Origin of the sequence: Enterobacter cloacae complex sp. IR5422 (assembly GCF_049238165.1) — a bacterium.
Taxonomy (GTDB): Bacteria; Pseudomonadota; Gammaproteobacteria; order Enterobacterales; family Enterobacteriaceae; genus Enterobacter; species Enterobacter roggenkampii.
Map to the genome: position 1 here is coordinate 230,687 of NZ_JBMKHT010000001.1, position 96,046 is coordinate 326,732.

The window sequence follows — 96,046 nt, forward strand, 5'->3', positions numbered from 1 at the left end:
AGGTGGATAAGACAGCGGTGGATACCTATCGCTATCTGAACTTCGACCAGCTCTCTCAGTACACCGAGAAGGCCGACGGGGTTATCTTCCAGACGGCAGTATAAATGCTACCCTCTCCCGTGGGAGAGGGGCTGGGGGTGAGGGCACCAGACCGCACCTGACCCATTGCCCGGTGGCGCTACGCTAACCGGGCCTACAAAACCCATCGCAACTACGGTGGGTTTTTTATTTTCATTCCTCCCACCTCCCACGCTTTTTTTCTTCCTCGCTGCTGCGATAATTACCTTAATGGCTTTGCAGAGGAAAACACTATGGATTACGAATTTCTGCGCGACATCACCGGAGTGGTGAAAGTGCGTATGTCGATGGGCCACGAAGCCGTTGGACACTGGTTTAACGAAGAGGTGAAAGAAAATCTCTCCCTTCTTGATGAGGTTGAACAGGCGGCAAAGACGGTGAAAGGCAGTGAGCGCTCCTGGCAACGCGCCGGGCACGAATACACGCTGTGGATGGACGGTGAAGAGGTCATGGTGCGTGCCAACCAGCTCGAGTTTTCAGGCGACGAGATGGAAGAGGGGATGAGCTACTATGACGAAGAAAGCCTGTCGCTGTGCGGCGTAGAAGACTTCCTTCAGGTGGTGAATGCCTACCGCGAGTTCATGAAACAGCGGTAATTTCCCGAAGCATCCCTGCTCCGGGCAACACTTACACGGCCGGAATGTTGCGGCCGTAGTAGATCTCGCGCATCTCTTTCCAGAGCAGGTCAGTAATCGCCTTACGCTCTTCTTCGCTCAAATCTTCCGGCTTCGTGTGGAACATATAGTGCTTAAGGTCGAACTCCTTAAGTAACATCTTGGTATGGAAGATGTTTTCCTGATACACGTTCACGTCCATCATGTCGTACAGCGACTTCATGTCCTCGGACATAAAGTTCTGAATAGAGTTGATCTCGTGGTCGATGAAGTGCTTCATGCCGTTAACATCACGGGTAAAACCGCGCACGCGGTAATCAATCGTGACGATATCCGATTCCAGCTGGTGGATGAGATAGTTCAGCGCGTTCAGCGGGGAAATCACGCCGCAGGTCGACACTTCAATATCGGCACGGAACGTACACAGCCCGCCTTCCGGGTGACTCTCCGGGTAGGTATGGACGCAGATATGGCTTTTATCCAGGTGAGCAACCATCACTTCCGGCAGCGGGCCCGGATGTTCCGTTTTGTCGATAAGCTTCGGATCGACCGGCTCTTCGCTGACCAGTATGGTCACGCTGGCGCCCTGGGGTTCATAATCCTGTCGGGCAATATTCAGGATGTTGGCGCCGATAATGGAACAGGTTTCTGACAGGATCTCGGTCAGACGGTTGGCGTTGTAGAGTTCGTCGATATAGGCGATGTAACCATCGCGTTCTTCCGCTGTTTTGGCATAGCAGATATCGTAAATACAAAAACTCAGGCTTTTGGTCAGGTTGTTAAAGCCATGCAGTTTAAGCTTTTTCAATTAGCTCACCCCCTTAGTGGATAATGCGTCTTGCAGGTACTGCGGCAGAGCAAACGCTGCGGTATGAATAGCCGGATTGTAGTATCGGCACTGTAGACCTGCCTGATGGAAGCGGGCCTGAATAATTTCGGTGGAAAGATGACGTAATACGTCGTTATCCGTCGCCCAGGCAAAGGTCATGATCCCACCGTAGTACGTCGGAATGGCCGCCTGATAGAAGCTGACATCCTCGAAATAGGTGCTGAGCTTGCGATGGCTATCCAGCGCTTCATCCTGTTGCAGGAAGCAGACGCCGTTTTGGGCGACGAAGATCCCGCCCGGGTTCAGGCAACGCTTGCAGCCTTCGTAGAACGAGGAGGTAAACAGCGACGCGCCAGGGCCGATAGGGTCGGTGCAGTCGGAGATAATGACGTCAAAGGTCTGGGTTGTCTGGTTAACAAAGTTAACCCCGTCATCAATCACCAGATTAAAACGCGGATCGTCATAGCTACCGGCATTGTGGTTGGGCAGGTACTGGCGGCAGAACGAGACGACGCCCGCATCGATTTCCACCATGGTGATGGTTTCAATCGAGCGATGGCGGGAAACCTCGCGCAGCATTGCACCGTCGCCACCGCCGATAATCAGGACATGCTTTGCATGGCCGTGCGCCAGCAGCGGGACGTGGGTCATCATCTCATGATAGATAAACTCATCTCGCTCGGTCGTTTGCACCACGCCGTCCAGCGCCATCACGCGGCCAAAGGCAGCATTCTCGAAGATGATGAGATCCTGGTGATCGGTTTTTTCATGATAGAGCACGTTATCAACGGCAAAGTACTGACCAAACTGGTCATGCAGTGTTTCATGCCACAACGTGTGGTCGGCCATACGCGGACTCCTCCTTTGTTAACATCCGTTACGCTCACAAAAAATGAGCGAAACATGATAGCTAACTATAACCGTGGTTGCACGGCTATAGGTTTAACAGGAGGCGTCGGGAAGGTTATTTGACGTAGGCGAGCAGGCTGAGCGAATCGCGAGCCAGCGCTTTGCATTTTTTAGCCGTGGGAATGCCAATACCGCTTAGGTCACGGTAGCTGTCTTCGCCGAGCGCCTTCATGTCAAAGCTGTCGTAGTTGCTGAGATCCCACTGGTTCTGCTGGGCAAAAAAGACCAGCGCGCGGCGAATTTGCCCGTTGGGTAAATTCTGGTAGCCACAATCATTTTTCAGGAATACAAAAACCGCCGTTAAATCGGCCATATCTTCCGCTTCATTTTCACTGAGCGCATAGCTGTTCGCACACATTGCCATCAGGCTACCGAACAAAATTGTCCTGAAAAACGTCTTCATTGCTTCTACCACTTCTTCACGGAAAATTAACGTTAGCATACTTGGTGCCAGTGCGACGATCTTTATTATTGCCGCTTTACTTGACCTTCCGGTAAGGGGAGGGTTTATGCTCAAAAGATCGCCTGCTGGAAATAAGGAAATGAACATGCAACGTCGTGATTTTTTAAAATATTCCGTGGCGCTGGGGGCTGCCAGCGCCTTACCCCTCTGGAGCCGTGCGGTTTTCGCGACTGACAGGCCTACCTTACCCATCCCTGATTTGCTGACCGCTGACGCCCGCAGCCGTATCCAGCTTGTCGTTCAGTCCGGTAACACGCTGTTCGGTGCGCACAACGCGACAACCTGGGGCTATAACGGCAATCTTCTCGGTCCTGCGCTACAGCTGCGCAAAGGTAAAGCGGTGACGGTGGATATCCACAATACGCTTGCTGAAGAGACGACGGTGCACTGGCACGGACTGGAAGTGCCGGGCGAGGTAGACGGCGGGCCGCAGGGCATCATCAAAGCGGGCGGCACGCGCAGCGTCACCTTTACGCCCAACCAGCGCGCCGCGACCTGCTGGTTCCATCCGCATCAGCATGGCAAAACGGGCCATCAGGTAGCGATGGGGCTGGCGGGGCTGGTGCTGATTGAAGACGACGAAAGCCGACTGCTGCGCCTGCCGAAGCAGTGGGGCATCGACGATGTGCCGGTGATTGTGCAGGACAAGAAATTCACCGCTGACGGGCAAATTGACTACCAGCTGGACGTGATGAGCGCGGCGGTAGGCTGGTTTGGCGACACGCTGCTGACCAACGGCGCCATTTATCCTCAGCACGCCGCGCCGAAGGGCTGGCTGCGCCTGCGTCTGCTTAACGGCTGTAACGCGCGTTCCCTCAACTTCGCCACCAGCGATAAGCGTCCGCTGTACGTGGTCGCCAGCGACGGCGGGCTGCTGCCTGAGCCGGTGAAGGTCAACGAACTGCCGATGCTGATGGGGGAGCGCTTTGAGGTGCTGGTGGATATCAGCGACGGCAAGCCGTTCGATCTTGTGACCCTGCCGGTTAGCCAGATGGGGATGGCGGTCGCGCCGTTTGACAAGCCGCATCCGGTGCTGCGTATCCAGCCGTTACGGGTGACCGCTTCCGGCACGCTCCCTGATACGTTAACCACGCTGCCGGCACTTCCGTCGCTGGATGGGCTTACGCAACGGAAACTGCAGCTCTCCATGAATCCGATGCTCGATATGATGGGCATGCAGGCGCTGATGGCGAAATATGGCGATAAGGCGATGGCGGGGATGCATCACGGGCAGATGATGGGTCACATGAACATGGACCACGGCAACATGGGCGGCATGGGGAACATGAATCACGGCGATCATGGCTTTGATTTCCACAACGCCAACATGATCAACGGCAAAGCGTTCGATATGAACATGCCGATGTTTGCTGCGACAAAAGGGCAGCTTGAGCGCTGGGTGATTTCAGGTGAAGGGGACATGATGCTGCACCCGTTCCATATCCACGGCACGCAGTTCCGCATTCTCTCTGAGAACGGCAAAGCGCCGGACGCGCATCGCGCGGGCTGGAAGGATACGGTGAAGGTGGAAGGCGGCGTCAGCGAGGTGCTGGTGAAGTTTGACCACGATGCGCCGAAGGAGTTTGCCTATATGGCGCACTGCCATCTGCTGGAGCATGAAGATACGGGGATGATGCTGGGCTTTACCGTATAAAAAAAGCCGGGTGGCGGCTTCGCCTTACCCGGCCTGCATAGCGTATCCATAGGCCCGGTAAGCGTAAGCGCCACCGGGCTTTTCAGTTACTTGTTTTCGTCAGGCAACGCATACGCGACAATATAGTCGCCCATCTTCGTGCCAAACGAGCCGTGACCGCCCGCGGAGATGACAACGTACTGCTTGCCATTCACTTCATAGGTCATCGGCGTAGCTTGTCCACCCGCTGGCAGACGGCCTTGCCACAGTTTTTCACCGTTGGTCATGTTGTACGCGCGCAGGTAGTTATCTGCGGTTGCCGCGATGAACAGCACGTTACCGGCGGTGGAGATTGGGCCACCCAGCATTGGCATACCCATATTGAACGGCACCGGAACCGGCATTGGGAACGGCATGCTGTCCTGTGGCGTACCAATACGTTTTTTCCAGACGATCTGGTTAGTTTTCAGATCCAGACCGGAGATGTAACCCCAGGCAGGCTGTTTACACGGCAGACCGAACGGCGACAGGAACGGGTTCAGCGTCACGCCGAACGGTACGCCATACTGCGGCTGAATACCGGCTTCGGTACCGCTGCCTTTCGCGTCTTTCGGCTGCTCCATTGGGTTGCCCGGACCGCGTGGGATCAGACGGGAAACGAACGGCAGCGCCATTGGGTTGGCAATCGCGACCTGACGGTTAGGGTCAACGGAGATCCCACCCCACTCGAACATCCCCAGGTTACCCGGGAAGACCAGCGTGCCCTGCTCAGAAGGCGGCGTGAAGATGCCTTCATAGCGCAGCTGATGGAACATCACGCGGCACACCAGCTGGTCAAACATCGTGGCACCCCACATGTCTGCCCCGCTGAGGTCTTTCTTCGGACGGAAGCTCAGATCGGAGAACGGCTGGGTTTTGCTGACGTAATCGCCTTTCGCCGCACCCTGCGGAACCGGTTTTTCCGGTGCAGGCACAACCAGCTTGCCGTTGCTGCGATCCAGCACGAAGATGTTGCCGGTTTTCGCTGGAGCGTAAATCACCGGTACGGTTTTGCCGTTAACGGTGATGTCCGCCAGCGTCGGCTGGGACGGCATATCCATATCCCACAGATCGTGGTGAACGGTCTGGTAGCTCCAGGCCAGCTTACCGGTGGTCGCGTTCAATGCCACGATAGCGCTGGCATAACGCTCCTGCTCCGGCGTGCGGTTACCGCCCCAGATATCTGGCGTAGTAACGCCCATCGGCAGGTAGACCAGGTCCAGCTTCGCGTCATACGCCGCTGGTGCCCAGGAGTTTGGCGAGTTAAAGGTAAAGGTGTGCTCGTCCGACGGGATCGCGTTCGGATCTTTCGCGCCCGGGTCGAAGGCCCACAGCAGTTTACCGGTGTTCACGTCGAAACCACGGATAACGCCGGAGGTTTCACGGGTAGAGAAGTTATCCGTTACCGAACCGGCAATCACGATGGTTTTATCGGTGATGATGGGCGGGGAGGTCGGCTCATACAGACCCGGCGTGGTGTCCGGCATATTGGTCTGCAGATTCAGGATACCTTTGTTGGCAAAGGTTTCGCACAGCTTGCCCGTTTCGGCATTGATGGCGAACAGACGACCATCGTTCACCGGCAGCATGATGCGGCGAGGACAGTCGGCAATGACTTCCGGGCTCGCATTATCCGGGCGCGCTTCGTGATAAGAGACGCCACGGCAGGTCACGTGCTGGAAGGACGGGTTGGAGTTCAGCTGCGGATCGAAGTGCCATTTCTCTTTACCGGTGGCCGCGTCGAGCGCGAACAGACGCTGGTGCGCCGTACACAGATAAAGCATATCGCCGACTTTAATTGGCGTCACTTCGTTGGTCAGTTCACCCGGATCGTTCGGCATCTTCAGATCGCCGGTACGGAATACCCAGGCTTCTTTCAGGTTTTTAACGTTGTCCGCGTTGATCTGCTTCAGCGGAGAGTAGCGCTGACCTTCCTGGTTACGGCCATAGGCAGGCCAGTCGCCGTCAGCAACCTGAGAGATCGCCGCCGCAGGCGTCGATTCTGCGTTCAGCGTACCGTTGATCTCCTGCGGATCGTTGAAGCCAGCCCAGGTCAGGATACCGCCGCTGATTAACAACGCTACCACCAGCGCCGCGACCGCACCGCTGGACGGCACGATCAGGCGACGCCAGACGAACGGCAGGATCAGCCAGATGCCGAAGAAGACCAGGATGTCACTGCGCGGCGTCAGCGCCCAGAAGTCAAAGCCGACTTCCCAGACGCCCCAGATCATGGTGGCAAGAAGGAGTGCGGCATACAGCCACAGTGCAGATTGTTTTCTACGCCAGAGCAGGACGGTTACGCCAAGCATAACCAGGCCCGCAATCGGGTAGTACCAGGAGCCGCCGATCGCGACCAGCCAGACGCCACCGATTAACAGGTACAGGCCGCAGAAGGCGGCGAATAGCGCTGTTAATGTCACCAGTAGACGCGGCTGTTTAGAGTTTGTTTCAGCCATAGAAAGTGTACTCGTCAGTTTTTGTTAATAATTTGCTAGCAACTAATTATAGGTATTAACAAGTGTGATCGGAATCACAATATTTGCTTTTTATAACTCATACGCCAGGGTTATCCATTTGCTGATATAATGGCTGGCTTGCGTATCAGTGCTGGATATTAACTCATCCGTATTGAGAGATTTTCATTAAAATCATTTGGTTAGTAATATGAAACATACTGTTGAAGCAAAAAACTTGGTGTTTTTATGCTTTTTCATGGTTTCGTGTTTTTTCTAATTTGATATTTATTATCAATAATATACATTTGTTTTTGTTCGTGTGTTTATGCGCATTTTTTTACTGTAACAACGAACGGTGTATCAATCGGTGTATCAATCGCAACGGCCGGAGCAGGTATGGCGGGCACTAACAAGCTGAGTGATAAAAAGTTAAAGGCACTCCAGAGCGTCGAACGTGAGGCTCCAGCCATGTTTGCAGATGGTGAAGGGCTTAGCGTGAAAGCGTCAAAGCTGGGCCAGTTAAGCTGGGTTTTTTCTTATCGACTAGGTGGGCGCGGAAGTAAGCTTGAACGTCTCACGCTTGGCCGGTATCCGGATATGTCGCTAAAGCTCGCCAGAGAGAAGCGTGAGCAATGCCGTCAATGGCTTGCTGGTGGTCTTGATCCAAAAACCGAGATTGAACTGAGCACCGAAGAAACCCTTAAACCCGTAACAGTAAAAGATGCCCTCGAATACTGGCTGGTGAATTATGCCAGGAGAAAACGCAGTGACGAGGAACTTGTGAGGGCTCAGCTGCGTAAGCATATTTATCCACGTCTTGGGCGCTATCCTCTGACACGATGTGAAACCCGCCATTGGGTGGCCTGTTTTGATGAAATCAACCAGACGAAACCCATGACCGCTGGACGCATGTTCCAGATATCTAAACAGGCATTACGTTTCTGTAAGGTGCGTCGCTACGCTTCTAGTGATGCACTGGCAATTCTCACTATTCAGGATGTGGGCCAGCCATCAGGGCAGCGCGACCGTGTGCTATCTGATAGCGAACTAGCTGATGTATGGAGATGCACATACAGTGAAGATCAGCAGCCATATTATTCACGGCTGCTTAAGCTGCTTGTATTGTTCGGTGCGCGAACAATGGAAGTCCGTCTCTCTCGTTGGACTGAGTGGGACTTCACCTCCTGGATATGGACGGTACCCAAAGAGCACAGCAAAACACGTGAGAAGATCGTACGGTCAATCCCTGAAGCTATACGGCCATGGTTAGAAGAACTGAAGCGTGAAACAGGGAAAACAGGACTGCTGCTGGGTGAAGAGCGCACCCGACAGGCTGTCTCACTGAAAGGGCGCAGGCTCTTTGGTGATTTTCATCATAAAGAACCGTGGACGCTCCATGATTTACGCCGGACGTTCTCCACTGGGTTAAACAACATGGGCATAGCGCCGCACATTGTTGAGCTTTTATTGGGGCATGCATTGCCTGGAGTGATGGCTATCTATAACCGAAGCCTTTATTTACCTGAAAAACTTGATGCTCTCAATAAGTGGCATGAACGCCTTGACTCTTTAATTTCAAATGAAAATATTTACCTGTTTAAGGTGAAAAGATGAAAAACATTCCTGATTATGTGCCCCAGTTAATTACCGAAATTTACTTTAGTGGGCTTGTTTCTGATTTTAAAACTCCTACCCCTATAGAAACACCAGAGGAATTGGAGGCTCAGGGGCTTAAGTTAGACATAAAGAATTGGCGAGAAGGGCTGTCTCAGAAAGAGTGTCTTGAAAAATTGATGCATGACAAAAGAATGGAAAAGGTCTGGTCTCCACTTTCACGCCATTTTAAAAAATACACGCCGCAGACACCGCTATTTTTAGAGTTCTTCAATGAGTTGTCTGAAGCATCAAAAGGCCCAAGCGACTGGGACTCTTTAACTCAAAAAGAAAAGGAGTTAAAGGTTTCGAAAATATCTAAACTTGCTAAAGAGTTATATTTTGAGATGGCGAATACACCTCTTGATAAAAATGTCACTCACTATATGAGGTATTATGGCTATTTCGATAGGTTTATTTCTGAACTTGACGAAGAAAAGAAATTATTGGCAAAGAATGAATTAAGCAATTTTTTTGAACTCAAAGGGCATTTTTATCAGGATAGTGAACAACATGAGGTGTCAAGCTTTTGGACGCGATATGGTGTTCCTCCCGTAGAGATGTCATCAGCGTTACAGGATTTATTCCGAGAGTCTGCAAACTATAAGCCAGTTTCAATTATTAAAAGAAAAAATGACGTAATGTCTGTTTACATGGTGAGAAAAGTTTCTGCGTTCTTTTTAAAGTATTTTGACTCACCACTTTATAATATTACAGCGGCAATAAGTAGCGTCATGCTGAATGAGGAAATTACATTGGAAGAAGTTCGTTCGCGAATTCAACAATCACCGGTTGATAATAGATGAAATTTGCATTGGGGTAAAATCAAGGTAAGCACAATGTTTTACCCCAATGGTGTTTTTACCCATCACTTTCATCCTTTTCCATCAATGGGGTACAAATGTGTTTTTTATCGTTTTTTACGGCAATTATGTGTTTTAGATAATTAACGCAAAATCCAAATAACGCCAGAACAGACAGGAAAACATCCTTCTGAATGCGTTAATTGGAGGAAGCATGTTAACTACTATTTTCAACCCGCCAACCGCTGAACAGCGTCGCCAAATCCTTGAGGATTATGGTTTTAAATATGATCGTCGTATCCGCGAAGCGGAATGCTTTGAGATCACCAGCCTTTCCCGTTCCACTCGCTGGAACATGGAAAATGAGAGTAAGTTTCCTACCCGCTGCCATTTTGGGCGTAACAGCTGCGCATGGCTCCTTTCTGACGTTCTTTGGTGGGTTCGTAACCCGCCAGCAGTTGAGAACGTAAACAACCCCTACAATCGCAAATCTGCATGAGGTGCCTATGAATCTGTTAACTCAAGGCACACCCTCGCTAAAAATGACAAGCAGAGAAATTGCCGACCTTACTGGTAAAGAGCATAAAAACGTTACTGTTGATATTCGGCGCATGCTTGATGAGCTGGGAGAAGATGCGCTGAAATTTCAGCGTATCTATCGGGATCGCATGAACCGCCAGCAGACTGAATATTTACTCGACCGAGAACACACTGAGTGCCTAATTACAGGATACAGCGCAATTATTCGTATTCGCGTAATTAAGCGCCTTCGTGAGCTGGAGAGTAAGTGTGCTTTGCCTGCTGATTATCCTCAGGCTCTTCGGCATGCCGCTGATTTAGCCGAAACGACTCTTCGGTTACAGAACCAGCTCGCCGATGCGGCCCCCAAAATCGATTTTGCTGATCGCGTTGCCGATATTAAAAAAGGCATCTCCATACCGAATTACGCCAAGGCCGTAGGGCTTGGCCCCATCAAACTATTCGAGTGGATGCGTGAGCAGGAAATACTGATTAGCGGCGGTCAGCGACATAACTTACCAATGCAGCGTTATATCGAGCGTGGCTATTTTGCCGTTCGCCAGAGCACATACGATGCCCACGGAGAAACCCGAGCGTCATTCACGACGATGCTGAGCGGTAAAGGTGAGCAGTGGTTAACGAAGAAACTGATCGTGGGTGGTGTATTACCGGAGGTGTCGAATGCTGGCGCTAAATAAAACAAAGGCAGCTTTGCAGAGCTGCCCATGTTACGACCAAAAACTAAAGCTGAACCAGAATACCAGGCTTATTGAAGGTGGTCAAAGCTTCACCCGGCACAATTTTGCGCCAGCTGATTTCATTCAGGATTTTTGCTCAATGCCGCGCTGCTGTAATTCTTTTCTGACAATCCGCTTTAACCAAGCCGATAAGGTCGCGTCACCATCCTCTTTCATTGCCACCATCATGGCTTCCTCTAAAGCAGGATCTACACGGAAAGCGATTTGTTTATTGCCTCTCGGCATTTTTATGTTTGACATGTGTCTGACACTCGGCGTAATCTTCGTTGTGTCAGTCAATGTACATCACGTGTCTGACACTTGTAAAGCGCGAAGCCCGGCAGTGTTACCAGCACTAACCGGGCCTCTAACCAAACAGTTATTCGAGGTAACAGTTATGGCTGATCAACAGCATACCCAAACTCGCCCGAAATTTACATGGAGATTTCTCTCCACCTCTGAGCGCTACCCTACCGCCAAACCATTGGTGATCTACGTCAACGCATCCAGTGAGCAGGAAGCCCGAGACACCATGCCCGGCGTAACCCTCATTTTCGCTGCCCGCCTGCCGTTCCACGCATTTCAGATTATGGAGGTGCGCCATGCGTGAGTTAACGGATAAAACCACGTCGATAGCGTGTGAACTGGCAGCTTTATTGATGGTTGTCGAAGAATGCGACGTTGATCATGTTGAGCGGGAAAACCTTATCAGCCTGGCTAGACGAGTATCGGATCAACTGGCGGCAAGCATGGTCGAGCAGAACTCAACGGGGGTACTAAATGGATAACTTTTACACCTACCGCAGCAATAAAGATTTGCTGTTATTGGCGCAAGAGGTTGCCGCGCTTCTGTCATGTGCTGCTTACCTTGCGACTATCAGAGGCGAGGAAGAGCGTATCCATGTAATGAGTTTAACGGGCTTGGCTCAACGCCTTTCTGATGAACTGGCAAACTCACTGGATATTTCTACTTTTTCATACCCTGAATCACAGGGGGCAAGACAATGATCAGCAATGTGAAATTTATCGAACTGGAAAACCGTGTCGATTTGCTGGTTAACCGCGTCCTGGAGTTAGAACAGCAGGTGCGCACACTCACCGAAAGCCAGGGGGGAGATATTCCTCCCGGTATGGCCCCGGTCGCCACGCTGGCGGCTGAGTTCGGCATATCGACGAAAAAAGCCGAAGAGCTGGCAAAAAACACGGGCGTGATGCTGGTCAGGATGAAAGCTGGTGGCTTTATTGCGCCAGATAGCAAATTCAGAGAGGCGGCGAGGCAGGTTCTTCGCAGCGCGAAGCGCAAATATGGATCGGCGTATTGGTATCACCCATTACTTGGCAAATTTCAGATGAGCGGAGGTATCCCACAATGACCGATATTTTTGAAGTGATAGGCCCATTGTTCCGCAAACTGACCGAAGCCTGTATTGCTCACCAGACAGCGGAAACCGGTTCGGCAACCTTGCTGGTGGAAAGCGATAAGTATATGGCCCGCTATCGCTTCACGCTGGAGCCGCGCGTAACTGAAAACGTATTGATGAAGTATATGATTTTTGGCTGCTTTGAAGAGTTCGGGCGCGATGAGGGGTTAAGGCGTTTGCGGGATATTCTGCTGACCTGCTTTACCGACGATGGCGATATTAACGAAATGGGGTTGCAGATAGTGAAAAGCTGCCACCTTGAGTACCTGCATGAAGACCTGGGCGCGGATATGTCCAATAAGGTGTTGCACTGATGAAGATGAAGAATGCCCCGAATATTAAATTCCTGCCGAAAGACAAATTTACCGAGGCGATTATTTTTGCGGGTGAAGATGCCTATTCACATGTGCAGCACTGGATCGAGAGCGAAGGTAAAAGGGCATGGGATGATGTACCGCCTGTTTATCTGGGCAAAAGGCAACTGGCAGAACTGGAACGATTAAACATCGTTGATAACGGCCGTCGCAGTGTTCGTGTGATCCGCGCTGGCGAGCTTTCCGAAATGCAGATAAGCACTATCGCAACCAAACTGGCGCTGGCGGATGTGAAAGAGGCCCGGCTGTTTAATGGCATGTTTGAGCCTCAGCCGAAGGAGGACTGGACGGGCAGGCTTCCACGTCTCAAAGAAGAGGCCGAACGCGGGGAAAGTATTGTGGTGAACCTGCCTGTGAAAAAACGGGAGCCAAAGCCTGAACCGGGCGATGAACTCAAACCCCGCGTGGAAAGCCGCAGCGATGGCCTGTACTGGATCACGCCAAAGGTGGACAAGGATAGTGGCGAGATCATCAATAACGAAACGTGGCTGTGCTCGCCTCTTGAGGTGGTCGGCTCCGGTAGTGACGGGGCAGAGCGCTATCTTGTTTTGCGCTGGCGTTCGCCGCGTGGCCATGAAGATATTACCAGGGCGATCCCCTGTGCTGATATCGGTGAGCGCGACGGCTGGCGCTCACTTAAAGCTGGTGGGGTGAATGTAACCACTAAAAGCACCTTCCGGGCGATTCTGGCCGACTGGTTGCAGCAAAGCGGCACTGATCGGGAATGGATTATCACCCATACCACTGGCTGGCATCATGGCGCATATATCATGCCTGATGGTGAAGTGATTGGTGATCCAGAGACGCCCATTCTCTTTAACGGTCGCAGCGCTGCATCTTCCGGGTATGCCATTGCTGGTACTGCTGCTACCTGGCGGGATTCCGTCGCCCGTCTGGCCGGGGGCAATCCGTCCATGATGCTGGGCGTGGCAGCGGCATTATCCGCGCCGCTTATTGGCCTGGTGGGTGCTGATGGTTTCGGCGTCCATTTGTTCGAGCAGTCGAGCGCCGGTAAGACCACTACCGCCAATATTGCGAGCAGCCTGTGGGGTGAGCCTGATGCGTTGCGGCTTACCTGGTACGGTACTGCGCTTGGCATAGCAAACGAAGCGGAGGCGCATAACGACAGCCTGTTACCGCTTGATGAGGTAGGACAGGGCAGCAGTGCCAAAGATGTTGCCACGTCTGCTTACACCCTGTTTAACGGCGCCGGAAAGTTGCAGGGAGCCAAAGAGGGCGGCAATCGGGAGCTTAAACGCTGGCGCACTGTGGCGATCAGTACCGGGGAAATGGATATTGAAACCTTCCTGGCTGCTGGTGGGCTGAAAGTGAAAGCGGGCCAACTGGTGCGCTTGCTCAACATCCCTATGGAGAAATCGACGGCCTTTAACGGTCTGCCAAACGGCAAGGCTCATGCTGACGCATTGAAAGAAGCCTGGATTGATAACCACGGGGCGGCGGGGCGTGAGTGGGTTAAATGGCTGGCAGCTAACCAGCAGGAGGCTAAACAGGCGGTACGTGACGCGCAAACGCGCTGGCGCGGCCTCATCCCGGCGGATTACGGTGAGCAGGTACACCGCGTGGCCGAACGCTTTGCAATCCTCGAAGCCGCGCTGGTAACTGGTGCATCAATCACCGGATGGAGTGAACAGGCCAGCCGTGACGCTATCCAGCATAGCTTTAACGCCTGGGTGAAAGAGTTCGGCACTGGTAACAAAGAGCACCAGCAGATCATCGAGCAGTGCGAGGCGTTCCTGAATGCCTACGGTTTAAGCCGCTTTGCACCGTTGCCCTATGATCCCTCCAGTATGCCGATTCGCGATCTGGCCGGGTATCGAAAGCGCAAAAGCAGCCATGATGATGCGCCGCTGGTGTTCTATACGTTCCCCGCAACGTTTGAGAAGGAGATAGCTCAGGGCTTTAACGCCAGGCAGTTTGCCCGCGTGCTTGCCGCTGCTGGCTTGCTTTCTGAGCCGTCCAGCGGGCGTGGATACCAGCAGAAATCCCCGCGTATTGATGGGCGTCAAATCAACGTTTATGTGCTTCACCAGGTTGCGGAAGGTGGAGAGGAATAAATTACACATGTGAGGGTTGTTAATGTTGGTTCAGTTGGTTCAGTGTCTATTTGTTATGTTCATATGGCTGTTTTATATGGGTTTAATGTCAAAAAAATGAACCAACACTGAACCAACAAATAGCAGTTTTGAACCAACAAACGGGCAGTTTGAACCAACATTTTAGAACCTCATGGACTGAACCAACATGAAAATACCCAATGTTGGTTCAAATCGGGGCTTTGTTGGTTCACTCATCGAAAAATAATCCTTATAAAACAATAATCTTTACAAATTGAACCAACTGAACTGACTGAACCAACATAGTTTTGTATATATACGTGAAAAATAAAGAGGTCATTAATGAAACTGATTGGCAAAGATAACGGGCATATGAGCGATCTCAAGTTTCTCTACAGCGCCGTTGATGAGCTTTCAAATAAAGATGAGATTACGGTGACGGATTTTCTGGCTCTGAGCGCTTTTGTCACTTCTGAAAAACTTGATCTGGAATCGTACCAGTCTGGGCTGGAAGAAGGGGGGCAAGAGTTGTCGAAAGACGCCAGCGCTTACCTCGATCTTCTACAGAGGATGGCGGCTGATTTGTCGTACCCAACCTCTGGCCTTGAGAACGCTATCCATAGCGCACAATCAACAGCAAGCTGGGCTTTCTATCAGTGGGGGCTGGATAAAGAATAATCATCCTGCTTAGCAAAAAAAGGCCTGGTTTCTCCAGGCCGTCAAGGCTACATGAAATAAATATCTTCTCCCCGTTCGAATACATCAATAATGCCGTGGGCTTCTGAGGGGCATTCTCCGTTAGTAATCAGCGTCTCCCAGAACTTCTGATCGAAACGATGGTCGAGGTAAAAATATCGGCAAATTCCTAAGAGATCACCTCGTTCCCATTCAGGCTTGTATCGAACCTGAAGTTCATCTTCTAGCGCGTAGAAGGTGAGCCTTTCTTTTTTTATCCATGCATCATCAAGTCGCTTGGCAAGAAAAAGTGTTTTTTCCTTTGAGGTAGTGAAAAAATCGGCAAAGGGTTCATGGGGTTTTTGCGGGATGCTACCGTCCGTATCATGGAGAGCTGGATAAACTCCAGACTCCCAGGCATACAGGTAAGCATTGCTGAACTCATCGTGATGCTTTCCGATATGCATTATCTGAATGCGCTGCTGGTTAAAAAGAGCCTGCATGATGTTGTGGTCAGACATGTTAATCCCTCGTCCAGAGTAAAAAGTAATCACCAAAACAATATGGTTTATTCCTGCTTTTGTAAATTATTTGTTCTCCTGTTTTCGCTGCTGTTTGCGACAACATAGAGGTGTTTACTCATTGATTATTATGTATATCTTGAAGAGTGGCACTCAGACGTGAGCCGCCACTGTCCACCTGGTTTTTTCCCGTTCTGCGACGGTTTCCTTTCCAGGTGGACATCCCTCCAAGCGCTGGTTTCACGTCTCAACGTTAATTGTTACGGAAACCACTCCATGAAGAAATTACTTGAATTACGCCAGCAGAAAGCCGCACTCAAAACCCAGATGCGTTCCATGCTGGAAAAAGCTGACAACGAAAAGCGAAGCCTGAACGATGAAGAGGGCAAGCAGTTCGATGAACTCCGCGCCCAGGCAGATGCGCTTGAAGTTGAAATTACCCGCCTTGAAGCTGTCGCCGACGATCAGCGCAATTTGCCTGGTACTTCTGTTGAAGGTAAAGGTGTAAGCAACGATGAGCTGCGCCACTACATCATGACCGGCGATACCCGCTCTCTTTCCACGCTGGTGCAGGCCGATGGCGGCTATACCGTTATCCCTGAGCTGGACAAAGAGATCATGCGCCAGTTGCAGGATGACAGCGTTATGCGCTCCATCGCCACGGTGAAGACCACCAAAACCAACGAATACCAGAAGCTGGTGTCAGTGGGTGGCACTACCGTTAAGCGCGGCACCGAAGGCGAAGCGCGTACCGAAACCAGCACACCTAAGATGGAGCGCGTTGATATCAAACTCAACCCGATCTACGCCTACCCGAAAACCACTCAGGAAATTCTCGACTTCTCCGAAGTTGATATTCTGGGTTGGCTGTCTTCCGAAATCACCGACACCTTCACTGCTACCGAAGAAACCGACTTTGTGAACGGCGACGGTGATAAAAAATCCAAAGGGTTCCTGTCCTATCCGCGTGCGGCCACCAGCGATAAAACCCGTCCGTTCGGAACGCTGGAGAAAATGGAAGCTGCTGCCGTTTCCTCTGATGGCTTGATCGACCTGCTGTATAAGCTGAAAGCCAAATACCGTAAAAATGCCGTATGGGTGATGAACTCCAACACTGCCGCTACGCTGCAAAAGCTGAAAAACGGCAACGGGGATTACATCTGGCGTGATCGTCTCGTCGCTGACTCTCCCGATACCCTCCTTGGCCGTCCGGTTCAATATCTGGAAACCATGCCTGATGCGGCTGCGGGTGAAGCGTTCCTGGCAGTCGGGGACTTTAAGCGCGGTTACTTTATCGTGGATCACACTACTGGCGTGCGTACCCGCCCCGACAACATCACCGAACCTGGTTTCTACAAGGTGCATACCGATAAATACCTGGGCGGTGGTGTGGTGGACTCCAACGCCATCAAGGTGCTTGAGCTTTCCGGTTCAGGTTCCTGATCTGACGTTTAAGGGGCTTCGGCCCCTTTTTGCCCTTTGTGGAGTCCAACAATGAAAACAATCGATTTTGAAATCCGTACCTCCGAACTGAGCGCCAGCAACAAAAAGCTGGTGGGCTATGCCGTGCGCTGGAACAGCCTGTCAGAGGTGATCTGGGATGAGTTCCGCGAGCAGTTTGCGCCGGGGGCGTTTAAAGACAGCCTGGCATCCGGTAGCGATGTGCGTGCACTGTACGAGCATAACTATACCCAACTGCTGGGGCGTACCAAATCCGGCACGCTGGTGTTGTCCGAAGATGATACCGGGCTGCGTTTCGAGCTGACCCCGCCAAACACCCAACTTGGCAATGATGTGCTGGAGCTGGTGGAGCGTGGAGACATTTCCGGCATGAGCTTCGGGTTCCGTGCGCTGAAAGAGTCTTGGGATATTACTCCTACACCGTATATTCGCACTGTTACCGCTGCCGAGCTGCGGGAGATCACCGTTACTTCTATGCCTGCTTACCCTGAGTCCGGCGTGGAAATTGCGCACCGTTCTCTGTTCTCCCAACATCCTGAACTGCGCCGTGCTGGTGATAACCGCCGACGCTGGGCTGACTTAGCGGGGCTGTGATATGTGGAATATCTGGCCTTTTGGCCGTAAATCTGAGCCATCCGAACAGCGCAGCATGACGATTGATGAGTTTCTGGCGATGGCAGGGATTCCAAATACCGGATCAGGCGAATATGTGTCTGCTGGTACTGCGGAATCTCTGCCGGCGGTGATGAACGCCGTGTCAGTTATCAGTGAGGCAGTGGCAACAATGCCCTGCTATCTCTACCGGGTTCGTAATGATAACGGGCGTGAGGCGCGGGAATGGCTGAGTAATCATCCGGTAGATTTTCTGCTGAACGAGCAACCGAACGACTGCCAGACGCCTTACCAGTTTAAACGCACGATGATGCGTCACTGTCTGCTGAACGGTAACGCCTATGCGGTGATCCAGTGGGGCCGAGACGGGCAACCGCAATCCCTGCACCCGTATGCGCCTGGGAGCGTTGTTCCTGAGCGTATCGGCCAGCATAAATATAAATACACCGTTACTGAACCGTTTACCGGGGCGGTGCGCACCTACTTGCAGGAAGAGATTCTGCACCTGCGTTACTCGACCGATGATGGTTTTCTGGGGCGCTCGCCGATCACAATCTGCCGTGAAGCGCTGGGGTTAGGTCTGGCCCAGCAGCGCCACGGCGCAAGCATTATGAAAGATGGCATGATGGCGGCGGGCGTAGTCACTACGACTGAATGGCTCGACAGCGTGAAGGGCAAACAGGCAATGGATGCTCTGGATCGCTACAAAGGGGCTAAAAATGCCGGGAAAACGCCGATCCTTGAAGGTGGCATGGACTACAAGCAGCTGGGCATGAGCAATCAGGATGCCGAATGGCTTGCCTCCCGTCGCTTCACAATTGAAGACATTGCCCGCATGTTCAACGTGTCGCCTATCTTCCTGCAGGAATACAGCAACAGCACCTATAGCAATTTCAGCGAAGCGAGTCGCGCCTTCCTCACTATGACGATGCGCCCGTGGCTGGCGAACTTCGAACAACAAATTAAATCTGCGCTGCTGGTGGCCTCTCCCGTTCCGGGAATCCGCTATCAGGTGGAGTTTGACTCCGCTGACCTTCTCCGCGCCACGCCAACCGAACGTTACGCTACCTACGAGCGAGGCATTAAAAACGGGATCATGAGCCCGAACGAAGCCCGCGAGCGCGAGGGGATGCCGCCGCGTGAAGGTGGTGACGAATTCAGTCAGGCATGGAAACAGGAAGTGAAGATCAGCGGTGCTGGCAAGGTGGAGGAGCCTAGTAATGAGTAATGAAATCACCCTGTCAGAGGCAAAAATGCATTGCCGCATTGAAGATGATTACAGTTATGAAGATGTGCTGATTGAGGCCTATATCTCTGCATCCCTCGAAGTCTGTCAAAAGCATATCGGTAAACGGTTTGATGATGGGCTGGTGATGACCCCCGCGATCAAGGTGGGTTGTCTCATGTATGTATCTCAATTGTATGAATATCGCACGATGATCAGTGATGTAGAGAGTACCGAAATTCCTTTGGCTATCTCTGCCCTGTGGTCTGTCTACCGTGATGTGGGAGTGTACTGATGCCGTGGAAACCTATGCGTCGGTGCACCGAGCCGGGATGCAATAAGCGGGTGAAGTCAGGCAAGTGCGATGAGCACAAACGGGAAGCATGGCGGGCTGAGGATGCCAGGCGTGGCCACCGCCGCGCTCGTGGTTACTCCGCCTCATGGGAGAAGTACCGCGCTCAGTATCTGAAACGTCACCCCCTGTGTGTTGAGTGTCTGAAATTGGGCCTTTACGTTCCTGCAAAGATTGTCGATCACATCATTCCTATCGACGGCGGTGGTGATGTTCTGTTCTGGCCTGAGTGGAACCACCAGCCGTTATGCCAGACGCATCACAACCAGAAGACCACACAGCAGGATCCGACCACCAAAGCGAGGCGCAAGGCTGGGCTGTACCGCGAGCAGGAAGAGCGTGCAGCACAGCGTAATGACTGGATGTATGAGGCTCGCGATGAGTGAGAAAGAGGTGGTGAACCTGTACCGATCCCTTATGCGCTGCCGCGATGGGTTCATGAAGGGTAGAGCCAGAAGCACAGAGCGCCATCCTGCGCAGGGTACGAGCGAGCGTGACCGGGAGTTGCGGGAATGCTTCCGCAACCGCTGACGGACTGCATGGACGGGGTGGGGGAGGTTTTCAGGACAAACCTCAAGGTGCTAGGCACCGCCCGCCCCCTCAAATTTTTACGCACGGTGATTTTTTTGGAAATAAAACGCGATGGAAACGAGAAATTTTTATGGCAAGACCACCCAAACCGCCAGCCTACCTTGATGAGTTAGCCGCGCAGCAGTGGAAAGCGAAGGCAAAGCAACTGGCCGAACGCGGGGATCTGACTCCCGCCGACTGGAACAACCTTGAGCTTTTTTGCGTCAACTATTCGATGTACCGCAAAGCAGTTGAAGACCTTGCCAGCCGTGGATTCAGCATTGTGAACAGCCAGGGTGGCGAGAGCCGGAACCCGGCGCTGAGCGCAAAGGCCGACGCTGAAAAAATCATGATCAAAATGTCGTCGCTGCTGGGCTTTGATCCGGTAAGCCGCCGCCGGAATCCGGTAGAAACGGAAGAGGAAGACGAGCTTGACCGTCTGGAATGAGTACGCAAACGCGATAAAAACGGGCGAAATTCCGGCCTGTAAGCGCGTAAAACAGGCTGTGGAAAGGTACTTTTCAGACCTGAATGACCCCCGTTATGAGTTCGATACGGCGACCGTAGAGCGGTTTATCGCCTTCTCCCGGCTCTGTCCACACGTCAAAGGCCCGCTGCGTGGCCAGCCAATCGAGCTGGAGCCGTGGCAACAGTTCGCTTTTGCTAACCTGCTGGGCTTTAAAGTCAGGGAGTCAGGCCGCCGGAAGTACAGCAGCGCGTTTATTGAGGTGCCGCGCAAGAACGCCAAATCCACCGTGGCCGCCATGCTGGCTAACTGGTTTCTGGTGATGGAGAAGGGCCAGCAGGATATCTACACGGCGGCGGTAAGCCGGGATCAGGCCCGAATCGTTTTCGACGATGCCCGCCAGATGTGTCTGCTGTCAAAACCGCTGAAAAAGCGCGTCAATATTCAGGCGCACAAGGTCATTTTTCCGAAGAGCAACAGCCTGTTAAAGCCGCTGGCGGCGAAGGCGGCCACCATTGAGGGAACTAACCCCAGCCTGGCGATTGTCGATGAGTACCATCTTCACCCGGATAACGGCGTTTATTCCGCCCTTGAGCTGGGGATGGGCGCACGTCCGGAGGCGATTCTGTTCGCCATCACCACCGCCGGGAGTAACGTTGTCTCTGCCTGTAAGCAGCATTACGACTACTGCTGCCAGATTCTGGCCGGGGAAGAGAGCAACGATTCGCTATTTGTCCTGATCTACGAGCTGGACGACGAAAGCGAGGTCGAACAGCCGGAAATGTGGATCAAGGCTAACCCTAATCTGCATGTGTCCGTTGACGCGGCGAAGCTGGAATCCACCATCCAGAAAGCGCGTGGTATCCCGTCGCAGTGGGTGGAAATGCTGACCAAACGTTTCAATATCTGGTGTCAGGGCTCCACGCCGTGGATGGGGGCCGGTGCATGGGATGCCTGTGCGCTCGACTATACCGAAGACGATCTGGCCGGAAGGGAGTGCTACGCCGGGTTTGACCTGTCCTCTACCAGCGATATCACCAGCGTGAGCTACGCTTTCCCGTTTGAACGCGAGATCAGGCTTCTTACCCGGCACTATCTGCCCGAAGCGCAGCTACTTAACGTTGCTAACAAAAACCGCGCCATCTATCGCCAGTGGGTAAAAGCGGGCTGGATACGAACCACCCCCGGCGACTGTATCGACTATGACCGCATCCGTGACGATATCCTGCGCGACGCTGAAACATTCAATATCCGGCTGGTGGGCTTTGATACGTGGAACGCCACACACTTGCGCACTCAGTTGCAGGGGGCTGGCCTCGATGTGGAGCCGTTCCCGCAAACCTATCTGAAATTCAGCCCGGTAGCGAAATCCTTTGAGGTTTTTGTTAACCGCAAGGTGGTGCGTCATCGTGGCGATCCGGTTCTGGCCTGGGCGATTGGTAACGTGGTGATGGAGTCCGACGCCAATGCCAATATCAAGCCCAACAAAAAGAAATCCTCTAACAAGATAGACCCTGCGGTATCTGCGCTTATGGCATTCGGCACCTTCCAGGCTGAGCATGAGGATTTTGCTTTCGATATGAGTGATAGCCATAAACAGCGGCTCGCTAAATTTGACGGTATCTGAGGTTTTCCATGAAACAGTATGAGATAGCGGAAAAGCTGGCCAGCACCATGCAGCAGGAAGGATGTGAACTGGATGCGTGCGACAGGCTGATAATCCGCAAAACGATATCCGGGGCGCTCACCGCGCAGCGCCATCGGGTAAACCGGGCTATGTCGGCCAGTCAGACTTACCGCTGGAGGAAGCCGGATAAGCCGCGTCGCTAAAAGATACGCGCAAATTCGCCCTCTATCGCGCCCTCTGCACCTTCCCTGTCACGCACTACTGAGACGGTACCCGGCAAGCCGTAACGAGTTACCGTTGCGGTTGTCTCGCCACCTAGGGTAATGCTCCTTGATTCCCTGCTTCTGTGCTTTTCCAGCAGGCCATCTTTCACCATCGCTTCAAGCGTTCGCCTGGTGGATTCGAGCCAGTGCCGATTGTCGTTGATGCCCGTTCCATACAGCAGGTACGCCACGCCGGACACATCAAGCGGAGGTGCCCCGATCTCACCCGTCACCCATTCACGGTTATCCAGTTCAAAGTAGCTGAGTATCTCTTTTTTACGGCTGGTCAGTCTCATGGTGGGAGATTCCTTAATGTAGGATAGTGCTATCATACATTAAGAGATTCCTCGTTTGTCTTTTAATGCTGGTATACTCGCCGCCTTTCTTACGTGCTCATGCTTTCGCATAATTTCGGCTTTGTGCGATAATCCGTATATCAATCGGTGTATCACTTTTTACTGAAATGCATAGTGTGAGTGTTAATTTAACTGATTAAAATCAGTGAGATATATAAATTATGAAGCATATTGTTGAAGTGATGATCCCGGAAGCCGAGATCAAAGCGCGTATCGCCGAACTGGGTCGTCAAATCACCGAACATTACAAGGACAGCGGCAGCGAAATGGTGCTGGTCGGTCTGTTGCGCGGCTCTTTCATGTTCATGGCAGACCTGTGCCGTGAGGTGCATGTGCCCCATGAGGTCGATTTTATGACCGCCTCCAGCTACGGCAGCGGCATGTCCACCACCCGTGATGTGAAAATCCTGAAAGATCTGGATGAAGATATTCGTGGCAAAGATGTATTGATCGTTGAGGACATCATCGACTCCGGCAACACGCTGTCAAAAGTGCGCGAGATCCTGAGCCTGCGTGAGCCAAAATCGCTGGCGATTTGCACCCTTCTGGATAAGCCTGACCGCCGTGAAGTGCAGGTGCCGGTGGAGTTCGTCGGTTTCTCTATCCCGGACGAGTTCGTCGTCGGTTACGGTATTGACTACGCACAGCGTTATCGTCATCTGCCGTATGTTGGGAAAGTGGTATTGCTGGACGAGTAATTGCGGTTTGTTGCCCGGTGGCGCTGCGCTTACCGGGCCTACGAATGGGCACATGTAGGCCGGGTAAGGCGCAGCCGCCACCCGGCTTTGTTTATTTATGGTTTACGTGCTTAAGCTGAAGGTTGGCAATTCCTGAACGGTAACGCTGCTCCAGCGTTTCGCGGTTGGTGGCGGTCACTTCCAGGTTGCGCAGCAGACCATCGTGAATACCGTACGCCCAGCCGTGGATCGAGACCTTCTGCCCGCGCTTCCACGCCGATTGCATGATCGTTGAGTGGCCCAGGTTATACACCTGCTCCATCACGTTGAGTTCGCACAGGGTATCCATGCGGCGCTCCTGCGGCATTTCGCCCAGCAGTGAGCTATGTTTGAACCAGATATCGCGGATGTGGAGCAGCCAGTTATCAATGAGCCCCAGCTCCGTATTTTCAACCGCCGCCTGCACGCCGCCGCAGCCGTAGTGGCCGCAGATGATGATGTGCTCGACTTGCAGAACGTCAACGGCATACTGAACAACAGAAAGACAGTTGAGATCGGTGTGAATCACCAGGTTGGCAACGTTGCGGTGAACAAACAGTTCGCCGGGCTCGAGGCCGGTCAGGCGCTCCGCCGGTACGCGGCTGTCGGAGCATCCAATCCAGAGAAAGCGTGGGTTTTGCGCCTGCGCGAGTTTTCCAAAAAATCCGGGGTCTTCCTCCACCAGCATTTTTGACCATAGTGCATTGTTGCTGATGAGTGTATCTATGTTGTTCATGGAGGTTAGCGACCTGTAACCGAGTAATTGCGTTGCGCTACTATAGGGTAACCCGACTTTTAATGAAACCACACAACGTGTGTCAGAACTGAAGGTAAGTTAATTTCATGGCAATTGCACTGGAGCTTGAGCAGCTTAAAAAAACCTATCCGGGCGGCGTTCAGGCGCTGCGCGGAATAGATCTTAAAGTAGAGGCCGGTGATTTTTACGCGCTTCTGGGGCCGAACGGGGCGGGGAAATCGACTACCATCGGCATCATTAGCTCGCTGGTGAACAAAACCTCCGGCCGCGTCAGCGTGTTCGGATACGACCTGCAAAAAGATGTGGTCAACGCCAAGCGCCAGCTGGGTTTGGTACCGCAGGAATTCAACTTCAACCCGTTTGAGACGGTGCAGCAGATCGTCGTTAACCAGGCGGGTTATTACGGCGTTGAGCGAAAAGAGGCCCTGGAGCGGAGCGAAAAATACCTCAAGCAGCTCGATCTGTGGGAAAAGCGTAACGAACGCGCCCGGATGTTATCCGGCGGGATGAAGCGCCGCCTGATGATTGCCCGTGCGCTGATGCACGAGCCAAAGCTGCTGATCCTCGATGAGCCGACGGCGGGCGTAGACATTGAGCTGCGCCGCTCCATGTGGGGCTTCCTGAAAGACCTCAATGACAAAGGCACCACCATCATTCTGACTACCCACTACCTGGAAGAGGCGGAAATGCTGTGCCGCAACATCGGCATCATTCAGCACGGCGAGCTGGTGGAAAACACCTCGATGAAGAACCTGCTCTCCAAGCTGAAATCAGAAACCTTTATTCTCGATCTGGCGGCAAAGAGCCCGCTACCGAAGCTTGAAGGGTACCAGTATCGTCTGGTGGATACCTCGACGCTGGAAGTGGAAGTGCTGCGCGAGCAGGGGATTAACAGCGTGTTCTCCCAGCTGAGCGCGCAGGGTATTCAGGTTTTAAGTATGCGTAACAAAGCGAACCGACTGGAAGAGCTGTTTGTCTCTCTGGTGCAGGATAAACAAGGAGACAAGGCATGACGCATCTTTACTGGGTCGCGCTGAAAAGTATCTGGGCGAAAGAGATTAACCGTTTTATGCGCATCTGGGTGCAAACCCTGGTGCCGCCAGTCATCACGATGACGCTCTATTTCATCATCTTCGGTAACCTGATTGGTTCCCGGATTGGTGAGATGCACGGCTTTACCTATATGCAGTTTATCGTGCCTGGCCTGATCATGATGGCGGTGATCACCAACGCCTATGCCAACGTGGCGTCGTCCTTTTTCAGCGCCAAGTTCCAGCGCAATATCGAGGAACTGCTGGTGGCACCGGTGCCAACGCATGTGATCATTGCCGGTTACGTCGGTGGCGGCGTGGCGCGCGGTCTGTGTGTTGGGATCCTGGTGACGGCCATCTCGCTGTTCTTCGTGCCGTTCCAGGTGCACTCCTGGCTTTTCGTGGCCCTGACCCTGCTCCTGACGGCGATCCTCTTCTCGCTGGCCGGTCTGCTGAACGCCGTGTTTGCCAAAACGTTTGACGACATCAGCCTGATCCCGACCTTCGTGCTGACGCCGCTGACCTATCTCGGCGGGGTGTTCTACTCCCTGACGCTGCTGCCGCCGTTCTGGCAGGCGCTGTCGCACCTGAACCCGATCGTCTACATGATCAGCGGTTTCCGCTTTGGCTTCCTCGGCATCACCGATGTGCCGCTGTTTACCACGGTGGCGGTGCTGGTGGTGTTCATCATCGTCTTCTACCTGCTGTGCTGGTATCTGATCCAGCGCGGACGCGGTCTGCGCAGCTAGCCCTCAGCCCGGCGACATTCTGTCTGCCGGGCACTTTCTTTGACAGTTATCACCGAAAGCTAACCTTCACTCCGCTAAACTACTTGCCTGCTAAGGAGAGAGTTATGCTGGGATGGGTTATCACCTGCCACGATGAACGGGCGCAGGACATGCTGCTGAAGCTGGAAGCCAGGTTTGGTCTGCTGCCACAGTGTCGCGCGGTTAACTACTGGCGCGGCTTGAGTACCAACATGCTTGGCCGGATGATGTGCGATGCCCTTCATGAAACCGACACCGGAGATGGCGTGATTTTTCTTACCGATAAATCCGGCGCGGCGCCGTACCGTGCTGCGGCCCTGATGAGCCATAAGCACGACTGCTGCGAGGTGATCTCCGGTATTAGCTTTCCACTGCTTGAAATGATGTATCCCCATCGCGAGACCTTAACCAGCGCAGCGTTCCGTAACGCTATCGTTTCGCTGGGTACCCCGGGCGTCAGCAGCTTGTGGCATCAACAGCAAAAAAATCCTCCCTTTGTCCTGCTGCATGACCTGTATAAGAATTAAACATTGGTATTGATGTCGCTTTTGCTACAATGGCGTAAGTATTTCCGCTTCGAATAAGACCCTCATGTTCACGCGTATTGTTTTCCTGCTATTGATGTTCGTGTCCGGCACTGTTTCTGCCAGTTTATTAAGTCAGCAAAGACTGCCTGCTCAATATATGCAAACTACCGAAGATGCGGCGATTTGGGCGCAGATCGGCAACAGCGTCATTAACGTTGGCAACGTGCGGGCAGGGCAGATCCTCGCGGTGGTGCCTGCGGCGGCGGACTACTATGAATTTCGCTTCGGATTTGGCACGGGCTTTATCGACAAGGGGCATCTGGAGCCGGTTCAGGGCAAACAGCGCGTTGAGGATGGCCTGGGGGATTTGAATAAACCGCTGAGCAATCAAAACCTGATAACGTGGAAAGACACGCCCGTTTATAACGCCCCGAACAACGGCAGCGCACCCTTCGGCACCTTAAGCGCCAATCTTCGCTATCCGATCCTGAACAAACTTAAAGACCGTTTAAACCAGACCTGGTTTCAGATCCGCATCGGTAATCGTCTGGCGTGGATCAGCAGCCTGGATGCGCAGGAAGATAACGGCCTTCCTGTTCTGACCTACCATCATATTTTGCGTGATGAAGAAAACACGCGCTTTCGACATACGTCCACGACGACCAGCGTACGTGCGTTCAATAACCAGATGGCATGGCTTCGCGATCAGGGCTATACCACCCTGACGATGTACCAGCTGGAAGGGTACGTGCGTAACAAAATGAACCTGCCTGCGAAATCGGTGGTGATAACCTTTGACGATGGCCTGAAATCTGTCAGCCGCTATGCTTATCCTGTGCTGAAAGAGTACGGCTTCAAGGCTACCGCGTTTATTATCTCTTCCCGCATAAAAGGCCATCCGCAGAAGTGGGATCCTAAATCCCTGCAGTTTATGAGCGTGCAGGAGATTAAGGGGATTCAGGATGTGTTCGATATTCAGTCTCATACCCACTTCCTGCACCGCGTGGATGCCAATAAGCATCCGATTTTACTGAGCCGCAGCTATCACGTGATTTTGTTTGATTTTGAACGCTCGCGTCGCGCGCTGGCGCAGTTTAACCCGCGCGTGCTGTATGTCTCTTACCCCTTCGGCGGCTACGACAATAAAGCGATAAAGGCGGCGAATGATGCCGGTTTCCATCTGGCGGTGACGACGGTGAAAGGAAAGGTGAAGCCGGGGGATAATCCGTTCTTACTGAAACGCCTGTACATCTTAAGAACGGATTCGCTGGAGACGATGTCGCGGCTGATCAGCAATCAGCCGCAGGGGTAGTGCTTATGCAACCTGAACCGGAATCGCCTTTGCGGTGCGCTTCATTTCATTCTCGCCTTCGAAGTAGGCGACTTTAGGCTGCCAGCGGCGGGCTTCTTCGTCAGACATCATCACGAAGCTGGCGATGATCACGATATCACCCACGTCCGCGCAGTGCGCGGCTGCGCCGTTAACGGAGATGATTTTAGAACCTCGCTCGGCGGCAATCGCGTAGGTGGAGAAGCGTTTACCGTTGTTCACGTTCCAGATATCAATCGCTTCGTTTTCGAGGATACCTGCTGCATCAAGGAAATCCTGATCAATGGCGCAGGAGCCTTCATAGTGCAGGTCGGCCTGCGTGACTTTCACACGGTGAAGCTTACCTTGCAGCATTTTGCGAATCATTACGTTTACCTATCATTATCAGGGGTGAAGGGAACTACGCCAGCTCAACCACTTTATTGTCGATCAGACGCGCCTGACCTAGCCAGGCCGCCACCAGGATGACTGCGCGCTTGCTGTTCTGGGTTAATTCCAGCAGCGTATCAGCATCACGAATTTGTACGTCGTCAGCACGAAGGCCTTTATCGTTAAGCGCCTGCTCGGCAAGGGCGATAATCTCTTCTGCTGTTAACTCTTTTGCCAGCATCTGCTCTGCCATGGTGTTCATGACCTTGCTCAGGCCCGGCGCGATTTTACGCTGTTCGGCAGTCAGGTAGCCATTTCGCGAGCTGAGTGCCAGACCGTCTTTGGCGCGTACAATCGGTACGCCGACAATCTCGATATCGTAACCCATATCCGCAACCATCTTGCGGATCAGCGCCAGCTGCTGGAAATCTTTCTCGCCAAAGCAGGCTACGTCCGGCTGTACCAGGTTGAACAGCTTGCTGACGATGGTGGAAACGCCGCGGAAATGGCCCGGGCGGCTCGCGCCTTCGAGCATGGTGGAAATGCCCGGGACGTCAACGTAGGTTGCCTCTTCGGTACCCTGCGGGTAAACATCCGCCGGTGCAGGTGAGAAAACGATATCCGCGTGGCGTTTTTTGAGCTTCTCGCAATCTTCCTGCAGGGTACGCGGGTAGCGTGCCAGATCGTCTGCGCGGTCAAACTGCATGGGGTTCACGAAGATACTGACCACCACGATATCTGCTCGTGCACGGGCTTCGTCGACGAGCTTCATGTGGCCGTCATGCAGATTGCCCATGGTCGGGACCAGTGCGATACGTTTACCTTCCTGACGCGCGCGGCGGATATGCTGGCGAAGCAGCGGCAGGGTTTCAATGATTAGCACAACGAGACTCCTTAATGGAAACTGTGTTCTTCACCCGGGTAAACACCGGATTCAACGTCGGCAATATACTGCCTGACCGCAGCGCGCATGTCGCCCGCTTCGGCGAGGAAATTTTTGGCAAATTTCGGGATGTGTCCGCCGGTGATACCGAAGGCGTCGTGCATCACCAGAATCTGACCGTCGGTGACGTTGCCTGCACCAATACCAATCACCGGAATGGACAGCGCGTCGGTGATGCGTTTCGCCAGCTCAACCGGCACGCACTCCAGCACCAGCAGCTGGGCACCTGCGGCTTCCAGCGCCAGGGCATCATCCAGCAGCGTCTGGGCGGCATCGCCACGGCCCTGCACCTTATAGCCGCCAAAGATATTGACGGACTGCGGCGTCAGGCCTAAATGCCCGCACACCGGCACGGCGCGCTCGGTGAGCCTCTTCACCGTATCCACAAGCCAGGCGCCGCCTTCAATTTTGACCATATTGGCACCGGCACGCATCACTGCCGCCGCGTTTTCGAATGCCTTTTCCGGCGTGGCATAGGCCATAAACGGCAGATCGGAAAGCAGCAGGCAGGCTGGGGCGCCACGGCGCACGGCGCGGGTATGGTAAGCGATATCCTCAACCGTTACCGGCAGGGTGGAATCATGTCCTTGTACCGTCATCCCTAACGAGTCCCCGACCAGCATGACGTTGATCCCCTCTTCGGCAAACAGTTTGGCGAAGCTGTAGTCATACGCGGTGATGGTGGCGAAGCGTTTTTTTTCCTGTTTGCATTTCTGCAGTAAGGAGATGGTGGTTGGTTTCATACTGTTTCCTGATAGCCCAAAAGCGAATCTTTGCGCATTCTAACAGTAACATTCGAGGGAACAATGATTTTAGGTAATCGATTAACCATAAATATTTTATGGTTAATCGCTAAAAAAACAGCCTTACCAGCGGGCGGGTTTCTCCGCACCGAGACTGTTGAGAACGGCCTCTAGCGAGAGCCCGTCAGGGAAGGTAAGGGAAGGGGCAACTTCATACAGCGGCCAGAGCATAAACCCGCGATTTTTCATGTCGTAATGCGGTACGGTGAGGCGTTCAGTGTTAATCACCTCATGGCCGAACAGCATAATATCGAGATCAAGCGTGCGCGGCCCCCAGCGTTCAGCTTTGCGTACGCGGCCCTGCTGAAGCTCAATACGCTGGGTATTGTCCAGCAGCGCTTCGGGACCCAGCTCAGTCTCAAGAACCACGGCGGCGTTGAGGTAGTCTGGCTGATCCTGCGGCCCCAGCGGCGGGGTGCGATAGAACGAGGAGACCGCCACGATGCGGCTTTGCGGGATCTCACCCAGCGCCTCTACGGCAGCATTCACCTGCTCCAGCGGTGAGGCTAAATTGCTGCCGATGGCGATATACGCGAGGGTCATGCTGTCCCTTCACGACGCGGCGCGCGTTTGCGCGGGCGACGATGACGGCGACGCGGTTCCGGCTCTTCATCCAGCCCGGTCAGCATATCTTTCTGCTCTGGCGGGGCGGAGACCTGGAATTCAGCCCACCACTGCGCCAGACGCTGCAGCTCCTGGTTGCGTTCAATTTCAGCGCGCAGCGACAGGAGATCGAAGGCGGCACGGAACTTAGGATGCTCCATCAGCTTCCAGGCGCGTTTGCCCTGACGACGGGACATGCGCAGCTGAAGCTGCCAGATGTCGCGCACCAGAGTGGTAATACGTTTCGGAATGGCGAGCGTGCGGCAGCCTTCGTCCAGCACGTCGTTGGCGGCCAGCGCGAACGCATCGTAATAGGCGAGCCCGCTCTCCTGGGTAATGCGCTGGGCCGTTTCCAGCAGCGGATACCAGAACATCGCGGCAAACAGGAACGCCGGGTTCACGCGCATGTCGTTGCGAATTCGGGTATCGGTATTCTTCAGCACCTGCGCAATCATGCGCTCCATTGGGCTGTCACCGTTTTCGGTGAAGTAGCGGGTAATGGTCGGGAACAGCGGCTGGAACAGGTTGTATTCGCGCAGAAGATTATAGGTTTCAAAACCGTGGCCGGCCTGCAGCAGCTTCAGCGCCTCTTCGAACAGGCGAGCAGGCGGCACGTCGTTAATCAGCGTCGCCAGACGCGGGATCGGCTCGGCCGTTTCCGGGCTGATGCGCATATTGAGCTTGGCGGCAAAACGCACGGCGCGCAGCATACGTACGGGATCTTCACGGTAGCGCGTTTCCGGCGTGCCGATCAGGCGGATCAGACCTTCTTTCAGGTCCTGCATGCCGCCGACGTAATCGCGCACGGTGAAATCCGCCACGCTGTAATAGAGGCTGTTGATGGTGAAGTCGCGACGCTGGGCATCTTCTTCGATAGAGCCGAAGATGTTGTCGCGCAGCAGCATACCGTTCTGGCCGCGCTGCGACGTGGTGCGATCGGATGCGCCCGCTTCGTGGTGGCCGCGGAAGGTCGCCACTTCGATAATTTCCGGCCCAAACATCACGTGAGCCAGACGGAAGCGGCGGCCAACGAGACGACAGTTGCGGAATAATTTGCGCACCTGCTCAGGCGTGGCGCTGGTCGTCACGTCGAAATCTTTCGGTTTTTTGCCCAGCAGTAAATCACGCACCCCACCGCCGACGAGATAGGCCTCGTAGCCCGCTTTATTCAGACGATAGAGTACCTTGAGGGCATTTTCACTGATATCTTTGCGGGAAATAGAGTGCTGCTCACGCGGAATAACCGACACATGTGGCTGTGCAATAGCATCATTCGCCATGCTCTCTTCGCGGCTTAGCACTTTACGGCAAAAATTAGCGACTCGGGTAAAAATGGTACACCTCGTAGTGTGTTTTGTTATGAAAAAAGCGGCTAATCATAGCTCAGCGCAACGCATTTGAGAATGCTGGATTTTTGGCACAGCCCTGAGCGTCCAGTTGGCGATGGCCATTTTCAGCAGTTCGTCAATACGCAGATCCTGCCATTCGTTGGTTACATTCTGGTTGAGAAAACGCAGCGCGTCGATCAAAACAGGACGCGGATCGCCGTCTGGCAGGGCCGGGGCGTGGTTCTGCTTTGATAATTTTAAGCCCTGCGTATTAACCGCCAGCGGCAGATGAATGTAGTCCGGTGCTGTCCAGCCAAACTGGTGATACAGCGAGATTTGCCGTACGGTCGGCTCGACCAGATCCGCCCCGCGCACAATTTCCGTCACGCCCTGGAAATGATCGTCCACCACCACGGCCAGGTTGTAGGCGAACAGGCCATCGCGACGGTGAATAATAAAATCCTCACGCGCCAGACGTTCATCGGCATGAATCTCACCGGAGAGTAAATCGTTAAAGCGCGTCACCGGCGAGCGCTGCAGTATTCGCACGGCGGCATTTTCAGGACCGTTGTTCAACGTGCGGCAGTGGCCGTCATAGACGCCGCCTGCGCTCTGGATACGCGCGCGGGTGCAGGTGCAGTTATAGGAAAGCCCCTGAGCGCGAAGCCAGGCCAGACGTTCCCGATACGCCTCGTGACGTGTTGACTGCCAGAGAACCTCGTCATCCCAGTGAAGACCGTAATGTTCCAGCTGACGCAGAATCGTCTCTGCTGCACCGGGAACTTCACGCGGAGGGTCAATATCTTCAATGCGGACGAGCCATTTTCCCTGACGAGCGCGAGCCTGCAGGTAGCTGCCGAGCGCGGCAATTAATGAGCCGAAGTGTAATTCACCGGAAGGAGATGGCGCGAAGCGCCCAATATAGTGTGATTCAGACATATCAACAGTAACAAGGCGGGAGAGACTCCCGCCTTTGGAGTGTGTAAACAGCGCTGGTGTTAACCGGCCATCTGTTTTTCGCGGATTTCGGCCAGCGTTTTGCAGTCGATGCACAGATCGGCGGTTGGACGCGCTTCCAGGCGACGAATGCCAATTTCAACACCGCAGGATTCGCAGTAGCCAAAATCTTCGTCTTCGACTTTTTTCAGCGTTTTCTCGATCTTTTTGATCAGTTTGCGTTCGCGGTCACGGTTACGCAGTTCGAGGCTGAACTCTTCTTCCTGAGCGGCACGGTCTACCGGATCCGGGAAGTTAGCAGCTTCATCCTGCATATGAGTAACGGTGCGATCGACTTCATCCCTGAGTTGATTACGCCATGCTTCAAGAATACGCTTGAAGTGCGACAGCTGGGCTTCGTTCATATACTCTTCGCCCGGTTTCTCTTGATACGGCTCCACCCCAGCGATGGCGAGAATACTCAGGGACGATGTTTTACGGTTTTGCCCTTCTTGCATGTTGCTTCTCCTTAACACGCACTATCGATCCCCGTGTTGGGGGAAAAATCAGGTCGCTATAAATAGCAGATGCTTTTCCGTATGGCAATTATCTAAACGTAACACTTGACAAGCCTGTGAGGAAAAGCGTATTTGCGCACGCGGCCAGAACACTTAATAGTCAATCGTCTAATCCCTTATAAGACAATGGGAAGAGAGGATCTCAGAGTCATATTATCGGCAGAAAGTTCCGCTTTATAAGCGAAAACCTCTACCCCCTGCTTTTGTGCCTCATTCAACAATTGCGCGTATTTAGGATCAATATGGCGGGCAGGGGAGAAACGTTCAATGGCTGAATGCAATACCGCAAACAGCAATACGGCGCGTTTGCCCGCCGCCGCAACACTCATTAGCTCTCGCAGATGCTTCTGGCCACGTAGCGTTACCGCATCCGGGAAGTAGCCATTTTCCTGTTCCGCTAACGTCACTGATTTTACTTCAATATAGCACTCCGGCCTGTCTTCCGCCTGTAACATGAAGTCAATTCTGCTGCCTTCATCGCCATATTTCACTTCGCTTTTATGCGTGCCATAACCAACCAGTTCGGGAATAACGCCATGGGTCAGCGCTTCCTTAACTAACTGATTGGCGCGCAGGGTATTAACGCAAATAAATGCCCCGTTTTGGGTTTCGGTCATTTCCCAGGTATGAGCATATTTGCGTTTAGTATTTTCTGATGTGGAATACCAGACCCTGTCACCCGGCGTCGCACAGCCCGTCATGGCACCGGTATTGGGGCAGTGCAGGGTGAGCTGTTCGCCTTCTGGCGTGATCACATCGGCGAGGAAGCGTTTGTAGCGTTGGACAAGCGTAGCGTGCTGCAGGGGAGGACTAAACTTCATCAGAATTCCTTTCGGTGTCGCCCAGCGTCCAGCGCTGTAGCGGCGTATAGCGGGTGCGTCCCTGAATAAAGACGGATTCATAAAGCGCGAATGTGTTGACCTGAAAGGCCCAGTGAAAACCCGGCGGCGGGATGGCAACGGCCTGACCGGCATCGCGCAGCAGGGTGATGTGCGGATGAAACGGCTGTGGGCTTTGATAACAGCCGCTGCGCGCCGCCTGCGCGCGCAGCATGTTCGCCAGCTGTAATAATCCGCGCGGAGGCTGTCGCGTACCCAGCCAGACCACGCGCGAACGCAGCCACTGGCCAGCGTCGTCGAGGTGCAGCGTAAATTCCGGCTGGGCAATACGCCCTGCCATGGCGGCTAGCGCCCGCTGTTTTTCGGCACTGACGTCGCCCAAAAAGGCCAGCGTCAGGTGCAGGTTGGCCGCCGCGACAGGGCGTCCGGCCTCCGGCGGGAAGTGGTCAGCGCGCCAGCGAACAATTTGACGCTGTAAGGGGGTGGGCAATTCAATGGCAAAAAACAGCCGTTTCGACTCAGGCATACGGAGGACTCGGTAATGATATGCGCCGATGCTACAATGTACGCCGACGAATGTTAACCCTCTGGAGCTGTTAGTGTCCTCATTGCCGGTCGCCGTTGTTCTTCCTGACCTTCTCGCTGCCTTACGCCATTCCCCGCAGGTTTTGCTGAATGCCCCGACGGGGGCGGGTAAGTCCACCTGGCTGCCGCTGCAGATTCTGAAAGAGGGGAACATCAGCGGGAAAATTATCCTGCTGGAGCCGCGCAGGCTGGCCGCGCGCAACGTAGCGCAGCGCCTCGCGGAACTGCTGAATGAAAAACCGGGCGAAACGGTAGGGTACAGGATGCGCGCCGAGACCTGTGTGGGTCCGACAACGCGCCTTGAGGTGGTCACCGAGGGCATTCTCACCCGCATGCTGCAAAACGATCCGGAGCTGACCGGCGTCGGGCTGGTGATCCTGGATGAATTTCACGAGCGCAGCCTGCAGGCGGATCTGGCCCTCGCGCTGTTGCTGGACGTTCAGCAGGGACTGCGTGACGATCTCCGGCTGCTGATAATGTCGGCCACGCTGGACAATGCGCGGCTACGGCAGGCTTTACCCGATGCGCCTGTCATCAGCTCTGAAGGGCGGGCGTTTCCAGTTGAACGCCGCTATCAACCGCTTCCCTCCCATCAGCGTTTTGACGAAGCGGTCGCCATTGCCACCGCAGAACTGCTGCGTCAGGAACCCGGCTCGCTGCTGCTGTTTTTGCCGGGCGTCGGGGAGATCCAGCGCGTGCAGGAGCAGCTTTCCTCTCGCGTAGGTGGTGATGTACTGCTCTGCCCGCTCTACGGCGCGCTGTCGCTGCAGGAGCAGCGTAAAGCTATCCTTCCTGCCCCGGGCGGGCAGCGCAAGGTGGTACTGGCAACCAATATTGCTGAAACCAGTTTGACCATCGAAGGTATTCGCCTGGTGGTCGATAGCGCACAGGAGAGGGTGGCAAGCTTTGACCCGCGCACCGGGCTGACTAAACTCCTGACGCAGCGCATCAGCCAGGCATCAATGGTGCAGCGCGCGGGCCGCGCGGGGCGACTTGAGCCGGGTATCTGCCTGCATTTGACCAGCGCAGAGCAGGCGGAACGCGCGGCGCAGCAAAGCACACCGGAAATTTTACAAAGCGATTTGTCTGGCCTGGTGATGGATCTGCTGCAGTGGGGCTGCCCGGAGCCTGGACAGCTTACCTGGCTTGATTCCCCGCCAGCCGTGAACCTCACCGCTGCGCGCAACCTGTTGACCCAGCTTGGTGCGCTGGAAGGCGAACGTCTGACGGTACGCGGCCAGAAAATGGCGGCACTGGGCAACGATCCGCGTCTGGCCGCGATGCTGGTGGCCGCGCAGGGGGAAGATGAGATTGCCACGGCAGCCAAACTGGCGGCTATCCTTGAGGAGCCGCCGCGCGGAGGCAGTAGCGATCTGGGGCAGGCGTTTTCGCGCAATCAGGGGAACTGGCAGCAGCGGGCCCAGCAGCTCTGTAAGCGGCTTAACAGCCGCGGCGGCGTGCCAGACAGTGAGAGCATCTCCCGGCTGTTAGCGCAGGCGTTTCCGGACCGGATTGCGCGTCGGCGCGGGCTGGACGGTCGCTACCAGCTGGCAAACGGTATGGGGGCGATGCTGGACAGCGATGATGCCCTGACGCGTCATGAGTGGCTGATTGCGCCGCTCCTGCTGCAGGGGAGCAACTCCCCGGATGCGCGTATCCTGCAGGCGATTGCCGTCGATATTGACGCCCTGACCCGTACCTGTCCGCATCTGCTCCAGCAATCGGACATCGTCGAGTGGGATGACGCCCAGGGCACGCTGAAGGCGTTTCGTCGTAGCCAGATTGGCAAACTGACACTCGGAACGAAGCCGCTGGCGAAGCCGTCGGAAGACGAGCTCCATCAGGCTATGCTGAACGGCATTCGGGAAAAAGGGCTCAGCGTGCTGAACTGGACGCCGGAGGCTGAGCAGTACCGCATTCGCCTGCACTGCGCCGCTCGCTGGTTGCCGGAGTACGCCTGGCCAGCGGTGGATGACGAAACGTTACTCGCGTCGCTGGAGACCTGGCTACTGCCGCAGATGAGCGGCGTACACTCCCTGCGGGCGCTGAAAGCGCTTGATGTTAAGGTCGCGTTACAGAATTTACTGGACTGGTCATTGCGTCAACGTCTGGATAGTGAACTGCCAGGGCATTACACTGTGCCGACCGGAAGCCGGATTGCCATCCGTTATCATGAGGATAATCCGCCGGCGCTGGCGGTTCGAATGCAGGAGATGTTTGGCGAGGCAACCACGCCGTCTATCGCTGAAGGGCGCGTGCCGTTGGTGCTTGAACTGCTGTCGCCCGCGCATCGACCCTTGCAGATCACTCGCGATCTGGGGGCGTTCTGGGCGGGGAGCTACCGTGACGTGCAGAAAGAGATGAAAGGGCGGTACCCCAAACACGTCTGGCCGGACGATCCGGCGAATACGGCGCCGACGAAGCGGACGAAGAAGTATTCCTGATAGGGATGTGCGGCTTGATGCCCTCACCCCGGCCCTCTCCCACAGGGAGAGGGAGAACTAATTTTGAGAGATTTCTTCTTTCACAGACCGGTGGAAGAAAAGAGAATCGGGCCTTTGCGCCTGAAAGTTGCGGAGAAAAAGCATGGCGGGGAATGACCGCGAGCCAATAGGACGTAAGGGAAGACCAACGCGTCCGGCGAAAGAAAAGGTAAGCCGTCGTCGCCTCAGAGATGAGGACTATGACGATGACTATGAAGACGATGATGAGGATGAAGAACCGATGCCGCGTAAAGGGAAAGGCAAAGGGCGCAAGCCTCGGGGCAAACGCGGCTGGTTCTGGCTGCTGCTGAAGCTCTTTATTGTTTTTGTTGTGCTGATGGCAATTTACGGCGTCTATCTGGATCAGAAGATCCGCAGCCGTATCGACGGTAAAGTCTGGCAGTTACCTGCGGCCGTGTATGGCCGCATGGTGAACCTTGAGCCAGATATGTCCATCACGAAAAACGAAATGGTAAAACTGCTGGAAGCCACCCAGTATCGTCAGGTGTCAAAAATGACGCGCCCTGGCGAATTTACCGTGCAGGCCAACAGCATTGAAATGATCCGCCGTCCGTTTGATTTCCCGGACAGCAAAGAGGGTCAGGTGCGCGCGCGTCTGACCTTTGACGGCGATCGTCTGGATACCATCGAGAACATGGATAACAACCGTCAGTTCGGTTTCTTCCGTCTCGATCCCCGCCTGATCACTATGCTCTCGTCGGCGAACGGCGAACAGCGTCTGTTCGTGGCGCGTAACGGCTTCCCGGATCTGCTGGTTGATACCCTGCTGGCAACCGAAGACCGCCACTTCTACGAGCATGACGGCATCAGCCTCTACTCGATTGGCCGTGCGGTCCTGGCGAACCTGACCGCGGGCCGTACCGTGCAGGGGGCAAGTACGCTGACCCAGCAGCTGGTGAAGAACCTGTTCCTCTCCAGCGAGCGCTCTTACTGGCGTAAAGCGAACGAAGCGTATATGGCCGTGCTGATGGATGCGCGCTACAGCAAGGATCGTATCCTTGAGCTGTATATGAACGAGGTGTACCTCGGTCAGAGCGGCGATAACGAAATCCGCGGCTTCCCGCTGGCGAGCCTGTACTACTTTGGTCGTCCGGTCGAAGAGCTGAGCCTGGATCAGCAGGCGCTGCTGGTGGGCATGGTGAAAGGGGCGTCCATCTATAACCCGTGGCGTAACCCGAAACTGGCCCTTGAGCGTCGTAACCTGGTGCTGCGTCTGCTGCAACAGCAGCAGGTGATTGACCAGGAGCTGTACGACATGCTGAGCGCACGTCCGCTTGGCGTGCAGCCGCGCGGCGGGGTGATCTCGCCTCAGCCTGCGTTTATGCAGCTGGTGCGTCAGGAGCTGCAGAGCAAGCTTGGCGATAAGGTGAAAGATCTCTCCGGCGTGAAGATCTTTACGACCTTTGACTCCGTGGCGCAGGATGCGGCAGAAAAAGCGGCGGTGGAAGGCATTCCGGCGCTGAAGAAACAGCGTAAGCTCTCCGATCTTGAAACCGCGATGGTGGTGGTTGACCGTAACTCCGGCGAAGTTCGTGCGATGGTGGGCGGTGCCGAGCCGCAGTTTGCTGGCTATAACCGTGCCATGCAGGCGCGTCGCTCGATCGGCTCTCTGGCAAAACCGGCGACCTATCTCACTGCCCTGAGTCAGCCAAACCAGTATCGTCTGAATACCTGGATTGCGGATGCGCCGATCTCCCTGCGCCAGCCTAACGGCCAGGTGTGGTCACCGCAGAACGACGACAAGCAGTTTAGCGGTCAGGTGATGCTGGTGGATGCGTTGACGCGCTCCATGAACGTGCCGACGGTGAACCTGGGCATGTCGCTGGGTCTGCCAGCGATTGTCGATACCTGGCAGAAGCTGGGCGTGGCGAAAGATCAGCTGCACCCGGTACCGGCGATGATCCTGGGGGCGCTCAACCTGACGCCGATCGAAGTGGCGCAGGCGTTCCAGACGATCGCCAGCGGCGGTAACCGCGCGCCGCTGTCAGCCCTGCGTTCGGTGATTGCCGAAGATGGCTCCGTGCTGTATCAGAGCTTCCCGCAGGCGGAACGTGCCGTTCCTGCGCAGGCAGCCTATATGACGCTGTGGACGATGCAGCAGGTGGTGCAGCGCGGTACCGGCCGTCAGCTGGGAGCGAAGTATCCGGGCCTGCATCTGGCGGGTAAAACCGGGACCACCAACAACAACGTTGATACCTGGTTTGCCGGTATTGATGGTCGTGAAGTGGTGATCACCTGGGTAGGCCGCGACAACAACCAGCCGACGAAACTGTACGGCGCGAGCGGGGCGATGTCGATTTACCAGCGCTATCTGGCGAATCAGTCCCCGGTGCCGCTGAACCTGGTTGCGCCGGAAGATATCGTCGATATGGGCGTGGACAGCTCCGGTAACTTCGTCTGCGGCGGCGGAATGCGTACTCTGCCGGTCTGGACAACCAACCCGGATTCCCTGTGCCAGCAAAGCCAGCCAGAACAGCCAACGGGTAACCCGTTTGAGCAGTCTTCTCAGCCACAGCAGCCGCAGCAGCAACAGCCGCAGCAGCAGAACGAGAAGAAAGACAGCGATGGTGTCGCAGGCTGGATTAAAGATATGTTCGGCGGTAACTAACCGCGTGAGGTCCCCCCGCAAGGGGGGATTTTTTTTACCCATTCCCCCCCTTTTTTTAACCCTCTTTTTAATATTGATTAACCCTTCATTCTCTCCTGGTTATTTCTTAAACCCTTAATTCTCGTAGGGCCGCTTACTGCTTGCTATGCAGTCAGCGTTTCGCCTATTATGCTGCGGTCATAATAATAATTCTCGTTTACGTTATCATTCACTTTTCCATCAGAGATACACCATGGCGCTTTCCAATACTGCTCAGCCAATCAATACGTCGCTGCGTAAAATCGCGGTCGTCGTCGCCACAGCGGTTGCCGGCATGTCGGCTTATACACATGCTGCCGAAACCCCGAAAAAAGAAGAAACCATTACGGTAACCGCAGCACCTGCGGCACAGGAAAGTGCCTGGGGACCGGCACCCACGATTGCGGCTAAACGCACCGCCACCGCGACCAAGACCGATACCCCGATTGAGAAAACCCCGCAGTCTATTTCTGTCGTCACCCGTGAAGAGATGGACATGAAGCAGCCGGGCACGGTTAAACAGGCGCTGGCCTATACGCCGAGCGTGTTCGCAACACGCGGGGCGTCTACAACGTATGACGTTGTTTCTATTCGTGGGTTCACCACCTCCAGTACCGTGAATACTAACCAGTATCTGGACGGGATGAAGCTGCAGGGAGATAACTATTCTGAAGCGTCCATGGATCCGTATTTCCTTGAGCGCGTCGAGCTGCTGCGTGGCCCAACGTCCGTTCTTTACGGTAAAAGCCACCCGGGCGGCGTGGTCAGCATGGTCAGCAAGCGCCCAACCACCGAGCCACTGAAAGAAATTCAGTTCAAAATGGGTACCGATAACCTGTGGCAGACCGGGTTTGATTTCAGCGATGCGATTGATGATGACGGCGTGTGGTCATACCGTCTGACCGGTCTGGGGCGCAGCGAAAATGCGCAGCAGGAGATGGTGAAATCTTCCCGCTACGCCATTGCACCTGCTTTCAGCTGGCGTCCTGACGATAAAACCGATTTTACTTTCCTGAGCAACTTCCAGAGCGATCCGGATGCAGGCTATTACGGCTGGCTGCCGCGGGAAGGTACCGTTGTGCCTTACTACGATGCCAACGGCAAAGCACACAAGCTGCCGACCGATTTCAACGAAGGTGAAGAAGATAACAAGATCTCCCGTCGTCAGAAAATGGTGGGTTACAGCTTCTCGCATCAGTTTGATGACACCTTTACCGTGCGTCAAAACCTGCGTTACACCAAAATCAATACGCTTTACCGTTCCGTCTACGGTAACGGCTATATTGCACCGGCTCAGATCAGCCGCGCGTATGTGCGCTCCGATGAGGACCTCAACTCGTTTACCGTTGATACTCAGCTTCAGTCCAAATTTGCGACGGGTGCAGTGGATCATACCCTGTTGACGGGCGTTGATTACCTCCGCATGCGTAATGATATTGATGCTGACTACGGCACGGCCGATCCCATCAGTATGACGAAGCCTGCGTACGGCAATCCAAATGTCGACGTTTACTACCTTTACAAAGTACTCAACCGTCAGGAACAAACCGGCCTTTATGCGCAGGATCAGGCTGAATGGGATAAGTGGGTACTCACAATGGGTGGCCGCTATGACTTTGCGAAAACCTCAGCACTGACGCGTACAACCGGTACTACCGCGGAAATCAACGATCAGGCATTCACGTGGCGCGGCGGGATTAACTACCTGTTCGACAACGGCATCACGCCTTATTTCAGCTATAGCGAATCGTTCGAACCGATTTCGGGTACCACTCAGGGCGGCAAACCGTTCGATCCTGCACGCGGCAAGCAGTATGAAGCGGGCGTGAAGTACGTACCGAAAGATCTGCCTGTTGTGGTCACGGCTGCTGTTTATCAGTTAACCAAAAACAACAACCTGACGGCCGATCCGGCGAATCCAACCAGCGGCTTTAGCGTGCAGGGCGGTGAAATTCGCTCTCGCGGTTTCGAACTGGAAGCGAAAGCTGCCGTCTCTGCCAACGTGAACGTGACGGCTTCCTATAGCTTTACTGATGCCAAATACACGCACGATACCTGGTATGAAGGCCGTCGTCCGGCGGAAGTGCCGCGCAATATGGCGTCTCTGTGGGCAGATTATACCTTCCATGAGACGGCGTTGAGCGGTCTGACGGTAGGGGCTGGCACCCGTTACATTGGTAACACCGTGTCCTATTACTCTGCCTCGTCGCCAAAAGCCTACCAGTCGTTCAACGTCGCGGGCTATGCCCTGGCGGATGCCACCGTGAAATACGATCTGGCACGCTTTGGACTTCCCGGCTCTTCTGTCGGCGTCAACGTGAACAACATCTTCGATCGCGAATACGTCTCCAGCTGCTACAGCGAATATGCATGCTACTGGGGAGCAGGACGTCAGGTTGTTGCTACCGCGACCTTCCGCTTCTAATCTCTCTTCGGGCACGGTTCGCCGTGCCCTTTTTATTTAAGTTGGCTGATATGCAGGATAATCAAACGCAACCCGACACCACCTTTACGCTCAACCATCTCTCCTTTCGCGTACCCGGGCGCACCTTGCTGCATCCGCTCTCTTTGACGTTTCCCGCAGGTAAAGTCACTGGCCTGATTGGTCACAACGGTTCCGGTAAGTCCACGCTGCTCAAGATGCTGGGACGACATCAGCCGCCGTCAGAAGGCGACATCCTGCTGGATGACCAACCGCTGGAGAGCTGGAGCAGTAAAGCCTTTGCCCGCAAAGTGGCGTATCTGCCGCAGCAGCTGCCGCAGGCGGAGGGGATGACGGTGCGAGAGCTGGTGGCGATTGGGCGTTATCCGTGGCATGGCGCGCTTGGACGCTTTGGCGTGGCCGACAGAGAGAAAGTGGAAGAGGCGATTGCGCTGGTCGGGCTTAAGCCGCTGGCGCACCGTCTGGTGGATAGCCTGTCCGGCGGTGAACGGCAGCGCGCGTGGATTGCAATGCTGGTGGCCCAGGACAGCCGCTGCCTGCTCCTCGACGAACCCACCTCCGCACTTGATATCGCCCATCAGGTCGATGTTCTGGCGCTGGTGCACCGCTTGAGCCAGCAGCGCGGTCTGACGGTGATTGCGGTGCTGCATGATATCAACATGGCGGCACGCTACTGCGATTACCTTGTTGCGCTGCGCGGCGGCGAAATGATTGCGCAGGGAACGCCGTCCGAGCTGATGCGCAGCGAAACGCTGGAACAGATTTATGGTATTCCGATGGGTATTCTGCCTCACCCGGCCGGGGCTGCACCGGTGAGCTTCGTGTACTGATGCTGGACAACATGCGCATTAGCCGCCGTCGCCTGCTGACGGCGATGGCCCTCTCACCGCTGCTGTTAAAAATGAATACGGCGCGTGCCGCCGCCGTCGATCCGCACCGCATAGTGGCGCTGGAGTGGTTGCCGGTCGAGCTGATGATGGCGCTCGGCGTTACGCCCTACGGCGTCGCGGACATTCCCAACTATAACCTCTGGGTGAACGAGCCGAAGCTGCCGGACTCGGTGATCGACGTTGGCCTGCGTACGGAGCCAAACCTCGAGCTGCTCACCCAGATGAAACCCTCGTTCCTGTTCTGGTCCGCGGGCTACGGTCCGTCAGAAGAGGTGATGGCGCGCATTGCGCCCGGGCGCGGATTCGCTTTCAGCGACGGTAAAAAACCGCTGGCCGTAGCGAAAAATTCGATTGGCGAGATGGCGCATTTCCTTAACCGGGAAGCGGAGGCCAAACGGCATCTCGACGAATTTGATGCCCTGATCGACTCCCTGAAGCCGCGTTTTGCTCACCGGGGCGATCGTCCGCTGCTGATGGTGACGCTGCTGGATGCCCGCCATATGCTGGTCTTTGGTAAAAACTGCCTGTTCCAGGAGGTGCTGGACAGCTTCGGCATTCGCAACGCCTGGGAAGGGGAGATGACGTTCTGGGGCAGTACCGCTGTGGGTATCGATCGCCTCGCGGCGTTTCGCGATGTGGATGTGCTGTGCTTCGATCACGGCAACGAGCGCGACATGCAAACCCTGATGGCGACCCCGCTCTGGCAGGCGATGCCGTTTGTGCGCGAGCGGCGCTTCCAGCGCGCTCCGGCGGTCTGGTTCTACGGCGCGACGCTGTCGGCGATGCATTTTGCCCGCGTGCTGGATAACGCCCTGGGAGGTAAAGCATGAATACGCGTATTGCCCGTTTCCCGGCGCTTCTGCTGATGCTGATTTTTCTTGCCGCGCTGGCGTTAACCGGGTTCAACCTCTCTGCCGCGTTACCGCGCGTGCAATGGGGAGCCGCGCTGGCCTCGCCGGATATCGACAATATTCAGCAGATGCTGTTCCACTACAGCCTGCTGCCGCGTCTGGCAATCTCCCTTATAGTCGGTGCCGGCTTAGGGCTGGTGGGCGTGCTGTTCCAGCAGGTGTTACGTAACCCGCTGGCGGAGCCAACCACGCTCGGCGTCGCGACCGGCGCACAGCTTGGGATCACTATCACCACGCTGTGGGCGCTGCCGGGAGCGTTAACCTCGCAGTTTGCGGCACTCGCGGGGGCGTGCGTAGTGGGCGCACTGGTCTTTGGCGTGGCCTGGGGCAAACGCCTTTCCCCTGTGACGCTCATTCTGGCCGGGCTGGTGGTGAGCCTCTACTGTGGCGCCATTAACCAGCTGCTGGTGCTTTTCCACCACGATCGGCTGCAAAGCATGTTCCTGTGGAGTACCGGTACGCTCACCCAAACCGACTGGAGCGTTGTGCTGCGCCTGTGGCCGCAGCTGGCTGGCGGTGTCGTGCTGACGCTGCTGCTCCTGCGTCCCCTGACGCTGATGGGACTGGATGATGGCGTGGCGCGTAACCTGGGGCTGGCGCTGTCGCTGGCTCGCCTGGCGGCGCTGACGCTGGCGATTGTATTGAGCGCCCTGCTGGTGAATGCGGTTGGCATCATCGGGTTTATCGGCCTGTTTGCGCCGCTGCTGGCGAAAATGCTTGGGGCGCGTCGTTTGCTGGCGCGTCTGCTGCTGGCCTCGCTGATTGGGGCGCTGATCCTCTGGCTTTCCGATCAGCTTATTCTCTGGCTGGCGCGGGTGTGGCGGGAAGTCTCTACCGGCTCGGTCACGGCGCTTATCGGTGCGCCGCTGCTGCTTTGGCTGCTGCCGCGTCTGCGCAGCATGAGCGCACCGGCGATGGATGCGGGCGATAAAGTCCATGCTGAACGTCAGTCGGTACTGTGGTTTAGCCTTGCCGGGCTGGCGGTGCTGGTTATTGCCTCGTTCGCGGCGCTCTCATTCGGTCGCGATGCCGCGGGCTGGCACTGGGCAACGGGCGATTTACTCAACGATCTGCTGCAGTGGCGCTGGCCGCGTATCTTTGCTGCGCTGATCGCAGGGGTAATGCTGGCGGTGGCGGGGTGCATTATTCAGCGTCTGACCGGCAACCCGATGGCGAGCCCGGAAGTGCTTGGGATCAGCTCTGGCGCCGCCTTTGGCGTGGTGCTGATGCTGTTCTTTGTGCCGGGCAATGCGTTTGGCTGGCTGATGCCTGCCGGCAGTCTCGGGGCGGCGGTTACGCTGCTGATTATCCTGATTGCCGCTGGTCGAGGCGGGTTTTCACCGCACCGCATGCTGCTGGCGGGGATGGCGCTCAGCACCGCGTTCACCATGCTGCTGATGATGCTGCAGGCAAGCGGCGACCCGCGTATGGCGAAGATCCTGACCTGGATATCCGGCTCAACGTACGGCGCGACCGGCAGCCAGGCGATCGGGTCCGGGCTCGTGATGGTCGTGCTGCTGGCGATGGTGCCGCTGTGCCGACGCTGGCTCACTATTCTGCCGCTCGGCGGGGAAACCGCACGTGCGGTGGGCATGGCGCTGACGCCAGCGCGTGTAGCTCTGCTGCTGCTCGCCGCGTGCCTGACGGCGACGGCCACCATGACGATTGGCCCGCTGAGTTTTGTGGGGTTAATGGCGCCGCATATCGCCAGAATGATGGGGTTCCGCCGGACGATGCCGCATATTGTCATGTCGGCCCTCACGGGCGGGGTGATGCTGGTGTTTGCAGACTGGTGCGGAAGAATGGTGCTGTTCCCGTATCAGATCCCGGCGGGGCTGCTGTCGACCTTTATTGGTGCGCCGTATTTTATCTATCTGTTGAGAAAGCAGAGTCGGTAGTCAGATGCGGCCTTATTCCCTCTCCCACGGGGAGAGGGAGAATACCGTAGGCCGGGTAAGCGTTAGCGCCACCCGGCAATGCCCTTACAGTTTCGCAAACACCTTACGCGCCGCGTCGATGGTGTTGTTGATATCTTCTTCGCTGTGCGCCACGGACATAAAGCCCGCCTCGAATGCGGACGGTGCCAGGTAGACGCCTTCTTCCAGCATCAGGTGGAAGAAGCGCTTGAAGCGTTCAACGTCGCACTTCACCACGTCCTGATAGCGGGTCACGGTTTTCGCCTCGGTGAAGAAAATCCCGAACATCCCGCCTACGTGGTTAACCACCAGCGGAATGCCGGCCTCTTCTGCCGCTTCCAGCAGGCCGTTTGCCAGCTGCGTGGTCCGGTCGGTCAGGGTTTCGTGAATACCTGGCTGAGCCACTTCGGTCAGGCAGGCAAAGCCCGCCGCCATGGCGATAGGGTTACCGGAGAGCGTGCCCGCCTGGTAAACCGGGCCGGTTGGTGCCAGCGCTTCCATGACGTCCTTACGACCACCGAACGCGCCGACCGGCATGCCGCCGCCGATGATTTTACCCAGGCAGGTGAGGTCCGGCTCCACGCCGTAATAAGACTGGGCGCCCGCCAGCGCCACGCGGAAGCCGGTCATCACTTCGTCGATGATCAGCAGCGCGCCGAACTCATCGCACAGGGCGCGCAGGCCCGGCAGGAAGTCAGGCTGCGGTGGGATACAGTTCATGTTGCCCGCAACTGGCTCAACGATGATGCAGGCGATCTCCTGCGGATACTGCTCGAACGCTGCGCGAACGGTGTTCAGATCGTTATAGGTGCAGGTCAGGGTATGCTTCGCGAAATCCGCAGGTACGCCAGGCGAGTTTGGCTGGCCGAGCGTCAGCGCGCCGGAACCCGCTTTCACCAGCAGGCAGTCCGCGTGGCCGTGGTAGCAGCCTTCGAACTTGATGATTTTATCGCGGCCGGTAAAACCGCGCGCCAGGCGGATGGCGCTCATGGTGGCTTCGGTACCGGAGTTCACCATGCGCACCATGTCCATGGTCGGGACCAGCTCGGTGACCAGTTCCGCCATCTTCACTTCCATTTCGGTAGGCGCACCGAAGCTCAGGCCGCGCTGGGCGGCTTCAATTACCGCGTTACGAATGGCCGGATGGTTGTGCCCCAGCACCATCGGGCCCCAGGAGCCGACGTAATCGATATAGGCTTTGCCATCGACATCATACAGATACGCGCCGTCAGCACGTTCGATAAACAGCGGCGTGCCGCCCACGCCGGTAAAGGCGCGCACAGGTGAGTTCACGCCACCCGGAATAAGCTCGCGGGCTGCACTGTAGAGGTTTTCAGACTTGCTCATGGCGTCGTTCCTGGTTCGTATAAAATGATTAAGCCCACTATTCTAAGTGATTCGGGGAAGGTTATGAAATTTTTAGCCTGGTAATGCTTTAAGATTTGTTAAGTAATTTTCAGGAGACGGTGGGGCTGTCTCTGGTAAAATCCACGCGGCTTTTTGTATGACGAATAAGTGCAGGACATGAAATCAGATTCTCCGTCTTTTGAAGAACAACAGTTTACGCGCGCCCAGCATCGAATCAGTATTCGACGGCTGCTCAATCGCGATAAAACGCCGCTGGCGATCCTGCTGGCCGCTGCCGTGGTGGGAACACTCGCCGGTCTGGTGGGCGTGGCGTTTGAAAAAGCGGTTAATGCCGTGCTCAACTGGCGAGTGGGAACCGTGGCCGGTTTCGCCGACAGCCGATGGCTGGTCTGGGTTGCGGCGTTCGGGCTGTCGGCGCTGTTTGCCATGGTGGGGTATTTTCTGGTGCGTAAATTTGCGCCGGAGGCGGGCGGGTCCGGCATCCCGGAAATTGAAGGGGCGCTGGAGGAGCTGCGTCCTGTGCGCTGGTGGCGAGTCATTCCGGTGAAATTTATCGGCGGCATGGGTACGCTGGGCGCGGGGATGGTTCTTGGCCGGGAAGGACCCACGGTTCAGCTGGGCGGGAACGTCGGCCGCATGGTGGGCGATCTCTTTCGGATGCGCAGCGCCGAAGCGCGCCATACGCTGCTGGCTACCGGTGCGGCGGCGGGGCTATCGGCGGCCTTTAACGCGCCGCTGGCGGGCATTTTGTTTATCATCGAAGAGATGCGCGCGCAGTTTCGCTACAACCTGATCTCCATTAAAGCGGTGTTTACCGGCGTCATTATGTCGAGCATCGTGTTTCGCCTCTTTAATGGCGAAGGGGCGGTCATTGAGGTGGGTAAACTGACCAACGCGCCGGTTAACACCCTGTGGCTTTACCTGATCCTCGGCATGATTTTTGGCGTGGTGGGACCGCTGTTTAACACCTTTATCCTGCGCGCTCAGGATATGTTCCAGCGTATTCACGGTGGGAATACGACTAAATGGGTGCTGATGGGCGGCCTGCTTGGCGGAATCTGTGGTGTGCTCGGGTTTATCGAGCCAAATGCCGCGGGCGGCGGCTTCGGGCTGATCCCCATTGCGGCGGCGGGGAACTTCAGCGTGGGTCTGCTGCTGTTTATGTTTATCTCCCGCGTCATCACGACGGTGCTGTGCTTCTCCTCCGGCGCGCCCGGCGGGATATTCGCCCCGATGCTGGCGCTGGGAACCTTGTTGGGCACCGCGTTTGGTATGGCGGCTCAAGCGGGCTTTCCCGCCTATCACCTTGATGCAGGGACCTTTGCGGTAGCCGGAATGGGGGCGCTGCTGGCCGCCTCCCTGCGCGCGCCGTTGACCGGGATCGTGCTGGTGCTGGAGATGACGGACAATTACCAGCTCATTTTGCCAATGATCATTACCTGTCTCGGGGCGACACTATTAGCCCAGTTCCTGGGTGGAAAACCGCTATACTCCACCATCCTCGCGCGTACCCTGGCAAAACAAGAGGCGGAGCGGGCCGCCGCGCAGAATACTTGAATGAATTACCAGGGTATTAGATAATGACGAAAAGAATTGGGTGAATTTTACCCAATAGCAGTATTCATGGGAGCATAAGATGAGTGATGACGTAGCTGTGCCGCTGGAATTTACCGAAGCAGCAGCCAACAAAGTGAAAACCCTGATTGCCGACGAAGACAATCCGGATCTGAAACTGCGTGTCTATATTACCGGTGGCGGCTGCAGCGGCTTCCAGTACGGTTTTACTTTTGACGATCAGGTTAACGATGGCGATATGACCATTGAGAAACAGGGCGTCGCGCTGGTGGTTGACCCGATGAGCCTGCAGTATCTGGTAGGTGGTTCGGTCGACTACACCGAAGGTCTGGAAGGTTCACGCTTTGTGGTGACCAACCCGAATGCAACAAGCACCTGCGGGTGTGGGTCTTCGTTCAGCATTTAAGCCTGAATGCGGATTGTAGGCCCGGTAAGCGAAGCGCCACCGGGCTTATAAACGACGCCTATCTTGAAGTTTCATCCAGCGCAAACGTCGGCAGCTTCAGGTGCCAGCGTATCGCCGCTAAACGTATCGCCAGCGTCACGATCATCCCCAGCATCGCGGCGTTTTCCAGCGGAATGGCAAAGGTGTAATACGCGGTCGCGTGGACAATGCCGCCCGCAATACAGGCCGTTGCGTAAATTTCAGTACGCAGGATCATCGGCACCTCACGTGCCAGAATGTCGCGAATGATCCCGCCGCCCACGCCGGTTAACACGCCCATGCAGATCGCCACCATCGGACCGGTGCCCGCATTAAACGCCTTATTGACGCCAATACCGACAAACACGGCCAGACCGACGGCATCCAGTACCGGCAATATCCATTTTGGTAATCGGCGGGGCTGGCGAACCAGCACAATGGTTAACAGACAGGTGACCATCGCGACCACCAGGTCGGTCGGATCTTTCACCCAAAACACCGGGCCATTGGCCAGCGCCATATCGCGGATTGTCCCGCCGCCCACGGCGGTCACCACGCCCAGCACCAGCACGCCAAACGGATCCATGCGAAGTTTTCCGGCGAGCAGGACGCCGGAGATAGCAAAAACGGCTGTGCCAAGAATATCCAGCCAATAAACGAGCATCGTTAAATCCTCGAAAAGGGTCTTATGTTAGTGACTCTCTGCCAGCGCGGCACAGAGCTGTTTTGCGGCGAGGATAATACGCGGGCTGGCGCGTTCAAACCAGTCGCTGTTGAGGGGTATTACCGGTATTTTTAGCTGCTTTTGCCAGAATTGCTCGATTTTGGGAATTTCGCTCGCATTTCCGACCACCACGATGGCTTGTGGCTGGCGCGCCAGAACCTGCTCACGGCTTACCTGAGGCCACGGTACCCGGCTGGCTGCAAAGATGTTTTCACCGCCACAGACTTCCAGTACCTGATTCTGAATCGACCCTTTACCGGTGGTGAACAGCGGCTGGCTGCCAAACTGCAGGAAGATGCGCTTTTTAACAGGGGTATCGTATCGGGATTTCAGCGCGGCATAGTCGCTGAGCATCTGTTTCGCTGCAGCCTCGGCTTTTTTGGGCGTAGGGCTATAGGGTGCCAGGGCCTGTAGCGCCTGAGCGACCTGCTCAATGCTGACGGCATCAATCCACATGATCTTGATGCCAAGGGAGGTAAGCTGGTTAACCTGCCGCTCGGCGTTGCCGCCGCGCCAGGCCAGCACGAGATCCGGTTTCAGCGCCACGATGCGCTCAAGGTTCATCCCTTGCCAGGTTGCCACCTGTTCAATGCCCGCAGCCTGTGGGGGATAATCCGAAAAGCTGCTCACGCCAACGGGCGTGATCCCGGCGGCAAACGCCAGTTCGGTATTGGCGGGAGAGAGGGTAATCACACGCGGCGCGGCAAAAAGCCACGCCGGTGCGAGCAGAAGCAGGGCGGCCAGCGCCCTGAAGGGATGTTTAGCCACGTGCCAGGTTCTGCACCAGGCGTTCCACCATCACGGTGGACTGTTTTGCTGCAACGGTCAGGAACTCGTCGAAGCTGATGTGGGACTGCTGATCTGCCACGTCAGAGATGGCGCGAACCACTACAAACGGTACGTTGAAATTATGGCAAACGTGCGCGATCGCGGTCGCTTCCATCTCAACGGCCACCGCCTGAGGGAAGTTATGACGGATTTTCGCCAGGCCAACGGAGCCATTGATGAACGCATCACCGCTGACAATCAGACCGCGTACCGCGTTGAGGTTGAGCTCCGCAATGCAGGTCTCTGCCGCCGCAATCAGTTTGTCGTCCGCTTTAAACCCTGCCGGGCAGCCCGGAAGCTGGCCGTACTCGTAGCCGAACGCGGTGACGTCCGCATCGTGATAGCGCGCTTCGTCGGAAACAACGATGTCACCTACTTTCAGCGTCGGCGCCAGGCCGCCCGCAGAGCCGGTATTCACGATCACGTCCGGCTTGCAGCGCTCAAGCAGCAGGGTGGCACCCAGCGCCGCAGCGACTTTACCGATGCCTGATTTCAGCAGAGCCACGTCAACACCGTTTAGCTGACCGGTATAGATCTCACAACCTCCCAGAGAGAGGGTCTGACGGTTCTCAATTTTGTCACGCAGAAGCGTAACTTCTTCTTCCATTGCACCAATAATGCCGATTTTCATAGATTTACTCGCGATGTGCCTTGTTAAGATGCATAGTCTATCATGCGGTTAAGGGGAAACGCATTCTCACGCGGGGGAGCACATGTCACCAATCGATTTTCGCACCAAAATTAACTGGCACCGACGTTTCCGTTCGCCGCAGGGCTACAAGAGCGAACATGAGATCCTGCGTATCTTCGAAAGCGATCGCGGGCGGATCATTAACTCGCCCGCTATCCGCCGTCTGCAGCAAAAGACCCAGGTCTTTCCGCTGGAGCGTAACGCCGCGGTGCGCACGCGCTTAACCCACTCCATGGAGGTGCAGCAGGTCGGGCGCTACATCGCCAAAGAGATTTTAAGCCGTCTCAAAGAGCAGCGCTTACTGGAAACCTATGGTCTGGACGAACTGACGGGGCCTTTTGAGAGCATCGTTGAGATGGCCTGCCTGATGCATGACATCGGCAACCCGCCTTTCGGTCACTTTGGAGAGGCGGCTATCAATGACTGGTTTAAGCAACGGCTTTACCCTTCGGATGCGGTAAGCCAGCCGCTGAGCGACGACCGCTGCATCGTACGCGATTTACGCCTGCGTGAAGGTGAAGAGGGGCTGAACGATCTGCGCCGCAAGGTGCGCCAGGACCTCTGTCACTTTGAGGGTAACGCGCAGGGGATCCGGCTGGTGCATTCCCTGATGCGTATGAACCTGACCTGGGCGCAGGTCGGCTGCATTCTTAAATATACGCGCCCCGCGTGGTGGATGGGGGAGACGCCCGCGTCCCACAGTTATTTAATGAAAAAACCGGGCTATTACCTTTCCGAAGAGGCTTATATTGAACGGTTACGTAAAGAACTTTCATTGACGCCAAACGGCCGTTTTCCATTGACCTGGATTATGGAAGCCGCCGATGATATTTCCTATTGCGTGGCCGATCTGGAAGACGCCGTTGAGAAAAGAATTTTCAGCGTCGAGGAGCTTTATCAGCATCTTTATACGGCCTGGGGCACCCATGAAAAAGGCTCGCTGTTTGCGCAGGTTGTCGAAAATGCCTGGGAAAAATCACGCTCAAATACATTAAGCCGCAGTACGGAAGACCAGTTCTTTATGTATTTGCGGGTCAATACATTAAATAAGCTGGTGCCGTACGCGGCGTCACGCTTTATTGATAATTTGCCGCTGATTTTCAGCGGGGAATTCAACCACGCCCTGCTGGAAGATGACAGCAGTTTCAGCCAGCTCCTCGAGCTTTATAAACATGTGGCGATGCGGCATGTATTCAGCCATCCGGATGTCGAACAGTTAGAGCTGCAGGGATATAGAGTGATCAGTGGGTTACTGGAAATTTATGCTCCGCTGCTCCAGCTGTCGGTCGACGAATTCAGCGAGCTGGTAGAACACGAGCGCGTGCGCCGTATTCCCATTGAATCACGACTTTATCAAAAACTTTCTACCCGACACCGTCTGGCGTATGTCGAAGCGATTGGCAAGCTGGATCGCCAGTCACCGCAGTGGCCGGTGATGGAATATTATTACCGCTGCCGTCTTATCCAGGACTATATCAGCGGCATGACGGATTTGTATGCCTGGGATGAATACCGCAAGCTGATGGCGGTGGAATAATTCCGGAGTTTTGTAAAGACGGCCAATAAATTTTTACCTTTTCCATAAACTTATCGCCGGAACTAAGCGGTATAAAACGAATCTGAGTTACACAGCAATTTTGCGTTACCTGTAAATCGAGATTGAGAAACATGAAAAAAACCACATTAGCAATGAGTGCACTGGCTCTGAGTTTAGGTTTAGCGCTGTCTCCTCTGACTGCTACTGCAGCCGAGACCGCGTCGTCGGCAGCAACCGCGCAGCAGATGCCAAGCCTGGCACCGATGCTCGAAAAAGTGATGCCATCGGTGGTGAGTATTAACGTTGAGGGTAGCACGACCGTCAATACGCCGCGCATGCCGCGTAACTTCCAGCAGTTCTTCGGCGACAACTCGCCGTTCTGCCAGGACGGTTCGCCATTCCAGAGCTCTCCGTTCTGTCAGGGCGGTGGCGCAGGGGATGACAGCCAGGGCGGCGGCCAGCAACAGAAATTCATGGCGCTTGGCTCGGGGGTAATCATTGATGCAGCGAAAGGCTATGTCGTCACCAACAACCACGTTGTTGATAACGCGAGCAGCATTAAGGTTCAGCTGAGCGATGGCCGTAAGTTTGACGCCAAAGTGGTCGGCAAAGATCCGCGCTCCGACATCGCGCTGATCCAGATTCAGGATCCGAAAAACCTGACGGCGATTAAAATTGCCGACTCCGACGCGCTGCGCGTGGGTGACTATACCGTGGCGATCGGTAACCCGTTCGGTCTGGGTGAAACCGTGACCTCGGGTATCGTCTCTGCACTGGGCCGCAGCGGCCTCAATGCCGAAAACTATGAAAACTTCATCCAGACGGATGCAGCGATCAACCGCGGTAACTCCGGCGGTGCGCTGGTCAACCTGAACGGCGAGCTGATCGGTATCAACACCGCGATCCTGGCACCGGACGGCGGCAACATCGGGATCGGCTTTGCTATCCCAAGTAACATGGTGAAAAACCTGACCGCGCAGATGGTGCAGTATGGCCAGGTGAAACGCGGTGAGCTGGGTATCCTGGGTACGGAACTGAACTCCGAACTGGCTAAGGCAATGAAAGTTGACGCCCAGCGCGGGGCATTCGTCAGCCAGGTGATGCCGAACTCCTCTGCGGCGAAAGCGGGTATTAAAGCGGGGGATGTGATCACCTCCCTGAACGGTAAACCGATCAGCAGCTTTGCTGCCCTGCGTGCGGAAGTGGGTTCCATGCCGATTGGCAGTAAAGTCACCCTCGGCCTGCTGCGCGACGGCAAGGCGGTTAACGTCAGCCTGGAGCTGCAGCAGAGCAGCCAGAATCAGGTGGACTCCAGCACCATCTTCAGCGGGATTGAAGGTGCCGAGATGAGCAACAAAGGCGCAGATAAAGGCGTAGTGGTGAATAACGTGAAGGCGAATTCACCGGCAGCCCGTATCGGCCTGAAAAAAGGCGATGTGATCATGGGCGCTAACCAGCAGCCGGTGAAAAACATCGCTGAACTGCGTAAGATCCTCGACAGCAAACCTTCCGTGCTGGCGCTGAATATCCAGCGTGGTGACACCTCTATTTACCTGCTGATGCAGTAATCCTCTGAAGCCCCTGTTCGCAGGGGCTTTTCTCGTTTCTGTGACCTTTCACACAAGTCCACACTTCTTCCTCTCTCTTTGTGCATCTGCACAATGCGGGCGTCGCTGAACTTCCCTATGCTTGAGCTCTGCTCACGGGAGGGTTCTATGGCTGGCTGGCATCTTGATACCAAAATGGCGCAGGATATTGTGGCGCGCACCATGCGCATCATTGATACCAATATCAACGTAATGGATGCCCGCGGGCGCATTATTGGCAGTGGCGATCGCGAGCGTATTGGGGAATTGCACGAAGGCGCGCTGCTGGTGCTCTCCCAGGGGCGCGTGGTCGATATCGACGATGCGGTAGCGAAACACCTGCACGGCGTCCGTCAGGGCATCAATTTACCGCTGCGCCTTGAAGGCGAGATTGTGGGGGTCATCGGCCTCACCGGCGAGCCCGAGTCACTGCGAAAATACGGTGAGCTGGTCTGCATGACGGCGGAGATGATGCTCGAGCAGTCGCGCCTGATGCACCTGCTGGCTCAGGACAGCCGCCTGCGCGAAGAGCTGGTGATGAACCTTATTCAGGCAGAGGAGCATACGCCTGCGCTGAGCGAGTGGGCGCAGCGTCTGGGGATCGATCTAAACCAGCCGCGCGTCGTGGCGGTCATTGAGGTCGACAGCGGCCAGCTGGGCGTAGACAGCGCGATGGCCGAGCTGCAGCAGCTGCAAAATGCACTGGCGACGCCGGAGCGCGATAACCTGGTGGCGATCGTCTCTCTGACGGAGATGGTGGTGCTCAAACCGGCGCTCAATGCGTTTGGCCGCTGGGATGCGGACGATCATCGCCGTCGCGTGGAGCAGTTAATTTCCCGTATGAAAGAGAATGGTCAGCTGCGTTTTCGCGTTGCGCTGGGCAACTACTTTACCGGGCCGGGCAGTATCGCCCGCTCGTGGCGGACTGCACGCACCACCATGATGGTGGGCAAGCAGCGAATGCCGGAAAGCCGCAGCTATTTCTATCAGGACCTGATGCTGCCGGTGCTGCTCGACAGCCTGCGCGGTGGCTGGCAGGCCAATGAGCTGGCGCGGCCACTGGCGCGCCTGAAAGCCATGGACAATAACGGCCTGCTGCGCCGGACCCTGCAGGCGTGGTTCCGTCATAACGTGCAGCCGCTGGCGACGTCAAAAGCGCTGTTTATTCACCGCAATACCCTGGAGTATCGGTTAAACCGAATTTCAGAGCTGACGGGGTTAGATCTGGGAAATTTCGATGACAGGCTGCTGCTGTATGTGGCGCTGCAGTTGGATGAACAGAGATGATGCTGTTTGCCTGGGGGCGGCTTCGCCTTACCCGGCCTACATGCGTTCGTAGGCCCGGTAAGCGAAGCGCCACCGGGCAATAAAACGGCTTATTTGTTGCGGGTTAACTTCTCAAGATCCGCTTCAATCTCGCTGATCTTATTGGTAACAACGCTTTCAAGGTGACGCAGATCGTCAAGGATCTTGCGCTTGAGATCGACTTCGGTGCGGTCGCGCTGGCAGATCTGATCGAGTTCATCGATCACATAGCGCAGGTTAGGGCTGATTTCCTGTACTTCTTTGTATCCCTGTCCTACACCGTCAGCAACAACGGTCTTACGCTGGCGTGGGTATTTAAACTTCACGCTTTTGGCGAAAAACTCTCCTTTGTCCTTGTGAAAATAGATTTTCAAAATATCGTTATTGGCTTCCTGGCGGAGGCTGTAACGATCAATTTCATCAGGATTGGTAATGCCCAGACTTTTCAGATTATCGTACATAGCGGTACCCTTGATCTCAACATAACCTTTGAATAATTAACGAAAAAATCTATTTTCGCCACCCTCAGATATAAAAAAAGCGGGGTTGCCCCCGCTTTTTGTTATACCCGATTAATCGATGGTGCGCAGCAATTCGTTGATGCCCACTTTACCGCGCGTTTTCGCATCCACTTTCTTCACGATAACCGCACAGTACAGGCTGTATTTGCCATCTTTGGACGGCAGGTTGCCGGAAACCACCACGGAGCCCGCCGGAACGCGACCGTAATGCACTTCACCGGTTTCACGATCGTAAATACGGGTGCTCTGGCCGATGTAAACGCCCATGGAGATCACGGAACCTTCTTCCACGATCACGCCTTCCACCACTTCTGAACGCGCGCCGATGAAGCAGTTATCTTCGATGATGGTTGGGTTAGCCTGCAGTGGTTCCAGAACACCGCCGATGCCCACGCCGCCGGACAGGTGAACGTTTTTACCGATCTGTGCGCAGGAACCAACCGTTGCCCACGTATCCACCATGGTGCCTTCATCAACGTAGGCACCGATGTTCACGTAGGATGGCATCAGCACGGTGTTGCGTGCGATGAAGGCACCCTGACGCACCGCCGCAGGCGGCACCACGCGGAAACCTTCTTTCTGGAAACGCGCTTCGTCGTAATCAGCGAACTTCATTGGCACTTTATCGAAGTAGCGGCTTTCTGCTCCGTCGATAACCTGGTTATCGTTGATGCGGAAAGAGAGCAGCACGGCTTTCTTCAGCCATTGATGAGTGACCCACTGACCGTCGATTTTTTCTGCCACGCGCAGTGCGCCGGAATCCAGCAGGGAAATCACCTGGTTTACCGCTTCACGGGTCACGGTATCCACATTTGCCGGGGTAATCTCGGCACGACGCTCAAAAGCGGACTCAATAACGTTCTGTAACTGCTGCATTGTTTACTCTTTCCATTTCACTAAAAAACATATCACCCTTTATCGTTTGGATTGAGGGCTGCTGTCAACCGTTGTTGCACTTCAAGCTGCAGGTCATTATTAAGGGCACGCCGGTCGGCGGTGGCGATTATAAATAAATCTTCTACTCGCTCGCCAATCGTTGTAATTCGGGCCCCATGAAGGGAAATTCCCAGATCGGCAAAAACCTGGCCGACGCGGGCGAGCAGCCCTGGCTGGTCGAGCGCGATCAGCTCCAGGAACGATTTACGATCGGTGTGGGTCGGCAGGAAATTGACCTCGGTATCCACGGTAAAGTGGCGCAATTTTGCCGGCTGGCGACGCGGCTGCGGGGGCTGCCAGCTGCGCTGGGTAATCGCCTGCTCCAGACCAAAACGTATCCCTTCATGCCTGTCCGACGACAGCGGGCTGCCGTCCGGCTCCAGCACGATAAAGGTGTCCATGGCCATGCCGTCGCGGGTGGTGAAAATCTGCGCGTCATGCACGCTCAGGTTACGTCTGTCCAGCTCGGCACAGACGGCAGCAAACAGATAAGGCCGGTCCGGGCTCCAGATGAAAATCTCCGTTCCGCCGCGCGTGGCCTGCGGGCTTAGCAGGATCATCGGCTGGGACAGATCGTGCTTGAGCAGATGCCGCGCGTGCCACGCCAGCTGGTTTGGGCTGTGGCGGACAAAATAGTTGGCGCGGCAGCGGGCCCAAATCTGATGTAGCGCCTCTTCATCAATGTTATCCATCCGCAGCAGCGCCAGCGCCTGAAGCTGGTGGTGACGCACGCGCTCGCGCATGTCCGGCGTGTTCTGCATCCCGCGACGCAGCTGTTTTTCGGTGGCAAAGTACAGCTCGCGCAGCAGGCTCTGCTTCCAGCTGTTCCACAGGGTTTCGTTGGTGGCGCAAATATCCGCCACCGTCAGGCAGACCAGATAGCGCAGGCGGTTTTCCGTCTGAACTTCTTCCGCGAACTGCTTAATGACTTCCGGGTCCTGAATGTCCCGACGCTGCGCGGTGACCGACATCAGCAGGTGATGGCGCACCAGCCAGGCCACCAGCTGCGTTTCACGTGAGTTCAGGCCGTGCAGTTCGGCAAATTTCAGCACGTCCTGGGCGCCCAGCACCGAGTGGTCGCCGCCGCGGCCCTTGGCGATGTCGTGGAACAGGGCGGCAATCAGGATCAGTTCCGGATGGGTCAGGCGCGGCCACAGCTCCACGCACAGCGGGTGGCGGGAGCGCGTCTCTTCTTTGGCAAAGCTTTCCAGCTTGAGCATCACGCGGATGGTGTGTTCATCCACCGTGTAGGCGTGAAACAGGTCGAACTGCATCTGCCCAACGATGTGCGACCACTGCGGCATATAGGCCCACAGCACGCTGTGGCGGTGCATCGGCAGCAGCCCGCGGCTGACGGCACCCGGATGGCGGAGCATGCTCAGGAACAGCGAGCGCGCTTCCGGGATGTAACACAAAGGCTGCGTCAGATGACGGCGCGCGTGGCGCAGATGGCGCAGGGTGGTGGAATAGATCCCGGTGATGGTGCTGTTGCGCACCATGGTGTAGAACATCCGCAGGATCGCTTCTGGCTCGCGGATAAACAGCGTTTCGTCGCGCAGATCGATAAGCGTACCGCGCAGCTGGAATTCATCGTCAATCGGGCGCGGCTTTTCGTCCGCCGTCAGGGCCAGAATGGCCTCGTCGAACAGCTGCAACAGCATCTGGTTCAGCTCGGTAACCCGGCGGGTGACGCGGAAGAAATCCTTCATCATCTGCTCAACCGGCTCGTTACCTTCGCCCTGATAGTTCAGCCGCTGCGCTACGCTGAGCTGGCGGTCAAACAGCAGGCGGTTATCGTAGCGGGTGACCTCCAGATGCAGGGCAAAGCGGATGCGCCACAGCAGGTGCAGGCACTCGTTGAGCTCGTTACGCTCGGCCTCGGTTAAAAAGCCGAAGCCGACCATCTCGTCCAGCGAGGTGGCGCCGAAATGGCGACGGGCGACCCACTGTAACGTGTGGATGTCACGCAGGCCGCCGGGGCTGCTTTTAATGTCCGGCTCAAGGTTATAGCTGGTGCCGTGGTAGCGCTGGTGGCGCTGGTTTTGCTCCTCGACCTTCGCGGCGAAGAACTTTTCTGACGGCCAGAAGCCGTCGCTGAAGATGTGTTTTTGCAGCTCCAGGAACAGCGCGACGTCGCCAATCAGCAGACGGGTTTCAATCAGGTTGGTGGCAACGGTCAGGTCCGATAGCCCTTCCAGCAGACACTCTTCCAGGGTGCGAACGCTGTGGCCGACTTCCAGCTTCACGTCCCAGAGCAGGGTCAGAAGCTCGCCGATTTTTTGCGCCTGTTCGTCCGGCAGCTTTTTGCGGCTCAGGATCAGGAGATCGATATCGGAAAGCGGATGCAGCTCACCGCGGCCATAGCCCCCGACGGCAACCAGTGCGATGTCGCTAACCTGCCCGAAACCGTAGTCGATCCATAGACGCTGCAGGAGCTGGTCGATAAACTCGGTGCGCGCCTCAATGAGCTGCTCGGCAGATACGCCTGCATCGAACGCGCTACCCAGCCAGCGATGGAAAACATCCATATGGGCTTTAATATGCGCGCAGGTCAGCTCGTGCGGCGGCCAGACGCCCGGGTTATCGGGCTGGTCGGGGAGGGTGGGAAGGGCTGTGTTAGCATACTGTTCGGGTAAAAGATTACTCATCGTGCGCCACCCATAAGAAAAAGCTATCGCCATTAAAAAAGCCGGCATTTGCCGGCTTCTTATCACTCAATGTTCGTCAGTATCGCCGGGATGGTGTCATCCTTGCGCAACGTCATAATTTCGCAGCCGTTGTCTGTTACCACAATAGTATGCTCGTACTGGGCAGACAAGCTTCTGTCTTTGGTTTTCACCGTCCAGCCGTCTTTCATGGTGCGGATACGGTAGTCACCGGCGTTGACCATTGGCTCGATGGTGAAGGTCATGCCCTTTTGCAGCACAACGCCGCCGTCGTCTGCATCGTAGTGCAGAACCTGCGGCTCTTCATGGAAGACGCGGCCAATACCGTGACCGCAGTATTCGCGCACCACGGAGAACCCTTCCGCTTCCACAAATTTCTGAATTGCGGCGCCGATAGTACGCAGGCGAATACCCGGCTTCACCATTTTCAGCGCCAGGTAGAGGCTGTCCTGGGTGACTTTGCACAGGCGCTCGCCCAGGATGGTCGGCTTGCCAACGATGAACATTTTTGAGGTGTCACCGTGGTACTCGTCTTTAATGACGGTCACGTCGATGTTGACGATATCGCCGTCTTTCAGCAGTTTTTCATCGTCAGGAATGCCGTGGCACACCACTTCATTAATAGAGATGCAGACGGATTTTGGGAAACCGTGGTAGCCGAGGCAGGCGGAAACCGCGTGCTGCTCGTTCACTATATAGTCGTTACAGATGCGGTCCAGTTCACCCGTGCTGACGCCCGGCTTAACGAACGGCTCGATCATTTCCAGCACTTCCGCGGCCAGACGACCGGCGACGCGCATCTTTTCAATTTCTTCAGGTGTCTTAATAGAGATAGCCATGTAATCTGTCCATCGGTGTCGATTTTTTCGACAATACTAGTCTAAGTGTCGTCAATGGTATCAGTCAGGCACGCTCCGTGCCAAATTGAGAATCATTAACAGCACACTCCGCCAACAACTGTTGGTTTCTGGTCGTGTTTTGTGGTATAAAGCGCGCCGGACTTCCGATCCATCTCAGATACACAGGCTGGACGGGAGCGACAAATCTCACTTTGTGTAACAACACACACGTATCGGCACATATTCCGGGGTGCCCTTCGGGGTCGGTAATATGGGATACGTGGAGGCATAACCCCAACTTTCAATATAGAGGTTTTAAACATGGCAACTGTTTCCATGCGCGACATGCTCAAGGCTGGTGTTCACTTTGGTCACCAGACCCGTTACTGGAACCCGAAAATAAAGCCTTTCATCTTCGGCGCACGTAACAAAGTTCACATCATCAACCTTGAGAAAACTGTACCAATGTTCAACGAAGCCCTGGCTGAGCTGAACAAGATCTCTTCCCGTAAAGGTAAGATTCTGTTCGTTGGTACTAAGCGCGCTGCAAGCGAAGCTGTGAAAGATGCTGCTAACAGCTGCGACCAGTTCTTCGTGAACCATCGCTGGTTGGGCGGCATGCTGACCAACTGGAAAACTGTTCGTCAGTCCATCAAGCGCCTGAAAGATCTGGAAACCCAGTCTCAGGACGGTACTTTCGACAAGCTGACTAAGAAAGAAGCGCTGATGCGCACTCGTGAACTGGACAAGCTGGAAAACAGCCTGGGCGGTATCAAAGATATGGGCGGCCTGCCAGACGCGCTGTTCGTAATCGATGCAGACCACGAGCACATCGCTATCAAAGAAGCTAACAACCTGGGTATCCCGGTATTCGCTATCGTTGATACCAACTCCGATCCGGACGGTGTTGACTTCGTTATCCCGGGTAACGACGACGCAATCCGTGCTGTTAGCCTGTACCTGAGCGCTGTAGCTGCTACCGTTCGTGAAGGCCGTTCCCAGGATCTGGCTTCTCAGGCGGAAGAAAGCTTCGTAGAAGCTGAATAATAAGGTTTTACCCCTTATTAGTACCGTGTATGAATAGGGGCCCATTACCGGCCCCTTTTTTCAATTTACACTGTTTGGCCCCCGGCCGGGCAGTTCACATCTCCCGAGGATTTAAGAATGGCTGAAATTACCGCATCCCTGGTAAAAGAGCTGCGCGAGCGTACTGGCGCAGGCATGATGGATTGCAAAAAAGCGCTGACTGAAGCGAACGGCGACATCGAGCTGGCAATCGAAAACATGCGTAAATCCGGTGCGATCAAAGCAGCTAAAAAAGCAGGCAACGTTGCTGCTGACGGCGTGATCATCACTAAGATCGACGGCACCTACGGCATCATTCTGGAAGTTAACTGCCAGACTGACTTCGTTGCTAAAGATGGTGGTTTCCAGGCATTTGCTAACAAAGTTCTGGACGCAGCGGTTGCTGGCAAAATCACTGACGTTGAAGTTCTGAAAGCACAGTTCGAAGAAGAGCGTGTTGCGCTGGTTGCTAAAATCGGCGAGAACATCAACATCCGTCGCGTTGCTTCTCTGGAAGGCGACGTTCTGGGTTCTTACCAGCACGGTGCTCGTATCGGTGTTCTGGTTGCGGCTAAAGGCGCTGACGAAGAGCTGGTTAAACAGCTGGCAATGCACATCGCTGCAAGCAAGCCAGAATTCGTTAAGCCAGAAGACGTGTCTGCTGAAGTGGTAGAGAAAGAGTACCAGGTTCAGCTGGACATCGCGATGCAGTCTGGTAAACCAAAAGAAATCGCAGAGAAAATGGTTGAAGGCCGCATGAAGAAATTCACCGGCGAAGTTTCTCTGACTGGCCAGCCATTCGTAATGGACCCAAGCAAATCTGTTGCTCAGCTGCTGAAAGAGCACAACGCTGACGTAACTGGCTTCATCCGCTTCGAAGTGGGCGAAGGCATCGAGAAAGTTGAGACTGACTTCGCAGCAGAAGTTGCTGCAATGTCCAAGCAGTCTTAATGATTGAAAAGGAGCCGCCTGAGGGCGGCTTCTTTTTGTCACCCGTCACAGGAAATCAGACAGGCTCCAGTATCGCTGTACTGATTTGCGGCATATCATGTCGCCAGAATTAACCCCCATCTTAATCGTTGACAGTCTCAGGAAAGAAACATGGCTACCAATGCAAAACCCGTGTACAAACGCATTCTGCTTAAGCTGAGTGGCGAAGCGCTGCAGGGATCGGAAGGCTTCGGTATTGACGCAAGCATCCTTGATCGCATGGCACAGGAAATCAAAGAACTGGTCGAACTGGGCATCCAGGTTGGCGTGGTCATTGGCGGTGGCAACCTTTTCCGTGGTGCTGGTCTGGCGAAAGCGGGGATGAACCGCGTTGTGGGCGACCACATGGGTATGTTGGCAACCGTGATGAATGGCCTGGCGATGCGTGATGCGCTCCATCGCGCCTATGTGAACGCCCGCCTGATGTCCGCGATCCCCCTGAATGGCGTATGCGATAATTACAGCTGGGCAGAAGCTATCAGCCTGCTGCGCAACAACCGCGTGGTGATCCTCTCCGCCGGTACGGGTAACCCGTTCTTTACGACCGATTCCGCTGCCTGCCTGCGCGGTATCGAGATCGAAGCTGATGTGGTACTGAAAGCGACCAAAGTCGATGGCGTGTTTACTGCCGACCCGGCAAAAGATCCTTCTGCCACCATGTACGATCAGCTGAGCTACAGCGAAGTGCTGGATAAAGAGCTGAAAGTGATGGATCTTGCCGCCTTCACGCTGGCTCGCGACCACAAATTGCCAATTCGTGTCTTCAACATGAACAAACCTGGCGCACTGCGTCGCGTGGTCATGGGCGAAAAAGAAGGCACTTTGATCACGGAATAATTTCCGTTGACGATAAATACAGGTAAGATTCCGCTTTATTTTGTAGTGGTATCTTACCCGGGCGCGCCTTTGGCGTTGTCATGAATTAAACGCGACTATACTTAGCACACCTGTAGCGCTGTGCTGGCGGATAGTCTGCCTGAGACAAGTTTTCAAGGATTCGTAACGTGATTAACGACATCAGAAAAGATGCTGAAGTACGCATGGAAAAATGCGTAGAAGCGTTCAAAACCCAAATCAGCAAAATCCGTACTGGCCGTGCTTCCCCAAGCCTGCTGGATGGCATCATCGTCGAGTACTACGGTACGCCAACCCCTCTGCGTCAGCTGGCGAGCGTGACGGTAGAAGATACCCGTACGCTGAAAATCAACGTATTCGATCGTTCTATGGGCCCGGCGGTTGAGAAAGCGATCATGGCGTCTGACCTCGGTCTGAACCCAAGCTCTGCGGGTGCTGACATCCGCGTTCCACTGCCACCGCTGACCGAAGAGCGTCGTAAAGACCTGATCAAAGTGGTACGTGGCGAAGCTGAGCAGGGTCGTGTATCCGTGCGTAACGTCCGTCGCGACGCGAATGATAAAGTCAAAGCGCTGCTGAAAGAAAAAGAGATCAGTGAAGATGACGATCGTCGTTCCCAGGATGACATTCAGAAAATGACTGACGCTGCCATCAAGAAAATTGATGCGGCGCTGGCAGATAAAGAAGCGGAACTGATGCAGTTCTGATTTCTGTCGTACACTGATAAACGCCGTTCAGAGGGACTTTGGGTCTTGCTGGCGGCGTTTTGCTTTTATCTGGTCTAACTTTTCGGGCATCTCATGAAGCATTTAACACTCCTTGGCTCAACCGGCTCTATTGGTTGCAGCACTCTCGACGTTGTTCGCCATAATCCTGAACTTTACACCGTGACAGCGCTGGTGGCCGGTAAGAATGTGCAGCGAATGGTTGAGCAGTGCCTGGAGTTTACGCCCCGCTATGCGGTGATGGATGACGAAGAGAGCGCGCGCCTGCTGAAAGCACAGCTGCTTGAGAAGGGCAGTCGAACCGAGGTGCTGAGTGGCCAACAGGCGGCCTGCGAGATGGCGGCGCTGGATGAGGTGGATCAGGTGATGGCGGCCATTGTCGGGGCGGCAGGATTATTGCCGACGCTTGCCGCGATTGATGCCGGTAAGGACGTTCTGCTGGCCAATAAAGAGTCGCTGGTCACCTGCGGACGCCTGTTCATGGAGGCGGTGAAGCAGCGCGGCGCGCGTCTTTTGCCCGTCGACAGCGAGCACAACGCGATTTTTCAGAGTTTACCGCAACCTTTTCAACAGAACCTGGGGTACGCTGACCTGGAGCAGAATGGCGTCGTGTCGATTCTGCTTACCGGGTCTGGTGGCCCGTTCCGTGAAACGCCACTGTCTGAACTGCGTGCGATGACGCCGGATCAGGCGTGCCGTCATCCGAACTGGTCAATGGGGCGTAAAATCTCCGTTGACTCTGCCACCATGATGAACAAAGGTCTGGAATACATTGAAGCGCGCTGGCTGTTTAATGCGTCAGCGAAACAGATGGAAGTACTGATTCACCCGCAATCGGTGATTCATTCGATGGTGCGTTATCAGGATGGCAGCGTGCTGGCGCAGCTGGGCGAACCGGATATGCGTACGCCGATTGCCCATTCCATGGCGTGGCCGAATCGAGTGAAGTCCGGCGTGAAGCCGCTTGATTTCTGCAAGCTAAGTTCCCTGACGTTCAGTGAACCAGACTACGACCGCTACCCTTGTCTGAAGCTTGCAATGACGGCCTTTGACCAGGGGCAGGCGGCGACAACGGCACTGAATGCAGCCAATGAAATTACCGTTGAAGCATTTCTGAATCAGCAAATTCGTTTTACCGATATTGCGGCGTTAAATTTATCGGTACTGGAGATGATGGATTTGCGCGAACCACAGAGCGTGGAAGAGGTGCTAACGGTGGATGCAGCTGCGCGTAATATTGCGCGCCAACAGGTGACACGTCTCGCAAGCTGGTGATAAAGCAACCACTAGTCGTCGTGCTATTTGTTAGCGTTGGGCTTCAGTGATATAGTCTGCGCCACCTGATCGCAGGTATTTGACTTTACGTGGTCAGGTGAGCCGTGGTTTGACACGGCTTTTTTATGTATCGGCTTCAGTATTCCTGAGTACCGTTAAATCCTTTTCAGGGACAAAAAACGCGTTATGTTGTCTGCGAATCAACCAATAAGCGAAAACTTGCCAGCTCATGGCTGCCGTCATGTAGCAATCATTATGGATGGCAATGGCCGCTGGGCGAAAAGACAAGGGAAGATACGAGCCTTTGGGCATAAAGCTGGGGCGAAATCCGTTCGCCGCGCCGTTTCTTTTGCCGCCAATAACGGCATTGATGCGTTAACGCTCTATGCTTTTAGCAGTGAAAACTGGAATCGACCGCTGCAGGAAGTGACTGCGTTGATGGAATTGTTTGTGTGGGCGCTAGACAGCGAAGTAAAAAGCCTGCACCGCCACAACGTCCGCCTGCGTATCATTGGCGATACCAGTCGTTTTAACTCACGTTTGCAGGAACGGATTCGTAAAGCAGAGGCGCTGACTGAAAATAATACCGGTCTGACGCTGAATATTGCGGCGAATTACGGCGGACGCTGGGATATTATCCAGGGCGTTCGGCATCTCGCCGAACAGGTTCAGGAAGGGCTGTTGAGACCCGACCAAATTGATGAAGAAGCGCTGAGCAAGCAAATCTGCATGAATGAACTGGCACCTGTGGATTTAGTAATTAGGACAGGGGGAGAACATCGCATAAGTAACTTTTTGATATGGCAAATTGCCTATGCCGAACTTTACTTTACAGATGTTCTTTGGCCCGATTTTGATGAACAAGACTTTGAAGGTGCGCTGCATGCCTTTGCCAATCGAGAGCGTCGTTTCGGCGGCACCGAGCCTGGTGGCGACAACGCCTGATGGGGGTAGCTTTTGCTGAAGTATCGCCTGATTTCCGCTTTTGTATTAATACCCATTGTCATTGCGGCGCTGTTTTTGCTGCCCCCGGTGGGATTCGCTATTGTTACGCTGGTGGTGTGCATGCTCGCCGCGTGGGAATGGGGACAGTTTAGCGGCTTTACCTCGCGTACGCAGCGAGTATGGCTTGCGGTACTTTGTGGCTTTATTCTGGCCGTAATGCTGTTCACGTTGCCTGAATATCATCATGATATTCATCAGCCTCTGGTGGCTGGTTCCTTGTGGATATCGTTGGCCTGGTGGGTTGCCGCGCTGTTGCTGGTGCTGTTTTATCCCGGCTCCGCGGCGTTGTGGCGTCATTCAAAAGTGCTGCGACTGATTTTTGGTTTGCTCACTATTATTCCTTTTTTCTGGGGTATGGTTGCGCTGCGCGCCTGGCACTACGACGAAAACCACTACAGCGGTGCGATCTGGCTGCTTTATGTGATGATTCTCGTCTGGGGGGCTGACTCCGGGGCCTATATGTTTGGTAAACTGTTTGGCAAACATAAGCTGGCACCGAAGGTTTCTCCGGGCAAAACCTGGCAAGGATTTATCGGCGGTTTGTTTACGGCCGCGATCATCTCCTGGGGCTACGGCGTCTGGGCGAATCTTGAAGTGGCACCATCAATACTGCTGGTGTGCTCGATTTTTGCTGCGCTTGCCTCCGTGCTCGGTGATTTAACCGAAAGTATGTTCAAGCGTGAAGCAGGGATTAAGGACAGTGGACACCTGATTCCAGGGCATGGCGGTATACTGGATCGCATTGATAGCCTGACAGCGGCTGTTCCAGTGTTTGCGTGTTTGCTTTTACTGGTATTCGGGACGATTTAACGGAAGGTTTTATGCTGAGCATTCTCTGGAATCTGGCGGCGTTCATAGTTGCACTGGGTGTACTGATTACCGTGCATGAATTTGGCCATTTCTGGGTTGCTCGCCGCTGTGGCGTGCGCGTAGAGCGATTTTCCATCGGTTTTGGTAAATCACTCTGGACGCGCACCGACCGCCACGGTACGCAATTTGTCATCGCCCTTATCCCGCTGGGTGGCTACGTCAAAATGCTCGACGAACGCGTCGAGCCTGTCGCGCCTGAACTGCGACACAGCGCATTCAACAATAAAACCGTTGGACAACGCGCCGCCATCATCGCTGCCGGACCGGTAGCCAACTTCATCTTTGCGATTTTCGCTTACTGGCTGGTGTTTATCATCGGCGTCCCTGGCGTGCGTCCGGTAGTAGGTGACATTGCCCCCAACTCCATCGCGGCGAGTGCGCAAATTACATCCGGGATGGAACTTAAAGCGATTGATGGCATCGAAACCCCTGATTGGGATGCCGTGCGACTGCAGCTGGTTGCTAAAATTGGCGATCCGCAGACCACCATCAGCGTATCGCCATTTGGGTCAGACGCCCGTCAGGACAAAGTGCTCGATTTACGTCAATGGCGTTTCGAGCCAGACAAAGAGGATCCCGTCGCTGCGCTGGGCATTCGTCCGCGCGGCGCGCAGATCGAGCCGGTATTAGCCGAAGTACAGGCAAACTCGGCGGCGAGCAAAGCGGGTTTGCAAGCAGGCGACAGGATCGTTAAAGTCGATGGTCAACCATTAACAGAGTGGATGACCTTTGTTACTCTGGTGCGCGATAATCCGGGTACGTCTCTCGCGCTGGAAGTTGAAAGGCAGGGCAGTCCGCTTTCGCTGACGCTGATCCCGGATACGAAGTCGGTCGGCAAGAAGGCAGAAGGGTTTGCAGGCGTTGTGCCAAAAGTGATCCCGCTGCCAGATGAGTACAAGACAATACGCCAGTATGGGCCGTTCAGCGCCATCCTTGAAGCCACGGATAAAACATGGCAACTGATGAAGCTGACGGTCAACATGTTGGGGAAATTGATAACCGGTGATGTGAAACTGAACAACCTCAGTGGGCCAATTTCGATTGCCCAGGGGGCTGGGATGTCAGCGGAATTCGGGGTGATTTACTATCTCATGTTCCTCGCGCTCATTAGCGTGAACCTTGGGATAATCAACCTGTTCCCGCTTCCCGTTTTAGACGGGGGTCATCTGCTGTTTTTAGCGATTGAAAAGCTAAAAGGCGGGCCGGTATCCGAGCGAGTTCAAGACTTTAGTTATCGCATTGGCTCGATTTTGCTGGTGCTGTTAATGGGGCTTGCACTTTTCAATGATTTCTCTCGGTTGTAAGAGAGTTAGTTAGGAAGAACGCATAATAACGATGGCGATGAAAAAGTTGCTCATAGCGTCGCTGCTGTTTAGCAGCGCCACCGTATACGGTGCTGACGGGTTCGTAGTGAAAGACATTCATTTCGAAGGCCTTCAGCGTGTCGCCGTTGGTGCGGCCCTCCTCAGTATGCCTGTGCGCCCCGGCGATACGGTTAATGATGATGATATCAGTAATACCATCCGTGCTCTGTTTGCCACCGGCAACTTCGAGGATGTCCGCGTCCTGCGTGATGGTGATACCCTGCTGGTACAGGTAAAAGAACGTCCAACGATCGCCAGTATCACTTTCTCCGGTAACAAGTCGGTGAAAGATGACATGCTCAAGCAAAACCTTGAAGCATCCGGTGTTCGTGTGGGTGAGTCTCTGGACCGCACAACCCTTTCAGACATTGAAAAAGGTCTGGAAGACTTCTACTACAGCGTCGGTAAATACAGCGCCAGCGTGAAAGCGGTTGTGACTCCGCTGCCGCGTAACCGTGTTGACCTGAAGCTGGTCTTCCAGGAAGGTGTCTCTGCGAAGATCCAGCAGATCAACATTGTGGGTAACCACGCGTTCAGCACCGACGAACTGATCTCCACCTTCCAGCTGCGCGATGAAGTGCCGTGGTGGAACGTGGTGGGCGATCGCAAATACCAGAAACAGAAACTGGCGGGCGACCTTGAAACCCTGCGCAGCTACTATCTGGATCGTGGTTACGCGCGTTTCAACATCGACTCGACGCAGGTGAGCCTGACGCCGGACAAGAAAGGCATCTACATTACGATCAACATCACGGAAGGCGATCAGTACAAGCTTTCGGGTGTTGAGGTGAGTGGTAACCTGGCGGGGCATTCTGCTGAAATCGAATCGCTGACCAAAATTCAGCCAGGCGATCTCTATAGCGGATCCAAAGTCACCAAAATGGAAGACAGCATTAAGAAGCTGCTCGGCCGCTATGGTTATGCCTATCCGCGCGTACAGACTCAGCCGGAAATCAATGACGCGGATAAAACCGTTAAGCTGCACGTGAATGTTGACGCGGGTAACCGTTTCTACGTGCGTAAGATCCGCTTCGTCGGTAACGACACCTCCAAAGACTCCGTTCTGCGTCGCGAAATGCGTCAGATGGAAGGCGCATGGTTAGGTAGCGATCTCGTTGATCAGGGTAAAGAGCGTCTGAACCGTCTGGGCTATTTTGAAACGGTTGATACTGATACCCAGCGCGTACCGGGCAGCCCGGATCAGGTTGATGTCGTTTATAAAGTGAAAGAGCGTAACACCGGTAGCTTTAACTTTGGTGTGGGCTACGGTACTGAAAGCGGCGTCAGCTTCCAGGTTGGCGTGCAGCAGGATAACTGGCTGGGTACGGGTTACTCTGTCGGAATTAACGGTACCAAAAACGACTACCAGACCTACTCTGAGTTCTCTGTAACGAACCCATACTTCACCGTTGACGGTGTGAGCCTGGGCGGTCGTATCTTCTATAACGACTTTAAAGCCGACGATGCGGATCTGTCCTCCTACACCAACAAGAGTTACGGTGTGGACGGAACGCTTGGCTTCCCGATTAACGAATACAACACCCTGCGAGCGGGCTTAGGTTACGTGCATAACGACCTGTCCAATATGCAACCGCAGGTGGCCATGTGGCGTTACCTGGACTCTATTGGCCAGTCGGCGAGCAAAAACAGCGATAACAACGGTTTCGCTGCAGATGACTTCACCTTCAACTACGGCTGGACCTATAACCGTCTCGACCGTGGTTACTTCCCAACGGAAGGTTCTCGCGTCAACCTGAACGGTAAAGTTACCGTCCCGGGTTCCGATAACGAGTTCTATAAGGTGACGCTCGATACTGCGTCCTACTTCCCGATCGATGACGATCACAAGTGGGTGGTTCTGGGTCGTACCCGTTGGGGTTATGGTGATGGTTTAGGCGGCAAAGAGATGCCGTTCTATGAAAACTTCTATGCCGGTGGTTCCAGTACCGTTCGTGGCTTCCAGTCCAACAACATTGGTCCGAAAGCGGTTTACTACGGCGGGAACGACAAAGATAACTGCGATAAGTCTTCCTCATCAGAAGTCTGTAGTTCTGATGACGCAGTCGGCGGTAACGCTATGGCCGTGGCGAGCCTGGAGTTCATCACGCCAACGCCGTTTATTAGTGATAAATATGCGAACTCCGTCCGTACATCCTTCTTCTGGGATGCGGGTACGGTGTGGGATACCAACTGGGAGAACACTGCCCAGATGCGTGCAGCTGGCGTTCCTGACTACAGCGATCCGAGCAATATTCGCATGTCTGCCGGTATCGCATTACAATGGATGTCACCGCTGGGGCCGTTGGTCTTCTCTTACGCCCAGCCGTTTAAGAAATATGATGGAGACAAAGCGGAGCAATTCCAGTTTAACATTGGTAAAACCTGGTAATAATCCGCTGCAAAGGAATGCGTTGGCAGTGTAGCGCTGACAACTGGCGATCGGTAATACGGTCGCCTTGCCACGCAAAGAACGGTACCTTCTGGTGCCAATGGGATGGTAAGGAGTTAATTGTGAAAAAGTGGTTATTAGCTGCAGGTCTCGGTTTAGCGATGGCAACTTCTGCTCAGGCAGCAGACAAAATTGCAATCGTCAACATGGGTAATTTGTTCCAGCAGGTTGCACAGAAAACAGGTGTTTCTGCGACTCTGGAAAACGAATTCAAAGGCCGTGCAAGCGAACTGCAGGGTATGGAAAACGATCTTCAGTCCAAAATGCAGCGTCTGCAGCGTGATGGTTCTACCATGAAGGCAAGCGACCGCAGCAAGCTGGAAAAAGACGTAATGGCTCAGCGCCAGGCGTTCTCCCAGAAAGCGCAGGCTTTCGAGCAGGATCGTCAGCGTCGTTCTAACGAAGAACGCGGCAAGCTGGTGACTCGCATTCAGACCGCTGTTAAAGCAGTGGCTGCCGATCAGAGCATCGATCTGGTTGTTGATGCGAACGCCGTCGCTTTCAACAGCAAAGATGTTAAAGACATCACTGCTGACGTTCTGAAACAGGTTAAATAAGTAATGCCTTCAATTCGACTGGCTGATTTAGCTCAGCAGTTGGATGCAGAATTACACGGTGATGGCGATATCGTCATCACCGCTGTTGCGTCCATGCAATCTGCTAAAGCTGGCACGATTACCTTCATGGTAAGCCCTAAGTACCGTGAGCAACTGGCTCAATGCCAGGCGTCAGCTGTTGTTCTGACGCAGGACGATCTTCCTTTTGCCACTGTAAGCGCGCTTGTAGTGAAAAACCCCTACCTGACGTATGCACGCATGGCTCAAATTCTTGATACCACGCCGCAACCGGCCCAGAACATTGCTGCCAGCGCAGCGATTGATGAGACGGCCAGGCTGGGTAACAACGTCGCCGTTGGTGCGAATGCGGTTATCGAATCCGGCGTTGTGCTGGGCGATAACGTCGTCATTGGCCCGGGCTGCTTCGTTGGGAAAAATACGAAAATCGGCGCCGGGACCCGTTTATGGGCGAATGTGTCCGTATACCATGACGTTGAAATTGGCGAAAACTGCCTCGTCCAGTCCAGCACCGTGATTGGTTCTGATGGCTTTGGTTACGCTAACGATCGCGGTAACTGGGTTAAGATCCCGCAGCTTGGTCGCGTTATTATTGGCGATCGCGTGGAGATCGGCGCCTGTACCACCATTGACCGTGGCGCGCTTGACGACACGATCATTGGCAATGGTGTTATCATCGATAACCAGTGCCAGATTGCGCATAACGTTGTGATTGGCGACAATACCGCGGTTGCGGGTGGCGTCATCATGGCGGGCAGCCTGAAAATTGGCCGTTATTGCATGATTGGCGGTGCGAGCGTGATTAATGGCCATATGGAAATCTGCGACAAGGTGACCGTGACGGGAATGGGCATGGTAATGCGTCCTATCACTGAACCTGGCGTCTATTCCTCCGGCATTCCGCTCCAGCCCAACAAGGTATGGCGTAAAACAGCAGCTCTGGTGATGAACATTGATGATATGAGCAAGCGCCTCAAGTCCCTTGAGCGCAAGATCGATCAACAAGACTAAGCGTCATCCGTTTAACGCTATTTTTCCCGGCCTGTCGGCTTTCTAATAAACCGGCAGGCCGTGTTATTATTGTTATCAGTACATTTTGACAGGAAGAGTATTTTGACTACTGACACTCATACTCTGCATATTGAAGAGATTTTAGAACTTCTGCCGCACCGCTACCCGTTTCTGCTGGTAGACCGTGTGCTGGATTTTGAAGAAGGTCGTTTTCTGCGCGCAGTGAAAAATGTTTCCGTGAATGAGCCGTTCTTCCAGGGGCACTTCCCTGGTAAACCTATCTTCCCGGGTGTGTTGATTCTGGAAGCGATGGCTCAGGCTACCGGTATTCTGGCGTTTAAAAGCGTCGGTAAACTGGAACCCGGTGAGCTGTATTACTTCGCGGGTATTGACGAAGCGCGCTTTAAGCGCCCTGTCGTGCCTGGTGATCAGATGATCATGGAAGTCACTTTTGAAAAAACGCGTCGTGGCCTGACTCGCTTCAAAGGCGTAGCGCTGGTTGACGGTAAAGTTGTTTGCGAAGCGACGATGATGTGTGCTCGTAGCCGGGAGTCCTGATACGTGATTGATAAATCCGCCTTTATTCATCCTACCGCCATTGTGGAAACGGGTGCCATCGTTGGTGCTAACGCCCACATTGGCCCGTTTTGTATTGTTGGACCCCATGTCGAAATTGGTGAGGGTACAGTACTGAAATCTCACGTTGTGGTGAATGGTCACACGACCATTGGCTGCAATAACGAGATCTATCAGTTCGCCTCCATCGGCGAAGTTAACCAGGATCTGAAATATGCTGGTGAGTCGACCCGTGTGGAAATCGGCGATCGTAACCGTATTCGCGAAAGCGTCACCATTCATCGTGGAACAGTACAGGGTGGTGGGTTGACGAAGGTGGGCAGCGATAACCTGTTTATGGTGAATGCGCATATCGCGCACGACTGTACCGTGGGTGACCGCTGTATCCTTGCCAACAATGCCACGCTGGCAGGACACGTATCAGTTGATGACTTCGCAATTATTGGCGGCATGACCGCAGTCCATCAGTTCTGCATCATTGGTGCGCACGTGATGGTCGGCGGATGCTCCGGTGTGGCGCAGGACGTCCCACCGTATGTGATTGCGCAGGGCAACCATGCCACGCCGTTTGGCGTGAACATCGAAGGCCTCAAGCGTCGTGGTTTTAGTCGCGAAGCGATTACTGCCATCCGCAACGCGTACAAACTGCTGTACCGTAGCGGTAAAACGCTGGAAGAGGCGAAGCCGGAAATTGCCGAACTGGCGAAAAAGCACCCGGAAGTGGACGCGTTCATGGAGTTCTTTGACCGTTCAACAAGGGGTCTGATTCGTTAATGGTCGACAGTCGTCCGCTTACGATAGCCCTGGTCGCCGGAGAAACCTCCGGCGATATTCTTGGTGCCGGTCTCATCCGTGCGCTTAAGGCACGCGTACCCAATGCTCGCTTTGTCGGTGTTGCTGGCCCGCTGATGCAGGCCGAAGGCTGTGAGGCCTGGTATGAAATGGAAGAGTTGGCCGTGATGGGGATCGTTGAGGTGCTGGGACGGTTACGCCGTTTGCTGCACATCCGTGCCGATCTCACCCGCCGCTTTACCGAACTCAAACCCGATGTGTTTGTCGGTATCGATGCACCTGATTTCAACATTACCCTCGAAGGGAACCTGAAAAAGCAGGGCATTAAAACGATTCACTACGTCAGTCCGTCCGTCTGGGCGTGGCGACAGAAACGCGTTTTCAAAATCGGACGGTCCACCCACCTGGTGCTGGCTTTCCTGCCTTTCGAAAAAGCGTTTTACGACAGATTTAATGTTCCGTGCCGTTTTATCGGTCATACCATGGCGGATGCGATGCCACTGGATCCGGATAAAAACGCGGCGCGCGACGTGCTGGGCATCCCGCATGATGTGCACTGTCTGGCCTTACTGCCAGGCAGCCGTGGCGCAGAAGTTGAGATGCTGAGCGCCGATTTTCTTAAGACTGCGCAAATTCTTCGCCAGACCTATCCCGATCTTGAAGTGGTCGTGCCGCTGGTGAATGCCAAACGCCGCGAGCAGTTTGAGCGCATCAAAGCTGACGTCGCCCCGGATCTTCACGTCCGTCTTCTGGACGGGCAGGGGCGGGAAGCGATGTATGCGAGCGATGCCGCACTGCTGGCCTCCGGCACGGCGGCGCTGGAGTGTATGCTGGCGAAATGCCCGATGGTGGTCGGTTACCGCATGAAGCCGTTTACCTTCTGGCTGGCAAAACGTCTGGTGAAAACAGATTACGTCTCCCTGCCAAACCTGCTTGCCGGGCGCGAGCTGGTGAAAGAGCTGCTGCAGGATGAATGCCAGCCGCAGGCGCTGGCGGAGGCCCTGCTGCCGCTGCTCGCCAACGGTAAAACCAGCCACCAGATGCACGATACCTTCCGCGAACTGCATCAACTGATCCGCTGTAATGCTGATGAGCAAGCGGCCGATGCGGTGCTGGAGTTAGCAAAATGATGGAATTTGTTTATCCTCACACCCACCTTGTGGCGGGTGTGGACGAAGTGGGTCGTGGTCCGTTAGTGGGAGCCGTGGTGACCGCTGCGGTGATCCTCGATCCGGCTCGGCCGATCGTCGGGCTGAACGACTCAAAAAAATTGTCTGAAAAGCGCCGGCTGGCGCTGTTTAGTGAGATTCAGGAGAAAGCGCTGGCCTGGAGCCTCGGGCGCGCTGAACCGCATGAGATAGACGAGCTGAATATTTTGCATGCCACGATGCTGGCGATGCAGCGTGCGGTGGCGGGGCTGAAAATTTCCCCTGAATATGTCCTGATTGACGGCAACCGCTGTCCGGCATTGCCCATGCCTTCAATGGCAGTGGTCAAAGGCGATAGCCGGGTCGCAGAAATTAGCGCAGCTTCTATTATTGCCAAAGTGACACGCGACGCCGAAATGGCCGCGCTGGATCTCACTTACCCTCAGTATGGTTTCGCCCAGCATAAGGGATATCCCACACCTTTCCACCTGGAGAGGCTGGCTGAACATGGCGCAACCGAACACCATCGGCGCAGTTTTGGCCCGGTAAAACGCGCCCTGGGACGGGTGTCCTGAATCATTACGCAAGCAATTAAGTAACGCGGAATCTGAAGATGGCTGAACCACGTTTCGTACACCTGCGGGTGCATAGCGACTACTCCATGATCGATGGGCTGGCGAAGACCGGGCCGCTGGTAAAAAAGGCGGCCTCGCTTGGCATGCCTGCGCTGGCGATCACCGATTTTACCAACCTGTGTGGCCTGGTGAAGTTCTACGGAACGGCGCACGGCGCGGGGATGAAGCCTATTGTCGGGGCAGATTTTCATGTGCAGAGCGATCTCATCGGCGATGAACTGACGCAAATCTCCGTGCTGGCGATGAACAACGCGGGCTATCAAAACCTCACACTTCTGATCTCCAAAGCCTATCAGCGCGGTTACGGCGCGCTGGGACCGTGGATCGACCGCGACTGGCTGGCTGAACTGAACGAAGGGCTGCTCCTGATCTCAGGCGGCCGGATGGGGGACGTCGGCAAATCACTGCTGCGCGGTAACAGCGCGCTGGTGGATCAATGCGTCTCGTTCTATGAAGAATATTTCCCGAATCGTTATTACCTGGAGTTGATCCGTACCGGCCGTCAGGATGAAGAGAGCTATCTTCATGCCGCGGTGGCGCTCGCAGAAGAGCGCGGGTTGCCCGTAGTGGCCACCAACGACGTTCGGTTCCTTGAGGCGGGCGATTTTGACGCTCACGAAATTCGCGTGGCGATCCACGATGGCTTTACCCTCGACGATCCGAAGCGGCCGCGCAATTACTCCGCACAACAGTACATGCGCAGCGAGGAGGAGATGTGTGAGCTCTTCTCCGATATCCCCGAAGCGCTGGAAAACAGCGTAGAGATCGCCAAGCGCTGCAACGTCACCGTCCGCCTTGGCGAATACTTCCTGCCGCAGTTCCCGACGGGTGACATGACCACGGAAGATTTCCTGGTCATGAAATCGAAAGAAGGTCTGGAAGAGCGTCTGGAATTCCTGTTCCCGGATGAAGAAGAGCGTAAAAAGCGTCGTCCGGAGTATGACGAACGCCTGGACATTGAACTCCAGGTGATCAACCAGATGGGCTTCCCGGGCTACTTCCTGATCGTTATGGAGTTCATCCAGTGGTCGAAGGATAACGGCGTGCCGGTTGGACCGGGCCGTGGTTCCGGTGCTGGCTCGCTGGTGGCGTACGCGCTGAAAATTACCGACCTCGATCCGCTGGAGTTCGACCTGCTGTTCGAACGTTTCCTCAACCCGGAACGTGTCTCGATGCCCGACTTCGACGTCGACTTCTGCATGGAGAAACGCGATCAGGTGATCGAGCACGTGGCCGACATGTACGGTCGTGATGCGGTATCGCAGATCATTACCTTCGGTACGATGGCGGCGAAAGCGGTTATCCGCGACGTGGGCCGCGTGCTGGGCCACCCGTACGGGTTTGTCGATCGCATCTCTAAACTGGTGCCGCCCGATCCGGGCATGACGCTGGCAAAAGCCTTTGAGGCTGAACCGCAGCTGCCGGAAATCTATGAAGCGGACGAAGAGGTCAAAGCGCTGATCGACATGGCGCGCAAGCTGGAAGGCGTCACGCGTAACGCCGGTAAGCATGCGGGGGGCGTGGTTATCGCCCCGACCAAAATCACCGACTTCGCGCCGCTGTATTGCGATGAAGCGGGCCAGCATCCGGTCACCCAGTTCGACAAGAACGACGTAGAATACGCCGGGCTGGTGAAGTTCGACTTCCTTGGCCTGCGTACGCTGACCATCATCAACTGGGCGCTGGAGATGATCAACGCCCGCCGCGAGAAGAACGGCGAGCCGCCGCTGGATATCGCGGCCATCCCGCTGGACGACAAGAAAAGTTTCGACATGCTGCAGCGCTCGGAGACCACCGCCGTCTTCCAGCTTGAATCCCGCGGCATGAAAGATCTGATTAAGCGCCTGCAGCCCGACTGCTTCGAAGATATGATCGCGCTGGTGGCCCTGTTCCGTCCGGGCCCGCTGCAGTCAGGGATGGTAGATAACTTTATCGACCGTAAGCACGGGCGAGAAGAGATTTCCTACCCGGACGTTCAGTGGCAGCACGAAAGCCTGAAGCCGGTACTGGAGCCAACCTACGGCATCATCCTGTATCAGGAACAGGTGATGCAGATCGCCCAGGTGCTTTCCGGCTATACGCTCGGCGGCGCGGACATGCTGCGTCGTGCAATGGGTAAGAAAAAGCCGGAAGAGATGGCCAAGCAGCGTTCCATCTTTGAAGACGGGGCGAAGAAAAACGGCGTCGACGGCGAGCTGGCGATGAAAATCTTCGACCTGGTGGAGAAATTCGCCGGGTACGGATTTAACAAATCTCACTCAGCCGCCTATGCTTTGGTGTCGTATCAAACGCTGTGGCTGAAGGCACACTATCCTGCGGAGTTTATGGCGGCGGTAATGACCGCCGATATGGACAACACCGAGAAGGTGGTGGGCCTGGTGGATGAGTGCTGGCGCATGGGGCTGAAGATCCTGCCGCCGGATATTAACTCAGGTCTCTACCATTTCCACGTCAATGACGACGGGGAGATCGTTTACGGGATCGGCGCGATCAAGGGCGTAGGTGAAGGGCCGATCGAGGCGATCATCGAAGCGCGCAACAACGGCGGGTATTTCCGCGAGCTATTCGATCTTTGCGCCCGTACCGATACCAAAAAGCTGAACCGCCGCGTGCTGGAAAAACTGATCATGTCCGGCGCGTTCGACAGGCTGGGGCCGCACCGCGCCGCGCTGATGAACTCGCTGGGCGACGCCCTGAAAGCGGCGGATCAGCACGCGAAAGCGGAAGCCATTGGCCAGGCGGATATGTTCGGGGTGCTGGCGGAAGAGCCGGAGCAGATTGAACAGTCGTATTCCAACTGCCAGCCGTGGCCAGAACAGGTGGTGCTGGACGGCGAGCGTGAAACGTTAGGTTTGTACCTGACGGGTCACCCGATCAACCAGTACATTAAAGAAATTGAGCGCTATGTCGGCGGCCACAGGCTGAAAGACATGCATCCGACAGAACGTGGTAAAATCACCACGGCTGCGGGGCTCGTGATTGCTGCAAGGGTTATGGTCACCAAGCGCGGCAATCGTATCGGCATCTGTACGTTGGATGACCGTTCCGGGCGTCTGGAGGTGATGTTGTTCACCGACGCGCTGGATAAATACCAGCAATTGCTGGAAAAAGACCGCATACTTATCGTCAGCGGACAGGTCAGCTTTGATGACTTCAGTGGGGGGCTTAAAATGACCGCCCGCGAAGTGATGGACATTGACGAAGCCCGGGAAAAATATGCTCGCGGGCTTGCTATCTCGCTGACGGACAGGCAAATTGATGACCAGCTTTTAAACCGACTCCGTCAGTCTCTGGAACCCCACCGCTCGGGGACAATTCCAGTACATCTCTACTATCAGAGGGCGGATGCACGTGCGCGGTTGCGCTTTGGTGCAACGTGGCGTGTCTCTCCGAGCGATCGTTTACTGAACGATCTCCGTGGCCTCATTGGTTCGGAGCAGGTGGAACTGGAGTTTGACTAATACAGGAATACTATGAGTCTGAATTTCCTTGATTTCGAACAGCCGATTGCTGAGCTGGAAGCGAAAATCGATTCTCTGACAGCGGTAAGCCGTCAGGATGAAAAACTGGATATTAACATCGACGAAGAAGTGCATCGTCTGCGCGAGAAAAGCGTAGAGCTGACGCGCAAAATCTTTGCCGATCTCGGCGCATGGCAGGTGGCCCAGCTGGCACGCCATCCACAGCGTCCGTACACCCTGGATTATGTCCGCCTGACGTTTGACGAATTTGACGAACTGGCAGGCGATCGCGCATACGCTGACGATAAAGCTATCGTTGGTGGTATCGCGCGTCTGGACGGACGCCCGGTGATGATCATTGGTCATCAGAAAGGTCGTGAAACCAAAGAGAAAATCCGTCGTAACTTCGGTATGCCAGCCCCAGAAGGCTACCGTAAAGCCCTGCGTCTGATGGAGATGGCTGAGCGTTTCAACATGCCAATCATCACCTTCATCGACACCCCGGGTGCCTACCCTGGCGTGGGCGCGGAAGAGCGCGGTCAGTCTGAAGCTATCGCGCGCAACCTGCGCGAGATGTCTCGTCTGAAGGTGCCGGTCATCTGTACCGTTATCGGTGAGGGTGGTTCCGGTGGCGCGCTGGCGATTGGCGTGGGTGATAAAGTGAATATGCTGCAGTACAGCACCTATTCCGTAATCTCCCCGGAAGGCTGCGCGTCTATTCTGTGGAAGAGTGCCGACAAAGCGCCTCTGGCTGCCGAAGCGATGGGCATCATTGCGCCACGCCTGAAAGAGCTTAAGCTGATCGATTCCATCATCCCGGAACCACTGGGTGGGGCACATCGTAAGCCGGAAGTGATGGCTGCTTCTCTGAAAGCACAGCTGCTGGCCGATCTGGCAGACCTGGACGTGCTGAGCAAAGAAGATCTGCTCAACCGCCGTTACCAGCGTCTGATGACCTACGGTTACGCGTAAGCTTCACAATTATCTGAAAAGCCGCACAATGTTGCGGCTTTTTTTATACCTGCGGTTTAGCCGGACTATGCTTAGCTAATGTTTTTTAAGGAGGAAGCCCATGAATATCATTGCCGTTATGGGGCCACACGGCGTCTTTTATAAAGATGAGCCGATTAAGGAGCTGGAGCAAGCCCTGCAGTCGCGCGGGTATCAGCTAATCTGGCCGCACAACAGCGCCGATCTGCTGAAGTTCATCGAGCATAACCCGCGTATTTGCGGCGTGATCTTCGACTGGGATGAATATGACCTCGAACTGTGCAGCGATATCAACAAGCTGAACGAATATCTCCCGCTGTACGCGTTTATTAATACCCACTCAACCATGGACGTCAGCGCCAATGATATGCGTATGGCGCTGTGGTTCTTTGAATATTCCCTCGGCGTGGCGGAAGACATTGCGACCCGAATTCAGCAATACACGAATGAATATCTCGATAACATTACGCCGCCCTTTACCCGGGCGCTCTTCACCTACGTGAAAGAGGGGAAATATACCTTCTGTACGCCTGGGCATATGGCGGGAACGGCCTACCAAAAAAGCCCGGTGGGCTGCCTGTTCTATGATTTCTTTGGTGGCAACACGCTGAAAGCGGACGTGTCCATTTCAGTCACCGAATTAGGCTCGCTGCTGGATCATACCGGACCGCATCTGGAAGCCGAAGAGTATATCGCCCGCACCTTTGGGGCCGAGCAGAGCTATATGGTGACCAACGGCACCTCGACCTCGAACAAAATCGTCGGAATGTATGCCGCGCCTGCGGGGAGCACCCTGCTGATTGACCGTAACTGCCATAAATCGCTGGCGCACCTGCTGATGATGAGCGACGTTGTACCGCTCTGGCTGTCGCCCACGCGCAACGCGCTCGGCATTCTTGGCGGTATTCCGCGGCGGGAGTTCACGCATGAAGCCATTGAACGCAAGGTCGCGGCAGTGCCCGGCGCAGGCTGGCCTGTCCATGCGGTGATCACCAACTCGACCTATGACGGTCTGCTGTACAACACGAACTGGATCAAAAAGACTTTGGACGTGCCGTCGATCCACTTCGATTCCGCGTGGGTACCGTACACCAATTTCCATCCGATTTACGCGGGTAAAAGCGGCATGAGCGGTGAACGCGTGCCGGGTAAAGTGTTCTTCGAAACGCAGTCGACGCACAAAATGCTGGCCGCGTTTTCCCAGGCTTCGCTGATTCACATCAAAGGCGAATATGACGAAGAGACCTTCAACGAAGCCTTTATGATGCATACCACCACCTCACCAAGCTATCCGCTGGTGGCGTCTATCGAAACGGCCGCGGCGATGCTGCGCGGCAATCCCGGTAAACGTCTTATCAATCGCTCTGTGGAGCGCGCGCTGCATTTCCGTAAAGAGGTTCAGCGGCTGAAAGAGGAAGCCGACGGCTGGTTCTTTGATATCTGGCAGCCGGAAGAGATTGATGAAGCAGAATGCTGGCCGGTTTCGCCCGGTGAAGACTGGCACGGCTTCCGGGATGCCGATAGTGACCATATGTTCCTCGATCCGGTTAAGGTGACGATCCTGACGCCGGGTATGGATGAGCAGGGTGTGATGGGTGAGGAAGGGATCCCGGCGGCGCTGGTGGCGAAGTTCCTTGATGAACGCGGCGTGGTGGTGGAGAAAACAGGCCCCTATAATTTGCTGTTTCTGTTCAGCATCGGGATCGATAAAACCCGGGCGATGGGGCTGCTGCGCGGTCTGATGGAATTTAAGCGCGCCTACGATCTCAACCTGCGGGTGAAGAACATGCTGCCGGATCTCTACGCGGAAGATCCTGACTTCTACCGCAATATGCGTATTCAGGATCTGGCCCAGGGGATCCACAGGCTGATCCGTCAGCACGATCTGCCGCGTCTGATGCTACAGGCGTTCGATGTGTTGCCGGAGATGAAGTTTACCCCGCACAAGGCGTGGCAGCGCCAGGTGAGGGGGGAGGTCGAAACCGTCGAGCTGGAAAATCTGGTTGGGCGCGTATCGGCCAACATGATCCTGCCGTATCCGCCGGGCGTACCGCTCCTGATGCCGGGAGAGATGATTACCGAAGAGAGTCGGGCCGTGCTCGATTTCCTGCTGATGCTCTGTTCGGTAGGGCGTCACTATCCCGGTTTTGAGACGGATATCCACGGTGCGAAGCGCGACGAAAACGGCGTGTACTGGGTGCGAGTCCTAAAATAAGGGTGACCGCTTGCCAGGTGCGGGTTTTCGGTTGTAACGTTCAGGCATCATAAAAAGGAGAAGCTATGCTGGGTTTAAAAGCTGTTCATCATATTGCGATCATTGCGACTGATTACGCAAAGAGTAAGGCCTTCTACTGCGACATTCTCGGCTTTACGCTGTTGAGCGAGGCCTACCGTGAGGAGCGCGACTCCTGGAAGGGCGACCTGGCGTTAAACGGGCAGTATGTGATTGAACTGTTCTCTTTTCCTTTTCCGCCTGCGCGTCCGTCCCGCCCGGAAGCCTGCGGTCTGCGCCATCTTGCCTTCAGCGTCGATGACCTGGATAGCGCAGTAAAACATCTGGAAGCGCACGGCGTGACGTGTGAAGCAATCCGCGTCGATCCGTTTACCGACAAGCGCTTTACCTTTTTCAACGACCCGGACGGCCTGCCGCTGGAGCTTTATCAGCAGTAATCTTCGTCCTGTGTGATAATGCCCGCTCAGTTCGGGCATTTTTTATGTGTAATTCCCTATGACCTTACCCGCTATCGCACACGCCGTTTCACCGTACCGCCAGCTGCTGGTGGGGTTTAGCGGTGGCCTGGATTCCACCGTTCTGCTTCATCGCCTTAAGTGCTGGCGCGATCGGGAGCCTGACGTCCAGCTGCGGGCGATACATATTCATCACGGATTAAGTCCTCGCGCAGAGGAGTGGGTGGCGCACTGCGAAGCTATGTGTGCGGCATGGGCGATCCCGCTTCTCGTCGAGCGCGTCACGCTTGCGGAGGAAGGGCTGGGCATTGAGGCGCAGGCGCGTAAAGCCCGCTATGCCGCCTTTGCCGGGGCATTGCGTACAGGAGAAGCCCTGGTCACGGCCCAGCATCTGGACGATCAGTGTGAAACCTTTCTGCTGGCGCTTAAGCGGGGCAGCGGACCGGCTGGGCTTTCAGCCATGCCTGAGCGTTCTGAGTTTGCCGGTACAACGTTACTGCGTCCGCTGCTTGGCGAGACGCGCGCCTCGCTTGAGGCCTGGGCGCGAGAACATCAGCTCAGCTGGATTGAAGATGAGAGCAACCAGGATGACGGCTATGACCGTAACTTTCTGCGTCTGCGCGTCCTCCCGCTATTGAGCGAGCGCTGGCCGCATTTCGCCGACGCGACGGCAAGAAGCGCCATGCTGTGCGCCGAACAGGAATCGCTGCTGGACGAGCTGTTGAGTGACGAGCTGGCTGAACTGATTTCTGAAGACGGAGCGCTGGCGATTGCACCGCTGAAAGCGATGAGCCCGGTGCGTCGCGCCGCACTGATACGGCGCTGGCTGGCCTCTCATCACGCCGCGATGCCGTCGCGGGCGATGCTAAACCGTATCTGGGACGAGGTTGCCCTGGCGCGGGAGGATGCTTCCCCGTGCGTCCATCTGAATGGTTTTGATGTAAGGCGCTACAAAGGGGAACTCTGGTGGGTAAAATCAACGCCTTCACTGACCGATGTGGTGCTCGACTGGCTTTCACCTGCGCTTCCGCTGATATTGCCCAGTGAGGCAGGACGTGTCTCTCTTATACCGTCTGGTCATGTGAGGCTGCCAGAGGCAGGTGAACCGGTAACGGTACGCTTTAGGGCTGGCGGCATGCTGCATATTGTCGGACGCAACGGGGGACGCAAGCTGAAGAAAATCTGGCAGGAGTGCAACGTGCCGCCGTGGCTGCGCGACACCACGCCGCTGTTGTTCTATGGTGAAACATTGATTGCTGCTGCGGGCATTTTCATCACGGAAGCGGGATGGGCGGAAGAGGGGGTCAGGTTTGAGTGGCAGAAAGCGTAACGGGCAGCCAGGCTGCCCGTTAATGTCATCAGGATTCGCTCACCACGACGGTGCCGATTTGCGGGTGGCTGAAGCTGGCTATTTTATCCAGGCGCAGCTCACGCGTCGCACCGGCATCTTCCACTATCAGGTATTCCACATTCTTACGTGAAACCAGATCGCTGGCCTTCGCCTTCAACACTTCGCCATCTTTTAGCTCCAGCGTCAGTAATAAATGATGCTGGCAGGCGAGTTCGAGGTTGTCATAGTCATCACAATTGATGGGTTGATAAGTATCATTCATCGACATAATCGCTCACCAGTAAATTCGCCGCAGCATACGCTGCTTTTTCCCTGACCGACTCTGAAAGGCTCTCATCAGAGGCCACTTCATTAAGCACTTTCAATACACAGCCCAACGCGTCCGGGACATACCCCAGATCTCCGCTGGCGATTTCCGCATACCGTTTGCGAATTAACTCACAATAATTATTCACATCCCCTCCCGCCAGCGCACTGACTTACTGTGAGATATCATTAAGCCTACGAAGATAAACTCGGTTTAGCAAGGTGACTATACCATACTCATTTAAGCAATATCAGCGCCTTGATAGCGGTGTATTTATCACCCTACAACAGCCTTTTGCCGCGGTTTTCGCTACAATGAGCGCCTGATTCGAATGGAGTTCTCTCATGGCGCTGAAAGCGACAATTTATAAAGCAGTGGTCAATGTGGCCGATCTTGATCGCAACCAGTTCCTGGACGCCTCGCTGACGCTGGCTCGCCACCCCTCCGAAACCCAGGAGCGCATGATGCTGCGCCTGCTGGCGTGGATTAAGTACGCTGACGAGCGTCTGCAGTTTACCCGTGGGTTAAGCGCAGAAGACGAGCCAGAAGCCTGGCTGCGCAACGATCATCTGGGTATTGATTTGTGGATCGAACTTGGACTGCCGGACGAACGAAGAATTAAGAAGGCCTGCACTCAGTCCGCTGAAGTGGCCTTATTCGCGTATAATCAGCGCGCTGCGGAGATTTGGTGGCAGCAAAACAAAAGCAAGTGCGGACAGTTTAAAAATCTCACGGTCTGGTATCTGGATGATGAGCAACTGGCGCAGCTGAGCGACTTTGCCAGCCGGACCATGGTGTTGCAGGCGACGATTCAGGACGGTGCCATCTGGCTCTCTGATTCTCAGAATAATCTGGAAATTCATTTGACGGCGTGGCAACCGGCCTCATGATCGTCTTGTCCCGAAACGTCAGCATTCCGGACAACGAGCTGGAGATCACCGCCATCCGTGCTCAGGGGGCAGGTGGGCAGCACGTCAACAAGGCCTCAACGGCAATCCATTTGCGTTTTGACATTCGGGCCTCAAGCCTGCCAGAGTATTATAAAGAAAGTCTGCTTGCTGCCAGCCATCACCTGATCACCAGCGATGGCGTGATGGTGATCAAAGCCCAGGAATACCGCAGCCAGGAGCTCAACCGGGAAGCGGCGATAGCCAGGCTGGTGGCGGTCATCAAAGAATTAACGGCAGTACAAAAAAGCCGCCGGGCAACGCGGCCAACCCGCGCATCGAAAGAGCGTCGGCTGGCCTCGAAGGCCCAAAAATCCACAGTGAAAGCACTACGCGGTAAAGTTCGTCGCCCCACAGAGTGACGAAAGGGAACACACTTTTCATAAGGAATTCATTGTGAAAAAAGCATTATGGTCAGCGCTGGCAGTGAGTACGCTGTTTGCGCTTTTCGGGTGTAACAACCGTTCAGAAACGCAGGTTTTGCAACCCACGCAAACGGAAGAATTAAAACCGATGCAGCAGAGCTGGCGTGGCGTATTGCCTTGCGCGGACTGTGAAGGCATTGAAACGTCCCTGTTCCTGCAAAAAGACGGCACCTGGGTGATGAACCAGCGCTATCAGGGCGCAAAAGAGCCTTCTTCTTTTGCAACTTATGGAACATGGGCGCGAACGGCGGAGAAACTGGTTCTGACGGATACCGCTGGCGAGAAAACTTATTTCCGCGCCAAAGGCGAGGGGATGGAGATGCTGGATCGTGAAGGCAATCCAATTGAATCCCAGTTTAACTACACGCTGGCGCCGGTAAAAGTGGCTCTGCCCGCGACGCCGATGGCGATGCGGGGGATGTACTTCTACATGGCGGATGCGGCGATCTTTACCGACTGCGCAACCGGTAAGAAGGTCAGCGTGGCAAACAATGCGCAGCTTGAACGTGATTACGCGGTGGCGCGCGGCAATGACAGCAAGCCGGTATTGCTGACGGTTGACGGTCACTTTACACTGGAGCCAAACCCGGATAGTGGAGAGATGGTGAAAACGCTGGTGGCGGATAAAGACGCGAAGTTTGTTGCGGGTAAAGACTGTAACAGTAAATAAGCTGACGCTGAGCCATTAAAAAACCCCGCCTGAGCGGGGTTTTTTGTTTAGCCTTTGATGGCTTTCACCAGGTAATCAAGAATGTCGCCGGTCTTGATCATCTGTTTTTCGCCGCTGCGACGGTATTTGTATTCAATCTCGTCGCTGTCGAGGTTACGGTCGCCGATCACGACGGTGTGTGGGATACCGATCAGTTCCATATCGGCAAACATCACGCCCGGACGCTCTTTACGGTCATCCATCAGCACTTCGATACCCTGCGCACGCAGCTCGGCATACAGCTTCTCGGCCAGCTCCTGCACGCGGTAAGACTTGTGCATGTTCATTGGCAGAATCGCAACCTGGAACGGCGCGATGTTGTCTGGCCAGACGATGCCGCGCTCGTCATAGTTCTGCTCAATGGCGGCAGCTACCACGCGCGTCACCCCGATACCGTAGCAACCCATGGTCAGGATCTGGTTACGGCCATCTTCACCCTGAACGGCGGCGTTCAGCGCGCGAGAGTATTTATCACCCAACTGGAAGATGTGACCGACTTCAATGCCGCGCTTGATCATCAGGGTACCCTGACCGTCCGGGCTTGGATCGCCTGCGACCACGTTACGGATGTCAGCCACTTCCGGCGTCGCCACGTCGCGATCCCAGTTGATGCCGAAGTAGTGTTTACCGTCGACATTCGCACCGGCGGAGAAGTCGCTCATCGCGGCTACCGTGCGGTCAATAACAACAGGCACCGGCATATTCACCGGACCAAGAGAACCTGGGCCAGCATTGACCACGGCGCGGATTTCCGCTTCCGTCGCGAACGTCAGCGGGCTGGCGACCTGCGGCAGCTTCTCAGCTTTCACTTCGTTCAGCTCGTGATCGCCACGCACCAGCAGGGCAACCAGCGGGTAAGCGCTCCCTTCAGTGGCTTTCACCAGCAGCGTCTTAACGGTTTTTTCGATCGGCAGGTTGAACTGCTCAACCAGCTCGGCAATGGTTTTCGCGTTTGGCGTATCAACCAGCGTCATCTCTTGCGTTGCGGCAGCACGCGGTTCTTTTGGTGCCAGCGCTTCTGCGAATTCGATGTTCGCCGCGTAATCTGAAGAGTCAGAGAAGATCACATCGTCTTCACCGCTCTGCGCCAGTACCTGGAATTCATGAGATGCGCTACCGCCGATGGAGCCGGTATCAGCCTGCACAGCACGGAAATCCAGCCCCATGCGGGAGAAGATTTTGCTGTACGCCGCGTACATTGCGTCGTAGGTCTCTTGCAGGGATTCCTGAGAGGTATGGAAAGAGTAGGCGTCTTTCATCAGGAATTCGCGAGAGCGCATGACGCCGAAACGCGGGCGAACTTCGTCACGGAACTTGGTCTGGATCTGGAAGAAGTTCAGCGGCAGCTGTTTGTAAGAGCTCAGCTCATTACGAATCAGGTCGGTGATGACTTCTTCATGCGTTGGGCCGAGAACGAACGGACGCTCGCCACGATCGACGAAGCGCAGCAGTTCAGGACCATACTGTTCCCAACGACCGCTCTCCTGCCACAGGTCAGCGGGCTGAACCACGGGCATGGACACCTCGATAGCACCGGCGTTGTTCATCTCTTCACGCACGATGTTTTCGACTTTTTTCAGGACGCGCACGCCGGTCGGCAGCCAGGTGTATAACCCGGAGGCCAGCTTGCGGATCATCCCGGCGCGCAGCATCAGCTGATGGCTGATCACTTCGGCGTCGGCAGGCGTCTCCTTCAGAGTGGAGAGCAGATATTGGCTAGTACGCATGTTGTTACGGTTCCATTTCGACGATTGGAACAGGCTGAAACACCAGCCTGACACAAAAAAGTGGTTTAGTTTACCAGTGTGGCAAAGATGCCAAAAGAGAGGAGAAGAAAATTACCTGGGTTCAAGGGCAAACACTTCAAAACCTGCCTCGGTGACGCGCCAGCGAACGTTAAAATCCAGCAGCCAGACGGCGTACGTTTTACCTGCTTCCTCTTCTTTACGGTAGGCCGGACGCGGGTCCTGTGCCAGAACTTCGGTGATGAAATCCCGCAAGCGAGGATAGCGTTTCTCCAGTTGGCCGAACTGAGCGGTTATCTCAGGCGTAAAATATACAGGCATGTCCGCCTGTGGGGCGTCCTGAGCATAGCTTGCACGCGCGTCCGGAAGGGCTTCGGCGAAGGGCAAATAGGGTTTGATATCGATCACCGGCGTGCCGTCTACCAGGTCCAGGCTACCTAACTCCAGTATCACCCGATCTTTCTGGCAGCGTATGCCTTTCAGTTCAACTAGCGACATGCCAACCGGGTTTGGACGGAAGGTCGAGCGCGTCGCAAACACCCCCATTCTCGCATTGCCGCCAAGACGAGGAGGACGCACGGTAGGACGCCAGCCGCCTTCCATCGTCTGGTGAAACACGAACACCACCCACAGGTGGCTGAACGCCTCAAGCCCGCGTACCGCATCGGCCTGATTGTAAGGCGCAATCAGGTGAAGCTCACCGCGTCCGCTGGTGACAAGACCGGGCTGGCGGGGGACGGCGAACTTCTCTTTGTAAGGAGAGTGGATAACGCCTATCTGCTCGAACTGAAATGCACTCATTTCGCCGTGATGTTCAGCGCAGAACCGATGCACACCGCCTGACGGTAGCAGCCCGGCGTGCCGCTGGTGACTTCACAGCTGTGCAGCAGGACCGCGTTGGCTTTCATTTTTGCGGCATTAATCTGCATGCGTTTACGCGCTGTCGGGATATTCGGTGGTGAGTCCTGATTGGTCGCCTGACAGGATTCGCCGCTCACTTCGCCCAGTTCACGGAACGGTTTACCGACGAGTTCATCCGCTTTCGTGATAATGCGAACCGGCGCAGGGCGAACCACTTTCGGTTTCGCAGGCTCGGTCTTTGGCGGGGTTGCCGTGCTTTGAACAGGTTCAACGGGAGATCTGCTTAGCATAGAACAGCCGCTCAGCATGAGTGCTAAAAGACAGATCGGTAAAGCACGCATAATATTTCCTCAATGGATAATCAAAACGTCAGATATTGAATCAGTTGACTGCACAAATGACAAGACGGGCATAAGCCCGTCCTGATGATATTACACTGAGGTGAGATTACCAGCCTTTAACAGCGCCGCCGTTAAACACTTTGTTGGCTTCCTGGTAAACTTCGTCAGACTGATAGGCCTGTACGAATTTCTTCACGTTTTCCGCGTCTTTGTTGTCTTCGCGAGTCACGATCAGGTTTACGTATGGAGAGTCTTTATCTTCAACGAAGATACCGTCTTTAGCTGGGGTCAGGCCAATCTGGCTGGCGTACGTGGTGTTGATAACGGCCAGGGCAATCTGCGCATCGTCCAGAGAACGTGGCAGCTGCGGTGCTTCCAGCTCAACAATTTTCAGATTTTTCGGGTTCTCGGTGACATCCAGAACGGTTGGCAGCAGGCCAACACCGTCTTTCAGTTTGATCAGGCCCACTTTCTGCAGCAGCAGCAGGGAACGACCAAGGTTAGTTGGGTCGTTAGGGACGGCAACCTGAGAGCCCGGCTGCAGCTCGTCCAGGGATTTAATTTTCTTAGAGTAACCGGCAATTGGATAAACGAAGGTATTACCCACGCCCACCAGTTTATAGCCGCGATCTTTGATCTGCTGGTCCAGGTATGGTTTATGCTGGAAGGCGTTCGCGTCGATATCACCTTTGCTCAGCGCTTCGTTCGGCAGAACATAATCGTTGAAGGTCACCAGCTCCACGTCCAGGCCATATTTCTCTTTCGCCACTTTCTGAGCAACTTCTGCAACCTGCTGTTCTGCACCTACGATAACGCCCACTTTAATGTGGTTCGGATCTTTTTCATCCTGACCGCAACCCACCAGTGCCAGAGAGCCGATCAGCGCGCCTACTGCTGCGAAGGTCTTTAATTTAAACGCCATGTTTTATCCTTAACTCGTAGAGTTTATGTTGTGTGTAACGTTATTTGTGCGTAACAGCCCGGACGATGCGATCGCCAGAGAACTGGATTAAGTAAACCAGAACAACCAGCAATACCAGAACGGTATTCATCACGGTCGCGTTATATCCAATATAGCCGTACTGGTAACCAATCTGACCTAAACCGCCCGCGCCTACGGCACCGCCCATCGCGGAATAACCGACCAGGGTGATAAGCGTAATGGTTGCCGCATTCACCAGCCCTGGCAGTGCCTCAGGCAGCAGAACCTTGCGGACGATCTGCATCGGCGTGGCGCCCATCGCGCGGGACGCTTCGATCAAACCGGTTGGGATCTCCAGCAGGGCGTTTTCCACCATACGGGCGATAAACGGCGCAGCGCCAACGGTCAGCGGAACGATCGCCGCCTGCAGACCGATAGACGTTCCGACGATCACGCGGGTAAACGGAATCATCCACACCAGCAGAATAATGAACGGGATAGAACGGAAGATGTTCACCAGCGCAGAGAGCGTACGGTACAGCTTCGCGTTCTCAATGATTTGACCCGGACGCGTCACGTACAGCAACACGCCGACCGGCAGGCCAATCACAAAACCAAAGAAGCCAGAGACAAAGGTCATTGCCAGCGTTTCCCAAACGCCGCGAACCAGCAGCCACATCATCGGCTCAGACATAACCCAGTACCTCTACTTTTACGTGATGTTCTTGCAGCCAGGCAATGGCTGCCTGGGTTTCTTCTTGTGTGCCGTGCATTTCTGTCAGCATGATGCCGAACTTCACGCCACCGGCGTAATCCATCTGCGCGCTGATGATGTTGTTATTCACGTTAAAGCGACGTGCGGTTTCGGAAAGCAGGGGAGCATCAACGGACTGGCCGGTGAACTCCATGCGCAGCATCGGGACGCTGTCTGCTGTTGCTTCTGTTTTCAGACGTTCCAGATAGTCTTCCGGAATATCCAGATGCAGCGTGGACTGGATGAACTGCTGCGCCAGCGGGGTTTTCGGATGCGAGAACACTTCGCTTACCGTGTCCTGCTCGATCAGTTCACCGTTACTGATGACCGCCACGCAGTCGCAGATGCGTTTCACCACATCCATCTCGTGCGTAATAAGGAGGATCGTCAGGCCCAGACGACGGTTAATGTCTTTCAGCAGTTCCAGAATAGAACGCGTGGTTGCCGGATCCAGTGCGCTGGTGGCTTCATCACACAGCAGTACCTTAGGATTGCTGGCCAGCGCGCGGGCAATGGCCACACGCTGTTTTTGCCCACCGGACAGATTTGCCGGGTAGCTATCCTGTTTGTCGCCCAGACCCACGAGGTCGAGCAGCTCGGTAACGCGACGCTTCACTTCTTCTTTCGGCGTGTTATCCAGCTCCAGCGGTAAGGCAACGTTGCCGAACACGGTGCGGGAGGCCAGCAGGTTAAAGTGTTGGAAGATCATGCCAATCTGACGGCGCGCTTTGGTGAGTTCTTTCTCTGAAAGGGCGGTAAGTTCCTGGCCGCCAACTTCTACGCTGCCCTGGGTTGGGCGCTCAAGCAGGTTAACACAACGGATCAGCGTACTTTTACCTGCACCCGATGCGCCAATGACGCCATAAATTTGACCAGCAGGAACATGCAGGCTGACGTTGTTCAGCGCCTGAATGGTTCGGTTCCCCTGCTGGAACACTTTGGTGATATTGGAAAGTTTAATCATTAGATTATTTTTATCGTATGTAAGTTAGCCGTGGCATTTTCTTCTGCCAGATACGGGTGATGACCGTAAACAAAACGGATGTTAAGGCATCCAGACGTCTAAATCAATCCAACTCTGTACGATGAGCACTTTATTGCGCTGCGATTCATGAGATACTAGCTGAACATGCCTTTTTCAGGAGCAAACCGGTGGCAAAATCAGTACCCGCAATTTTTCTCGATCGTGACGGCACTATTAATGTGGATCACGGTTATGTCCATGAGATTGATGAGTTCGAGTTTATCGAGGGCGTAATAGATGCCATGCGCCAGCTGAAAGAGATGGGCTATGCGCTGGTGGTGGTGACGAACCAGTCTGGTATTGCACGCGGTAAATTCACCGAAGCGCAGTTCGAGACGCTGACGGAATGGATGGACTGGTCACTTGCCGACCGCGGTGTGGATCTCGATGGCATCTACTATTGTCCGCATCATCCGCAGGGCACCGTAGAAGCATATCGTCAGACCTGTGATTGCCGTAAGCCGCATCCGGGGATGTTTATCTCTGCGCAGGAGTTCCTGCACATTGATATGGCGGCTTCTTATATGGTTGGCGATAAACTGGAAGATATGCAGGCAGCCGCAGCCGCGGGTGTAGGGACTAAAATATTAGTGCGTACCGGCAAGCCAGTGACGCCAGAAGCTGAGAATGCGGCGGATTGGGTGATTAATAGTCTGGCCGATCTGCCAAAAGAGATTAAAAAGCACCAAAAATAGCCTTTTTGGTGAAAAGGTGAGCGGTTGAAATAAAAATGCATTTTTCCGCTTGTCATTCCTCGGCGGCTCCCTATAATGCGCCTCCATCGACACGGCGGATGTGAATCACTTCACAGACAACGCGGTCGGTTGAAGAGAAAAAATCCTGAAATAACGGGTTGACTCTGAAAGAGGAAAGCGTAATATACGCCACCTCGCAACGGTGAGCGAAAGCTGCGTTGCACTGCTCTTTAACAATTTATCAGACAATCTGTGTGGGCACTCAAAGTGACATGGATTCTTAACGTCCTCGGACGAAAAATGAATACCAAGTCTCTGAGTGAACATGCGTAATTCATTACGAAGTTTAATTCACGAGCATCAAACTTAAATTGAAGAGTTTGATCATGGCTCAGATTGAACGCTGGCGGCAGGCCTAACACATGCAAGTCGAGCGGCAGCGGAAAGTAGCTTGCTACTTTGCCGGCGAGCGGCGGACGGGTGAGTAATGTCTGGGAAACTGCCTGATGGAGGGGGATAACTACTGGAAACGGTAGCTAATACCGCATAACGTCGCAAGACCAAAGAGGGGGACCTTCGGGCCTCTTGCCATCAGATGTGCCCAGATGGGATTAGCTAGTAGGTGGGGTAACGGCTCACCTAGGCGACGATCCCTAGCTGGTCTGAGAGGATGACCAGCCACACTGGAACTGAGACACGGTCCAGACTCCTACGGGAGGCAGCAGTGGGGAATATTGCACAATGGGCGCAAGCCTGATGCAGCCATGCCGCGTGTATGAAGAAGGCCTTCGGGTTGTAAAGTACTTTCAGCGGGGAGGAAGGCGTTGAGGTTAATAACCTCAGCGATTGACGTTACCCGCAGAAGAAGCACCGGCTAACTCCGTGCCAGCAGCCGCGGTAATACGGAGGGTGCAAGCGTTAATCGGAATTACTGGGCGTAAAGCGCACGCAGGCGGTCTGTCAAGTCGGATGTGAAATCCCCGGGCTCAACCTGGGAACTGCATTCGAAACTGGCAGGCTAGAGTCTTGTAGAGGGGGGTAGAATTCCAGGTGTAGCGGTGAAATGCGTAGAGATCTGGAGGAATACCGGTGGCGAAGGCGGCCCCCTGGACAAAGACTGACGCTCAGGTGCGAAAGCGTGGGGAGCAAACAGGATTAGATACCCTGGTAGTCCACGCCGTAAACGATGTCGACTTGGAGGTTGTGCCCTTGAGGCGTGGCTTCCGGAGCTAACGCGTTAAGTCGACCGCCTGGGGAGTACGGCCGCAAGGTTAAAACTCAAATGAATTGACGGGGGCCCGCACAAGCGGTGGAGCATGTGGTTTAATTCGATGCAACGCGAAGAACCTTACCTACTCTTGACATCCAGAGAACTTTCCAGAGATGGATTGGTGCCTTCGGGAACTCTGAGACAGGTGCTGCATGGCTGTCGTCAGCTCGTGTTGTGAAATGTTGGGTTAAGTCCCGCAACGAGCGCAACCCTTATCCTTTGTTGCCAGCGGTCCGGCCGGGAACTCAAAGGAGACTGCCAGTGATAAACTGGAGGAAGGTGGGGATGACGTCAAGTCATCATGGCCCTTACGAGTAGGGCTACACACGTGCTACAATGGCGCATACAAAGAGAAGCGACCTCGCGAGAGCAAGCGGACCTCATAAAGTGCGTCGTAGTCCGGATTGGAGTCTGCAACTCGACTCCATGAAGTCGGAATCGCTAGTAATCGTAGATCAGAATGCTACGGTGAATACGTTCCCGGGCCTTGTACACACCGCCCGTCACACCATGGGAGTGGGTTGCAAAAGAAGTAGGTAGCTTAACCTTCGGGAGGGCGCTTACCACTTTGTGATTCATGACTGGGGTGAAGTCGTAACAAGGTAACCGTAGGGGAACCTGCGGTTGGATCACCTCCTTACCTTAAAGAACCTGCCTTTGTAGTGCTCACACAGATTGTCTGATGAAAAGTAAATAGCAAGGCGTCTTGCGATTGAGACTTCAGTGTCCCCTTCGTCTAGAGGCCCAGGACACCGCCCTTTCACGGCGGTAACAGGGGTTCGAATCCCCTAGGGGACGCCACTTGCTGGTTCGTGAGTGAAAGTCACCTACCGTCATATCTCAAAACTGACTTGCGAGTCACGTTTGAGATATTTGCTCTTTAAAAATCTGGATCAAGCTGAAAATTGAAACGACACATCTTTAAGGTGTGTTCGAGTCTCTCAAATTTTCGCAATCAGAAGTGAAACATCTTCGGGTTGTGAGGTTAAGCGACTAAGCGTACACGGTGGATGCCCTGGCAGTCAGAGGCGATGAAGGACGTGCTAATCTGCGAAAAGCGCCGGCGAGGTGATATGAACCTTTGA

At 54.9% G+C, this 96,046-nt stretch carries 94 protein-coding genes, 1 tRNA gene and 2 rRNA genes (1 of these 97 only partly in view); 65 read left to right on the forward strand and 32 right to left on the reverse strand.

The window, feature by feature from the left end; translation table 11 throughout:
* Together acnB and yacL are read left to right on the forward strand one after the other, a co-directional pair.
* A protein-coding gene (gene acnB, locus ACOTXT_RS01055) for a bifunctional aconitate hydratase 2/2-methylisocitrate dehydratase (protein ID WP_032675958.1) crosses the window boundary here: on the forward strand, positions 1 to 104 show its 3' end. It extends 2,494 nt beyond the left edge of the window; only the last 104 of its 2,598 coding nucleotides appear in the window; its start codon lies off the left edge, out of view; its stop codon occupies positions 102 to 104.
* A gap of 207 nt (positions 105 to 311) precedes the next feature.
* Positions 312 to 674 (forward strand): protein YacL, encoded by a 363-nt coding sequence (gene yacL, locus ACOTXT_RS01060; protein ID WP_008501954.1) that lies wholly within the window; start codon positions 312 to 314, stop codon positions 672 to 674.
* A gap of 31 nt (positions 675 to 705) precedes the next feature.
* Here the strand turns inward: yacL and speD are convergent, their stop codons facing one another.
* From speD to ACOTXT_RS01075, 3 genes are all read right to left on the reverse strand, one after another.
* On the reverse strand, positions 706 to 1,500 hold the full coding sequence (gene speD / locus ACOTXT_RS01065) for an adenosylmethionine decarboxylase (protein ID WP_333164741.1): 795 nt from the start codon (positions 1,498 to 1,500) through the stop codon (positions 706 to 708).
* On the reverse strand, positions 1,501 to 2,370 hold the full coding sequence (gene speE / locus ACOTXT_RS01070) for a polyamine aminopropyltransferase (RefSeq protein WP_008501952.1): 870 nt from the start codon (positions 2,368 to 2,370) through the stop codon (positions 1,501 to 1,503). It lies immediately after the preceding gene.
* 115 nt (positions 2,371 to 2,485) lie between these two features.
* Positions 2,486 to 2,833, reverse strand: a complete 348-nt coding sequence (locus ACOTXT_RS01075; protein ID WP_014882582.1) for a YacC family pilotin-like protein — start codon at positions 2,831 to 2,833, stop codon at positions 2,486 to 2,488.
* 145 nt (positions 2,834 to 2,978) lie between these two features.
* On the opposite strand from ACOTXT_RS01075, the gene cueO reads away from it, so the two are divergent.
* Entirely contained in the window at positions 2,979 to 4,547 is a 1,569-nt protein-coding gene (cueO, locus tag ACOTXT_RS01080) for a multicopper oxidase CueO (protein ID WP_055321616.1), read from the forward strand.
* A gap of 86 nt (positions 4,548 to 4,633) precedes the next feature.
* Here the strand turns inward: cueO and ACOTXT_RS01085 are convergent, their stop codons facing one another.
* On the reverse strand, positions 4,634 to 7,024 hold the full coding sequence (locus ACOTXT_RS01085) for a glucose/quinate/shikimate family membrane-bound PQQ-dependent dehydrogenase (RefSeq protein WP_023293268.1): 2,391 nt from the start codon (positions 7,022 to 7,024) through the stop codon (positions 4,634 to 4,636).
* Positions 7,025 to 7,420: 396 nt separating this feature from the next.
* On the opposite strand from ACOTXT_RS01085, the gene ACOTXT_RS01090 reads away from it, so the two are divergent.
* The 11 genes from ACOTXT_RS01090 (at position 7,421) to ACOTXT_RS01140 (ending at position 15,284) form a co-directional block, all read left to right on the forward strand.
* Entirely contained in the window at positions 7,421 to 8,638 is a 1,218-nt protein-coding gene (locus tag ACOTXT_RS01090) for a site-specific integrase (protein ID WP_333164744.1), read from the forward strand.
* Positions 8,635 to 9,483, forward strand: a complete 849-nt coding sequence (locus ACOTXT_RS01095; protein WP_181530769.1) for a hypothetical protein — start codon at positions 8,635 to 8,637, stop codon at positions 9,481 to 9,483. The genes ACOTXT_RS01090 and ACOTXT_RS01095 overlap by 4 nt, the downstream gene beginning before the upstream one ends.
* A gap of 211 nt (positions 9,484 to 9,694) precedes the next feature.
* Positions 9,695 to 9,979 (forward strand): helix-turn-helix transcriptional regulator, encoded by a 285-nt coding sequence (locus ACOTXT_RS01100; RefSeq protein ID WP_126287080.1) that lies wholly within the window; start codon positions 9,695 to 9,697, stop codon positions 9,977 to 9,979.
* 7 nt (positions 9,980 to 9,986) lie between these two features.
* A complete protein-coding gene (locus tag ACOTXT_RS01105; protein ID WP_261243223.1) occupies positions 9,987 to 10,697 on the forward strand; it encodes a phage antirepressor KilAC domain-containing protein in 711 nt (236 codons plus the stop codon).
* Positions 10,681 to 11,346 (forward strand): host cell division inhibitor Icd-like protein, encoded by a 666-nt coding sequence (locus ACOTXT_RS01110; protein ID WP_391560966.1) that lies wholly within the window; start codon positions 10,681 to 10,683, stop codon positions 11,344 to 11,346. Before ACOTXT_RS01105 ends, ACOTXT_RS01110 begins: the two co-directional genes overlap by 17 nt.
* Positions 11,339 to 11,524, forward strand: a complete 186-nt coding sequence (locus tag ACOTXT_RS01115) for a hypothetical protein (RefSeq protein ID WP_023293263.1) — start codon at positions 11,339 to 11,341, stop codon at positions 11,522 to 11,524. Before ACOTXT_RS01110 ends, ACOTXT_RS01115 begins: the two co-directional genes overlap by 8 nt.
* Positions 11,517 to 11,744: a hypothetical protein gene (locus ACOTXT_RS01120; protein ID WP_032676831.1), complete on the forward strand. Its 228-nt coding sequence runs from the start codon at positions 11,517 to 11,519 to the stop codon at positions 11,742 to 11,744. The genes ACOTXT_RS01115 and ACOTXT_RS01120 overlap by 8 nt, the downstream gene beginning before the upstream one ends.
* Positions 11,741 to 12,109, forward strand: a complete 369-nt coding sequence (locus ACOTXT_RS01125; protein WP_023293262.1) for a hypothetical protein — start codon at positions 11,741 to 11,743, stop codon at positions 12,107 to 12,109. The genes ACOTXT_RS01120 and ACOTXT_RS01125 overlap by 4 nt, the downstream gene beginning before the upstream one ends.
* On the forward strand, positions 12,106 to 12,471 hold the full coding sequence (locus tag ACOTXT_RS01130) for a hypothetical protein (RefSeq protein ID WP_001547832.1): 366 nt from the start codon (positions 12,106 to 12,108) through the stop codon (positions 12,469 to 12,471). Before ACOTXT_RS01125 ends, ACOTXT_RS01130 begins: the two co-directional genes overlap by 4 nt.
* The gene (locus ACOTXT_RS01135; protein WP_004150965.1) at positions 12,471 to 14,606 is read left to right on the forward strand and encodes a DUF927 domain-containing protein; all 2,136 of its coding nucleotides are present in this window, start codon (positions 12,471 to 12,473) and stop codon (positions 14,604 to 14,606) included. Before ACOTXT_RS01130 ends, ACOTXT_RS01135 begins: the two co-directional genes overlap by 1 nt.
* A 342-nt stretch (positions 14,607 to 14,948) precedes the next feature.
* Positions 14,949 to 15,284 carry a hypothetical protein gene (locus ACOTXT_RS01140; protein WP_023293261.1) on the forward strand — a complete coding sequence of 112 codons (336 nt, stop codon included), beginning with the start codon at positions 14,949 to 14,951 and terminating at the stop codon, positions 15,282 to 15,284.
* 47 nt (positions 15,285 to 15,331) lie between these two features.
* Here the strand turns inward: ACOTXT_RS01140 and ACOTXT_RS01145 are convergent, their stop codons facing one another.
* Positions 15,332 to 15,802 carry a hypothetical protein gene (locus ACOTXT_RS01145; protein WP_023293260.1) on the reverse strand — a complete coding sequence of 157 codons (471 nt, stop codon included), beginning with the start codon at positions 15,800 to 15,802 and terminating at the stop codon, positions 15,332 to 15,334.
* Between the two features lie 276 nt (positions 15,803 to 16,078).
* Here ACOTXT_RS01145 and ACOTXT_RS01150 point away from each other — a divergent pair, with 276 nt between their 5' ends.
* The 8 genes from ACOTXT_RS01150 (at position 16,079) to ACOTXT_RS01185 (ending at position 22,318) form a co-directional block, all read left to right on the forward strand.
* Positions 16,079 to 17,245, forward strand: a complete 1,167-nt coding sequence (locus ACOTXT_RS01150; protein ID WP_065672572.1) for a phage major capsid protein — start codon at positions 16,079 to 16,081, stop codon at positions 17,243 to 17,245.
* 51 nt (positions 17,246 to 17,296) lie between these two features.
* Positions 17,297 to 17,857 carry an HK97 family phage prohead protease gene (locus tag ACOTXT_RS01155; RefSeq protein ID WP_001547826.1) on the forward strand — a complete coding sequence of 187 codons (561 nt, stop codon included), beginning with the start codon at positions 17,297 to 17,299 and terminating at the stop codon, positions 17,855 to 17,857.
* 1 nt (position 17,858) lies between these two features.
* On the forward strand, positions 17,859 to 19,103 hold the full coding sequence (locus ACOTXT_RS01160; RefSeq protein ID WP_286596470.1) for a phage portal protein: 1,245 nt from the start codon (positions 17,859 to 17,861) through the stop codon (positions 19,101 to 19,103).
* Positions 19,096 to 19,395 (forward strand): head-tail connector protein, encoded by a 300-nt coding sequence (locus tag ACOTXT_RS01165; RefSeq protein WP_048977713.1) that lies wholly within the window; start codon positions 19,096 to 19,098, stop codon positions 19,393 to 19,395. The genes ACOTXT_RS01160 and ACOTXT_RS01165 overlap by 8 nt, the downstream gene beginning before the upstream one ends.
* The gene (locus ACOTXT_RS01170; protein ID WP_214574028.1) at positions 19,395 to 19,838 is read left to right on the forward strand and encodes an HNH endonuclease signature motif containing protein; all 444 of its coding nucleotides are present in this window, start codon (positions 19,395 to 19,397) and stop codon (positions 19,836 to 19,838) included. The genes ACOTXT_RS01165 and ACOTXT_RS01170 overlap by 1 nt, the downstream gene beginning before the upstream one ends.
* A 275-nt stretch (positions 19,839 to 20,113) precedes the next feature.
* Positions 20,114 to 20,470 (forward strand): phage terminase small subunit P27 family, encoded by a 357-nt coding sequence (locus ACOTXT_RS01175; protein WP_000113647.1) that lies wholly within the window; start codon positions 20,114 to 20,116, stop codon positions 20,468 to 20,470.
* Entirely contained in the window at positions 20,454 to 22,115 is a 1,662-nt protein-coding gene (locus ACOTXT_RS01180; protein WP_214574026.1) for a terminase large subunit, read from the forward strand. Before ACOTXT_RS01175 ends, ACOTXT_RS01180 begins: the two co-directional genes overlap by 17 nt.
* A gap of 8 nt (positions 22,116 to 22,123) precedes the next feature.
* Positions 22,124 to 22,318: a hypothetical protein gene (locus ACOTXT_RS01185; protein ID WP_159172222.1), complete on the forward strand. Its 195-nt coding sequence runs from the start codon at positions 22,124 to 22,126 to the stop codon at positions 22,316 to 22,318.
* Here the strand turns inward: ACOTXT_RS01185 and ACOTXT_RS01190 are convergent.
* Complete coding sequence (locus tag ACOTXT_RS01190; RefSeq protein WP_159172221.1) at positions 22,315 to 22,674, reverse strand: hypothetical protein; 360 nt, start codon at positions 22,672 to 22,674, stop codon at positions 22,315 to 22,317. The two genes, ACOTXT_RS01185 and ACOTXT_RS01190, sit on opposite strands and share 4 nt — an antisense overlap.
* Before the next feature lie 221 nt (positions 22,675 to 22,895).
* Here ACOTXT_RS01190 and hpt point away from each other — a divergent pair, with 221 nt between their 5' ends.
* Entirely contained in the window at positions 22,896 to 23,432 is a 537-nt protein-coding gene (gene hpt / locus ACOTXT_RS01195) for a hypoxanthine phosphoribosyltransferase (RefSeq protein WP_023293251.1), read from the forward strand.
* Positions 23,433 to 23,523: 91 nt separating this feature from the next.
* On the opposite strand, the gene can is transcribed toward hpt, so the two are convergent.
* A complete protein-coding gene (can, locus tag ACOTXT_RS01200) occupies positions 23,524 to 24,186 on the reverse strand; it encodes a carbonate dehydratase (protein ID WP_008501947.1) in 663 nt (220 codons plus the stop codon).
* Between the two features lie 107 nt (positions 24,187 to 24,293).
* Between can and ACOTXT_RS01205 the strand changes: the two genes are divergently transcribed.
* The 4 genes from ACOTXT_RS01205 to ACOTXT_RS01220 all read left to right on the forward strand — a co-directional run bounded on the left by ACOTXT_RS01205 (position 24,294) and on the right by ACOTXT_RS01220 (position 27,844).
* On the forward strand, positions 24,294 to 25,220 hold the full coding sequence (locus tag ACOTXT_RS01205) for an ABC transporter ATP-binding protein (RefSeq protein WP_008501946.1): 927 nt from the start codon (positions 24,294 to 24,296) through the stop codon (positions 25,218 to 25,220).
* Complete coding sequence (locus ACOTXT_RS01210; protein WP_008501945.1) at positions 25,217 to 25,987, forward strand: ABC transporter permease; 771 nt, start codon at positions 25,217 to 25,219, stop codon at positions 25,985 to 25,987. The genes ACOTXT_RS01205 and ACOTXT_RS01210 overlap by 4 nt, the downstream gene beginning before the upstream one ends.
* Before the next feature lie 104 nt (positions 25,988 to 26,091).
* A complete protein-coding gene (locus ACOTXT_RS01215; RefSeq protein WP_055321614.1) occupies positions 26,092 to 26,532 on the forward strand; it encodes a PTS sugar transporter subunit IIA in 441 nt (146 codons plus the stop codon).
* A gap of 64 nt (positions 26,533 to 26,596) precedes the next feature.
* Positions 26,597 to 27,844 (forward strand): polysaccharide deacetylase family protein, encoded by a 1,248-nt coding sequence (locus ACOTXT_RS01220; RefSeq protein WP_008501943.1) that lies wholly within the window; start codon positions 26,597 to 26,599, stop codon positions 27,842 to 27,844.
* A gap of 3 nt (positions 27,845 to 27,847) precedes the next feature.
* On the opposite strand, the gene panD is transcribed toward ACOTXT_RS01220, so the two are convergent.
* The 9 genes from panD to thpR form a co-directional block, all read right to left on the reverse strand.
* Positions 27,848 to 28,228: an aspartate 1-decarboxylase gene (panD, locus tag ACOTXT_RS01225; RefSeq protein WP_006173750.1), complete on the reverse strand. Its 381-nt coding sequence runs from the start codon at positions 28,226 to 28,228 to the stop codon at positions 27,848 to 27,850.
* Positions 28,229 to 28,262: 34 nt separating this feature from the next.
* Positions 28,263 to 29,114, reverse strand: coding sequence for a pantoate--beta-alanine ligase (gene panC, locus ACOTXT_RS01230; protein WP_008501942.1), 852 nt, complete (start codon positions 29,112 to 29,114; stop codon positions 28,263 to 28,265).
* A gap of 11 nt (positions 29,115 to 29,125) precedes the next feature.
* A complete protein-coding gene (panB, locus tag ACOTXT_RS01235; protein WP_055321613.1) occupies positions 29,126 to 29,917 on the reverse strand; it encodes a 3-methyl-2-oxobutanoate hydroxymethyltransferase in 792 nt (263 codons plus the stop codon).
* A gap of 123 nt (positions 29,918 to 30,040) precedes the next feature.
* Positions 30,041 to 30,520: a 2-amino-4-hydroxy-6-hydroxymethyldihydropteridine diphosphokinase gene (gene folK, locus ACOTXT_RS01240; protein ID WP_008501940.1), complete on the reverse strand. Its 480-nt coding sequence runs from the start codon at positions 30,518 to 30,520 to the stop codon at positions 30,041 to 30,043.
* Positions 30,517 to 31,914: a polynucleotide adenylyltransferase PcnB gene (pcnB, locus tag ACOTXT_RS01245; protein WP_074168453.1), complete on the reverse strand. Its 1,398-nt coding sequence runs from the start codon at positions 31,912 to 31,914 to the stop codon at positions 30,517 to 30,519. The genes folK and pcnB overlap by 4 nt, the downstream gene beginning before the upstream one ends.
* A gap of 42 nt (positions 31,915 to 31,956) precedes the next feature.
* The gene (gene gluQRS / locus ACOTXT_RS01250; RefSeq protein WP_055321611.1) at positions 31,957 to 32,847 is read right to left on the reverse strand and encodes a tRNA glutamyl-Q(34) synthetase GluQRS; all 891 of its coding nucleotides are present in this window, start codon (positions 32,845 to 32,847) and stop codon (positions 31,957 to 31,959) included.
* A 59-nt stretch (positions 32,848 to 32,906) separates the two neighbouring features.
* On the reverse strand, positions 32,907 to 33,362 hold the full coding sequence (gene dksA, locus ACOTXT_RS01255; protein ID WP_001155232.1) for an RNA polymerase-binding protein DksA: 456 nt from the start codon (positions 33,360 to 33,362) through the stop codon (positions 32,907 to 32,909).
* A 176-nt stretch (positions 33,363 to 33,538) separates the two neighbouring features.
* On the reverse strand, positions 33,539 to 34,243 hold the full coding sequence (gene sfsA, locus ACOTXT_RS01260) for a DNA/RNA nuclease SfsA (RefSeq protein WP_021240498.1): 705 nt from the start codon (positions 34,241 to 34,243) through the stop codon (positions 33,539 to 33,541).
* The gene (gene thpR / locus ACOTXT_RS01265) at positions 34,233 to 34,787 is read right to left on the reverse strand and encodes an RNA 2',3'-cyclic phosphodiesterase (protein WP_023293244.1); all 555 of its coding nucleotides are present in this window, start codon (positions 34,785 to 34,787) and stop codon (positions 34,233 to 34,235) included. Before thpR ends, sfsA begins: the two co-directional genes overlap by 11 nt.
* 73 nt (positions 34,788 to 34,860) lie before the next feature.
* Here thpR and hrpB point away from each other — a divergent pair, with 73 nt between their 5' ends.
* The 6 genes from hrpB to fhuB all read left to right on the forward strand — a co-directional run bounded on the left by hrpB (position 34,861) and on the right by fhuB (position 46,118).
* On the forward strand, positions 34,861 to 37,290 hold the full coding sequence (gene hrpB, locus ACOTXT_RS01270; protein ID WP_333164791.1) for an ATP-dependent helicase HrpB: 2,430 nt from the start codon (positions 34,861 to 34,863) through the stop codon (positions 37,288 to 37,290).
* A gap of 142 nt (positions 37,291 to 37,432) precedes the next feature.
* Entirely contained in the window at positions 37,433 to 39,958 is a 2,526-nt protein-coding gene (gene mrcB, locus ACOTXT_RS01275; protein ID WP_008501930.1) for a bifunctional glycosyl transferase/transpeptidase, read from the forward strand.
* Between the two features lie 232 nt (positions 39,959 to 40,190).
* Complete coding sequence (gene fhuA, locus ACOTXT_RS01280; RefSeq protein WP_021240495.1) at positions 40,191 to 42,401, forward strand: ferrichrome porin FhuA; 2,211 nt, start codon at positions 40,191 to 40,193, stop codon at positions 42,399 to 42,401.
* A gap of 50 nt (positions 42,402 to 42,451) precedes the next feature.
* Positions 42,452 to 43,249, forward strand: a complete 798-nt coding sequence (gene fhuC / locus ACOTXT_RS01285) for a Fe3+-hydroxamate ABC transporter ATP-binding protein FhuC (RefSeq protein WP_008501928.1) — start codon at positions 42,452 to 42,454, stop codon at positions 43,247 to 43,249.
* Positions 43,249 to 44,139, forward strand: a complete 891-nt coding sequence (gene fhuD / locus ACOTXT_RS01290; RefSeq protein WP_023293241.1) for a Fe(3+)-hydroxamate ABC transporter substrate-binding protein FhuD — start codon at positions 43,249 to 43,251, stop codon at positions 44,137 to 44,139. Before fhuC ends, fhuD begins: the two co-directional genes overlap by 1 nt.
* The gene (gene fhuB / locus ACOTXT_RS01295; RefSeq protein ID WP_055321609.1) at positions 44,136 to 46,118 is read left to right on the forward strand and encodes a Fe(3+)-hydroxamate ABC transporter permease FhuB; all 1,983 of its coding nucleotides are present in this window, start codon (positions 44,136 to 44,138) and stop codon (positions 46,116 to 46,118) included. The genes fhuD and fhuB overlap by 4 nt, the downstream gene beginning before the upstream one ends.
* Positions 46,119 to 46,202: 84 nt before the next feature.
* Here the strand turns inward: fhuB and hemL are convergent, their stop codons facing one another.
* The gene (gene hemL, locus ACOTXT_RS01300; protein WP_008501925.1) at positions 46,203 to 47,483 is read right to left on the reverse strand and encodes a glutamate-1-semialdehyde 2,1-aminomutase; all 1,281 of its coding nucleotides are present in this window, start codon (positions 47,481 to 47,483) and stop codon (positions 46,203 to 46,205) included.
* 177 nt (positions 47,484 to 47,660) lie between these two features.
* On the opposite strand from hemL, the gene clcA reads away from it, so the two are divergent.
* Both clcA and erpA read left to right on the forward strand, forming a co-directional pair.
* The gene (gene clcA, locus ACOTXT_RS01305; RefSeq protein WP_008501924.1) at positions 47,661 to 49,061 is read left to right on the forward strand and encodes a H(+)/Cl(-) exchange transporter ClcA; all 1,401 of its coding nucleotides are present in this window, start codon (positions 47,661 to 47,663) and stop codon (positions 49,059 to 49,061) included.
* Positions 49,062 to 49,140: 79 nt separating this feature from the next.
* A complete protein-coding gene (gene erpA / locus ACOTXT_RS01310) occupies positions 49,141 to 49,485 on the forward strand; it encodes an iron-sulfur cluster insertion protein ErpA (protein ID WP_008501923.1) in 345 nt (114 codons plus the stop codon).
* A 58-nt stretch (positions 49,486 to 49,543) separates the two neighbouring features.
* On the opposite strand, the gene ACOTXT_RS01315 is transcribed toward erpA, so the two are convergent.
* The 3 genes from ACOTXT_RS01315 to mtnN are packed head-to-tail and all read right to left on the reverse strand — an operon-like array spanning position 49,544 to position 51,686.
* Entirely contained in the window at positions 49,544 to 50,167 is a 624-nt protein-coding gene (locus tag ACOTXT_RS01315) for a TRIC cation channel family protein (protein WP_008501922.1), read from the reverse strand.
* 27 nt (positions 50,168 to 50,194) lie between these two features.
* A complete protein-coding gene (btuF, locus tag ACOTXT_RS01320) occupies positions 50,195 to 50,995 on the reverse strand; it encodes a vitamin B12 ABC transporter substrate-binding protein BtuF (protein WP_044597132.1) in 801 nt (266 codons plus the stop codon).
* A complete protein-coding gene (mtnN, locus tag ACOTXT_RS01325; RefSeq protein ID WP_008501920.1) occupies positions 50,988 to 51,686 on the reverse strand; it encodes a 5'-methylthioadenosine/S-adenosylhomocysteine nucleosidase in 699 nt (232 codons plus the stop codon). Before mtnN ends, btuF begins: the two co-directional genes overlap by 8 nt.
* 82 nt (positions 51,687 to 51,768) lie before the next feature.
* On the opposite strand from mtnN, the gene dgt reads away from it, so the two are divergent.
* From dgt to cdaR, 3 genes are all read left to right on the forward strand, one after another.
* Complete coding sequence (gene dgt / locus ACOTXT_RS01330) at positions 51,769 to 53,283, forward strand: dGTPase (protein ID WP_055321608.1); 1,515 nt, start codon at positions 51,769 to 51,771, stop codon at positions 53,281 to 53,283.
* Between the two features lie 131 nt (positions 53,284 to 53,414).
* Positions 53,415 to 54,851: a serine endoprotease DegP gene (gene degP / locus ACOTXT_RS01335; protein WP_008501918.1), complete on the forward strand. Its 1,437-nt coding sequence runs from the start codon at positions 53,415 to 53,417 to the stop codon at positions 54,849 to 54,851.
* A 147-nt stretch (positions 54,852 to 54,998) separates the two neighbouring features.
* Positions 54,999 to 56,156, forward strand: coding sequence for a DNA-binding transcriptional regulator CdaR (gene cdaR / locus ACOTXT_RS01340; protein WP_008501917.1), 1,158 nt, complete (start codon positions 54,999 to 55,001; stop codon positions 56,154 to 56,156).
* Between the two features lie 89 nt (positions 56,157 to 56,245).
* Here cdaR and ACOTXT_RS01345 read toward each other — a convergent pair whose 3' ends face one another.
* From ACOTXT_RS01345 to map, 4 genes are all read right to left on the reverse strand, one after another.
* A complete protein-coding gene (locus ACOTXT_RS01345; protein ID WP_008501916.1) occupies positions 56,246 to 56,635 on the reverse strand; it encodes a DUF3461 family protein in 390 nt (129 codons plus the stop codon).
* A 111-nt stretch (positions 56,636 to 56,746) separates the two neighbouring features.
* Positions 56,747 to 57,571: a 2,3,4,5-tetrahydropyridine-2,6-dicarboxylate N-succinyltransferase gene (dapD, locus tag ACOTXT_RS01350; protein WP_008501915.1), complete on the reverse strand. Its 825-nt coding sequence runs from the start codon at positions 57,569 to 57,571 to the stop codon at positions 56,747 to 56,749.
* 32 nt (positions 57,572 to 57,603) lie between these two features.
* On the reverse strand, positions 57,604 to 60,279 hold the full coding sequence (gene glnD / locus ACOTXT_RS01355; protein WP_023293234.1) for a bifunctional uridylyltransferase/uridylyl-removing protein GlnD: 2,676 nt from the start codon (positions 60,277 to 60,279) through the stop codon (positions 57,604 to 57,606).
* A 62-nt stretch (positions 60,280 to 60,341) separates the two neighbouring features.
* Positions 60,342 to 61,136: a type I methionyl aminopeptidase gene (map, locus tag ACOTXT_RS01360; RefSeq protein ID WP_008501913.1), complete on the reverse strand. Its 795-nt coding sequence runs from the start codon at positions 61,134 to 61,136 to the stop codon at positions 60,342 to 60,344.
* A 321-nt stretch (positions 61,137 to 61,457) separates the two neighbouring features.
* On the opposite strand from map, the gene rpsB reads away from it, so the two are divergent.
* From rpsB to tilS, 20 genes are all read left to right on the forward strand, one after another.
* On the forward strand, positions 61,458 to 62,183 hold the full coding sequence (gene rpsB / locus ACOTXT_RS01365; protein WP_421625277.1) for a 30S ribosomal protein S2: 726 nt from the start codon (positions 61,458 to 61,460) through the stop codon (positions 62,181 to 62,183).
* A 117-nt stretch (positions 62,184 to 62,300) separates the two neighbouring features.
* Complete coding sequence (tsf, locus tag ACOTXT_RS01370) at positions 62,301 to 63,152, forward strand: translation elongation factor Ts (RefSeq protein ID WP_014830708.1); 852 nt, start codon at positions 62,301 to 62,303, stop codon at positions 63,150 to 63,152.
* Positions 63,153 to 63,302: 150 nt separating this feature from the next.
* Complete coding sequence (gene pyrH, locus ACOTXT_RS01375) at positions 63,303 to 64,028, forward strand: UMP kinase (RefSeq protein WP_008501910.1); 726 nt, start codon at positions 63,303 to 63,305, stop codon at positions 64,026 to 64,028.
* Between the two features lie 167 nt (positions 64,029 to 64,195).
* Entirely contained in the window at positions 64,196 to 64,753 is a 558-nt protein-coding gene (gene frr / locus ACOTXT_RS01380) for a ribosome recycling factor (protein WP_008501909.1), read from the forward strand.
* A 93-nt stretch (positions 64,754 to 64,846) separates the two neighbouring features.
* Positions 64,847 to 66,046, forward strand: a complete 1,200-nt coding sequence (ispC, locus tag ACOTXT_RS01385) for a 1-deoxy-D-xylulose-5-phosphate reductoisomerase (RefSeq protein ID WP_008501908.1) — start codon at positions 64,847 to 64,849, stop codon at positions 66,044 to 66,046.
* Positions 66,047 to 66,232: 186 nt separating this feature from the next.
* On the forward strand, positions 66,233 to 66,991 hold the full coding sequence (gene ispU / locus ACOTXT_RS01390) for a (2E,6E)-farnesyl-diphosphate-specific ditrans,polycis-undecaprenyl-diphosphate synthase (protein WP_021240487.1): 759 nt from the start codon (positions 66,233 to 66,235) through the stop codon (positions 66,989 to 66,991).
* Positions 66,992 to 67,003: 12 nt separating this feature from the next.
* Positions 67,004 to 67,861: a phosphatidate cytidylyltransferase gene (gene cdsA / locus ACOTXT_RS01395; protein ID WP_008501906.1), complete on the forward strand. Its 858-nt coding sequence runs from the start codon at positions 67,004 to 67,006 to the stop codon at positions 67,859 to 67,861.
* A gap of 11 nt (positions 67,862 to 67,872) precedes the next feature.
* Complete coding sequence (gene rseP / locus ACOTXT_RS01400; protein WP_008501905.1) at positions 67,873 to 69,225, forward strand: sigma E protease regulator RseP; 1,353 nt, start codon at positions 67,873 to 67,875, stop codon at positions 69,223 to 69,225.
* A 31-nt stretch (positions 69,226 to 69,256) separates the two neighbouring features.
* On the forward strand, positions 69,257 to 71,674 hold the full coding sequence (gene bamA / locus ACOTXT_RS01405) for an outer membrane protein assembly factor BamA (protein WP_008501904.1): 2,418 nt from the start codon (positions 69,257 to 69,259) through the stop codon (positions 71,672 to 71,674).
* 122 nt (positions 71,675 to 71,796) lie between these two features.
* Complete coding sequence (skp, locus tag ACOTXT_RS01410; protein WP_008501902.1) at positions 71,797 to 72,291, forward strand: molecular chaperone Skp; 495 nt, start codon at positions 71,797 to 71,799, stop codon at positions 72,289 to 72,291.
* 3 nt (positions 72,292 to 72,294) lie between these two features.
* Positions 72,295 to 73,320, forward strand: a complete 1,026-nt coding sequence (lpxD, locus tag ACOTXT_RS01415) for a UDP-3-O-(3-hydroxymyristoyl)glucosamine N-acyltransferase (protein ID WP_023345460.1) — start codon at positions 72,295 to 72,297, stop codon at positions 73,318 to 73,320.
* A 102-nt stretch (positions 73,321 to 73,422) separates the two neighbouring features.
* Complete coding sequence (fabZ, locus tag ACOTXT_RS01420; protein ID WP_010426706.1) at positions 73,423 to 73,878, forward strand: 3-hydroxyacyl-ACP dehydratase FabZ; 456 nt, start codon at positions 73,423 to 73,425, stop codon at positions 73,876 to 73,878.
* A gap of 3 nt (positions 73,879 to 73,881) precedes the next feature.
* Positions 73,882 to 74,670 carry an acyl-ACP--UDP-N-acetylglucosamine O-acyltransferase gene (lpxA, locus tag ACOTXT_RS01425; protein ID WP_008501899.1) on the forward strand — a complete coding sequence of 263 codons (789 nt, stop codon included), beginning with the start codon at positions 73,882 to 73,884 and terminating at the stop codon, positions 74,668 to 74,670.
* Positions 74,670 to 75,818 carry a lipid-A-disaccharide synthase gene (gene lpxB / locus ACOTXT_RS01430; RefSeq protein WP_196095229.1) on the forward strand — a complete coding sequence of 383 codons (1,149 nt, stop codon included), beginning with the start codon at positions 74,670 to 74,672 and terminating at the stop codon, positions 75,816 to 75,818. The genes lpxA and lpxB overlap by 1 nt, the downstream gene beginning before the upstream one ends.
* Positions 75,815 to 76,411, forward strand: a complete 597-nt coding sequence (rnhB, locus tag ACOTXT_RS01435) for a ribonuclease HII (protein ID WP_008501897.1) — start codon at positions 75,815 to 75,817, stop codon at positions 76,409 to 76,411. The genes lpxB and rnhB overlap by 4 nt, the downstream gene beginning before the upstream one ends.
* Positions 76,412 to 76,449: 38 nt before the next feature.
* Positions 76,450 to 79,932: a DNA polymerase III subunit alpha gene (gene dnaE / locus ACOTXT_RS01440; RefSeq protein ID WP_023326729.1), complete on the forward strand. Its 3,483-nt coding sequence runs from the start codon at positions 76,450 to 76,452 to the stop codon at positions 79,930 to 79,932.
* Positions 79,933 to 79,944: 12 nt separating this feature from the next.
* Positions 79,945 to 80,904: an acetyl-CoA carboxylase carboxyl transferase subunit alpha gene (gene accA / locus ACOTXT_RS01445; RefSeq protein WP_123922896.1), complete on the forward strand. Its 960-nt coding sequence runs from the start codon at positions 79,945 to 79,947 to the stop codon at positions 80,902 to 80,904.
* A 100-nt stretch (positions 80,905 to 81,004) separates the two neighbouring features.
* The gene (locus tag ACOTXT_RS01450) at positions 81,005 to 83,137 is read left to right on the forward strand and encodes a lysine decarboxylase LdcC (protein WP_058654193.1); all 2,133 of its coding nucleotides are present in this window, start codon (positions 81,005 to 81,007) and stop codon (positions 83,135 to 83,137) included.
* A 65-nt stretch (positions 83,138 to 83,202) separates the two neighbouring features.
* Entirely contained in the window at positions 83,203 to 83,592 is a 390-nt protein-coding gene (locus tag ACOTXT_RS01455) for a VOC family protein (RefSeq protein WP_008501893.1), read from the forward strand.
* 58 nt (positions 83,593 to 83,650) lie between these two features.
* The gene (gene tilS, locus ACOTXT_RS01460; protein ID WP_333164801.1) at positions 83,651 to 84,940 is read left to right on the forward strand and encodes a tRNA lysidine(34) synthetase TilS; all 1,290 of its coding nucleotides are present in this window, start codon (positions 83,651 to 83,653) and stop codon (positions 84,938 to 84,940) included.
* Positions 84,941 to 84,968: 28 nt separating this feature from the next.
* Here the strand turns inward: tilS and rof are convergent, their stop codons facing one another.
* Positions 84,969 to 85,229 carry a Rho-binding antiterminator gene (gene rof / locus ACOTXT_RS01465; protein WP_008501890.1) on the reverse strand — a complete coding sequence of 87 codons (261 nt, stop codon included), beginning with the start codon at positions 85,227 to 85,229 and terminating at the stop codon, positions 84,969 to 84,971.
* On the reverse strand, positions 85,216 to 85,416 hold the full coding sequence (locus tag ACOTXT_RS01470; RefSeq protein ID WP_008501889.1) for a YaeP family protein: 201 nt from the start codon (positions 85,414 to 85,416) through the stop codon (positions 85,216 to 85,218). The genes rof and ACOTXT_RS01470 overlap by 14 nt, the downstream gene beginning before the upstream one ends.
* 196 nt (positions 85,417 to 85,612) lie before the next feature.
* Here ACOTXT_RS01470 and ACOTXT_RS01475 point away from each other — a divergent pair, with 196 nt between their 5' ends.
* From ACOTXT_RS01475 to nlpE, 3 genes are read left to right on the forward strand one after another with little or no spacing between them, the layout of a single operon-like run.
* On the forward strand, positions 85,613 to 86,158 hold the full coding sequence (locus ACOTXT_RS01475; RefSeq protein ID WP_021240481.1) for a YaeQ family protein: 546 nt from the start codon (positions 85,613 to 85,615) through the stop codon (positions 86,156 to 86,158).
* On the forward strand, positions 86,155 to 86,577 hold the full coding sequence (arfB, locus tag ACOTXT_RS01480; RefSeq protein ID WP_008501887.1) for an alternative ribosome rescue aminoacyl-tRNA hydrolase ArfB: 423 nt from the start codon (positions 86,155 to 86,157) through the stop codon (positions 86,575 to 86,577). Before ACOTXT_RS01475 ends, arfB begins: the two co-directional genes overlap by 4 nt.
* 34 nt (positions 86,578 to 86,611) lie before the next feature.
* Positions 86,612 to 87,310: an envelope stress response activation lipoprotein NlpE gene (gene nlpE, locus ACOTXT_RS01485; protein ID WP_055321604.1), complete on the forward strand. Its 699-nt coding sequence runs from the start codon at positions 86,612 to 86,614 to the stop codon at positions 87,308 to 87,310.
* A gap of 47 nt (positions 87,311 to 87,357) precedes the next feature.
* Here nlpE and proS read toward each other — a convergent pair whose 3' ends face one another.
* The 6 genes from proS to metN all read right to left on the reverse strand — a co-directional run bounded on the left by proS (position 87,358) and on the right by metN (position 92,936).
* Entirely contained in the window at positions 87,358 to 89,076 is a 1,719-nt protein-coding gene (proS, locus tag ACOTXT_RS01490) for a proline--tRNA ligase (protein ID WP_055321605.1), read from the reverse strand.
* Between the two features lie 111 nt (positions 89,077 to 89,187).
* Positions 89,188 to 89,895 carry a tRNA (N6-threonylcarbamoyladenosine(37)-N6)-methyltransferase TrmO gene (tsaA, locus tag ACOTXT_RS01495; RefSeq protein ID WP_023345466.1) on the reverse strand — a complete coding sequence of 236 codons (708 nt, stop codon included), beginning with the start codon at positions 89,893 to 89,895 and terminating at the stop codon, positions 89,188 to 89,190.
* Positions 89,892 to 90,296 carry an Rcs stress response system protein RcsF gene (rcsF, locus tag ACOTXT_RS01500; RefSeq protein ID WP_008501883.1) on the reverse strand — a complete coding sequence of 135 codons (405 nt, stop codon included), beginning with the start codon at positions 90,294 to 90,296 and terminating at the stop codon, positions 89,892 to 89,894. Before rcsF ends, tsaA begins: the two co-directional genes overlap by 4 nt.
* A 106-nt stretch (positions 90,297 to 90,402) precedes the next feature.
* Positions 90,403 to 91,218: a methionine ABC transporter substrate-binding lipoprotein MetQ gene (gene metQ / locus ACOTXT_RS01505; RefSeq protein WP_014168729.1), complete on the reverse strand. Its 816-nt coding sequence runs from the start codon at positions 91,216 to 91,218 to the stop codon at positions 90,403 to 90,405.
* 40 nt (positions 91,219 to 91,258) lie between these two features.
* Positions 91,259 to 91,912 carry a methionine ABC transporter permease MetI gene (locus ACOTXT_RS01510; protein ID WP_003856130.1) on the reverse strand — a complete coding sequence of 218 codons (654 nt, stop codon included), beginning with the start codon at positions 91,910 to 91,912 and terminating at the stop codon, positions 91,259 to 91,261.
* Positions 91,905 to 92,936, reverse strand: a complete 1,032-nt coding sequence (gene metN, locus ACOTXT_RS01515; protein ID WP_008501880.1) for a methionine ABC transporter ATP-binding protein MetN — start codon at positions 92,934 to 92,936, stop codon at positions 91,905 to 91,907. The genes ACOTXT_RS01510 and metN overlap by 8 nt, the downstream gene beginning before the upstream one ends.
* 188 nt (positions 92,937 to 93,124) lie before the next feature.
* Here metN and gmhB point away from each other — a divergent pair, with 188 nt between their 5' ends.
* From gmhB to ACOTXT_RS01535, 4 genes are all read left to right on the forward strand, one after another.
* On the forward strand, positions 93,125 to 93,691 hold the full coding sequence (gene gmhB, locus ACOTXT_RS01520; protein WP_008501879.1) for a D-glycero-beta-D-manno-heptose 1,7-bisphosphate 7-phosphatase: 567 nt from the start codon (positions 93,125 to 93,127) through the stop codon (positions 93,689 to 93,691).
* 368 nt (positions 93,692 to 94,059) lie between these two features.
* Positions 94,060 to 95,601 (forward strand): 16S ribosomal RNA (locus ACOTXT_RS01525).
* A gap of 85 nt (positions 95,602 to 95,686) precedes the next feature.
* A tRNA-Glu gene (locus ACOTXT_RS01530) sits at positions 95,687 to 95,762 on the forward strand.
* A 182-nt stretch (positions 95,763 to 95,944) separates the two neighbouring features.
* Positions 95,945 to 96,046 (forward strand): 23S ribosomal RNA (locus tag ACOTXT_RS01535); the annotation flags it as partial.

Coding starts and splice junctions, on each gene's coding strand:
- yacL (WP_008501954.1), top strand. CDS start 312: ATGGATTACGAATTTCTGCGCGACATCACCGGAGTGGTGAAAGTGCGT.
- speE (WP_008501952.1), bottom strand. CDS start 2,370: ATGGCCGACCACACGTTGTGGCATGAAACACTGCATGACCAGTTTGGT.
- ACOTXT_RS01075 (WP_014882582.1), bottom strand. CDS start 2,833: ATGAAGACGTTTTTCAGGACAATTTTGTTCGGTAGCCTGATGGCAATG.
- cueO (WP_055321616.1), top strand. CDS start 2,979: ATGCAACGTCGTGATTTTTTAAAATATTCCGTGGCGCTGGGGGCTGCC.
- ACOTXT_RS01085 (WP_023293268.1), bottom strand. CDS start 7,024: ATGGCTGAAACAAACTCTAAACAGCCGCGTCTACTGGTGACATTAACA.
- ACOTXT_RS01090 (WP_333164744.1), top strand. CDS start 7,421: ATGGCGGGCACTAACAAGCTGAGTGATAAAAAGTTAAAGGCACTCCAG.
- ACOTXT_RS01095 (WP_181530769.1), top strand. CDS start 8,635: ATGAAAAACATTCCTGATTATGTGCCCCAGTTAATTACCGAAATTTAC.
- ACOTXT_RS01100 (WP_126287080.1), top strand. CDS start 9,695: ATGTTAACTACTATTTTCAACCCGCCAACCGCTGAACAGCGTCGCCAA.
- ACOTXT_RS01105 (WP_261243223.1), top strand. CDS start 9,987: ATGAATCTGTTAACTCAAGGCACACCCTCGCTAAAAATGACAAGCAGA.
- ACOTXT_RS01110 (WP_391560966.1), top strand. CDS start 10,681: ATGCTGGCGCTAAATAAAACAAAGGCAGCTTTGCAGAGCTGCCCATGT.
- ACOTXT_RS01115 (WP_023293263.1), top strand. CDS start 11,339: ATGCGTGAGTTAACGGATAAAACCACGTCGATAGCGTGTGAACTGGCA.
- ACOTXT_RS01120 (WP_032676831.1), top strand. CDS start 11,517: ATGGATAACTTTTACACCTACCGCAGCAATAAAGATTTGCTGTTATTG.
- ACOTXT_RS01125 (WP_023293262.1), top strand. CDS start 11,741: ATGATCAGCAATGTGAAATTTATCGAACTGGAAAACCGTGTCGATTTG.
- ACOTXT_RS01130 (WP_001547832.1), top strand. CDS start 12,106: ATGACCGATATTTTTGAAGTGATAGGCCCATTGTTCCGCAAACTGACC.
- ACOTXT_RS01135 (WP_004150965.1), top strand. CDS start 12,471: ATGAAGATGAAGAATGCCCCGAATATTAAATTCCTGCCGAAAGACAAA.
- ACOTXT_RS01140 (WP_023293261.1), top strand. CDS start 14,949: ATGAAACTGATTGGCAAAGATAACGGGCATATGAGCGATCTCAAGTTT.
- ACOTXT_RS01145 (WP_023293260.1), bottom strand. CDS start 15,802: ATGTCTGACCACAACATCATGCAGGCTCTTTTTAACCAGCAGCGCATT.
- ACOTXT_RS01150 (WP_065672572.1), top strand. CDS start 16,079: ATGAAGAAATTACTTGAATTACGCCAGCAGAAAGCCGCACTCAAAACC.
- ACOTXT_RS01155 (WP_001547826.1), top strand. CDS start 17,297: ATGAAAACAATCGATTTTGAAATCCGTACCTCCGAACTGAGCGCCAGC.
- ACOTXT_RS01160 (WP_286596470.1), top strand. CDS start 17,859: ATGTGGAATATCTGGCCTTTTGGCCGTAAATCTGAGCCATCCGAACAG.
- ACOTXT_RS01165 (WP_048977713.1), top strand. CDS start 19,096: ATGAGTAATGAAATCACCCTGTCAGAGGCAAAAATGCATTGCCGCATT.
- ACOTXT_RS01170 (WP_214574028.1), top strand. CDS start 19,395: ATGCCGTGGAAACCTATGCGTCGGTGCACCGAGCCGGGATGCAATAAG.
- ACOTXT_RS01175 (WP_000113647.1), top strand. CDS start 20,114: ATGGCAAGACCACCCAAACCGCCAGCCTACCTTGATGAGTTAGCCGCG.
- ACOTXT_RS01185 (WP_159172222.1), top strand. CDS start 22,124: ATGAAACAGTATGAGATAGCGGAAAAGCTGGCCAGCACCATGCAGCAG.
- ACOTXT_RS01190 (WP_159172221.1), bottom strand. CDS start 22,674: ATGAGACTGACCAGCCGTAAAAAAGAGATACTCAGCTACTTTGAACTG.
- hpt (WP_023293251.1), top strand. CDS start 22,896: ATGAAGCATATTGTTGAAGTGATGATCCCGGAAGCCGAGATCAAAGCG.
- can (WP_008501947.1), bottom strand. CDS start 24,186: ATGAACAACATAGATACACTCATCAGCAACAATGCACTATGGTCAAAA.
- ACOTXT_RS01205 (WP_008501946.1), top strand. CDS start 24,294: ATGGCAATTGCACTGGAGCTTGAGCAGCTTAAAAAAACCTATCCGGGC.
- ACOTXT_RS01210 (WP_008501945.1), top strand. CDS start 25,217: ATGACGCATCTTTACTGGGTCGCGCTGAAAAGTATCTGGGCGAAAGAG.
- ACOTXT_RS01215 (WP_055321614.1), top strand. CDS start 26,092: ATGCTGGGATGGGTTATCACCTGCCACGATGAACGGGCGCAGGACATG.
- ACOTXT_RS01220 (WP_008501943.1), top strand. CDS start 26,597: ATGTTCACGCGTATTGTTTTCCTGCTATTGATGTTCGTGTCCGGCACT.
- panD (WP_006173750.1), bottom strand. CDS start 28,228: ATGATTCGCAAAATGCTGCAAGGTAAGCTTCACCGTGTGAAAGTCACG.
- panB (WP_055321613.1), bottom strand. CDS start 29,917: ATGAAACCAACCACCATCTCCTTACTGCAGAAATGCAAACAGGAAAAA.
- folK (WP_008501940.1), bottom strand. CDS start 30,520: ATGACCCTCGCGTATATCGCCATCGGCAGCAATTTAGCCTCACCGCTG.
- gluQRS (WP_055321611.1), bottom strand. CDS start 32,847: ATGTCTGAATCACACTATATTGGGCGCTTCGCGCCATCTCCTTCCGGT.
- dksA (WP_001155232.1), bottom strand. CDS start 33,362: ATGCAAGAAGGGCAAAACCGTAAAACATCGTCCCTGAGTATTCTCGCC.
- sfsA (WP_021240498.1), bottom strand. CDS start 34,243: ATGAAGTTTAGTCCTCCCCTGCAGCACGCTACGCTTGTCCAACGCTAC.
- thpR (WP_023293244.1), bottom strand. CDS start 34,787: ATGCCTGAGTCGAAACGGCTGTTTTTTGCCATTGAATTGCCCACCCCC.
- mrcB (WP_008501930.1), top strand. CDS start 37,433: ATGGCGGGGAATGACCGCGAGCCAATAGGACGTAAGGGAAGACCAACG.
- fhuA (WP_021240495.1), top strand. CDS start 40,191: ATGGCGCTTTCCAATACTGCTCAGCCAATCAATACGTCGCTGCGTAAA.
- fhuC (WP_008501928.1), top strand. CDS start 42,452: ATGCAGGATAATCAAACGCAACCCGACACCACCTTTACGCTCAACCAT.
- fhuD (WP_023293241.1), top strand. CDS start 43,249: ATGCTGGACAACATGCGCATTAGCCGCCGTCGCCTGCTGACGGCGATG.
- fhuB (WP_055321609.1), top strand. CDS start 44,136: ATGAATACGCGTATTGCCCGTTTCCCGGCGCTTCTGCTGATGCTGATT.
- hemL (WP_008501925.1), bottom strand. CDS start 47,483: ATGAGCAAGTCTGAAAACCTCTACAGTGCAGCCCGCGAGCTTATTCCG.
- clcA (WP_008501924.1), top strand. CDS start 47,661: ATGAAATCAGATTCTCCGTCTTTTGAAGAACAACAGTTTACGCGCGCC.
- erpA (WP_008501923.1), top strand. CDS start 49,141: ATGAGTGATGACGTAGCTGTGCCGCTGGAATTTACCGAAGCAGCAGCC.
- ACOTXT_RS01315 (WP_008501922.1), bottom strand. CDS start 50,167: ATGCTCGTTTATTGGCTGGATATTCTTGGCACAGCCGTTTTTGCTATC.
- mtnN (WP_008501920.1), bottom strand. CDS start 51,686: ATGAAAATCGGCATTATTGGTGCAATGGAAGAAGAAGTTACGCTTCTG.
- dgt (WP_055321608.1), top strand. CDS start 51,769: ATGTCACCAATCGATTTTCGCACCAAAATTAACTGGCACCGACGTTTC.
- degP (WP_008501918.1), top strand. CDS start 53,415: ATGAAAAAAACCACATTAGCAATGAGTGCACTGGCTCTGAGTTTAGGT.
- cdaR (WP_008501917.1), top strand. CDS start 54,999: ATGGCTGGCTGGCATCTTGATACCAAAATGGCGCAGGATATTGTGGCG.
- ACOTXT_RS01345 (WP_008501916.1), bottom strand. CDS start 56,635: ATGTACGATAATCTGAAAAGTCTGGGCATTACCAATCCTGATGAAATT.
- dapD (WP_008501915.1), bottom strand. CDS start 57,571: ATGCAGCAGTTACAGAACGTTATTGAGTCCGCTTTTGAGCGTCGTGCC.
- glnD (WP_023293234.1), bottom strand. CDS start 60,279: ATGAGTAATCTTTTACCCGAACAGTATGCTAACACAGCCCTTCCCACC.
- map (WP_008501913.1), bottom strand. CDS start 61,136: ATGGCTATCTCTATTAAGACACCTGAAGAAATTGAAAAGATGCGCGTC.
- rpsB (WP_421625277.1), top strand. CDS start 61,458: ATGGCAACTGTTTCCATGCGCGACATGCTCAAGGCTGGTGTTCACTTT.
- tsf (WP_014830708.1), top strand. CDS start 62,301: ATGGCTGAAATTACCGCATCCCTGGTAAAAGAGCTGCGCGAGCGTACT.
- pyrH (WP_008501910.1), top strand. CDS start 63,303: ATGGCTACCAATGCAAAACCCGTGTACAAACGCATTCTGCTTAAGCTG.
- ispC (WP_008501908.1), top strand. CDS start 64,847: ATGAAGCATTTAACACTCCTTGGCTCAACCGGCTCTATTGGTTGCAGC.
- ispU (WP_021240487.1), top strand. CDS start 66,233: ATGTTGTCTGCGAATCAACCAATAAGCGAAAACTTGCCAGCTCATGGC.
- rseP (WP_008501905.1), top strand. CDS start 67,873: ATGCTGAGCATTCTCTGGAATCTGGCGGCGTTCATAGTTGCACTGGGT.
- bamA (WP_008501904.1), top strand. CDS start 69,257: ATGGCGATGAAAAAGTTGCTCATAGCGTCGCTGCTGTTTAGCAGCGCC.
- lpxD (WP_023345460.1), top strand. CDS start 72,295: ATGCCTTCAATTCGACTGGCTGATTTAGCTCAGCAGTTGGATGCAGAA.
- lpxB (WP_196095229.1), top strand. CDS start 74,670: ATGGTCGACAGTCGTCCGCTTACGATAGCCCTGGTCGCCGGAGAAACC.
- rnhB (WP_008501897.1), top strand. CDS start 75,815: ATGATGGAATTTGTTTATCCTCACACCCACCTTGTGGCGGGTGTGGAC.
- dnaE (WP_023326729.1), top strand. CDS start 76,450: ATGGCTGAACCACGTTTCGTACACCTGCGGGTGCATAGCGACTACTCC.
- accA (WP_123922896.1), top strand. CDS start 79,945: ATGAGTCTGAATTTCCTTGATTTCGAACAGCCGATTGCTGAGCTGGAA.
- ACOTXT_RS01450 (WP_058654193.1), top strand. CDS start 81,005: ATGAATATCATTGCCGTTATGGGGCCACACGGCGTCTTTTATAAAGAT.
- ACOTXT_RS01455 (WP_008501893.1), top strand. CDS start 83,203: ATGCTGGGTTTAAAAGCTGTTCATCATATTGCGATCATTGCGACTGAT.
- tilS (WP_333164801.1), top strand. CDS start 83,651: ATGACCTTACCCGCTATCGCACACGCCGTTTCACCGTACCGCCAGCTG.
- rof (WP_008501890.1), bottom strand. CDS start 85,229: ATGTCGATGAATGATACTTATCAACCCATCAATTGTGATGACTATGAC.
- ACOTXT_RS01475 (WP_021240481.1), top strand. CDS start 85,613: ATGGCGCTGAAAGCGACAATTTATAAAGCAGTGGTCAATGTGGCCGAT.
- arfB (WP_008501887.1), top strand. CDS start 86,155: ATGATCGTCTTGTCCCGAAACGTCAGCATTCCGGACAACGAGCTGGAG.
- proS (WP_055321605.1), bottom strand. CDS start 89,076: ATGCGTACTAGCCAATATCTGCTCTCCACTCTGAAGGAGACGCCTGCC.
- tsaA (WP_023345466.1), bottom strand. CDS start 89,895: ATGAGTGCATTTCAGTTCGAGCAGATAGGCGTTATCCACTCTCCTTAC.
- rcsF (WP_008501883.1), bottom strand. CDS start 90,296: ATGCGTGCTTTACCGATCTGTCTTTTAGCACTCATGCTGAGCGGCTGT.
- metQ (WP_014168729.1), bottom strand. CDS start 91,218: ATGGCGTTTAAATTAAAGACCTTCGCAGCAGTAGGCGCGCTGATCGGC.
- ACOTXT_RS01510 (WP_003856130.1), bottom strand. CDS start 91,912: ATGTCTGAGCCGATGATGTGGCTGCTGGTTCGCGGCGTTTGGGAAACG.
- metN (WP_008501880.1), bottom strand. CDS start 92,936: ATGATTAAACTTTCCAATATCACCAAAGTGTTCCAGCAGGGGAACCGA.